The sequence below is a fragment of the Cupriavidus sp. genome (assembly GCF_057315035.1).
Map to the genome: position 1 here is coordinate 529,885 of NZ_DBHKYV010000002.1, position 104,962 is coordinate 634,846.

A 104,962-nucleotide genomic window follows, 5' to 3' on the forward strand; every position below is an offset into this window, starting at 1 on the left:
AGATTTTTCCACCCATTGACTCATCTCAGCGAAAAAACCGACCGTCAGCCGCTCATCGCCTCGTCGCGGGTTGGGTATGCGTACGATTACGCTGTCTCTTTCTCAATCAAAAATCGCTTCGGGTTTTTGCCTAGCCAAGCGGGTGCACGTCCGCGACCCGACCAGGTTTTACCAGTTTTGGGGTCCAAATACTTTGGTGGCAGTGCGGCCTTTTCAGTGACAGCGGCTCCAGCAGCTTTGGCAGGACGCCCGCGACGGCGTTTCGCCGAAATATCATCAACGGTCAATCCGTAGTCCGCCATCAAACCCTGAATTTTTTCAATCACTCCGGAAACCTCGGCGGCTCGAACTTCCACCAACTTGGCTTCCAGTGCAAGTTTCTCGGCCATCAATTGCTTGTATGTTGCCATCGCAGCTCCTTCAAAAATGGTTCGATGACATCATCCTATATCACAAACCACTAAATGAGAAAGCGAAGTATTTCGACGAACTAGGAAACAACGGAAGCATCTGCTCAGGAAATCCTGAAATGTTCTATGGATTGCCCAGCGTTGACCGCACGCTGTAGCCATTCAGGTACGGTTCCCGCGCCATTCCAGGCATGACCCTCTGCATCTTTGTATCTGACAGATTTCGCAGATATTTCATCTGGTTGACTGGGTGAATAACATCCTGGCTGCTTCGAGCCATACAAATGAGATCCCTTGGCGACCCATAGCGGATCGGCTCCATAGAATGGCATCCGCGCGTCCCCGTTGTGTTATCGCTGCCGATGCTTCTGAAAAAGGACTCATAGTCACGGCCGTTGCGCTTGGAGAGGATGCAAGGGGCATATAGACCTCACACGGCCGTGAGAAACGCGCCTGGCCTTTAAGTGTTTGGCAATCCAAATGATGAGGAGAGCGGTTTACACTCGAAATGGGCGGCGGCGTAGGTCGCGTTGCATGCCCAGACTTCTTCACCTTCGCGCACAAAGATAACCCAGTTTCCGTCGCTGATGCATTCTGCACCCGGGAATACTTCATCGTAACCGTTCGGGCCGTCGAGCGGGAAGGGGGCATGTGGAATGGCCCAATACCGGCCAGCCGGCAACGCTGCAATCTGTTTTGTACTCATGCGCTTCAATTCGTTTGCGCTCAGCTGGCGCCACGATCATTTCCTATAAAAAATTCTTGCCCTGGCAATACGACGCCGGCGTGACAACAGCATAATAACGGGCTGTAGTGATGAACTCTCCCGCCGCCGCATCGCAAGACGCTTGGCGGTGGAGTTGGGCGGCGTCCCTCCCCAGTCCTTGGCCGGAACGGAGCAGGGCGCTCATCTCGTTGAGGAACAGTCGGTGGAGCTCGACGAAGTGTACTTTGCCTAATGATCTTTTGGCGAATCAGTAACCATGCGGATCTCAAAGGCATCGGTGCGTTGCGGCTGGTGGTCGATGGCCCTCAGCCCGTCGTGCACTTGCCTGAGCGTCCAGCACCAGCTTTTTTTGGAAGTTCTTGTTCGCCACGAAGTGTCGAGAACAGAGTCCCGACGCTCCGCCTCTGCGCGCACGGGTTTCCTGGGGCCATCGGCGCATTACCGCCGCTTCATTGCCGGCGGTACGACGGGGGCGAACGGACAAGAAGGTCAGATGAGCGGCCATCGGTATTTGTGCAACGTGTTTACACGGCACCGCCACGTTCATTCGGCGATCGGTTGCATCGTTTGCGCTTGGCTCATTGTCGTCTTAGGCAAGGCGTCTGCAGGTGCGGTGATACCTAGGCTGTCTGCACATCGAACCATATCGGCGAGGGATCTTAACCCCATCTTCTGCATGACGTGGGCGCTGTGGACCTTGATGGTTTTTTCGACGATACCGAGTATTCGTGCAATCTCCTTGTTTTTCATCCCCGTGGTCACGAGGCTCATGACCTCTTTTTCCCTGGGCGTTAGACGATCGATCCTCATTTGAAGGTCCGCATGCGTCAGGGCTTGCTCATGCAGTTGCTGCGCCGAGACCAGCGCCTTGCCGACTGCTGAGAGTAGCCGGTCTTCCTTTATCGGCTTTTCAAGGAAGTCCAGCGCCCCAGCCTGCATAGTTGCGACGGCTGTAGCGACGTCGGCATGACCTGTCAGCATGATGAACGGATAGCGACCGGGGAGCGCCGTCTGCAATTCCGAGCCGCTCATGCCAGGAAGCCGGAGATCCGCAATTACGCAAGCCGGGCCTCGATTTCTCTGAACTGCATCAAGACATTCTTCACCGGACGCAAAGGGCTGCGTTGGGACACCACGTGCTCCAAGGAGACGGCCGAGTGCCTCGCGGATGCATTCATTGTCGTCGACAAGAAGTACTACAACGGGCTTTTGCACGGTTCAGCCTTTCTCGACTCCGGGGACGAATTGGGGATGAACGACCGTTAACCAACTGTGAGCGCAGCCCCTCTCCCAGCCTCATAGGATCTAGTCCGCCCGGTTCACTTGCGAACCTTTTAGCGAAGCCGACCGCACGCATCAGGAGGGGGCAAGCGAAAGAGCTCATGTAGACAGTACCCACTTACAAACTGACCCGCAAGTTTGTGGCGACAATGTCGAAAACTTTCATGTCGCCGTGACAAGCCATTCATCATGGACAAAGAGCGCAGCGGTAAGGATGCCGGTTGCGAGGATAGCCATGATGGTCTTGTTCATGATGGGTACTTTGTTACCGAGGTTGAGTTTCATGCGGCCTTCACCCCGCACCGACGGGCTGCTCCCTAGGTGCCGCGTGGATAGGGTCGTTTGATGACCGCTTCGCCCGACAAAATCTAGCGGGCTCTACAGCTCTACTGTGGACGACGCTACTCATGAACTCGTCATGGTTTCGGATGCGAAACATGGGTTGGCTTACCGACGCAACGAAGCATGCGGCGTAGGATCGCGCCCAACTGGGCGCGTGTGATGCCATACCGGCGCATCAATTCGTTTTCGGTGAAACGGTCCGGGAGTTCTCCGTTGAGCGCTCCTCAGCAATCCTGAAATAGATCGCCTCGCCGTCATCACCTTGTGCGGTATTCGGTTCGTGGTGGAATTACTATCTTGAGCAGCCGGAGTTCATCACGCTGCTAAACATTGACTTCCTCTCTGGGCTAACCCCCGGAGATTCCATACCTCTGACGACGGACGGCGGTAACCACGTGGGGCTTGACTACGACCCTGATACGAATGGAACTATCGGACAGGTAATCACGTTCGGTCGGGATGAGGATACGAAGCGCGTCATAGCAAACAGCTTCGAACACTTCGTTTCCTTGCTGATTTCTGCGGTCGCTACTGCCCGTTGGAACGGCGAATATTTGGACCTGGCGATTTAAGTTGGCGGCCACTATTGCGGAAAGACTGAGCTTCAAGTGGCAGTCACTCGCAGAGTCGGCTCGCGTTGCGGACGTCGTCGCCGCATCCGGCGTTTTCCCTGGGGCATTCGACCCGGAAACAGTGCCATGGCCAGCAGCGCACGATCCAATCAATCCAGTTACGGTCGAAAGACGTCGATTCATCGCCGGTGGGGTCGTCGAAAACCTCGGGGCGCAAAATGAAAGCGCCACGTCCTAGTCCTGCGGTGTGCTAACGGAAAGGATGTTCCTTTAGAGTGTCACTTCTAATATAGATTTCTCCCTACTTGCAACGGGGAAAAGTGCTTCGTAGCCCTACCGCCACGCGAGGCTATATCAGCCTTACATAACCTGCTCACGTGATCTAACATCTGCCCCGCTTTAATTTGTACCAAAAATAATACATTTAACTTCGAACGGGGCAGTTCAATGAAGACCCATTTTTGTCGTGGAATGCTGCGGGCTGGCGCTCGCGCTCCGCAAGCGTCCTCTATCACTCTCGCTGTCGCGCTGCTATTTCCAGTTGGCGCGTCGGCTGCGGAGTACCTGGTGACTAACGAAACTGAGTTTCGCGCAGCCATCACGGCCGCCAATGCTGACGGCGATCCCACGGCCACGATCCGCTTGGGCGCGAGCTTCGCGCTCACGCTTTCGACGACGATTCCTTCGCTCACCAAGCCACTCATTCTGGATACACAAGGCTATGTGTTGACCAGAAATCCGACCGCAGGCGGATTCACAGGGTCTTCCACAGGCACCAGGACCTATAACGGGACGTTTGTGGGTCTGAGCGGTACGACCGTAGGTACCGGACAGGCCCAAGCCAACGGCGTGGCCATCAATAATGGCTCGGTGACTGGCGGTACCCAGACCGGCATCGGTACCGGCGGCGTGGGCTTTGTTTTGAGCGGTTCCGTTACGCTCACCAATAACGGATCTATCAAGGGGGGTGGTGCAACAACCGGTACCGCTGGTGCAGGTGTTAGCGTCGCTAGCGGTGGGAGTGTCGTCAACGCTGCGTCAGGCACGATCGTCGGCGGCGATGCCACTGGAGGCACCGGGGGAGCAGGCGTCAGCTTCGGTAATGCGCTTTCCCCAACTACCCTCGTGAACCAAGGTACGATTCGAGGGGGGGCTGACTTGAACGGTGGGTCGAGCGGTGGCAATGCCGTACGGCTCGCGAATACCGGCACCTTCTCGCTCGAAAACACCGGTCTATTGGAGGGGGGGAAGGGAGCTGCGGCGATATTCACGTCGTCTACCTTGAATACGATCACCTTGGTGAATTCCGGTACGGTTAGGGCTGGCGAGAGCTCTTCCATCGCAATTCAGTTCGGTTCGGGCGCCAGCAGCAGCTCCATGCTGGAGCTTCGCGCGGGTACAAACATCGTGGGCGACGTTGTGGCTAGCGCGCTCGGTACGAACGACGCTTTCCGCCTCGGCGGTGACACGAGCGCTGTGTTCGACATCTCGACGATTGGCGACACCGCACAGTACCGCTACTTTGACAGCTTCACCAAGACCGGCACCAGCACCTGGGCGCTGATCGGCACGGGCACGGTCAGCACGCCGTGGACGGTCGACCAGGGCACGCTGCAGATTGGCAACGGCGGCACCAGCGGTAGCCTTGCCAGCAATGTCGTGGTCAACAGCGGCGCCACGCTGGCGTTCAACCGCTCGGACACCTATACCTACGGCAACATTGTCTCGGGCGCAGGCGGCGTAACGCAGAACGGCACCGGCACCACGGTGCTGACGGCAGCCCAGACCTACACCGGCCCGACCACCGTCAATCTTGGCACGCTGGCTATCGATGGTTCGATCACGAGCCCCGTGACCGTGAACGCCGCCGGTACGCTGTCGGGCACCGGTACGATTTTCGGCGATGTCACCAACACCGGTACGGTCACCCCGGGCGGCGGTTCGGGAGTACTGACCGTTGCCGGCAACTATGTCGGCAACGGCGGCACGGTGCGCGTGAACACCGTACTTGGCGATGACGCATCGGCCACCGGGCGTCTGGTGGTGGCGGGCGGCACCTCGGGCACAAGCCAGATCCGCGTGGTCAACGTTGGCGGCACCGGAGCACTGACTTCGGAGGGCATCAAGGTCATCGACGTGCAGGGCGCGTCGAATGGCGCCTTCACGCTGGCCGGCGACTACACGTTCCAGGGCCAGCAGGCGGTGGTCGGTGGCGCGTACGCGTATCGGCTGTACAAGAATGGCGTGTCGACGTCGACCGATGGCGATTGGTACCTCCGTTCGACGCTGCTCGACCCGGCTTCAGTGGGCACGGCAGCGGCCGCCGCCTCCGGTCCGCTGCTGGCACCGACCGTGCCGCTGTACGAGGCCTATTCGAGTGTGCTGCAAAGGTTCAACGAACTGGGCACGCTGCAGCAGCGCGTAGGCAACCGTTCGTGGTCGCCCAACGCTTCCGTGCAGGCCGAGCAGGATGCGGGCAAGCCGATCATCGGTCGCGGTGCCTGGGCGCGTGTGGAGGGCTCGAACACCCACATCGATCCGTCCACGAGCACGACCGGCGCCAGCTACAACGTCCGCATGTGGAAGTTCGAGGGCGGCGTTGACGCGCCGGTCGTCGAAAACCAGGCTGGCACGCTGGTGGTAGGTCCGACCTTCCATTACGGCATTGCCAACTCCAATGTGTCGTCGATGTTTGGCAACGGTTCGATCGATGCCACCGGCTACGGCTTCGGCGGAACGGCTACCTGGTACGGCAATAATGGCTCGTACGTCGATGCGCGCGCCACAGTGACCTGGTATGACACCGACATCCGCTCGTCGACGCTGTCGGCCAAGCTGGCGAACGGCAATCGTGGCAGCGGCGTGGCCACCAGTGTGGAAGCTGGCCACCAACTTCCGCTGGGCGACAACTGGTCGATCACGCCGCAGGCCCAGCTTGCCTGGTCGCAGGTGCGCTTCGACGCGTTCACGGACCAGTACGGCGCCAATGTGTCGCGTGACAACGGCAACAGCCTGATCTCGCGCCTCGGTGTGTCGCTGGATCACGAGACCAAGTGGACGGCCGGCAACGGCAAGACCCGCCGCTCGCATGTGTACGGTATCACCAACCTGTACTACGACGTCCTGCACGGCACGTCGGCACGTGTCGCGGATATCAGCGTAGTCAGCAAGGAACAGGCGCTGTGGGCCGGCCTTGGCGTGGGCGCGTCGCTGAACTGGGACGATGACCGCTACACGGTCTATGGCGAACTGCTGGCGCGTACCAGCGTGGAGAACTTCGGCGACAGCAATGCAATTGGCGCCAAGCTCGGCCTGCGCTACCGCTGGTAAGTCGGCATCGGCTATACGCTGGTATCCCGCGCGGAAGCGGCGCAGGGCAGCGCATCATCGCGGCGCGGGACTCAGGTCGAGCGCTTGACTATCAACGCTATCATCCCGAGATACCCCGTTTTATGTATTGATTTTGAGCAATCAAAAGGTACCTAGAACGTTACGCCACGTCCTTCGCGACGTGGTTTTTTTTGCCCGATATATGAAGGCTGTCTCATAATCCCGCGCGAGGTTATGAAGCACGGCCAGTGCCTTCACTATCACCCCTAGCTTCGACCAGTGATAGGGGAAGAGGCCGGCAATCACCCGCCAGCATTTCAGACGGGCAAACACATGCTCGATCCGAAGCCGTATCCGCGAGATCTGGCGATTACGCTGTTTGGCTGCGTACTTGTCGTCGCGGTAGTCCGACTCGTTGCGCTTTGTCGGTCGGAAGAGTGTGACACCCTCCCCATGGCCTCCGGCGTACGCCTTATGGCCCAAGACAACCGCGTCGTTGAGGGGCAGCCGCAGCGCCTCCGCGTCCCAGATTCGTTTGTCATGCACCGAGCCAGGGTAGCTATCGCTGACATCCACGATTGAACCATTCGCGGTCGCGACCACTTGTACCTTGGCACATCGGTGATGTTTGTGTCCCGAGTACGCCTTGAGATCGGACGAGCCGATCCGAACGCTGGTGGTATCAACGATCAGCATCTGAGTCGAGCGCTGCCCGAGCCCGGAGTCTGCGAGTCGGCTAACAACGCGGTGAATCGCTCGTGCCGTCGTGGCAACCGGCATGCCTGTGAGCGCCGCAATCGCCCGCACAGGACGATTGAGTCTCAACTTCAGGAGTGCCGCGATGATCTGGGTGCGAAGATTGTACTTTGTCGGCCTTCCCCGTCCGCGTACCCGAGATGCGATCCGCCGAATCACAACCTCGATCTGGGTTAAGCGGTAGCCCGTGATGCGCTCAAATAGTTGCGTGAGATGCCTACGTGGATACAATCGGGACACTATCGAATTGAGCCTGACCCCATGAACGAGAGCGACCAACCCCCCGTTGACGAGAAGCCGACCCAGGCTTACGTTCAGCGCGCGCTCGTCCTCGATAAGCCCGGCGTGGCATTGAATGCCGTTTGTCTGGCGATCACCTTGCAGTGCAAGAACCTCTACAATACCGCCCACTTCGCCGTCAACAACGTAAACACCGCCTACGACAAAGTCGATGGTGGATATCGGCTCAAGGACGAGTTGCACGAGCATCAGCGGGTGGCGATCAAGCGCTTCAATGCCGCGATTGACCGCATCAACGCAGCGCGGCACGACAAACATGAGGCGGAAGTCGCGGCGACCGCCCCGGACGGGAAGATGTCTGACATTCGGCTCGTGGCTCGGTTGGAGTCGTTTGCCGTCAGCCCGCTAGGCTCACTACTCGATATCACCGTCCTGGACAACGTCCTGCGCACGTGGCCTGGCATGGATGGCTCCGCGGTCTATGGGCGCATACCGGCCGCGGCGGCCCAGCAGGTGCTGCGTCGGTACAAGGCCGCGTGGGCCGGATACTTCAGCTCTCTCGAAAAATACACTGCGGGCGGCGCTGGTTTCACTGGCAAGCCCCGCCCGCCGTCGTATTTGGCGCGCGACAGCCGCTACGTCCTGGAGATCCCACTCGCCCAGATCGGCCGCACCCTCATTGGGTTGGGTGACAAGGTGATCCCGGTCGATATGGCGGAGACGCTCTCGCTCACCGCCGAAGAAATGGTTGCGTGGAACGCCTATCCGATTCTGGAAGTCATCGACCGGGCGATCACTCGACGCGGCTTCCGCTCGGGAGCGCCACAGCACCTGCGCATCGTGCCAACTGGACGAGGTGTCAAATTCGAGGCGGTGGTGCGTGTGCCGCGCGAGCTGGACCCGAACTCGCCACTGGCCACGCTCGAACGCGAGCTGGCCCCGCAATTGGCCAACGCAAAAGGTAAGGCGTTGACGACATCCAGGCGCAACGAGGTCTGCGTGAAGGCCCTATCGGGCCGGGAAAATGTTCCGGCTGCCGGGGTCGACTTCGGCGTAAATAACGTGGCGACGGTCTCCTACACGACCGGCAGCCAGGCCCACGTCGTGAGTTCGGGCCGATTCGAGGTCGTCATGCGTAAGCATGATGCACGAATCGATCGCCTCAAATCGACGTTGATGACGCCGGAACTTCGCACGCTGCAGGCACGGATGGATGAGGCGAAGACGCGCGGCGAGAAGCTGTCGCGCGGTGACCAGATGACGCTGCGCAAGGGCATGAAGGCGCTGTATGCAGACCCGGCCTATCTGGAGGCCCAGCATCGGCGGGCGCAATGGCTCAATGACTTTCTGCATAAGCTGAGCCACAACCTCGTGCGAAACTGCGCAAGTCGTGGCGTGCACGTCATCGTCATTGGGCAAAACAAGGGATGGAAGGATGGCGGCGAGATGGACACCGTCCAGAATCGGCGCTTCCACACTATCCCGCACGCCCGGCTGATTGAACTGATCCGCTACAAGGCGGAACAGCAGGGAATCGTCGTCGTTACCACCGAGGAGTCGTACACAAGCAAGACGAGTTTCGTGAACAACGAGCCGCTGCGCAAGCACAGCGGCAAGAAGCAGTCGAAGGCAGCAGCAGAGACATCAGCGACGACGCAAGTCGATCCCGAGCAGACCCCGGCGGCCCACGCGCCGATGGGGAAGCGTCTGAAGGACAAACGAAACACGTTTGTCAACGCCCATCAGACCGGACGCCTGGCTAGGGTACACGCGGATGTCAACGCGGCCTTCAACATCCTGCGCAAGGTGTTCCAGCGGCTGGCCTATCACACCGGCCTCACCCTGAAATACACCGTCATGCGCCTCAGTCCACGGCTGGGGCTCATTCAAGCAGAAATTTTGGGTCCGAGTGGCGCCGGACAATTATGAGACAAGCCATTCCAATCCTGGTATGCCTTGTCGAAACCTGGGCCGACAGCGGCCTGCAATTCGGGGCGGCAATGGGGGTTGGATGGAAAGGGGGCGACGCGCGATGAGTCTCGGCTCCTGGATATCTTGATGTCTCGCCATCTGTCTTCTTCTACTATCGTGCCGCCGATCAGCTGATGCATCGTGATGTGTCGAAGCACATGCCTGATCGCCTACACTACAAAATCGACGGATATGGCCGTCCCCGCGCGGACACCCTTCATGGCGCACATCTTTTTCGCCGCTTCGATTCAGCGACATATTGCAACACCCGAGCGGGAGATCAACGCGCGTACGCTTGGCGAAGCGCTCGACGCCGTCTTCGCGGTGCAACCTCAACTGCGCGGCTACATCCTTGACGATCAGGGCTCGCTGCGAAGGCATCTTGCGGTATTTGTCGACGGCCAAAGAGTGCGTGACCGACAACATCTCTCGGATGCTCTAGGCGGACAAAGCAAGGTATACGTCATTCAGGCGCTATCGGGCGGATGAGGGAATTCCGGCCGTATACGAGGAGACAGTGAAAATGAGCGATCAATTGCTTGTTGCAACTCGCAAGGGATTGTTCGTTCTGCAGTCGGATGGCGAGGGCAGTTGGACTCTCAGCGAGCCGAGCTTTATAGGCGAGCCTGTAAGCATGGTGCTCCCTGATCCGCGCGATGGATCGCTGTATGTCGCGCTCAATCTTGGCCACTTCGGTGTAAAGATGCATCGCCGGCGCGCGGGCATGGAGGATTGGGAGGAGTGCGCGGCCCCCGTCTACCCACCGCAGCCAACCGACGAGACGTGTAGCGGTGATGGCGCTAACGCGACTGCGGGCAAGGCGGCCGCGCCCGGTACACCGTCGCCACCTTGGACGCTTCAGCAAATCTGGTCGCTAGAAACAGGCGGCTGGGATGAGCCAGGCGTCTTGTGGGCCGGCACGATTCCTGGCGGGCTCTTCCGTTCCGACGATGGTGGCGACACGTGGGTGTTGAACCGTACGCTGTGGGATCGTCCCGAGCGTCGCGAATGGTTTGGGGGCGGCTACGACGCGCCGGGCATCCATTCCGTGATGGTCGACCCGCGCGACAGCCGACACGTGACAATCGGCGTATCGTGCGGCGGCGTTTGGCAAACCACTGACGGAGGTTCAAGTTGGCGGGTGACTGCCGACGGCATGGAGGCCGACTATATGCCGCCGGATCGGCGTTGCGATCCCAACGTGCAAGACCCGCACCGCGTCGTACAATGCATGAGTAGCCCGGATGTGTTGTGGACGCAACATCATTGCGCAATCTTCCGCTCAACCGACGGCGCGGTGCACTGGCAGCGGATTGAAGCGCAACCATCAAGCTTTGGCTTCGCGGTTGCCGTGCATCCGCACGAGCCGGATACCGCGTGGTTCGTGCCCGCCGTGAAGGACGATTGCCGGATCCCCGTAGATGGCCAACTCGTCGTCACGCGTACCCGCGACGGCGGACGTACGTTCGAGCGTTCGTTGATTGGGTTGCCGCCCGCACCTGCGTATGACCTGGTGTATCGGCACGGCCTCGCCGTAGATAACTCCGGCGTGCGACTGGCGATGGGATCGACCACCGGCGCGCTATGGACCTCCGAAGACGGTGGTGAAAGCTGGCATTTAGTGTCAGCGCATTTGCCACCCATTTATTGTGTGCGTTTTGGACTATAGGGCGCAGACCAGGGTTCGGGAGCCATCAAGCGCCTGTGTTCCACCATGTCTGGCGAATAACGCCAATGCAGACGTAAGCGTAAGCCCGGTGGGGGGCTTAATAAGACGCGCCGCCCGCCGCTTGTGTGCTGCTTCTCACCAGGGAGAGACCTGACTTTCCGCCAGGATCCCACATCGTCGTTGGAAATCGCGCTACTTGGACGCGGTTTCAAGATGCACCTGTCCTCGATCTTCTCTCGGGTATCGTTCGGCGTATGAGTGTCGGCGTAGTTCATAGCCAGCGCGGTGCAACCGCGCGTGGCTGCGTAGTTCAAACCGCTGCCAGGTTGCCGCCCCATTGCGTCGGCTTGATGTTGAGCGCGACCTTGCCCAGGTCGACGCCAACGATCTTGTTGTCGTTGAACGCGGCAACATTCACTTGCTGAAGCTGCTGCACGCTCTGGTTGATATTGATGTTGACCAGCGGGCCGGCAGCGGCAATCTTGCCGAACCAGTCGGTGCCGCCACGGATGGCGCACAGCGATTTGCGGTCGAGGTCCTTGCTGTCGGCAAGGTCGCGGACGATGAGAGATGACATGGTGGACTCCTTGATGCGAATGCGTGGCCGGGGCGGGCAGATCGGTTTGGGACTCGCCCGCCCGGCAGCCTGAAGCTCAGGCGTTGTTCTGGGCGCGCTGGTTGGTCGTGACGTTGTTCGTCATGTGATCCTGGAACGCCGAGTTGTTCGCGAAGTAGTTGCCGACCTGTTGCATCTGCTGGTTCGACTGGTCGATCTTCACGTGCGAGTCGAACGACAGCTTGACCGGGGCGTAGACGCTGGTCCACGGGGCCACGATGGCCAGGCCGCCGCGTACGGCTTGCAGCGTCTTGGCGTCGAGGGTTTCGGTCGAGGACAGGTCCTTGATGGTCAGCGTGGTCATGATGTGCTCCTGGAAAGGAAGGTAAGGCTTGGTGGGTGATGAGCCGGGTTGGTGTCGCGCTCGGTGCTGATATCGCAGCAAGCGTGCCAGCGTGGGCCAGAGCCTCGGAAAAAGTCGCAAAGCCTTGCTGCATGCGGGTTTTCGGGCGATATGAGGGTCTGCGCCAATGCAGAGGAATGGGCTTGCGGAGGCCGGAGTGATGGGGTGCCACCAACAGAATCCTGCCGGGTGTCGGGGCGCTGGCAACGTTCGGGCAGCGTCGCGCGATCAGGGCGAGTTTCCGGATGAGGGTCCCAACTCGAAGTTATGGATGAGGGACCGGCCCGCTGAAGGCTTAAGCGGCCACGCGCGACTTCTTTGGCGCCTGCGCGCGAATCCAGTACCTTATCGATGCCAACGCGGTGATCGCGATGCTCAAGGGCGAGCCCAAAATGCTTGCCCGTCTGCGAGCGCATCTACCGGCCGATGTCGGGATGCCATCCATCGTCGCCCACGAGTTGTACTACGGGGCTTACAAGAGCCAGCCCGCGGCGGCCAACCTAGGGCGCATAGAGGCACTGCAGCTTGAGGTGGTCCCGTTTGATACCGGGGACGCCCAGCACGCAGGCGAAATTCGTGCACAACTTGTGGCGGCTGGTACCCAGGTCGGTCCCTATGACGTCTTGATTGCGGGACAGGCGATGGCGTCCATTACCGATGGCAACCGAGCTGATACTGACGGCTCCGTGATCGCGGGCGAAAACCAGATGGGTGCCGTGATTGACTTGCGGCACGTCTTCTGAGCGCGGATTCGATGGCGTGACGTCAAAACAACCAAGTACTCCGATGATCGTGGCCATTCATGGCGGACCTATACGGGAGACTATTTTCAAATCAAGTACACCGGTCAATTCTTAATCAGTCACTCGAAAGAGGTGGCTTGACAAGAGAATTGACATTGTATGCAGTGGGCAGAGCGGCCTCGCTAGGGCAGTTACAGAACGTGCCAGAATAACTCATTCCGTGTATAGGTTTGAGGGAATGCATGTGTCAGACTTACCTGTCAGTAACTACGTTACTCTGAACCGGTATCGTCGTGCTCGATCAAGGCGGCTGTTCTATCCTGTGCTCTCAAATGGCCGCCATGGTCTCCGCGTCGGCAGGTTTCTCGGAATTGCAGTTTGGCCGCCTGGCTCAGGCCATCGACCATCGTCGCGGCCATAGACTGATTCCAGTCGCTCAAGAATTTCACTCCCATGCCGTTAAGTAGAAACGACCTACTGTCATGTCATTTTTTGTCGCGGTAAAAGAGGTATTGTGTTGAATTGACAAGTGACTTGACGGTTGTCTTGAAATACCGTGCGACAACTCCTGTCGTCAATACGGAAGAGCGAAAATTGCATTGCGAAAAATGGTGAAATAATAGTTTTATATGGTCTACGGGAGGCATTTTAAGTTGCGGTGAGGTTTTCGAGGTGGGTAAATGAAAATGAATTATAAAACGTATTTAACGGAACAATAGAATGAGCGACGGAAAAAATCGATTCTGGACGGCAGCGCATCTGACAGTTGGTGGTTTTTTTATCGCCCTGGTCATAACTGCTTGTGGTGATGGCGGCGGCACAAGCGACTCAGCGTCAAGCGCCCCTGGCTCAAGCACCCCTCCCAGTGCGGGCGGCACTTATCAGGTTGGCGGAACGGTATCCGGCCTGGTCAGCGGTACTCAACTTCAATTGACCAATGGCGCAGACACGCTAACTGTCACAGCAGACGGAAGTTTTGCATTTCCTGCGAAGCTCGTATCTGGCAGTGCCTACAGTGTAGTTGTCGGGGCACAACCGAAGGGGCAGAACTGTACGATTACCGGTGATGCAGGCACTGTGTCGGCAGGCGATGTTGCGACAGTTAGCGTTTCGTGCCAACGCTACGCTTATGCCTATGTGGTGAACCGGAACAGCAACGAAGTTTCGCAATACACGATCGGACCGAATGGTGCTCTCGCGTCGATGGCTACGGCGAGCGTTAGCACGGGATCTTTCGGGTCGCAGGCAGTCATGGTTGATCCGACGGGAAAGTATGCCTATGTGGCGAACAGCACGGGTAATAGTGTTTCGCAGTACACGATCGGGGTGAATGGTTCGCTCACGCCGATGGCCACGGCGCTTGTAGGCGCAGGACTTTGGCCCGCGGCGGGGGCGGTGGATCCAACCGGCAAGTATGTCTATGTGGTGAACTCGAGCGGCAATAACGTTTCGCAGTACACAATCGGGGTAAATGGCTCGCTCACGCCGATGGCTGTGCCGACAGTCGTTACGGGATCGTCTCCCTTTTCGATGACGATCGATCAGACGGGTAAGTATGCCTATGTGACCAACAACGGTGGTGGCACTGTTTCGCAGTACACCATTGGAGCCGATGGCTCGCTCACGCCGATGATTACACCGGTCGTCGCCACGGGCGTTAATCCAGAGTCAGTGAAGGTCGATCCGACCGGCAAGTATGCCTATGTAGCAAACAACGGCAGCGGAAGTGTTTCGCAGTACACGATCGGGTCCGACGGCTCCCTCACGCCGATGACTACACCCACCGTCGCTTCTGGATCTGCGCCAATTTCGGTGTTGATCGACTCGACTGGCAAGTATGTCTACGTGGCCAACAGCACCGGTGACAACGTTTCGCAGTACACCGTCGGGTCGGATGGTTCGCTCACGGCAATGGCTACACCAACCGTTGCCGCTGGTAGTTCGCCCATTTCGGTGTCGATCGATCCGACCGGTCGTTATGTCTATGTGGTGAACAGCGGCAGCAACAGCGTTTCGCAGTATTCGATCGGAGTGGGTGGATCGCTCATACCGATGGCCACTGCGACAGTCGCTGCCAAATTGGCGCCGTGGTCATCGGCGACGACTTTTGCCGCCACGCATTGAATGTGCGCGCTATTGATACTAGCCAGGTATCTTTGAACTGTCCCCCAAGAGTTGAACACTAGTTCAACCTTTGGGGTCCTGCTCATTGGGAGCCGCCACGAACCTGGGAAGCTCGGACTTTATCTCTCAGGAGCTCGCTTGTTCAGCGGGGTGCGACCTTAGCGCATGATCGTTGCGAAGTCATCAGGTCATATCTTGGCAGGCGCCAGGCAATACCGACACATCAGCGTCGTTCGACGCATCCGCGAAGTCGAGGCGGTACAAGAACATCGTCTCGACTATTGGCGTGCGTGTCCGGTTCCGTCAACGCACTTCCGTGCATTCCATTCTTGGAACACACGAAAGCGGAGATCTTGGTTCTTCATTTTTTTGCGGTCGACCGTACAGAATGCGGACATCAAGACCGTCTCCCAGTCACTCAGCCAGCGCCAAGCGTGACTGCGACGCAGCCCATATGACGGCAGCCTTTTGAAACCTGGCTAGCGCTTGGATGCAGCACTCCCTCGGATAACTCGCGGCGTCGCTCGTCATGCTGACTGGCCGGGCCGCTTTCTCCCTTCATGCCGTAGGACCAAGGTCCAATTGACGCAATGTCCGCGCGTGACACCATTTATTCATGGCAATGTCTGCGATGTGCCTAGCGGCGTATGCAGCCGTGGCTCTCTCGGACTTGCCCGTAGGGGCCGGCTTCCGACTAGTGCTATGCCCTTGCGCACGCAGGAACTGCACCTCGTTCGGTACATTCGCATTGATCATCGTCTATAAGGTGCCAATCATGACTCGTCGCCTGGTCATCGTTGCATTGGCTTCGTCACTTGTCTTGCCGGCGCTAGCATTCGCCGCAAGCAAGGAAGACAAACAAGCCGAGGTGCGCAAAGCCGGAAAAAAAGCACTGAGCGCTCTCTATCAAGCCCAACCGTCGGCACGCAAGGCTGTGGAATCGGCGGCAGGCTATGCCGCGTTCAGCAACTTTGGCATGAAGATCCTCCTTGCTGGCAGCGGGACCGGCGAAGGCATCGCCGTCAACAACAAGACGAAGGCTACAACCTACATGAAAATGGCCGAGCTTCAGGCTGGCCTCGGAATGGGTGTCAAGAAATTCCAGCAGGTTTGGGTGTTTGAGAACGAGAGCGCCCTAAATAAATTCATCACTTCCGGGTGGCAGTTCGGCGGGCAAGCGACCGCCGCGGCGAAGGCCGGCGACACTGGTGGCGCATATCAGGGTGCCATAGCCGTGGCGCCCGGCGTCTGGCTTTATCAGCTCACCGACAAAGGTCTCGCAGTTGAATTCACAGCTAAGGGGACCAAGTACTATGTGGACAACGACCTGAACTGAATGCGAGAAGGCAGCGCGGACGCATCGAGGCCATTCTCGGCTGGGCCGCCCTGACCAGCGTTTCAGGCAGGCGCGAAGGAGCGTCAAAATGGTCGAATCAAGAAACGGACTTTGGAGGCACACGAGCGCAATGCTGGCCTCGGTTGGACTACTGGCGCTATCCGTCGCTGCCTTGGCCACAACCCAGTCACAACAGCGCCAACAGGGCAGGAACGCAAATCAAGCTGCCAAACAGGAGGCGCGAGCGGAAAAGGTCGACTGCCGAGCTGCAAACCAGAAGAGCAACGCCCTGTGCCGGCAAGACAAGCGCGATACAAAGCAGCAAGGTCGCCAGCAAAAGCGGGACATCAAGTACTAGCGCTGGTCGCTTGAGAATCCAGCAAGAGCGTAATCGACGGGCCATGCGGAAGCACACCGCCCGGTGCGTCGTGCACCCCGGCGGCGGCGCGCCTGATCGCCAGCGCTCGACCTCCGCCAATAGGTTGTATGGGCGTTCTGCCCTTGAAAGAAGCCCTGAAGCTGCTCGAGAGGGAGAGTCAGTTAAGGGGACGGGAACGGCCGAAACCAGGCAATGCTGGTGGAGCGAAGGGCCACAGTTCAGGACAAACGCAAGACGTAGGGGGGAGGAGATTGGGCAACCTATCAATGCCGAGTAGTGCTCTGAAGCTGCAGATGGCCAAGCCGTTCCTGTTCAGTTCCATTCATCTTCAGTGACGAACTCGACCAGGACGATTCCCTCGTCCCGCATTTCGTATAGCTTCCGGTAGCACCAAGGGCAGGGCGCCCAATCGCGCAGAGTCGTCCCACCCAAGTCGTATGGAATCTCGCGGACTCTCGCTGGCGCGCCACACTCGCACACAACAATTCTGGTGAGTTCCATAGGGGCTCCATGTCGTAGCACGATTTCAACATTGCGCGGGTTTGAACGCCATGGATAAGGGCATTGCGACAAAGCTCGTCCGCGGCAGTCCTTGCTATCTAGCGTGGCATCGTAGCCAGTAAAAAGGGCTGCGTGTGCAGTCAATGGAAGCTACGAGTTTGCCATTGCCGAAACTCAGTGGTCGTTCATTGAGGTGGCACGCGTCCGGAGTGTCCGGGCGTTCCACCCCAAACGTCGCGTACTCCGGCCGTCTGCCGCGGTTTTGGGTGCTGCGTAGATGGCGGCTAGTTTCCCGTCGGCATAGGGGGCGTGGGCGATGAATGGCGCAATGCGGGTCGCCGGACTTCGGATCAGCAACGATAGGCAGCAACGTACGAGACCGACGCTCCGGAGATCGTAGTTTTTGCGCCTGCATAAGCAATGGACTTCGGTCCAACCTGGCCTTCCCGGCGAATCCGTGGGTGCATCATTTCGCGTCAGATCCCGCCGGCCTGCTTCGCACCTCCGCGATCCGGGCAAGATAGGCGCGTAGGAGGCAGTTCTTGTCGGTGCACACATTGCGTTGCTCGCGCAGCCATACTCGCTGCGCGTTCCGTATGGTTACCTTGTTCCCGGATCTCATGGCTAGGGCGAGAGCCGCCGCCAGTTCGTCGTCGGCGCGCGATAGTTCGGTGTCGCCGCAAACGAGTCGGGAGGCAGTCGAAACGAGCTTGCTGCAATCGAGGCTACGCGCTACCGCCCTCATGGCCTCGGGTTTCCGTTCGAGGTGACCTGGGTTGCAGAGTCCTTCCAAGAATCGGCATGCCGTGCTCCGTCCCACCCATGCCATGTCGCGTGCGCCAAAATCCGAGGTAAAGCGGTTGATTGCTGCATGGCTAATTCCGCGCTGCATGGCGTTCGCCGCGATGATCTCGTTGCAAAGCGAGTCATCGAGGTAAGCCGTTCCTTTGCGTCGATAGCAGCTGTGGAAGCCAAGGCGACCGGACCCAAGAATGCTGCGTCGGACCCCTGAAGCGAAGAGGATGGACGCGCAAGCCGACGCACAGCTGGCATTGTTGGGGACGACGGTATAGACCCGCACGTCGTCCATGACATCGACGAAGCGGAAGGCAGCTTCGACGTTCCCGCCCGGGCTGGTAAGAAGTAGCATGACAAGCCCTTCGCCATCGCGGTCGGCGAGTCTGGCGACGGCACGGAAGCGCTCGGCATCGCCCGGCTCGATGCGGCCCTCGGCAATCACCATCCGCACGTTAAGTTCGGGTTGATGGTGGATGCGCAGCTCCATAGCGGGCAAATCCTGCGCCAACGCCCAGGCACAAAGCGGCAACCAGGATATCAGTGATTTGAGCGTGCGCAAGCGGTTCTCCATAGCGGATGGCTTGGCCGGGCGCTATGGCGATGCGGCACTGGGCGAGCTAGCCGGGTAGTGATAGAGGTGCGTGTTGCTCGCCTGCTCGCCTATTCGGGTGCCCAAGGGACGGAATAGGGCGTGACGGCGGAAGTTCTCACTGTCCGACTTTGCCGCTTCCGTCGCAACCGCGACTGCGTCCTGATATGTCATGGGCTCCTTGTCCTTTTCGATCTGGAGCCGCTTTGTGCGATCGTCGATGCGTACGCTCTAGCGGCCGAGGTTATAGAACAAATACATGGCAAAGAGGTTGTCGAAATCGCGGTACTCGCCTTGTTCTCTCCGAAAATCGAGCGACAGCACTGACGGGAAGCGATTGGGCAGATTTTTGAAGGCGACTTTCGGCTCTTCTCGGGGTTCAACGTACAAGGAGCCTTCGTATTTCTTGTAGAGCACCACGTCCATGCCATATTGCCGCTGGTTCCATTGTTCCATCAGTTTCAGGGCCATTTCGGTGGGAATATTTGCCGTCGCAGCCGCAACGACACGCCGTCCACGCAACAACTGCGGATTGTTGACGTCGAGGTTCTCATAGTTGGCGCCGAATTTGAAAGCGGCGCCGATAACCTTGGCACAGTTTAGCCGTAGATAATCGTATTTGACCTCGCCGTGGTGATATTCTGTCGTGGTGGCTCGCCGATGATAGTCGTCGTTGATTCCGGAGAAATAGGAAATCAACGATTGCTTTTCGGCGGCTGGCACGCCGAAGACCCGTACGCCAATGACCGAGCGCTTATAGATTTCGCCGTAGTCTAGGCCGAAGACGGCGAGGGTATCCAGCGATGAGGTCGTCTTGAACAGGTATTCCGTTTTAGGAAGGCCAACGACCAGTTGCTGGGTGTAGAAGGCCCGCGCATGCTCGGGTGACCTGTCGGCGTAGAAGTTCGCCGAGTACACCATATCGTGGTGCGCGCCATCATCGCGTACCGCCAGCGCGATATGTCCGGCCGATCCACCCTTGGACGTACCGAAGCTGATCAGGAGTTCTAAATCATAAGGATCCCGGCGTAGGACTTCGACAATCTCCTCGATGTTGTCTGGCTCCGGGCCGTTCTTGCTGCCGAACTCCGCCGCCAGACCGTTTGCGAAAGGGAACGCGAGCAGGAAGAGCGAGAGCTTAAACAAACCCTTTATCAGCTGCGCAAACGCTTGATGCATCAAGAGCCCCTTGTGGTTTCCTGGCGATTCCACTTCTGCTACAGCATAGCCGGGGAGGTCAACTGATTCAAAACCACTGCCACGGACTGGCAATGCGGGATGGGCCCAAAGGCCTAACTAAGTCATAGACCGGAAAACAACCTACGTTGCCGACTCAGCATTTGGCCATCACTCTGACGCCTGAACTGGCGGACAAGGTGCAAGTGTTCAATGCGCCACTGATGGTGAGGTCATCCGTGACGGGCTTCTCTTATCGACGATCGCAATCGCTTGGTCGGAGTTCCGTATAGTCGGGGAAGGACCAGGGTCGCGAGATTGACTTGGCGAGAATGCTCGCGAGATCCCCCGAATCGGCACCTAGCGGGAAGCCCCCCAACGCTTGGCAGCAATCGAACCCAGGGCCGTCCCGTTCCTGGCTATTCCACTTCGTTGCTGTCGGTGTCGCCGGTCTGGGCCTCGTTCTCGTGACTCATGGCCGCCGCTGCAAGCGTCGTCGCGTTGGCGGGCGCGGCTTCCTTCCGCTCGCTGTAGCGATCGGTCAGGTAGTCGCTACGATCACGTACCAGCAGCGTGAACTTGTAGAGTTCCTCCATGACGTCGACCACCCGGTCGTAATAGGACGACGGCTTCATGCGGCCGTTGGCGTCGAACTCCTGGTACGCCTTGGCGACTGATGACTGGTTCGGGATCGTCACCATGCGCATCCAGCGCCCCAGCACGCGCAGCGCATTGACGGCGTTGAACGACTGAGAGCCGCCACACACCTGCATGACGGCCAGCGTGCGGCCCTGGGTCGGGCGAATCCCGCCGATCTCGAGCGGCAGCCAGTCGATCTGGTTCTTGAACACGGCCGTCAGCGTGCCGTGGCGCTCGGGGCTGCACCACACCTGGCCTTCGGACCATTCGGACAACTTGCGCAGCTCGACCACCTTGGGGTGATCGGCCGGCACGCTGTCGGCCATCGGCAGGCCGTGCGGGTCAAAGACGCGGGTCTCCGCGCCGAAGTGTCGGAGAATCCGTTCGGCTTCCTGCACCAGCAGCCGGCTGTACGAGGTCTCGCGCAGCGAACCGTAGAGCAGCAGGATGCGCGGCGGGTGGGTGCTGACGCGGGCCGGATCCAGCTTGCGCAGATCCGGCGTATCGAGCACCGCCGGGACGATGTTAGGCAGATCCCCGGTCATTGGATTCTCCGGCCCTGGGCGTCGATCACGGCCTCGCCGTCTTCCTTGGTGAAAGCGCCTTGCTGCGGCGCCGGCAGGATATCCAGCACGACTTCGGACGGCCGGCACAGCCGAACGCCAAGTTCGGTGACGACAAACGGCCGGTTGATCAGGATCGGGTGGGCCAGCATCGCATCAAGCAGCTGGCCGTCGGTCAGTGCGGGATCGCCCAGGCCAAGCTCGGCGTAGGGCGTACCCTTCTCCCGGATCGCTTCGCGAACCGTGAGGCCTGCATCGCGGATCATTGCCTGCAAGGTCTGCCGGTCGGGCGGCGAGGTCAGGTACTCGATGACGGTTGGCTCGATGCCCGCATTGCGGATCATGGCCAGCGTGTTACGTGACGTGCCACAGGCGGGGTTGTGATAGATGGTGACGGTCATGGGAATGCCTCAGTGCGATTCGTACCAGTGCTGTGAGCGGTTGACGACGCCGACGACGAACAGCATCACGGGGACTTCGATCAGCACGCCGACGACGGTGGCGAGCGCCGCGCCGGATTGGAAGCCGAACAGGCTGATGGCAGTGGCCACCGCCAGCTCGAAGAAGTTACTTGCGCCGATCAGCGCCGATGGGCCGGCTACGCAGTGGGCCACGCCGAGCTTGCGGTTAAGCAAGTAGGCCAGGCCGGAGTTCAGCAAGACCTGGATCAGGATCGGCACGGCCAGCAGCAGGATGATCAGTGGCTGCTCGACGACGGCGTTGCCCTGGAAGCCGAACAGCAGCGCCAGCGTCGCAAGCAGGGCGGTGATCGAGTAGGGGCCCAGCGCGCCGACGACGCGCTTGTATGTGACTTCGCCTTGCGCCAGCAATGCCTTGCGGATGACCTGCGCGATCAGCACCGGCACCACAATGTAGAGCACGACCGAGGTGATGAGCGTGTCCCACGGCACGGTGATCGACGACAGGCCCAGCAGCAGCGCGACGACGGGGGCGAAGGCCACCACCATGATCGCGTCGTTGAGCGCTACCTGCGACAGCGTGAAATACGGATCGCCCTTGCAGAGCTGCGACCACACGAACACCATCGCCGTGCAGGGCGCCGCCGCCAGCAGGATCAGGCCCGCGATGTAGCTATCGAGTTGATCGGCCGGCAGCCAACCTGCGAACAAATGGCGCACGAAAATCCAGCCCAGCAGCGCCATCGAGAACGGCTTGACGAGCCAGTTCACGAAGAGCGTCACGCCGATTCCGCGCCAGTGGCCGGCCACCTGGCCCATCGCGCCAAAGTCGATCTTGATCAGCATCGGAATGATCATGATCCAGATCAGCACGCCCACTGGCAGGTTCACCTGGGCAACTTCCATGGCGCCGATGGCCTGGAATACCGATGGCAGCCATTGGCCGAGCAGGATGCCGGCGACGATGCAGAGTGCGACCCAGACGGTCAGGTAGCGTTCGAAGAAGCCGATTGCGCTGGGTTGCGCGGCGCCGGCGGATGGCTGCGCCATACTCATTGCCCGGCCTCCACCGACTGCTCGCCAATGGCCCGCATCTCCTTCTGGATGGCGTTACGGTCCAGGATGTGCAACGGCAGGTTCACGAATTGGCTGACGCGATTGAGGATCTGACGGAAGACCAGGTCGAACACCTTGCGCTTCTCGTGGTCGGATCCCTGGATGGCGGCGGGGTCCATGAAGCCCCAGTGTGCCGTGATGGGCGTGCCCGGCCAGATCGGGCAGACCTCGCCCGCGGCCTGGTCGCAGACGGTGATCACGAAGTCCATGCGCGGTGCGCCGGGCAGGGCGAACTTGTCCCAGCTCTTGCTGCGCAGGCCGGACGTGTCGTAGCCGATCGACTGGCAGCGTTCGATGGCATAGGGGTTCACCGTGCCAGACGGATGGCTGCCAGCGCTGTAGGCGTGAAAGCGTCCCTTGCCGAGCACGTTGAACAGCGCTTCGGCCATGACGCTGCGGGCGGAGTTGCCGGTGCACAGCACCAGCACGTTGAAGGTCTTGTCGGACATGGTGGTCGTTGGGGCGAGTGAGGGCCTCCTCGCGCGAGGTACCGATACCGGGAGGCTTGTTAGGGGAAACTCAGCAGCAGCCGGATTCCGGCGTGCAGCAGGCAGTCCTGGTGGTTGGCTGGGGCGTGGCGTTCAATTGGACCGGCACGCAGCACGCAGCGGCTTCGGCGCTCCGGTCGCGCGATTCGCCATAGGTCGGCGCGCTACCCAGCGTCTGGAACGATTCCCAGGCGATCCCCGTTGGGTCCACCGACCAGTGCTTGTTCGAGGTCGCGTAGCAGCAGTTCGTCTCGGACTGGGACTGCATGGGCAAGTCGGCGCTGTTCAATCGCACCTGCATCTGCGCAAGCTCCGCATCGGTCTCTACCTGGATGCCCAGATGGTCCACGCCCAGCTTCTCGGTGCGATTGGAGATCGCGAAGTTCACGCGTGGATCGTCCAGCGCCCACTTGGCATAGTCGTCCCGAATGACGGTTGGCTGCGCATCGAACAGGGCGGAGTAGTAGCGGATGCTGGCCGACAGGTCGGCCACGCTGACGTGGACGTGGAAGCGCTTCATGGTTCAGGACTCCGTGGAGACGGAACAGGAGGACACCGGCGAGCACGGATTGCCGCCGCAGCAGTTTTCCGTGAGATAGCCAAGCAGGTCATTCATGGTCTCGAAGCGAGCCATGTAGATGATCGACCGGCCCTCTTGCCGACTTGTCAGCAACCCGGCACGATGCAGTTCCTTGAGGTGGAACGATAGCGACGACGCTGGCATCTCCATCAGTTCGGCAATTCGGCCAGCAGGCAGGCCTTCGGGGCCGGCCTGCACGAGCAGGCGAAAGACGGCCAGGCGAATGGCGTGGGCAAGCGCGGCAAGCGCTTCGAGGGCGTTATCAGTTTCCATAATTCGAATATATTCGAATTATGGAATGGGTGCAAGGTACGGATGAAGCGAGGCGCTGAACTGGTCCACATCGTTCATATTTACGCCCTTGCACCTCACCGTTATAGTCTTCAGTGCATAACGCTTCCTGCGTTGTCACTGTGAGTGCGAATATGCGAGTTATTGGACTGTCGGGAGCGAGCGGCGCCGGCAAAACCACCCTGATCTCCAAGGTCGTCCCGGCGCTGAAGGCCCGCGGCCTGGAAGTGTCGACGTTAAAGCATGCTCACGACGAGTTCGATGTTGACAGATCCGGCAAGGATTCATTCGTACACCGTCAGGCGGGCGCGACCGAGGTCATCGTTGCATCCTTTGTACGTGGGGCGCTGATGCACGAGTTGACGGAGCAAGAAACGCCATCGCTGAGCAGCCTGCTTCAGCGGCTCAGCAGCGTTGACCTGGTCATCGTCGAAGGCTTCCAGGCAGGGAGCTACGCCAAGGTTGAGGTCTTCCGGCAGGCCAACAACAAATCCTGGGTGCACACGCATGATCCCGATATTGCCGCCGTAATCAGTGACACTGCTGGCGAGGTTCCGCTGCCACATGCGTTTCTCGATGATGTCTCCAGTGCTGCGGACCTGCTTTTCAATACCGCGCTGCCAATCGAAGAAACGTTACCACGCCTGGCCGTGGCGAGAGTCCTGTCAGCGGCCCAGGGCTGACTCGACGCGCTGCGCAATGGCGCTAGGGCGTATGCCCAATCCGCGCACTTCGGCTGGTACACGCGGATCGACTTCGATGATCTTCTGCTTCTCGCGCACCGTCACCCCATCGTGCGTCAGACCTCGTAGCGCACCGTGATCGGGGCGACGATCTCCTGGCCGTCCAAGTGGCCGTCCAATCGGCCACGCTGTACCAGATCGCCAATGTTCAGCATCGTGCGTTACAAGCCGGCATGGGCGCATAGATGAACCGCTCGCGGCCTGCGCTACCCAAGGCGCGGGGGGTCGTCTGCGATCAGCCATACCCTGGCTGGCGGATGGACAGGGGCTTGGGCTTGGTGGAGAGGTGGCGGGGCAGGATGGTCATGCTAGGATTCTTTCCAAACAGGGAGATCAACATGCCCAAAGAGCCTGCCGTAGTGATCAATGGAGACCATGTCTCGGTCTACCTGTACGTTGTCGATGCCCCGGGCAACACGTTCGCCTGGGAAGTGGTCGAAACTCGCGACAAGGCGAGTGAGGTCATCGAACGGAAACTGGTCAGCGAAGAGAGCTATCCGACGTTTGCTGACGCAGAGGTCGCTGGGAAGCTGACGGCGGCTGCCGTGGCAAAGGGTCTGGCCTAGCATCACGAGGCCTCAGACGGCTGCGCGACGGTCAAGGCAATCGCCACCGGACGCACCCATACCGGCGTCGACGAGAGACTGGACGTTTCGCCGGTCTCGGCCAGCATCAACGTGGTGCCCATCACCTCGGCAATAGCCACGGCCGCGTCGGGCGGCACAGCATGCCAATGCGCTAGCGCCAGGCCTGATCGCTCAGGCCGTCCAGCTCCAGGTATTCCTCCGGCTCGATCAGTGACTGCAGCGCGGCCGGTTCCAGAGTGGTGACGACCTTGGCCTGAAGTCGCTCGCGACGTATTGCAGTGGTGGAAAATTCGAGCCGAAGCAGTGGTATCGCGAGTCGGAAGCGGCGTTGGGTATTGCGCAACGTGCGCGCAAGAAGAAACGCGTGAGGGCAATCCACGCCAAAATCGCGAATCAGCGCAAGGACGCCATCCACAAGGAAACGTCGGTGCTTGTCAAACAACATGCAGCAATCTTTGTCGGCAACGTGAACGCGAAGACGCTGGCACAAACGCACATGGCGAAGTCCGTGCTCGATGCCGCGTGGACGACAGGGTCTCCGACAGCAGACCGGAGCAGACCGGACGCGCCCTTCCACGGGCTGGAGATGAAGACGCAGTGCGGGTGCCGGTGGCCAGCTGCGCGCACGATGTCGTTCGGCGTAGCCTCGCGCCAGCCCGCCGGCGGCTCGGCGCCGTGGAAGGCGGTGTACGGCTGGCGGGTGAACAGGTTCATCACCATGCACGGCACGCCCGTTAGAGTCTCGAAGCCGCCGATGCACTTCCACGTGCCTATCATGTTGCCGACGCGCGAGACGGCCTTCGTGAAGCCCTTCGCTCTGTCGCCCAGGCCGCAGCAGAAGCCGAAGCTGTTGTATTCAAGGCGGATCATGCGGCCACCTCGCTGTAGGAGGCAGCCCCGCCGCAGGAGAACTTCTGTCCTACATCCCGCAGCAAATCCGGTGCGTAAGCTGGAGTGAGATCAAGGGTGAACAGGAGAACATTATGATGAAAACCATTCTTGTGCTGGTTGCCGCTTCTGTTGCGTTGCTCAGTGGCTGCGTTGTAGCCGATCGTGATGGCTACCGCGACGGCTACTACTCTAGAGACGGGCGTGTGGAGCACGACCGCGATCATTGGGATCACGACCATGGCGATCACCGTGGCAACGATAGAGACCATTGGCAAGGTGGGCCGCGATACTAGGTGTCCCACGAAGGGGTTGAGCGTGGGTCATCCGCACGCCTCGCGGCTTTCTCATCCTGCGGGCCGAAAGCGCCCCCGGACGTGCTTTTGGTATGGAGAGGAATAAACCGATGCCTTGCGCGGAAATGAGCGTAGAGTGGGTTCTCCAATGGAGAACTTTATGAACGATGTACCTAGTTCCAATTACAAGGGATTCGACATATACCCTTTGATCTACAAATGCGATCCGCCGCGAGAATGGTATGAGCGCCGGCATGATCGAACCTACAACGTTTCTGCGGTGATTTGCAACGGAGGTGCTGATCCCGCAGGAGATTCCGCGCGTGTTTATCCCCTCCCAGCTGATCAATGGGAAAACATGGGAAATGCAACGCGTGCGGCGATTCTCGGTAGTCACGGCCAGCGGTTGGGCGGAGGGCGCAGTCGAACGGAGTGTCCTGACGCCGATCGGTAGATGCGCAGTAAGCGCGCAGTGAAATCTCTTCCTGTCAGTCACTACAGTTTCCCGTTTTTGAATTGCTCGACCATCCCAGTCAGCGGGCCGAAGCGGACCTAGCGGTGCAGCGGCCAGTAGGGTGCTTCTGGGCGTGCTCGATCAGTGCCACCAGCAGCGCGCGCAGCTGCAGCGCTTCGGATGTACGCGCACAGCGCCTCCAAGATGTCCGTCCAATCGGCATCCTGATCGAGCCCGTAGCGGAGGACGATCGACGCGAGCGTCGACCGCGCGCTCGCGCTCTTGACGCTCGACTTCCTTGCCCGCCTCGTCTGCATAGGCCTGGTACCGAGTCTTCAGCGTCTCATACGACGATGTGGCGTAGGCGAAGCCGTCGGTAACCACGACATGCTTGTTCAGTTCAGCCAAATAGCCAGCCGACGCAGTCTTGTTCTTCGGGAAGCGGGCACGCGATGACGTGTCGCGTTCCGACCAGCTGTCAGGAATACCGGCAGCCTTCATCGTGGCAATGATCTGATCGCGCAGCGCTTGGTTGTGGGCGAGGGCGGGGACGTGCGCTCGTGAGCTGCGACATCCTTGGCGCGAGCTTCCTTCAGCGCCTTGAGCGGACCGGTGATGGCGGTACACGCGCACGCACAAGAAGACGGTAAGGGCCTGGCCCCGATGAAGGATGGGGAGAGGCGGTCCAGATGTTGCTGGCTCAGTAGGTCAGCCGCTGCCACCAGGAACCAAAATTCGGGTGAAATGGGGCCTTCCAGCCTTTGCGCACGCGCTTGATCGCATCTTTCTGGCAGACACCGACTGAGAGGAGGCGGCGCAGTTCTGCCTCAGGGGCGTCGCTTTCAAATACGCGGGCGGTGAGTGGCTCGACGTCGGCAGGGCACACTTTTTCGGGTGGGCCGACGAAGCCAATTCCCCGATCAGGCATGATGTCGCAAAACCATGCGCGATCATTGCAGGGCCTCTGCTCGTCCGCAACCCAATAGTACACAACGCCAAAAAATACGAACACTACAAACATCAGTGCGGCTCTCGTGCTGGCAAGCCGCCAAATGAAGAGCGCCATTCCGGCAACTGCGATAGCTCCCATGCAAGGTCTCCCGCTTACGGATCTCGGCGTTGCAGAGCATTGCATGGTCGGCGGCGGTCGCAAATCAGCCACATGGGGGAAATAGCCGTTAATCCGCGGCTGGTACCATGCCGGGTCGCCTCACCTTGATCCGGTTGGACGACCAATGGCCGTCTTGGTAAGAAGAGCACGGGGGCTTTCCACGCCTTCGAGCTCGAGCAAAAGCGCAGATTGGTATAGTCACTGGCTACCGTCCAGTCTGGTTACATGCGGTAACCAGTCCTATGCTGGGATGGAATTGCTATAGGAATTCGTCCGATAGTCACGGATGAAAAAATGCCACGGTCGTCATGACCGCTGCTCAATGATTAAGCCGATGCGCACACGCCTGGAACGGGCGTGGCGACGAGATCGAAACCGCTGGCGCGGCCACGCGCCAAGTCAAAGTCTGTGACCCGCGAAATCGGTACGGCGTCGCAAGACGCTTGGAGGCGGGAGAGTTCATGACCCTTCACAGCTCGAAACGTTCCGGCGGTACCGCGCCTGGCCGCTTCACCTTGATCCAGTCCGCGGACCGCTTTCCATCTTGGTAAGTCGACCCGAGCCGCTTTCCATCAACGCCTTCCAACTCGAGTTCGAGCGCAGACCTGTACAGCCAGAGACCGTCTTCGACTCCGGCCACATGCAGGACGCGGTCAGAGTGTGAGCGCAGAATCTTGGCCAGCACTGCTTTACGCTTTTCGAGCGTGGCTGTCCGAAGATCGTTTTGCGTGGCTGCTAGGACGTCGAACACGCAGTAGACGACAAGATCGGCGCCTTCGTACCAACTCTTTCGCCTCGCCCTTGTGTGGAGGCGATTGAAGTCACCCCGGCCGAGATGGTCCAGGACGCAGACTTCGCTATCCAGGACTGTACCGGCAGGCATGTCGGCGATAGTGCGCTAGTCGCCACGACCTCCGGAAACCAGCGGGTAGCGTCAATGCCGCCGCGGCTCTGCAGCCGTGCGTCGGATCCGGTACTGGCCAAGACGCGGTATCCGTCGTACTTGATCTCGTAGAGCCAATCGTCCTCGCGCGGAATGGCCTTGCGCTCCACCAGGAGCATGGAAGAGAGCTGAACGAGGGTCAGTGCGTCCGAAGCGCACGGCATGGTCCTTAACCCTTAATGTTTCGCGGGTCATGGCCGAAGGAATTGCGTTCCCGGATCTGGCCGTCGCGGCCATGGATCAGCAACTCGACCTTGTCGTGCTTCGCGCGCTCGGTGCCCGCCCCGATCGCTTCTTCTTGAGTGGCAAACATGGTCCGTTTCCCGCTGTTTGGTGCTTCGACGGCCCAGCCTTTCCCTGCTGGCACTACGTGGATGTCGTTGTTGGCCATGATGCGTCTCCTCAGTCTAGGGTACGCTAGTCTTGCGCCGGCTTCGTTCATTACGGTATCCGCGCCGGTCCTACAAGGAGGGGTGGGGCAAAAAAAAACCGCAGCACCGGGGGGCGCAGCGGCGAACGAATTAGACTTAGGGTTGCTGTTTTCAGCGGAAGTAATAATCGGTGATTTCTGCTGGGATTAAAAGCACCCTCGCGGGGTAAGTGCTCGTCCTACAGGGGAAACCCTTTGACGGCCACATAAAAAAGGCCGCGCGGCGACTTGCGGCGCGGCAAAAGGGGGAAGCCCTTGGTGTTAGTGAGCATACCCGCGCATGCGGTGCTCACTGACTTTGCCATCCTGGCTATAAATGATTAAGTCTACTTGTGCCACCCTCGCCATTTCAGCTGCTACTGACATGGCATCTTCGCGTGTGTCATAGGGTGCGCGCAGCCCAGTACCTTCAATTGCAATAGCCCATCCCCCCTTGTGGGGAACAACATGAATATCACCTGACATAGCAGCCTCCATTGGAGTAAGAAGGATTGTCGGCTGTCATGTCATGTCATGTCGCTCTGCGCAAAATCCACTGGGGCGTTCATCTTGCCCTCAAACTCGTAGATCATGGGTAGGGCTCGTAATTCCATCGCCCTATGAACAGCTGCAGCGATGGCCGCGGTGCGGAACGGGTATGGAGTGCGCTCGTACTCGGACTCAACATTCCACTGGCCGTCTTTGCACCTTTACGACTGCTGACATCCGTACACCTCCAGGTGGGCATCGATACCTCTGTTCTATGTCTAAGCAAGGGAATCTGGTGTAGGACGATTCCTGAATCGGGCAAACGATTGGCAATGTGATCTTTAATGTGCGGATGCGGCGGTACATTGGTTGTGGGCCTGCGCAATGCGCGTATCCCCGCCATAACCTCGATCCATCCTTCCGTGGCAGAGTGGTCCGAATCTTCTCTAGCACGCGCCGATGCTTGTCCTCTGCCTCTTCCCACGTCTCCGACTCGAAGATCTTGCTTAGAACGCCATTGATCGTCGTGAGGAACATAGGCGGCTTGTCGTCTTTCAGGCTGGCCCAGCCGGACAAGTAGGTCCAGAAGTCGACCGCGTGCTCCAAGAGCCGGTCTTTGATCTGCCGGCCCTTGCCCTCGCAGCTCACCCAAATCGAATGCTCGGTGTAGTCGTAGTACCGTACGGGACGGCCGGACACGTCCAGGACGTAGTAGCGGTCGTTGTTCGGATCAATGGGCGAGGGCGACATACCGCCAGAGGGAGCGGGCAGCCGAGGTATGGGGAAATGGCGGGGCATGGTTGAAAGATTACCGGGACGCGCGGAAAGCCCTGTCATTCATGGCGGGGATGTAGAGCGCGGACGCCACAGGCGTCCCACCTTGATCTGGTCAAGGCTCAGGTGGCTCATTCGGGTTCTCCGTTCAGCCGTTGCGCTGTACCAGCACGCTGCGCAGGTCTGCCACTTGCTCGCCGTCCTGGTTGGTCACGCGCGTCTCGCGCACTAGGAGGTCCAGTGCGCCGCCTTTCTTGTCGTAGATGTCGGTGATGCGGGTGACAAAGTGCAGCGTGTCACCGGCATACGATATACGGTGGTCCGTGAATGACTAATCGCCGTGGCGGATGCGCTCGACCTTGATGCCGAGCTCATCGCGCCTGCCGCTCAGCGGCTGAACCAGTTCCAGCGAGAGAGGAACGTGGGCGGTAGCGGCAGGCCAGGGTGACCGGCGTCGCACGCGGCGGCCTCGTCGATGCTTTGCCGAAGAGCGGCTCTTTGTAGGGATGGCATCTAAATGCGGTTTTCTACCTCTGTTGAGACGCGAGTGGCTCAATTAACTCGAAGTCGCCCGTATTGCCAAGAACAAGTCCTCTGGTGCGCATAGCCGGACAATTACTTGCAAGCCCACATCCGCTTCTCCCCTCGTATCCAGCAAGGCCCTTGCATGGCGGAGTCGGGTCTTGGAGAGCCGTCGGTATCCATCCTCACCACGCGGGTCGAGAGCGACGTTACGCCTTTCTTATCAAAGTCGGCAAACACTGCCCACCCGGTCACGTTGTCTTCATCCTCAAAGCCGTCGAAAACAAAATTTCCCAGGGAATAGACGATGGGTTTGCCTTTGTAGACTTCATAGTTCTGGGCGACGTGGGGATGCCCGCCGATCACGGCGTCGGCTCCCGCGTCAAGTAGCGCCCTGGCCATGCGCTGCTGGCGGTAGCCCGCCTTCGGCTCGTGTTCGACGCCCCAGTGGGGAATCACCACCACGACATCGGCCCCCTCTGCCTTGGTCTGGGCAATATCCAACGCTGCCTGGTTCTGGTCGAGCCACGCCACGCCTGGCATGCCAGGTGCCGCAGCGAACCATCGTGGTTGGAAGTCCAGGTATCCGAGCAGAGCGATCTTGAGCCCGTTGCGCTCGAACATCGCCGCACGGTGAGCATCACGCGCGTCTTTGCCGCCGCCGAAGGTTGTCGCCCCCGCTTTCCGGAGCGCTTCAATGGTCTGGACGAAGTCTTTCCGGCCGAAATCGCCGGCATGGTTATTGGCTAAACCGGCAGCCGCGAAGACCGAGGCGAACCCGGGCAGCGCTGACTGCGCTGTCCTGAAGCTATGAGGCTTGTCTCGGTCGGGTGTCCCTAACGTTCCCGCCGACGACTCGAAATTCGCGACGCTCAGGTCGGCATTCGCGAGCATTCCGCGTACGTGGGAAAAGGGGTCTCCCCCGCGGGCCGCGAATCGCCCCGTCCCCTCGGACTCCGCGAGCATGACGTCGCCGACGAACGCTACCCTGGCAGTACCCTCGGCCGCCCATGCATGAGGGCCCATCAATGCTGCCACAGCGGCAAGCGTCAGGAGGGCCTTCATTGTGCCGCTCCGCATTTGTACCGCAGACTCCGTCCCCCACTGGGCTCCACCACCTCCAGGTGTTCCGTGCCGAATGGCGTGAAGGCCTTTTGCGAGGAAATGATGCGATAGTCACCGTCAGCGGATTTGGCGTAGACCTCTACCAGCAGCCATGGCTTTTTCTTCGGAGGCGCCGCGAGTAGCACGCGAACTTTAAACCGCCCCATCTCTTGCCATGAGCCGCCCAACGCGTCCGGTTCCGCACGCACCGCCATCACGGCCTCTTCGTCGCTTTGCTCCAATGAACAACGGACCTCCGGCGAGGCCATTGCCATCAAAGGAAATATCAAAAAAAAGCAGAATCCGAAACGCATGCAGAGCCCGAAGGTGGTGTCAGTCATCTTTGAGTCCGCATTGTATGGCAACAATGAGCACATTCAGCTTTCTCAGCCTACGCCTGTCATGCGCCAGTCACGGACATCTTCCAAAAGCCGCAGGGACCGTTGGTATAGGCCGCGTTCGGGCCGAGCGCGTTGGACTGTAGTTGGCGAATATAGCCTTCGCCATCCTAAGGAAAGCGCCAAAGACGTAGGCGGCGCTCGACAGCTGAGAGGCCCGCGGAAAACCCAGAGGTCGGCAGAGCACGACGCCGCCGGTGCGCAGGCGGCGCCGGCCCAAAGAGTGCTGCAAACTGCTCAACGGAAATTCCATGCCAGCAACCTTTTCCATGGCATGTGAAATGCATGCTTCCAGCTACCTAGAGGCCTATGCTCAGGTGGGTAAGCTTCTCCCGCTTGGGCTTGTCGAACGAAACGGTCATGTCTACGCGCGATGGAAGTCTGTGGAACCGGTTTCTGAACATCGCCAAGCCATACTGGTTGTCACGAGGCAACTGGAAGGCTTGGGCGTTGTTGTTGATACTGGTATGCCTGTTATTTGGGCAGACTTGGACAAATGTGCTCTTCAACAGGCAAACGGGTGAGTTTGCCTCGGCGCTCGCTGCGAAGGACGGCGACCGATTCTGGTACGCCATCGAGATATTCGTCTACGTGCTGATTGCGGCCGTACCTGTCTACGCCTTTTACTACTACACGCGTAACAAGCTGTTCATTCAATGGCGATCCTGGATGACGCACCACTATCTGGGCAAGTATTTCGGCGGCTGCGCCTTCTATACGCTGAATGCGAACAGCGCCATCGATAATCCGGATCAGCGCATTTCAGAAGACATTAGCACCTTCACGCAGCAGTCGTTGTACTTTCTGCTCCTAATGCTGGGAGCATTGCTGCAGCTGATTGGATTTAGCAGGGTATTGTGGTCGATCTCTCGGGAGTTAGTGGTTTTCCTCGTGCTCTATGCCATCTGTGGCACAGTGGTTTCAGTGCTGTGCTTCGGCAAGGTGCTGATCGGGCTAAACTTCTACCAACTCAAGCGAGAAGCCGACTTCCGCTTCAGCCTGATCCGGGTGCGCGAGCATGCTGAGTCGATTACCTTCCATCACGGCGAACACCATGAATCCGATTACGTGCGCAGCCGCTTCCAGCATGTGTTCGCCAACTTCAACCGGTTGATCCGCTGTCAGTTAAATCTCTACTTTTTCCAGTATGCCTATACGTTCCTGACTCTGATGCTCCCCAGCGTTATCGTTGCCAATCGCGTACTGGATGGCGAACTCGAGGTTGGCAGCGCGATCCAGGCCGCAGGAGCATTTACAGCCGTGTTGGCGGCACTGACGGTCATCGTCGATAACTTCGAAAGCCTCAGCCGCTTCTTGGCGGGCTTGGACCGGCTTAACACTTTCGCCTCTTCGCTGGCATGTGCGCGCATAGTTCGCCGCAAACCTGGCAGCCAGATCGAGCACCGTCGGGGCAGCACGCTGTCACTGGAACATCTGACCCTGCATACGCCTGACTACCAGCGTACCCTGCTGAATGATCTCACCGTGACAGTGGGGCAAGGCAAGAACTTGCTGATCGTCGGGCCCAGCGGTGGTGGAAAGAGTTCGATGCTGCGGGCCATTAGCGGCCTGTGGACCTGCGGTAGCGGCCGAATCCTATGCCCTGGGGCGGCGCAGATGCTCATCCTGCCGCAGCGTCCCTATATGGCGGTCGGCAACCTTCGTTGTCAGTTGCTTTATCCCAATTGCGAGGGGCGCCGCATACCGGATGGCGAGCTATTGAAGCTGCTCGATATGGTTAACCTGCCGGACATGGTGGAACGCTTCGGCGGGCTGGACGCAAAGCTGGACTGGGGCAAGGTCCTGTCACTCGGCGAGCAGCAACGCCTGGCATTCGCTCGCCTGTTGGTGGCCCGTCCGCGCTACGCCCTGCTTGATGAAGCGACCAGCGCGCTGGACATTGGCAATGAGACCGGCCTCTACAGTCAGCTGGTCGCCGGCCCTACCACAATAGTCAGTGTCAGTCACCGCCCAACCCTCCTGCGTTATCACCTCCAGGTGCTGGAGTTGCGCGGCAATGGCGACTGGCAGCTCCACCCCACGCACGAATACCGTTTCGCCTGGTAGCCGTCGTGCAAACTGGAACTCCGGACGGTGACTCGAAAGCGATGCACCCGAGCGGCGATAGGCAGAAGTTCATTTGCACGAATGTAGTCCGAACGGGTTGAAGTGAATCGACGCGCTTGTGGCATCGGCGGAAATCACCTTGACTTATGGGGAACGCGGCGCTTTCGTTGGGTGCAAAGCCAGGTGTGCGAGGTCATTTCCTATGTTCTGTTCTTGCACCCGGATAATTGCGTGTTCGTCTGGATGCCTGCGCAGCGCAATCGGTCAGCATCCATATCTACGGCCCAACGTCCGGCCACTCGAATTGCCGGTCAGGCATAGTGGATGGCATGGAATTATTCAGAACGATGGACTCCGTTCGCGCCCTGCGTCGAAGCATGATCCTCGCGGGCGCGGCGGATGCCATTCAGGACTGCGTTCCAAACAAGCATCTGCGCGGCTTTGATGGCATCGCTGCAACGCCAAGCAGGATATCCACGCAAAACTACCCTATAGAACCCCTTGACGCCGGGCACAATCGTTCGGAGGTAGCCGTTGCGGAACAGGGCGCCGTGGATAGTGGAGCGGGATGTATGAGGGTCTCGTTGTCAGACATAGGCCGCAACGCCCGGCAAACAGAGCGGACAGAAGCATCCTTTACTTAAGGAGCCGCTAAGGAAAGAGTGGCATACGCGTCGGTCCTACAGGGGCGGGCGGGGCACAAAAAACCGCAGCACCGGGGGCGCGGCGGCGAACGAATTAGACTTAGGGTCGCTGTTTCCAGCGGAAGCAATAATCTCTGATTTCTGCTGGCATTAAAAGCACCCTCGCGGGGTAAGTGCTTGCCCTACAGGGGAAACCCTTTCACGCCAACATTAAAAAAGGCCGCGCGGCGACTTGCGGCGCGGCAAAAGGGGGAAGCCCTTGGTGTTAGTGAGCATGCCCGCGCATGCGGTGCTCACTGACTTTGCCATCCTGGCTGTAGATGATTAAGTCTACTTGTGCCACCCTCGCCATTACATGGCAGCCTCCGTTCGAGCCAGAAGGATTGCCGGTTGTCATGTCATGTCCCTCTGCGCAAAATCCACTGGGGCGCTCATCTTGCCCTCAAACTCGGAGATCATGAATAAGGCTCCTAATTCCATCGCTCTATGAACAGCTGCAGCGATGGCCTCGGTGCGCGAGGGGTATGGAATGCGCTCGTACTCAGACTCAACATTCCACTGGCCGTCTTCCCGCCGCAGAGTGGTCCGAATCTTCTCCAGCACCCGCCGATGCTTGTCCTCTGCCTCTTCCCATGTCACTGACTCGTAGCACTTGCTCAGGCTGCCACTGATTGTAGTGCGGAACATCGGCGGCTTGTCGTCTGTCAGGCTGGCCCAGAGGAGAAGTAGGTCTAGACGTCGACCGCGTGCTCCAGGAGCCGGTCTTTGATCTGCCGGCCCTTGCCCTCGCAGCTCACCCAGATCGAATGCTCGGTGTAGTCGTAGCACCGTACGGGACGGCCGGACACGTTCAGGACGTAGTAGCGATCATCAATGGGCGAGGGCGACATACTGCCAGCGGGAGCGGGCAGCCGAGGTATGGGGGAAAGGCGGGGCATGGTTGAAAGACTACGGTATGAATACACAGTCTGCTGCCCAGCCGGCCTTCATTTAGTGGGAAGGTTCCAGATGCAATCTGGTCGCTAATGTTAGACCGGCCAGGAAAGCCAAAAAAACTTCCAGTCCCTATGATATTCCCGAAGCCCGCACACAGCTTGTGTGCGGGCTATCTTTTATCGACCGGGCGACAGCCACGGCATTCCTAATGCCGATTGGGGTGGATTCAACCTAGTCCGTCGGCCGCCTCAAAGTGGTCGATGGCCTCGCGCAATGTTGCGAACTTGCGGGCATGCGCTCTCGTCGCCGGCGTGAGGCAAAATTCGCCGAGATGGAAATCGAGTTGATGGCCGGAATGCTTGATCGCTGCTTCTAATGCGGTGAGTCTGGCACTGTCCTCGGCTAGGAGCTTGACCATTGCGTGCGCGACTTGAAGATCGCTGGAGTGAAGCACTGCTTGCGCCATCCTAGTTGCTGCCTGAGGGCCTGCCGCATCCGCTTGCTTGCGTCGTCGTTCGAAAAAGCGCTCGCAGGGAAGACTATAAACTTCGCCCGTGGCAGGGCAGACACACACGACGGAGAGATTCGGTCCGACGTTTTTGCGCTCTGCCTTGGTGATCAAGATGACTGTCAGCTCACTTCCGTCGTCGTGTCGCCACCGGGATCCCACTTCGGGTGACTCAAGCATTACATTTACCACGCTATTGCCTCCTCTTGATGCGGCAGTATGTCCCGCGAATCGTTCTCCAAACTAGTGTCGGCGCACGCATCGAGAAATGAAGGCTTTCTTCATAACGCTGTAGGAAAACGAGAAATGTCAGAAGGAGATATCCATGGTCCACTATCTCTTTCACAGCAAAGGTCGTCCGGCGCTGGTGGCGCTCAGGCACTCTTGTGCGGCACATCCAGTGCGCCATAACCATGCACCGTGATGTCGTAGAGAATTGCCGCTGGTGTCAGGCCGAGCAGTGGAGCGCTTCCCTCAAGGTCCGCATCGGCGGACGACTCAGCGGTTCCGAGCCATTGGAGTGCTTCGAGTGGGACTTGGGTGAGGGGCATGCCGGCGCGGACGAAAAGCGCACGAGGCCCATGGCGATGAATGGTGATTAACATGTTGACCTCAGCGTAGGAAGGGCCTGATCGACACCAACCACGGGTACGCCGGCGCGTGTCTGCGGGATGTAGCCAATTTCGAATCTCCTATCGTCTTCGCCAGATCATCTAACGCGCCTCGTGTTGGAATAAGTCTAAAAGCGGTGCGCGAGCCAGAGTTTGCAGTTCGTGCCAAGGGTATTGCTTTCGATGACAGGGAATGGCCTTAAAAGCGATCCATTTGACAATGATCAAAGGAGGACGCACGGGCAGGTCCGCAGTGCTCAGCCGGTTGAATATGCTCGGCAACGGCGGAATTTCGGAATTGAGAGGAAATTTGACGGATTCTGCCGCGACCACACAGCCGACGAAGAAAAATCGGCGCCCAAGGTATGGTGGGCACCGATGCTGGAAATGTCGAAACGGGGGTAATTTTCCACGTCCGCGCTAGGGGTCAATGGACAGCGGGCGCTTAGCGCTTAGCGCGCCGTGACGCGAGCGACCTTGAGCGCTGCACTCCAAGGCTCAGCGGCTTCTGTCATAAGAGTTGTCCCCATCGAATGGTGATAAAGCTGTGGAAAATTCGCGTCGTCCCCTTTCTGGTCGCAGTTTCCGGGCGCTGCCAGAAAATTAGGCAGCTCCCACAGAGAATCTGCATTGTTCTTCCAAGGGGCCGGAAATGTCACACCGATTTGCGGCGGCCTGGCATTACAGGTTGCCTAGTGAAGGCGAGCAGCACGCGATTCTCATCCGAAAAATGCGACTCAGGGAAGTACCGCGTCATGAGCATATCCATGTACTTCGCGCCCGGGTAGATGTTGGGTTCTGTTTCCCCGATGTCGCCCTCATCCAGCCATCGGCTGGCGCACTGCAAGTGGTCGAGGCAAGCCGGGGTTGGCGCAGCTCTCTTTGCTTGACGTCCGATGCATCGCCTGTTGCTGACGCAATTTCTGGTCTTTCAGGTAATGCACTGCATTCAGCGCGTATTGGCGCCCACCAATGGTCCGCATCCCGTTCATTTTTCCTCCCTGCGTTGAATGGTCGTGATCTATGCTAATCACGCTGAAGAAGCGGCCGGAGTTCGAAATGGTGAAACTGCGCTGCCTGGCAACTCTGCTCATGCCTCTGGCAATCGTCTTGGCAGGCTGTGGTAATGGCAGCAGCGATAGTGGGGGCAGTACGACCAACGTTGTGACGGCACCAGCTGGTCTGGTCGAGCGCGACGAATCGCCGATTTACGCAGTAGGTGTGCCCATCGTCGCTGACACCGTGAGTAACAGCGGGGGCGCCATTGCGCAATGCACGGTCTCTCCACCATTACCGCCAGGCCTGAACCTCAATCCCCAGGATTGTACGATCAGCGGCACGCCTACTGGCAGCACTCACGCGACGGTCTACACGATCACCGCGAGCAACGCTGCGGGCAGTACAACCACCCGAGTCGAAATCGAAGTCAAGGACGTTCCGATCGCGCCAGATGGCCTTGACTACTTGGATCGATCGATCATTTATCCGATCAATGCCTCGATTACGCCTAATACGCCGATCAGCACAGGTGGCGAGATCACACAGTACAGCGTGTCGCCGGCTTTGCCAGCGGGCCTGGTCTTTGACTCTCAGACAGGCGTCATCACTGGCATCCCCACGGCAGTGACCGCATCGGCGGTCTATACGGTGACGGGCGCCAACAGTGTGGACAGTGTCCAAGCCCTGCTGACTATCGAAGTGGCTGCGGTGGCCGTGCCGCCGATGGGCCTCGTCTATGTGGATCCGCTACCCGAATACATTGTTGGCGTGCCGATCACGTACAACGAGCCCGCCTACTCCGGCGGCGAAGTCACCAAGTTTTCGGTATCCCCTGCACTGCCGGCAGGATTGAGCCTTAACACACAGAGCGGAGTCATCAGCGGCACTCCCACTGCGGAACTGACCCAGACAACGTTCTTCGTTACTGCCAGCAATAGTGCTGGCAGCGTCGTCGCACCGATCACCCTGGCGGTGGCCGCAGCCCAGGTCGGTGGGTGGCAACCTGCCGACGCTATGAATCAAGGGCGCTTCCGGCATACGGCCACGCTATTGGCCGACGGTCGAGTCCTGGTGGCGGCTGGCAACAGAAAGCAGGCGGTGTCGTCTGCGGAGTTGTTTGACCCGACCACGAACGGTTGGACACGAACCGGCAGCGTTGCGCGGAGCCGGCAAGCGCACTCCGCCACGCTATTGCCCGACGGGCGAGTCCTGGTAGCGGGAGGATTCGGCACCGGTGGCGGGAACGCGCTGTCCTCTGCGGAACTGTTTGACCCGGTCGCTGGTAGCTGGTCACAGACCGGCAGCCTGGGCCAGCAGCGTGACAGCCACACCGCAACGCTGTTGCGCGATGGTCGCGTGCTGGTGGCAGGCGGCGAGGGTCAGGGAGGCAGTTCGGGCGCATTAGTGTCGGCCGAACTCTACGATCCAGCCACGGGCACCTGGTCACCGACCGGCAATCTTGGCCAGGCGCGTAAGCAACAGACCGCCACGTTGCTGCCCGATGGCAGGGTCCTGGTAGCCGGCGGCGAAGATGCCGGCGGCGGCGCACTGGCCTCGGCCGAACTCTATGACCCCGCCACGGGTACTTGGTCGCCCACTGGCAGCATGAGCCAGGCCCGCAACGCCTATGCCGCCGCTCAACTCATTGACGGCAGGGTGCTCGCGGTCGGTGGATTCGATGGCACACAGGCGCTCGCAACCGCTGAACTTTACGATCTAGCGACGGGTACGTGGTCAATGGCAGGCAGCTTGCGACAGGCACGTGACTTCCATACCGCCACACTCCTGGTCAACGGGCGAGTGCTGGTCGCTGGAGGCACCGCTGGCAGCGACTTGTTCGTGAGCGAGGTTTACGACTCCGCGACTGGAAGCTGGTCCCAAGTCGGTAGTCTGGAGCAAATGCGCGAGCAACATACCGCAACCTTGCTGGGGGACGGCAGGGTTCTCGTCGCAGGTGGGATTGGACGGGGGATATTGTCCTACACCGAATTGTTTCATTAGCTTGAAGAGAGCATCGGGTGGCGAGCGCGAGCTTGCTGAACTTCTCTGCATACTCCGGCAGCATCTACTCGCGAAATTCGCCAATGCCCTTGATGAGTTTGCGCATGACTTCCTGCCGATAACGTGGAGCCTGACATCTCATCCAATCTACTGCGGAGGTTCGCATGAAAAGGCGCACGATCCTTGCAGGAGCCACAGCGTTAGCCACCGTGTGGTTTGTCGGCCCGACGCACGCGCAGCCTCGGAAGTCCTTCCGGGTTGGCGTGCTGTTCAACGGGGCGGCCGTCGTTGATGGAAAGCCCAATCCGACACTCGAAGGGCTTCGCCGTGGCATGGCGCAACTGGGGTACGCCGAAGGCGCCGATGTCATGTATGAGGCGCGCTTTGCCGAAGCGGTGCTCGAACGCCTGCCCGAATTTGCGGCAGAACTGGTCGGCAAAGGCGTAGACGTTATCGTCACCTATGGCGGACCTGCCACCAACGCGGCACGAAAGGCGACGACGACGGTTCCGATCGTCGCCTCTATCGTTGCAGATCCGGTGGCCATTGGAGTCGCCGCAACACTGGAAAGGCCTGGCGGCAATATCACCGGGGCGACAAACAATGACCCTGAGCTTGCCTCGCGGCAGTTCGATATCCTCAAGGCGGTCATTCCTGGACTTGAACGCGTGGCCATTCTGAGCGACCCAGACATTCCCGGAGTTGATGCCAATGGCTTGGCACCCATAGAGCGGGCCAACGTTGGCGCCGCGCGTGCGGCTGGTCTGATCCCACAGGTGCTGAAAGTGCGCGGACCAAAGCCCGATTTGGAGGCTGCATTTGATGCCATGAACAGCGATCGCGCCCAGGCGTTGGTCGTGCTCGAAGTCCCCGCGCCACTTGGCGAGCGCAAACGCATTGCGGCATTGGCAACAAAACGTCGGCTGCCGACCATGTTCTGGGGGGGAGCCGAAGACTCGGGCGGGCTGCTCAGTTACGGCACAAGCGTTTCAGCGAACTTTCCGCGCTTGCCGGCCATCATTGATCGGATACTCAAGGGCGCGAAGCCTGCGGACACACCGTTCGAAGTCGTCTCACGCCGGGAACTCGCTATCAACCTCAGAACTGCTCGCGAGCTGGGACTGACGATTCCCCCTGCTTTGCTGAAAAGGGCTGATCGAGTCATCGAGTAAGTGGCCAGTTTGTCGACCGTTTAGACAGTTCGAAAGGGCGGCAATTGAGGCCACAACTAGCCAGCGGACATTCGCCAGCGTAGATCAGAATGACTGGTGTTGTACCCAACACAGTCACTGCGAAATGTTCAAGGTCAGTAGTGAGCCGTGAGGCAGACGCTTGCCGGGCTGTATGAGTACGACCGGGAACGTTGCGAACGGCTGTCCGTTCGCAGTGCGCGAAGCACGACAGAATCCCTTATGCGAACGACATTGGACCGTCGAACTCGTCCACATAGCATAAGTGCGATACGGCATTGCCGCTTGTGTGGTTCCACCGATGCAGCATGAAGGCCGGAGGCTCCATGTAGGACGCGGGTTTTGCATCCGCCTGGAGCCTTAGCGCAATCTGGGTCGTGGTGCTTGGGCACGTCGACACCGGTATCGTACCGAGTCGAGAGTGCATAGCACGGTGAACATGTCCTGCAATGATCCTATCGATATTCCTGTATCTCGACACGAGTTGAGCGAAAGCGTTGACTTCGCGCAATCCGTATCGATCCAGATAGGGAATACCGGTGTCGAATGGCGGGTGATGCATTGCGATGACGATGCGTCTGTCGGCGTTTGCGCCAAGTTCACGACCGAGCCACGCGAGCGTCGGTTGACTTAGCTCTCCGTGATGGAACCCCGGGACAGTGGTATCTACCGCCAGCACCCGAACCGGGCCGACGTCGAAACCATAGTTCAGTTCGCCCGCATCCGGCCACCATGGCTGGCCGCTAAATGCCTCCCGTAGAGATCCGCGGTCGTCATGGTTGCCAGGCATGAGTACATAGGGGTGGATTAGGCCCCCAAGAAGCTCCCTGAGCATGGCATAGGCTTCCGGGGACTCATCGTCTGTCAGGTCGCCCGTGAACAGGACGACGTCAGGCGCTGGCTCCAGGCTGTTGAGCGCTACGACAGCCCTCAAGAACATTGCGTTGGAGTCGACAAGACTCTGGTAAAGCATGCCTTCGGGCCGAACATGCATATCTGAAACCTGTGCGATCGACGTCATGGCTTATCCGATTTCGCAGCGGTGCATAAAGATACCACCCATTCCTTGCCGGGGTCGAAGGCCATGTGCATGCACCAGAGTTGCGCAAGACAGCAGCCAGATCCCGAGGTCACAGATCCAGGATCTTATGGCCGCGGCAATCCGTAGAACCTACCGACTACATCTGCGGGCGCGCCGGAGCGCAATACCTGATCGGCGTATTGTCTGGCTGACCGGACGCGTGCAAATCCATCGACGAAAACCGCAACGAGGTCGGCATCGAAATGCGTGCCACTCCCTTGCTCCAAGATCCCGCATGCCGCCACTTCGGTCATGCCCCGGTGATAGCATCGGTCCTCGGTCATGGCATCGAAGGCATCGGCAATAGCCACCACACGCACAGCCAACGGCAGCTCGCCACCGGCCAGGCCTTGTGGATACCCCATGCCGTCATATCGCTCGTGATGGCAGCGCGCCATCAATGCCGCGAACTGTAGAAGCTCGTCGGTGCTTCCCGCAAGGATGTCCCCGCCGATGCTGGAGTGTCGCTCCATTTCTGTCCGTTCCTGGGGCGTCAGACGGCCGGGCTTCAGGAGGACCGAATCAGCAATCGCCAATTTGCCGACGTCGTGGACCGGCGTGGCAAGACGGATTTTCTCTTGTTCGTGTGGTCCCAATCCTGCCAGTCCGGCCAGGCATTCGGCCACCAGCGCCGTGCGGATGACGTGGGATACGGCGCCGTCGTAGCGCACCGCGCTGGCCGTGGCAAGACTTGCCAACGTGAGTACTGCATTGCTGCTCATATTGCTGCGGGGGCAAAAAAGGATGGCATTTTGCCATTCCCCCGGCATGAGGTCGTAGCGGTCTCGCGAAAGCGGTCGTTTGCCAGGTCGTTCGGGAGTGCGCCGTGAGCTCGGCAAATGCTTAGTCCTACGCGGCGCGAACGTAGAGCCCAAGCGCTGTAAACCTTCTGATGGGTGGCAGCGCTAGTTGCCAACGGAAATGCGACTGCAACGCAAAGTTCACGGCGCTCATCAATATCCGTGATGCTGCTCGCGCGCTGCTTTGAAGATCACACATCTAAGTGCTGCGATGAGCCCATGTGCCCTTCGTGTGAAGTTTTTACGTAGTTGCACTGCAACACGTGATGCTTGCGAGTCTTATATCAGATATTGATATGTTTTAATTCACGTCCGCAGCGGAACAGGCTGCACCAGTTGTGCGCCGCTGCGCAGTGCCGGACCGATGCCCCCGCGTCGCTCCGGTTTTTTTTGGTGCCGATTCAGTGTCTCGCTCGGCCCGCCGGCCCCTGCCCGAAATCAGACAATCGCCTACATCTCCCGTACTGGCCATGAAGCCACCCATGACAGTGAAGACCTTGGCAAGCCATGCCGCTAGTCGGGGCAACGCCGCATACAGAACCTGCGCATCGATCCTATGTAGTGCAGGTCCTCTGGCAGGAGTGCCGGGCGGACGAAGATGACGTACAGGCCCAGACCAAGGTGCCACAGACCGTACGAAACGACGAGCCACTCGTCCAGAGACCCGACGGACAAGCCTTGACATCAATCCACCTTTACCGCCCGCAAACGCAGCGCGTTCGTGATCACGCTCACCGACGAGAGCGCCATCGCTGCCGCGGCGACGACCGGCGAGAGCAGCAGCCCGAAGAATGGGTAGAGCACGCCGGCCGCCAGCGGGATGCCGGCAACGTTGTAGGCAAAGGACAGGAACAGGTTCTGACGGATGTTCCGCATCGTCGCCAGGGAGAGCGTCCTCGCGCGCACGATACCCATCAGATCGCCCTTGAGCAGCGTGATGCCAGCGCTCTCCATCGCGACGTCCGTTCCCGTGCCCATCGCGACGCCCACCGTGGCCTGCGCCAGGGCCGGTGCATCGTTCACACCGTCGCCGGCCATCGCGACGATTCGGCCCTCGGACTGCAAGCGCTTGACGACGGCCGCCTTGTCTTCGGGGAACACCTCCGCCACCACCTCATCGATGCCGAGCTGACGTCCAACGGCCTTCGCCGTGGTCGTGCCGTCACCCGTCAGCATCACCACGCGGACGCCAGCACTCTGCAGGGCCTTCAGCGCCTGGGGCGTCGTCGCCTTGATGGGATCGGCAATGGCCACGAAACCGGCCAATTGTCCGCTCACGCCGACGAAGATGACGGTCGCTGCGCGCTGGCGTTGGGCCTCGGCGGATGCCGCGAGGCTTGAAGTCTCGATGCCCCGCTCCAACAGAAATTTGGCGCTGCCCGAGACAACCTCTAGGCCATCCACCGTGCCGATGACGCCCTTGCCGACGGGCGAATCGAAGTCAGTCACCGGCGATAGAGGAAGTTTGCGTTCCTGGGCGTCCATCACGATGGCCATTGCCAACGGGTGCTCGCTGGCACGCTCGACGCTCGCCAGCTTCTGGAGCACCTCGTCCGCGACGAACCCGCCGGCCGGCTCCACGTGAACCACCTTGGGCCGGCCTTCGGTCAAGGTCCCCGTCTTGTCGACCACCAGCGTGTCGACCTTCTCCATCTTCTCCAGCGCTTCGGCGTCGCGAATGAGAACGCCGTGTTGCGCCCCTTGGCCAACGCCGACCATGATGGACATCGGCGTCGCCAGACCAAGGGCACAGGGGCACGCGATGATGAGAACTGCCACCGCGGTGATGAGCGCGTAGCTGAACGCTGGTGATGGCCCCCAGACCAGCCAGACTGCGAATGTGAGAAGCGCTACTAGGATGACGACTGGCACGAACCAGCCGGCTACCTGGTCGGCCATCCGCTGAATAGGCGCCCGGCTGCGCTGTGCCGCAGCCACCATGTGTACGATTTGCGACAGCAGCGTATCGGCGCCGACCTTTTCTGCACGCATGACGAAGCTGCCGGTCTGGTTCAGCGTGCCGGCCGTCACCTTGGACCCTACCGTCTTGGTGACTGGAATCGGCTCGCCCGTCACCATCGATTCGTCGAGATTGGTCCTGCCCTCCGTCAGTTCGCCGTCGACCGGTACTTTCTCGCCGGGCCGCACGCGCAGCAAGTCTCCGACTTGGATGGCTTCGACCTCGACGATCGCGTCGCTGCCGTCGGCATTGACCTTCGCGGCCGTCTTGGGTGCGAGTCCAAGCAGGGCCTTGATGGCCCCGGAGGTCTTCTCGCGCGCCCTGAGCTCTAGCACCTGCCCCAGAAGTACCAAGACCGTGATGACGGCGGCGGCTTCGAAGTACACCGCAACGGCTCCGTCTTCGCTCCGCAGCGCCGCAGGAAACAGTCTCGGCGCCAGCGTCGCGACGATGCTGTAGAGCCACGCCGCGCCGGTCCCCAGCGCGATGAGGGTGAACATGTTGAGGCTGCGGGTCCTCACGGAGGCGACGGCGCGAGTGAAGAAGGGCCAGCCGGCCCAGAGGACGACCGGTGTTCCGAGCAGCAATTGGACCCAGTTCGACGTTTGCTGCGCAATGAGGTGGTGGATATTGAAAAGGTGCCCGCCCATCTCGAGCGCAAAGACTGGCAGCGTCAGTGCCGTGCCAAGCCAGAATCGGCGCGTCATGTCGCGCAGTTCGGGGCTCTCCCCCGTCTCTGCCGTAGCCAGTACCGGCTCCAGCGCCATGCCGCAGACGGGGCAGTTGCCAGGTCCCATCTGCCGCACCTGCGGATGCATCGGGCACGTGTACTCGACCTGGCTTTGGTCCCCCGCGGGCGCTGGCTTCATCGATGCCGGCGCATGCTCATGGTGCTCGTGATGCCCGTGTTCGTGTCCTGCACCCTGCATCAACGTGCCGTCCGGCATCACATGGCTGCCAAGCGCCGAGCGTTCGGGATGTGCCGTGGAATTATTTGCTGTCGGGTTAGTGCCAGCCACGGAGGTCAGGTGGGCGTGCTCGTGCCCCGCTTGGTCGTGGCGCTCCGAACTCGATGAGGGCATGACGGACTCCTATTCTTGTTCGCAGTTTGGCCTTCCCCAACGCATGGGAAGGTCAAGTGCACTTAATCTTAGCGGGCGCTGATGACAGAGGCGGAAATCCAGACGCCTAGTCCGCCGCCTTGGCTGAGCCGGTCTCGTGGCCATCCCGACGCATCTCAACCCTGCTTGTCTTGCTCGTGGGCCTGCTTGTGACTGTCGTGCCCGCCATGGTGATGACCGAACAGATGCATCAGCGGGCATGCCAGAAGAATGAGGTACGGAATCGCCTGGCCGAAGTGCGTAAGGTGCTCGGTGAGCAGATAGTAGATGCCGACCGCACCCGCCGCGAGCATGAAGATGCCGAGCGGCGAGCGCCAGCGTGATGGAGGGGTAGGGTTCTGGTTCATGGTCTGACCCGGTCTGCAAATCAGTGGCTGTTGACGGAGCTGGCATCCACCCTCGTGTCACTTCGCAGGGGAGGACCGGGTCGTTTCGCGGTCTATCATCATCTGCATCATCATTTCCATCATGTCCATGCGCTTGCTCATGGTTTCTGGGCCCATCCCCATTCCACCACCCGAGCCCATGGTGCCCTTGCCGCCGTGCATCTGGCCCATCAGATGCATGCCCTCTTGCATGGTCTTCATGTGTTCGTTCATCAGGGCTTGGCGCTCCTCCGGCGTCTTGGCAGCCATCATCTTGTCGTGCATCTCCTGCATCGACTTCATCATGGCGTCCATTTGAGCTGCGGACGGGGCACTGGCCGCCTTGGAACTATTCGAAGCTGCCTTTGGGCCAGCCTTCGTCGGTGGCGTCGACGGCGTAGAGGCGGAAGCGTCTGCAGGGTGGTGTGCTGCGTGGTCCTGGTCGGCCGAAGCGGCCGGTGCGGTCTGGGCGAGCGCACTGGTGCTAAGAAGGGCGGCAAGGGTGATTACGGGAAGGGTACGCATGGTCTTTCCGAAGTGAAATGGGTGTTGGACTCGAGCCAGTCAACGCGTCAACTGCAGCAACCGCAGCACCCGCCGCGGCGAGTGGATGGTCCACTTGTCGATGCCGCCTCAGCCGCAACCTGCACGGGGGTGTAGCCCGCTTCGGTGATGACGTTCAGCAGTTCATCGGCCGCAACCCCGTTCGGCTCGATTCTGACAAGGTGTTGTGACAGGTCCACGTCCACCTTCGCCCCGGAGTCGAACGAGTGAACGGCCTTCGTGATTGTGTTGGCGCAGTGGCTGCAGGTCATGTCTTCGACTCGATAGGTGAGCATCGTGAGTTCCTTTCGCTATGGATGGATGCCTCAACTTTGAACCCTCCCCCCGTTGGAAGGTCAACGCTTTTGTAGCGGGCTATTGATGCAAATCAACTGCAGCGCCCGCTTGATGCGAGCTCCCGCTGTACAAGATGAGCATGACTCTGGGAGGCCGCCGAGGGATTGATTCATATCAAGGTGCACACAGGCAAGGCGATTACATTTCTGTCATGGCAGTTGTTGGTTGAAGGAGACTGCGATGAGCATGCTCGGAATCGCCTCTAGAAATCAAAATTCAACACACCCGGCGTTACGCAGGGCATTGCACTCGCGGCCACGGTGGCGTTGTTCTACGCCCTGTGCACTCTCGTCTGGCTCGCCGCACCCGGACCCTTCCTAGGGTTCATGAACAGCCTGTTCCATGGCATGAATTTCTCGTCGCTCCTGCGGCCAGCATCATTCTCCTGGGGCGACTTCATAGAGGCGCTACTGGTTATGTCGGCCTGGACCTTCTTCGCCGGTACCTTCTTTGGGTGGGTGGGCCAACGCCCTGGCGCCTGAGGGAGCCGCTATCAGTGGAAGTGGGCACGATTGAACGCGGTTGGACAGGTACACGGATGGCATCCTGTGGTGCGATCCTAACGCGAGCGATTCCAGATTTAGCTTCGTCGTAGCTTTGATCTGCACCACCGACGTTAAGCCCTGAATTGACGCTGTGATGCGCACGATTCAGCGTTCGGACGTGGCGCAGTAACTGCAGTTAAACTAGCCAATCTCCAGGCACCGGAATTCGCCTAAGGTCGAGCGGAGTGTTGGAGATTTGGGTTTTCCCATATCTAGGAAGAACCGCAGCTTCTCCTTGGACCACCTACGAGAATTGATCCGGTCAGCGCATAGGGATTCTTGCCTACCCTGCCGGCGGCCGATTTGGTCAGACTCGGTGGACGGCCAGACAAAATGGCTTACGTCGATCGGGGAATTAGGTTTCCGGGCGAAAACGCCGGGGCTCTGGGCGTTAGCGAGGGGGATTCTGCCTTGAACGAAGGCGTGACGAGGATGGCGCGATGACAAGCGGTGGGAAATGCGCCAATGGCCGCGACGACGCAGCAGCGCGTCAGAGAGCCAGCTTCAGCGCATGGTCCTAATGGCCTTCCGATGCCGCCTTTCGTGCGTAGAACACCGCGACTTCCTCGATTTCCTGATCGGTCATGGCTCTCGCCATGTTCCGCATCTGCGCCTGGGCGTCATTGGCGCGCGAACCGTTGCGGAATGCCATTAGCTCGGTAGTAAGGTAATCGCGCGGCATGCCTTCGAGCCCAGGTTTAACGCTTACACTGTTTGCGGCCGACCCGTTGCTCGGAACTGTTTCCACAGCCTACGTTGATTGTCGCGATCGCCAGCCACGCGTGCCGCGAGGAAGCCGCGCACGTAGCCAGCACCGGCAGAAGCCTTGCGGTGGTGCTGCTCCAGGTGGGTCAGCAAGTCGTCGGCCACTGCCATGTCGTTGCCCCAGCCGAGATCGTCTTGCAGCTTCGTCAAGACCCGACGATATGGCTTAAGGCTCTTCGCTTCAAACAGCCCGGAGAAGAACTCCGTTGCGTAACGCAGCTTTTTGGCCGCGATCCGTGCGCGGTGGCGATGGTCGACGTCGAGCTTGGCAAGGCCGCGTCCCCGGAGAATGAGCTTCCGATGACGTTTGCGTAGCAAGCGCTTCGCGTGACCTACTGCCGGGGCCTTCAGCAGATTTCTATGCGCTTTGTCGGTGGCATCGCGCCAAGGTGCAGTCGAGAGCCAATGTTCGAGCGCCAACGTCAGGTGCGCATAGCGCTGCGACCTCACGGCGCTGGCGGCGTCCGCCTGGCGCGCCTCTTCGATTGAACTGGCTGCGGTGCGCACTTCCTGGATCGCGTCGCGCTTGTCTTCGCCGACATCGACTTGGTCGAGCGTGGCGTTTGCCAGTACGTGCCAGTCGCGAGCGCGACCGAGTTCATCGGCCATCCATTTCACTTCGTCTTCTAGGTCGGGCGGCAAGGCGGCAATGCCCTCGAATAAGTCCAGTGCGGAGCGAAACCGGCGCAGGCCGACGCGCATCTGGTGAATGCCCTCTGGCGAGTTTCCGGCCGCGACCAATGGCGCGTTGGCGTACACCTGATCCATGCAGTTGCGCATGATCCTGCAGAACGCCTTCTCCACCGTGTCGCGCTTTTTCAGCGTAAGCCGCTTGGCTGTCGTTGCCGACCGTTGTTCATGCATCAGCATGTCGTATCCGCGCTCGCTCTTGCTCTGCAGGCTCAGGCGCAGCGGCATTTTCTCCACGAGCCGCAGCGCGATCTCGCCCAAGCGTTGCGGATCGCCTTGCTTCAACTCAAGTTCCAGCTCCGCGATCGGCTGTTCGTTTTCGGCCGCGCTCACCGTGCCGCGATCCAGTGCCAGTTCGATTTCATCGCCACCGGGCAATTTCAGGGACCACGTCCTGCGCGTCACATTGGTACGGAACATCGGCGCAAGATGGTCAAGACTGTTGTCTTTGAACAGCTTCGATAGTGCCGACGATCTTGGGATAACGCTGCGCAATGCGCCCAGGTCCGGGTGAGGCTGGCTCACCTCAGTTTCGTATTCCTCGCGCTCGAACATCGCGCCGCCTGGATCGCCCCCCGACTTCAGGGTCTGCACGAGCTGGCCACCCGTACGACGAACACGCAGTGCCGCCCCATGATGTCGCAGAAGAAAGTCTGGCGTGTCGAAGTACTCGCTTTCGAGCGCTTGCTCGATGGCAGCGTCGAGATGCAACTCGCTAAGTGCTGTTAGGTCGCATAAGTCAGCGTTAGACCAAGCATCTTGGTCCACTGCGAATTCAAACTTTAGTTCTCTCTCCATATTGGGCTCCCTGGAGGAATAGCTGGCGAATAGCGAACGGACCGGAGCCACTCCATCCTACACGCCGTCGTGCGATTTACATGTTTAGCTCTGCATTTCGGCTACCGAGGCACGCGGAGTCGGCAGAGTGGTACGAATCACGCAAGACCCGTGCCTTGGAACTCCCCGCAAGTTGGACATCAGGCGCCATCGTTGCCGGCAATTTGCAAGGCAGAGGTCCAGAAAAGTAATCAACCCGACTCGGTCGTCACAAAATTGTCATGTATGGCTCCTTCCAATCCATCTCGGTGGCTAGTCTTGATGACCGGCTGGTCGAGGTTCGCGCCGCTAGCCTCAGGCCTTCTAGGCTGATTCCGGACCCTCGGGGTCATTCGGCGATCCGCCATCTACGCCAGTGGTATGCCGCGATGCAGTCGTTCACACGCGATGTCTGCCCCCGATCGCTCCGAATCTCGCAAAGTTACTTGCAAGTAGGAGAGGGAAACGTGTCGGATGTCGGAGGCGACAAAGCCAAGCGTGGCGTGCTGAGCGTGTCGAAGTTCATGGTGACCCATGTCGTCATCATAGGGACCTTGGTACTCGGTGCCATGGCGCTGCAGTTCGTGCACCAGCTCGTCACCTTCTATATCGTCTTCGCATTTCGATACGCGACGTGACAGGCGGGCATGGGCATGACATGGGCTGGATACTTGCATCCTTACCAATACGAGTCATGGACATGAGCCATGTGGTGCTCAGTGTCATCCACACCAAGAGGATTTCCACCATGACACGCCTTCAACTCTCCACGTCCGCTGCCAGCTTGATCGTTTCCGGCCTCGTCGCCAGCTTGGCGGCGGCATTCCCCACCGCCGCGCAGGCGGCAGAAACCCCGCATGCGCTGACGCGCGCCGAAGTCAGGGCAGACCTAGAAACCTGGCAACGTGCCGGGCTGGCCGAATACTTCCGTGGGGATGGTGGGCCGAATTTCACCAGCCCGGAGTTCCAGCGGCGCCTTCAGGCCTACCAGGAGGCACGCGCGCACCTGCAGTAACGGCAGCGCGAGGACGTGGCATAGCACATCTGCCGGCCACCTCCTCGCGGCGGATTGGGCCTTTAGCCGTTCCTGGCAGTGTGCAAGGGCCGGAAACCTGCGCGAAGCTCCACGGAGAAGGCCTTCGGTTATTCCCACGCGGCAAAATGCCCGCCCTTCGGGAGGCGGTTGAAGTGGATGAGTCGGGGATAGGCCCGTTCCGTCCAACTGCGCGGCGCGGCGTAGATCTCATCAGGAAAGACGCTCATCGCCACCGGAATCTTGATGTTCTTGATATCGAAGTACGCCAGCTTGTTCTCCCAATACAGGCGCGCCGATGAGATTGCCGTCCTAGTTAGCCAGTACAGCGTCGCTTCACGCGAAAGGCCCTCGCTCCCGCCGTCGAACACGCGGGCGATCATCGACAGACTTGCGGCATCGTGGTCAAGCATCCAGGCGGCAAGACCGATGGGCGAGTCCTCGATGCCGTAGAGCGTTTGGGGGGCGGTTTGCCATCTCGATCGCATAGCCAAGCCCTGCTCAGCGCAGCAGCGACAAACTGATTACACCTTTGCCGGGGCCATTGAGCCATCGACTGGTGCCGGACCGACACCCGGGCGAACTTGCAGCATGGCGAACACGCCGATCGTCGTCGCTACGGCCGTTGCCACGAACATGGACGAATAGCCATAACGAGCGGACAAGATTCCCGCGAGGGTGGGTGCGAGTACCGAGGCAATGTTGGCCAGGAAGTGCATGATTCCGCTGAAGGTGCCGACTCTCGACGGCGCCGGCGCAGTATCGATGACTACCGCCCAGTACACCGAGTTAGGCAGAGCGTTCAGAGCATTTCCGAGGGTCATCAAGGCAATCACAGCACCTACAGTGTGGACCTGCGATACCAGGATGAAGCAGATCGTGGTCAGCACGAGCGAGCTTGCGGCGAAGTAGCTACGGGCGATCTTGAGGTTGCCCGTGCGCTTGAACAGCCAGTCCGAGATACGGCCACCAAGAAGCACGGTGATGCAGGCGCCGGTCCACGGAATCATGCCGACATACCAAAGCGACGACAGTGTGAAATGGAACTCGTCGCTCAGGTATTTCGGCGTCCACGTCAGAAGCATGAAGTTGACGTAGATGAACGAAAAGTAGCCAATCGAGTTGAAAACCAACGTCCGGCTCTTGAAGAAACTCCACCAGGGATAGGCGCCAGACAGGTCTTCCGTTTTTTGTGCAGGCGGGCGTCCGGCCTGAATCAAGGCCAGCTCAGCGGCGTTGACCTTCGGGTGGTCTTCGGGCTTGTTTGTGTACGCCCACGCGAATAGTGCGATTAGGACGAAGCCCAGCACGCCCAGAATGACATACATGGTGCGCCAGCTATCGGTCAGCATGAGCAGTCCAACAGCAACCGGCGCGGTGAGAAGGGCGCCAAGCGGGGTGCTCAGCAGGCCGATGGACACGGCAAAACCGCGTTCCGACGGGGCAGCCCACGTCGACATGGTCTTGTTGATGATGGAATAGGCAGGACCTTCCGCGAAGCCAAACAGGATACGGATCGTGGCGAAGCCTGCGAGTGCCGAGCCACCCATCACCGCAATGCCCAAATCGCCAGCCCAGATCATTGCAATGGCAAAGACCGACCATGCTACGCCCGCAATGACCCAGACGCGCTTGGCACCCAGCCGGTCCGAGAGCGCGCCGCCGATTAGGGCGCCAAACATATAACCGTAGCCGAAGTACCCGAGCACAGCGCCCCAGCCGGCTTTGTCAAAGCCGTACTCGCCAATGATCTGGGTTGCCGAATAGGCAATGGCGCCGCGATCAATGTAGTTGATGAGGGCAATTAGCACGATGAGGCCGAAGATCGCGAAGCGATATCGAGTGGGCCTACCTGTATCAGTCATAAATGTCTCCTAGGCGGCACATCAAATGTGTGTCGTGAAGCAAGTATATATTATATATAATGTGACGCAACAACATGGAGAACCCTAAATGAACAAGCCGCGTGTCGCCATTGGCTCCCTCGGGGGCACCATCAGCATGACTCCGCCCGACAGAGGGGGTGGGGCGGTACCGACACTTGGGGCAGAACAACTGGCGGCTTCGGTGCCGGGGTTGGCCGAGGTCGCCGAATTGACCGCCGAATCGCTGCTCCAACTGCCCAGCGCATCGCTGACGATGGAGCATCTTGGCCGGTGCCTCGATTGGGCAAACGCGCAAGTGGATGCCGGCGCCGCAGGGGTGGTTTTGACGCAGGGCACCGATACCATTGAGGAAAGCGCGTACTTTTTGGACCTCTACTGGAAACGCGATGAGCCGCTGATTGTCACAGGGGCCATGCGCACCCCTCGCGTTGCGGGCGCCGACGGTCCGGCTAACCTTTTGGCCGCCGTTCGTACGGTGATCGAGCCAAATAGCAGGTCTCGGGGTGTCCTGGTTGTCATGAACGACACCATCCACAGCGCCCGCTGGGTGCGCAAGTCTGATGCACTCTCAGTGGAGACCTTTGCGTCCGGTGACATCGGGGTGCAAGGCCGGGTCGTCGAAGGCGTGCCAAACTACTTTCAGAGGCCACCAAACCGACTGCTTGCCCCAGCAGCGAAGCGACCTTTCCCGAAAATCGCGCTGCTAGCCGCGGCGATGGGTGACGATGGGGACTTAGCGGATGCCGCGGTAGCGGCTGGCTACGAAGGCATCGTAGTGTCCGCATTTGGGGCTGGCCACGTATCGGCCGCATTTGCTGACCGGATCGAGCGGCTGTCCAAACAGGTTCCCGTATTGATCGCCACCCGCACCGGCGGCGGACGCACCGCAACTCACACCTACGGTTTCGCCGGTTCTGAGATTGACCTGGTGCGTCGTGGCGCGTTGCTATGCGAGTGGCTGTCGCCGGTTAAGGCGCGGCTCGTCCTCGGTTCCCTGTTGGCATCCGGTTGTGCACGGGAGGATTTTGCGGAGTGGGTCAGTAGGTGGGGTAAAGTTTGCGTCTGAACCCATTTCATAGACCAACGTGACAACAACGGAAACCACTGAGCCTAAAAGTGGAGTCGCGCAAGCCCGCAAACGGCAGCGCCCGCTCACAGCCTACCAGTTCGCCGTGCAAACGCTCCGCGAGGAGATCCTTCAGGGGCGTCTAAAGGCTGGTGAGCGGTTGCGCCAGGATGAACTGGCGGAGCGAATTGGCGTCAGTACAACGCCTATCCGGGAAGCCCTGCGGACGCTCGTGTCAGAAGGGCTTGCTTCTTTTGATACCCACCGAGGCGCCGTGGTGCGCGGGCTGACGCTCGAAGATGTACGCGAGATATACAAGCTGCGCATGGTCCTTGAGCCGATGCTCGTCGAAAGCGCCATTCTCCAAACGCCGCCTGAGATGCTTCGGCGCGCGGAGGAGTTGCACGCCATGATGTTAGAGACGGTTGACGTTGCAGCGTGGACGGAATTTAACCGGCAGTTCCACGCTGTACTATTTGCATCGCAAGAAGATACGCGGCTCGCCAACTTCGTGAAGACTTTGCGGGACGCTGCGACTCCCTACATTGCGCTTTCGCTTTTCATGCGCCCTGAACACATTGCCGCAAGTAATCTCGACCACGCGGAGATCCTTAATCACTATCGGCAAAAAGACGTCGAGCGGGCGAAGCAACACGAAGTTGAGCATCTGGGCGCTACGCTCAAGATTATCGTTGAGGCGATTGAGACGGCAGACAACGGACGCACCCCGTCCGCGGAATGAACCGGATCGCTCGGGTTCCGCTCCGAAGACGGGCGCGTGCCTCGACACCTGTGCCGCAGACGGTCGCTGACCGACCGACCCATTGCAGCCGCTTGAACCTCGGCGGTCTCTGTCATCTTGGAAAAGCTGGGCGATTCAGTAGGCGTGTATGGTGTCGCGCCACCGACGGCGCGACTAGGATGGCTGGTCGCGATGGGCGGGTGGGCGTCACGCCGCGGTGAGCCGCTCCTTGGCCAGCCTCGTGCCTTCTGCCAGCGCTTCCAGCTTGCGCCACGCCACGTCCCGCGCCATCGGCGCCAGGCCGCAGTTCGTGCACGGGAACAGCCGCTCCTTGGGCACGAACTCCAGCGCCCGGCCGATGGTGTCAGCCACTTCCTCGGGGGTCTCTACCACGTCGCTGGCCACATCGATTACGCCGACCAGTACGTCCTTGCCCGCCAGCAACTTCATCAGGTCGGGTGGCACATGGGAGTGGATGCATTCCAGACTCACCTGGTCGATGCAGCTGCGGGCAAGCGCGGGGAATACCGCCTCGTACTGGCGCCATTCGTCCCCCAGGGTGCTCTTCCAGTCGGTATTGGCCTTGATACCGTAGCCGTAGCAGATGTGCACCGCCGTCGTACAGGTCAAGCCCTGCGCCGCGCGCTCGAGCGCCTGCACGCCCCAGTCAGCGGCGTCCTTCATGTAGACATTGAACGCGGGTTCGTCAAACTGGATAATGTCCACGCCATCGGCCTGCAGCGCGAGCGCTTCCTGGTTGAGCAATTCCGCAAACGCGAAGGCCATCTTGACCTTGTCGCCGTAGAAGCGGTCTGCCACGGTGTCGACAATGGTCATGGGGCCGGGCAGAGTGAACTTCAGCTTCTTCTTCGTGTGCGCGCGCGCCAGCTGCGCTTCGAAAGCATGCACGCGGCCCTTCAAGCGCAGGGCCGAAACCACCTGCGGCACCATCGCGTCGTAGCGGTTGTCGCGGATGCCCATCTTCACCTTGTGCTCGAAGTCGATGCCTTCGACCTGCTCAAGGAAGCCGTGCACGAAGTGCTGGCGCGATTGCTCGCCGTCGCACACGATGTCCAGGCCTGCGTCTTCCTGGGCCTTGATCCACAGCAGGGTCGCGTCGGCCTTGGCCTGGAGCAGCGCATCGCCTTCAGCCCTCCACTGAGGCCAGAGTTTATTGGTTTCAGCCAGCCAGGCTGGCTTCGGCAGGCTGCCGGCGATGGAGGTTTCAAACATCTGAGGATTCCTTTCAAGAAAGATGGGTGTGGCAAACGTACTTCGGGACCGTTTTGCCAGAGCAGCCACGGGATGCGGTGTTTTGTGGGACAGGACTGCAGGCAGCGCCGATGCGAGTGACGCTAGACAGCGATACGCGCTCCGGCGAGCTTGGTCAACGAGATGCCGGAAGAATGGCCTATGTATCTTGGCCAGTTAGAGCGCGAAATCGGCAGCCCATTGTTCAAGGACGCTCTTGTATGGCTTGATGAAGTGCTCCTCCGCAAATTTCCCCTGCTTGACAGCCAGCTGACTGCGTTCTTCCCTGTCATAGACGATCTGCGTCAACGAGTAATCCTGGTTCTTCAGGCTCGGTTGATAGAGTTTCCCTGCTGCAGAATTAGCGTTGTAAATTTCGGGACGATAAATCTTCTGAAAGGTTTCCATGGTGCTGATGGTGCCGATCAACTCGAGATTCGTGTAGTCGCCCAGCAGGTCGCCGTGAAAGTAGAAAGCCAAGGGTGCAACGCCATTCGGAGGCATGAAAAATCGAACCTGCATCCCCATTTTTGCGAAATACTGGTCGGTTGAGGACAGTTCATTCTGTTGGTACTCGGCACCCAGTACGGGGTGCTGGTTCCCGGTCCGCCGATAGGTCTTGCTGGTCGAGGCGCTTATGCAGATGACAGGCGGCTTGCTGAAGCGCTCCTTGTAAGTAATCGAGTTGGCAAATTGCTGGAACAGCTTTCCATGCAAGTCGCCAAAATTGTCTGGGGTGCTGAATTCCGCGCGATGGACGTTGTACTCCGGAAGCAAGACGCTGAAGTCGTAATCGCGCACGTAGGAGGAAAAATTGTTCCCCGCGATGCCGTCGATGCGTTTGTTCGCTGTCTTGTCGAGAATGCTGGTTTTCAGTATCTCGATCAACGGAAATACATCATTGCGGCTCTTGGTATCAATATTCATCTCGACAGAGATGATCTCGAGTTCAACGGAGTAGCGATCTCCCGTCGGGTTGTCCCAATGCGCCAAGTCATTGAAGCGATTGTCAATCATCCTCAGCGTGTTGCGCAGGTTCTGTTGCCGACTCCTTCCCCGAGCCAAGTTGGCAAAGTTGGTGGTTATGCGGGTGCTGTCCGATGGGTGATAGTTTTCATCGAAACAAATGCTCTTGAGGTTAAAGCTAAGTTCTTGGTTCATTGTGATCTAGTGACCTAATTTCTGAGAGAAAAGCCGATTCCTGTTTCAGGCCACAACCACTTCATCGACCAGAGAGGGCCTGGCGCGGTGCGTCAATTCGACCAGCGGCAATGCCCGTTGAACCGCCAGTCTTGCCCGCTCAATCAGGGCCTCGTCCCGCAGGCGGTAATCCACGAAATCCTCGTCGGTCGCGTAGACGCCCAGCGGCAATGTGCGTGCTTGGAAAAAGCTGAACAGCGGCCGCAACTGGTGGTCGATCACCAGGGCGTGGCGCTCGCTGCCGCCGGTGGCTGCCAACAAGACGGGTTTGTCGATCAAGGCGTCCTGGTCAATGAAGTCGAAGAAGTGCTTGAACAGCCCTGCGTAGGAGCCGCGGTAGACCGGTGTTGCCACCACCACGACGTCCGCTTGCTCGACCGCTGCAAGTTCCCGCTCCACCGTATTGGGTAGTTGGGATCGCCAGACTGCGCCGGCAAGCTGCGGTGCGAGCTTGCCCAGTTCGACCAGGCGTTGTTGGCACGGGACTTCGTCGGCGATCAGATCCAGCAGGTGCTCTGCCAGGGCTGCGGCCTTGGAGGGGCGTTGCAGCCCGCCGGAAACCGCTACTACTCGAAGTGAACGTGTCATGTTTGCTTTCATATGGCTGCATCTAACAATGGGAATGCATGGTATTGATGTGTATCAATGAAGTAAAATGGTCTTATTTCACAAATCCATGAATGGGAATCATGTGAATGCTTGAGCGCATCCATCTCAGCATCGTTCAGCAGGTCGAGAAGCAAGGGTCGTTGACGGCCGCCGCAGGCGTACTGAACCTGACCCAGTCGGCCCTGAGCCACAGCATGAAGAAACTAGAACAGCAGCTGGGCACCGACATCTGGCTGCGCGAAGGCCGAAGCCTGCGCCTGACGCAGGCGGGCCAATACCTGCTGGCGGTGGCGAACCGGGTGCTGCCGCAACTGGACCTGGCCGAAGAGCGCCTGGGCCAATTCGCGCAGGGCGAGCGCGGCGCGCTGCGCATCGGCATGGAATGCCATCCTTGCTACCAATGGCTGCTCAAAGTGGTTTCGCCCTATCTGGCCGCATGGCCCGACGTGGATGTGGACGTCAAGCAGAAGTTTCAGTTCGGGGGGATCGGTGCGCTGTTCGGCTACGAGATCGACCTGCTGGTCACGCCCGACCCGCTGTTCAAGCCGGGGCTGAAGTTCGAACCCGTATTCGACTACGAGCAGGTGCTTGTCGTGGCCAAGGGCCATGCCCTGGCTTCGGCGGCCTATGTGAAACCCCAGCAGATGACCCGGGAAGTGCTCATCAGCTACCCGGTGGACATCGAGCGTCTGGACATATACAGCCAGTTTCTGTTGCCGGCCGGTGTGACGCCCAGGCGCCACAAAGCCATCGAAACCACCGACATCATGCTGCAGATGGTGGCCAGCGGCCGCGGCGTGGCCGCCCTGCCGCGCTGGCTGGTCGAGGAATACGCGGCCAAGATGGACGTGGTGCCCGTGCGGCTGGGCGCGCGCGGCATCGCCAAGCAAATCTTTCTGGGCGCACGCGAAGCGGACACCGCCATTGACTACGTGCGAGCCTTCATTGAACTGGCCCGCCAGCCTGCACTCGCCACCAACACTGACATTGCCCAAGGAGCCAAGGGATGAAGCTCGCCGTCGAACGCAAACCGCTTCCGCTGCCCGGCGGCCACGACAAGGTGCTGCTGCATTCGTGCTGCGCGTCCTGCTCAGGCGAGGTCATGGAGGCCATGCTGGCCTCTGGCATCGACTAGACCATCTTTTTCTACAGCTCCAACATCCCTCCACTCAAGGAATACGAACTGCGCAAGAACGAGAATATCCGCTTCGCCGAGCAGTTCGGCATTCCGTTCATCGACGCAGACTACGACCGGGACAACTGGTTCGAGCGCGCCAAGGGCATGGAGCACGAGCCCGAGCGCGGCATCCGCTGCACCATGTGCTTTGACATGCATTTCGAGCGCACGGCGCTGTATGCGCATGAGCACGGCTTGGGCATCTCGCGCTGGAAGAACAGGCAGCAGATCAACGACTGCGGCGTGCGTGCAGCGGCCAATTACCCCGGCCTGATGTACTGGGAATACAACTGGCGCAAGGGTGGCGGCTCCGCGCGGATGATCGAGAGCAGCAAGCGCGAGAACTTCTACCAGCAGGAATACTGCGGCTGCATCTACTCGCTGCGCGACACGAACCAGCACCGGGTGGAGAGCGGCCGTGAACGCATCCATCTGGGCGTGACGGTCTACGGCGACGAACAGCCGTCAAAAGACTGATATGCCTTGCCGGGTGATCGACGCCGCCCCTGGGCTTCCAGAACGTGTTCCATGGCTTCCAGCCGAGGTGTTCGTTGGGGACGCCGCAGCAGCGGACGGCGTCGCTTCCGTACAGTCCGCTCGAGCCGGGAGATCCGGAGGCCATCTATGTGTCCCCTACGATCCGGCTCTTGTCGATGCTGACTGAGAGAAATCCAGCCCCCCTTAATCTACAGTCCGCCATATTCGGTGTATTAGCCAGGGTACACGGCGGCACGGAGCCCCACTGAGATGCACCACCTCAATCGCATTCGAGCGCAGGGCGACCGCTGGCAGCACAATGTTGAGCGGCACCAGCCGTAGCTCTCGCGTCCGTGCAAGCGGACTTGGGCGGGGCGTCGGTGGCTCGCCTGGCGATGGGCGGGTGGGCGACGTCGCGGTGGGCGCCGCCAAGTGGCCGCACACATGACTTCAATCAGGCGAACCGGAGAGCGAAAATGCGCCTTTTTGTAAAAAGGTGGATGGGGGCGGGGGCGATCCTGCTGCTCGTGGCCTGTACCATCCTGCAACCGGTACAGACGGCTCACACAATGATCGGTCTGCCGCAGAGCGCGGTACGCGATGCGTTTGGCGTTCCAATGGAGACGTATCAGCTCGCCAATGGGGATAGCCGCTGGATCTACTCCAAACAGCCGTTCGGCTATTTCGTATATGCCGCGGATTTCGATGGGGCCAGCAATTTGAAGAGCTTTCGCCAAATGCTGACGGAGAAGGAGATCGGCGAGGCTCGCCCGGGCGTTTGGACCAAGAGGGACGTCGCAGAACGATTCGGCATGCCGCGCGAGCCTGTTCAGTACTATTCACGAATGAAGCGCGAGGCGTGGTCATACAGGATGTACGCTGACGGACATCTGCCGGCTCACTTCAGTACCTATTTTGATGACCAGGGTATTCTGGAGCGAACAATGATCATTGTTGATCTGCTTGGTGGCGATAACGACCGCAGTAAATGAGAGGCCTCCCGAATCCGCGAGGTTCTGCGCCATTTTTCTTGACCCGTGCGCGGCAAGCCTCGGCCTTTCAGGAAGGATAGCGGGGACGCCGTAGGCGTACTTTGGGTGGTCAGTGTGGCGTTTTCTGCTGTTCAATGTATTGGCCGATGACTTCGATGGGCGCACCACCGCAGCTACCGGCAAAGTAGGACGGCGTGACCCTCGATGGTCAGCCGCCAGCGCCGACGCCGAGCATTCGGCTGATTGGGCTATGTTTTACCAGATGATGATGGCACAGGCAGTGCCCCCTCGATGATCTTCAAGGCGTGCTCAAGCGCTTTGCGCGGCGGGCATTTTGGGCACTCATCCAAGGTCGTCGCCATGCTCTGCAATGCGATCTCGCGACACTGTGCTTGCATTTGAACGACGTCAACATTGTGGCAATGACTGAGAGAGGCGAGGCGCTCCAGCTCAAGCTGATCCAGCCATTTTTCCGTACCCCGCGGGTCGGTCTTTTGCATCGCCAGCGCGGGCATCTCTTGCGGAAACCATACCTGGGTGGTGAGTACGTCGTACACGGGGGAGAGCCGCGGGCGCATGACATCGTCATAGACCAAACCAAAGTTTTTTAGATGTGCATCGCCGTTGCGTAGTGCGTCGTTCATCATGACCAGTTTCAGCATGGCCACGAGATCTGTCGCCTGGTCGTCTGGATGTACGAAGAAGCGGATCATCTCAAACAGGTGTTCAATCGATCCGTTATATTTCCCACTACGAAACAAGCCCGACAGCGCACATGCATCTTCGAATCCGCGACGTGATCCGTCAGGGGCGATATCAAATCGGCTCATCGTCAGTGACGTGCGATCCGGGCTTAATTCAATCGCAGGAACGTCTAGTCCCGCTGCCGAGCATGCTTTCAAGCATGCATACTCAACCAAACTCGCGCCAACATAATGGGGCGAGTCGAATTTAACGATGGAGCCGTGCGCGGCGACAGTCCCGGGGCGAGTCTTTTCCGTCTGAAATGTCGACATCTTGGGCATGACGCCAGACACGCCGAACATCTCCGGAGATGACTTCAGAATTTCGATGAGCCGCTGTGCCGCACCCTCAGTTCTGGCGGCATCCAAAATGTTTTGTTGAAGTGTGGCGTCTAGGTCCAGCGGGCCGCCGAAGGTAGTGCGGCCGATAGTGTGACGACCGACAAGACGGAGCAGCGACATATCGTTATCAACGTCGATATGCTTGGCGAAGCGGGTTCTAATGGCTTCCAGCACGATGCCTTCGGGCAGGGATATCTGAAAGGGTGGGGGCACCCCGTTGAAACCAAGATACTCTTCTGCTGGCGCGCTCGGCGGCATCAGTAACGAGACTGTCATTTGATCCGGGACATCCGGAAGGTAACGGAAATCAATCAGGCCTGTCTCGATGTCTTCACTGAGCAAGCCGACGGGATAGTCCGAAACGAAAACCTCGAGTTCGCTACTCATTGAGATACTTTGTGCAAGAGATTCGTCTGGAGCATTGCCTGGCGCTCCCGCTCCGCTCGCATCATTTCCCTGAGCGTGGGGCGACGCCTTACGTTGCTTTCCGGGTAGGAAACTGGGGCGGTAAAGGACGCCGATCCCACGCGCTGCCGGCTGGGTAATTTCGCCTGGAGCATTGCCTGGCGCTCCCGCTCCGCTCGCATCATTTCTCTGAGCATGGGGCGGCGTGGTGGCGTGATGATCGCCGGGTCTGGTTGAGGGTTAAGGTTCACGCCGACCGCAGCCGCCATCAGGAGCAGATTTAACGTCGAGACGCTTTGGCCGCTCTCGATTGCAATGACGGTTGCCCGAGACACGCCCACTTTCTGGGCGATGTCGGATTGCTTGCTACCTTGTCGCTCGCGCGCGGAGCGCAAGGCTTCCCCGATTTTGCGGCGCATTGCGTCCGCTTTATCCTGTAGCTCTCGTCGATGGTCCATTTGCCCCCTTAACCGGGTTGGATTCAGCAAATCTGATGTCAACAATAATTGACAATTATAGTCCATGTCGATTTTTTTTGACTTCCGAAGCTGAGTTCGCAATTCGAGGCAGGGGGCGGCCCTAGAAACTAGTGTGCTCATCCCGCATGCAAAAAAGATACTAAAGTAGTATTTTGAGTGAAAAAAAGATATGTTAGTAGTATCTATTGTTGATCTGACCCAAGAATGATACTAAGGTAGTATCAAACTCATCAGTGATACTTTAGTAGCCTATGAAGTCGCTCCAAGAGATCTCCAATTTGCTTCACGAGCGGGAGGCCCAGCGAGAGTATGGGAAACTCAAGCTGGCAAGTGATTCAGGAATCACGTATCGAACCCTGAATCACGTGTTGACTGGGGCGCAAGACTATAAGGTCTCCACCCTGCTGGCCGTCGCCGACCGCCTCGGGCTCGAGCTAAAGCTCGTCCCGAAAGAAGCATCATCACTTTTTGCTGACTCCCTATCGGAGCCCGCCCGTGCTCCAACACGCGTGAGCGGAGCGTTGCGCCGCCTGCGTGAAGCCCAAGAGCGTGAACGCAGTACTGCCAACGTCGCCACGGCACAAAAGAAGACGAAGACCAAGCGATGAAACTTAGAACTCTCGGCATCTTCTTGGGCGCGCGGCGTGTCGGGTTGCTTTTCAAGTTTGGGGACACCCAACCGATCATTCGCTTTGTCGCCGATGACGCGTTTGCCAATCTAGGGCCTTTCGCCCCGACGCTCTCCCTGTCGATGGAGGCCGAGACGCCAGAAGAGCAAAAAGCAGTCTGGGCCACTGTCACGGACGAAGTCTTCAACGGCGCCTATTCCGTCAAGTCGCAAAGCTGGTTGCTGCCCGCCTTTTTCCAAGGATTGCTGCCGGAAGGTGTCTTCAGGGATCGAATCGCCGAGATCCGAGGGTGTGAACCGACCGACCATTTCGAAATGCTCGCGGCCACGGGACGCGATTTGCCTGGCAACGTCTACGCGACACCTGTCGAACTGTCGAAGGACGAGGTCACTCACTTAGTTACGCAAGACAACGACAGTTTGGAAATGTCCGTCATCGAGGAACCGATGGTTGAAGGTGTCTCGGTCAGTGGCGTGCAGCCCAAACTCGGTGTCCTGGAACAGAACGGTCGATACGTTGGCCGAACAAAGAATCAGGATACCCACATCATTGCAAAGCTTCCTGTCGTGGGCAATCCTCAACTTCCGGAGCTGGAGGATGTGTCGCTGCGTCTCGCTCAGGCGGCGGGGGTAAGGGTTTGTGAGGCAAAACTGGCGCCTCTTGAGCTGCTAGCGGTGGAGCATGGCTATGACCTCGGGGATGAGGCGACGAAAAAGACAAATTTTCTGGTCGTTACCCGCTTTGATCGCTCACCAACTGGTCGTTTCCATGTTGAGGATTTCGGCCAGATTCTCGGTGTGCAACCAGAACGAAAGTACGAAGGGAGCTATCTCGAGATCGCCGCCGTGATGATGGGCGAGCCCTCCCTGGGGGAGTCGGCGATTCATGAACTCCTGCGGCGCATCACCGTGAACGAGCTCCTGGGGAACCCCGATATGCACCTAAAGAACATTGGGGTGATCTATCGGGACGGAAAGACTCCCGAGCTTTCGCCGGCCTACGACATTGTCGGGTACAGCGCCTACTCAAAGCGAAGCGGTCACGCGCTCTACATTGTTCCGCCAGATATGCTCGAAGTGTCGGGCCATGATGCCGACCGGCGACAGACCAAGCAACGCCTCGGCCCGAACATTGTGCGCAGCTTCTGCCGGATCCTAGATATTGTCGAAAAGCCCGCCGCGGCAGCGATCCAGGAGACCATCAACGCGGCGCTCAAGGCGTGGCCAGCGATGATCGAAGCGTCGTTGCTGACAGAAAGGTCCAAGGCGAACCTGCTGGCCAATTTTGAGGCGCATCCAATGGTGGTGTCCGCCCGAAAGCGGCATCATGCGCGAAATAAGCTTGGCACTTCTACGCGCCTCCCGCCACACGTCCTCCCAGGAAGATGAATGAACTCTCCCGCCGCTAAGCGGCTTGCGACGCTGTAGCGGGGGTTTCGTAGGAGAGCGCCTGAGGCCGGCGCTTGGTCAGATCGAACTAGGAAAAGCAAAAAGGCCCGACAAAAATTTGTCGGGCCTTCTCGTTTGGCGCTACTGAAAATTACAGCGCGGCGTCCTTCAGCTTCTTCAGCGGGCGAACCTTTACCTTCACCGATGCCGGCTTGGCTGCGAACCACTGGTCCACGCCAGTGAAGGGGTTCTTACCAAAGCGCTTCTTGGTCGCCGGCACCTGGATGGCCGAAACCTTGAACAGGCCAGGCAGCGTGAATTCGCCGGCGCCCTTCTTGTGGATGGCGCTGACGATCGTGGTCTCAAGATGTGACAGCACGGTCTGCACCGTTTTCTTGTCGAGTTCAGTCTGAGCGATCAGGTGGGCCAACAGGCTCGACTTGTTGAACGTGTCCTTTAGCGGCTTGGCCACCGGGGTCGCCGCCGCCTTCTTGGCGGCTGGCGCAGCCTTCTTCGCCGGTGCCGCTGCCTTCTTTGCCGTAGTCTTCGTCGCGGCCGTCTTCTTCGTTGCCATGTGGCTCCTGTTACCGAGGTTGCCGGCACCATCGCCGGATCCGGCGGAGGATGCCAAATTGTCACCCGCCATGCAATAGGTGGCTGCGAGAAGTGTCAGACGACCTCGATGGTGGCCAGCATTCGGTGGACGGTTGGGTTGCTCGACTGCCCTCGCCGTAGCGATACCGCCGCCGGCGAGATGCCCTGCAGGAGCGTGCGGCGAGAGTATGTGCTCGCAGATTTTGCGGGCTCGTGTCGTCGGCCTCGTAGCCAATGGTGTCGAACGCTTACTGGACGATTTTGTCCAGGCTCATGTCGATGATCGAGGGGCGTGATACCAATGCAGAGCTGGATACTCTCCGATGCGGACGTGCATCGCCAGGTGTGGGAATCCTCTGCCTTTAGGCTGCTTTAGGCATGGGGGACGTCAAGGCTTTAGTGTGATACGCGTGTCATTCATCTTGTTGGACCACCGCTTACCCTGGCTGCGCTGATCGACATACTGTTGAAGGTCTTTGCCCCAGTCAAATCCGCTATCCTCACCAAGCGTTCTCGCCAGCTTGAGCACTTTGATTCGTGTGCAGTGCTGCATGAACATGTGGAGGACGGGCGCACGGAGGCTGCGCATGGTTACGAGGATGTTCTGGACCTCTTCGAGCGTTTGGCCCTTGCCCACGTCGCTCACGAGCTCGAGGAATGCCCGTTCTGGAACCGATACAAGTACGGATGGATTCCCGTTCGGGATGGGTTTGAGGCCTTCACCATATTGGAACGATTCGTCGAAAAAATTGGTCGTCTGGTAGGAGTACAGGAGATCAGGAGATGCTGGCCGACCCAATCAGGAAACCTGTAGGGGGCCTCTCCCCACAGGACGACCTTCTGGCGAAGGGCGATGTTTTGGCGAACCCCTTGCCAGTCAAGCGCAGTCTTCCCGCCAACATGCAGGCCCGTTATCCGCCGGCTCAAGAACGCCAGGATCCCGTCCCGGGTTGGCCGGTCGCCCCGTAGCAGATAGGCACCTTTCCCCAGCCGTTCGAGCCAGGCTGCGCTGACGAGATGACTGAGGGAACGTTCAGACACCCCCATCTCGCGGAGCATCTCTGTGTCCATCGGTTGGCCGCGTGGCGCTTGGGCCATCAGATTGTGAAGTGGCTGATTACGCATTTGAACTGTTCGCGTTATTTTCTTGTGGAAACCCTCTGCAAAAAGAATGTTACTGTAAAAAATAACGCAAGGTGGAGCTTTGCCCAACTCCTGGCCTGGTGGGTCCTTTTACGCGTCGCCGCCACGAGCTTTCAAAGGGCCACGATTCCGCTGCGCGCACTGGCCCGGTGGATCGAGCGGGTTCGCGTCTTCGGTCGCCCGATGCCGGCCTGCACAATGCCACGGTCAGCCTGAGCGCGGGCAAATGGTCCGTCTCGATTCAGACCGAGTGCGAGTCGGGCGGAGATGTATGAACAGCTCGGTGAGGGGCGCAACTACGGTCGCATTGAATTTGCGTACTCTCTTATGGCCAAGGCGGCGGGCATCACGATGTCGGAATGCCACCTCCTAGAAGAAGACCGCGCACACTTTATGACTAGGCGATTCGACCGCGCTGGCAATGAGCGCCATCACATGCAAACCCTCCGCGCGATGGCGCATCTCGACTTCAACCAATTCGCGTACATCACTGGGGCTGGGTGGCGTCGAACTGGAGGAAACGCTTCGGCGGATGAACAAATTGTGCGGCAATACTAGATCAAAAAATGCGATTAACCGCCAGGCGATCTCATCATCAGAACTGGCGTCGCCGCGCGACGCGTTGCCCTCGTAAATGCGATAGCAGCACATTGCGCTGGCAGCTCAGCTTTGTATATTGGCTTCGAGCATGGCTGTTACGCCTGATTACGGCTGCAGAGATAGACACGCCTATCCCGGCTGGCGAGGGGCAGCGCCGGCAAATGAGATAGCAGTCTCTTCTCGGCCCATTAGACGTCGCTCGTCAGCACCTTCGCAAGGACATTCAGACGTAGCCCCGCAAGCGGCGCCCTGGAGGACGGAAGCTGCTTCCTGGCCGTAATCTTCGTTCAGGGCCGCTACACGCGACGCGGCAGACGCACCGCAAACGCCGTCTCCACCTGGTCTGACCGAGCGTCGATGGCCCCGCGATGTGCCCTAGCAATTTCGCTCGCGATATACAGGCCGAGCCCGAGGCCGTCCGCGTTCTTGTCTTCCTGATCAGGGCCTCTGCTCAGGGGCTCAAACATCCGCTCCAGCGTCAGTTGGTCAATGGCGGGGCCGCTAATTTGAGTCCTCAGCAAGATTAGGGCCCGCTACCTCCCAAGGGGCTTTTTTGGGTGGCCTTGCGGACTGGCAGGCTGTCGCTTTTCCTTATGACGACGGCATATAACAGGGAAGCGTTGACCGGCGCCGCTCGCGCACTTCTGCACCTAGTGCTTGGTGTTCCGAGCGGCGCGTTCGGCTGTCGCATTGGATCGTGCGGCTGAACCCCCTTCCGCAACTTCCGTTGCGCGTCTGGCCGATTGCTGCATGGTTTCGAAAAAATTAGCACCCGCGCTTAGGGCAGATTGCCACGGCGACAACGCAGCCTCTGAGTCCATCGGCACGCCTGTCGCATTGTCGGTGGCTTCTTCCATCTTGCGCTTGCTCTCCTCGATCTGTGCATCGGCGGCTTCGGCGAAATCGCCCTGGGCGGCCGCGGCAAGTTCAAATAGCTCGCGTTGATATGCTTGCGCCTTGTCGACGGCTAATCGGGACAAGCTGGCATGGAGGGAGAGCAACTCGCCCGAATCTTTGGCCGCCGCCGCCTTGCGCGTGGCTTCCTGAATGTTCTCCCAGTTCGATTTCATGGTCCGCAGATTCAGCTCGATCAACCTCTGCAGACCCCTAGTGGCCAGAACGCAAAAGATATTCTGTGCTGCCCGCATCTGCTCGGTGGGTGAGGAAGGCATGTGAAGCTCCTGAACTGAGTCCGGTGCAAAGCGCGGGACGGGTTGGGAATCGTCAATGTGGCTTTGCTAGCGGAAGACACGCAGCCGATGTGAGGTAGCCTCGGGAGTGGCAGCCCCCTTTGAAACGGCCCATTTTGAGTCAGGCGTGAGCTCGTATCCGGGAGCCATGCTGCTCGAGTTGCAACTACGTTGGGAAGCATGCATCAAATTCGATGACAGAAATATTATCAAGACGCGCGCAGGCGTCGGCGGGGAGGGCAACGCTGAATTCTTTGCGCTACAGCACCATGCCGACGAAGCGAAATACGAGGGTGCGCACCTCTCTCGGAACGGGATACTCAGAAACATGCGAGGGGAGTGCTTCCATATAAACTTTCCGCCGCACCTCGCAACTGAGCACGCCGCTTTTCTCTCGCCGAATCAGCGTCTCTCACTGAATCAGCCTGGTGCGTGCCACGTGAACGTGCAGAAAAATAGCTCGGACGACTAGCGCGAAAACAAGGACTGCTTCTATCAGCATCTTGATTTCCTCCGGCAAGATCCAACGTTTTCTGTAGTCTATGCGCAATTAGGCATTGCCCATCAAAAAGGTAATTTGTCTTGCGATCAGCTCTAGCCCTCCCGTTGTGATCGCTGCGTTTTTTCGACGGCAATGGGGATTGCCAGGTTCATTACCCTTCATCGAAATGGCCTGCGGGCGCTCTTCGTCCACGCGGGAACACCGTGGGAACAGATCCCGCTATTCGTCCTTCAATGGAAGGCCACGAGACCAATCCGCAGATGTAAAAATGATCGATAATATGCACCTCGTGGGTCTCCGTGCACCGGCGATCTTGTCCGACATCCTGGTCCACGGTATTGCATGTTGGACGCGCCAAAACCCGAGGCAATCTAGCGATTCGGGCAAGCTCACGAAAAGGTTGAGTTGCTGATTCACGATCGCGAGGCCAGATTCAAGAGCGTAATTCCTTTGGTCATCACCCCCAGCCAGCCAGACAGCGTGCGACCGGCATGGGCGGGGCGTCCGGTGTCGGCTGAAGCGGTGCCATCCTCGCGCCCCATGTCATCGGTCTACTGGTAAGCATGTCCCCGCGCAATGTCAGGGCCTCCTATGATCGCCGTGCTGGCAATACTCCTGGTAGACCATAAGTCGGCATCGGTCATCGACAGTAGGTCGGCGCAGGCCCGCAGTAGGCCGAACAGGCGGTTATGCTGCGTACCCAGCACCGCAGATCCTGACGGACCCGCCGGCGAGTGACCTCGCCGAATGCGATCAGGGGGCGCCGGGGAGCCACAGGTCAATCGAATCGATCTTTCGTCGATCAACTCTTTGCCTTAACGTCGATGCAAACTGCCAACGCCTATCGCCCCTAGCAACATACCCATCCCCACGGCGATCCCCAATGAGCGGAAGGGATTGGCATGAACGTACGTGTCTGCACGTTCTCGTCTGGTTTCCCACTCCTGCTTGACGCTGCCCGTCACGCGCCTGGCAACTTCCGCCGATTTGGCGACGAGTTCGAGGCGGGGGCTGTGAGACTTTTCCGCGAGTTCGAGAAATTCCTTCTTCGCCTTGGTACGCTCGTCACCAAACAGGCCAGGCAGGCGCTCCAAAAGTTTGTCAAGCGCCTCCGAAAGGCCCTGCGACCCGATGTTCTCCCTAGAAGCCGACACGTCGTCCGCGCCGTGACGTGCGGGCGTGTGCGTCGAAGCCAGTTCGCCCTCTCTCTTCCACGGCTTCCCCGGCTCCACCGGTTCCCCGGACACCTTTCCGGCGCTCGTTCCCAGGCCACTGCCAAGCGTATGTTCCGTTTCCACGTTTTCCATGATGCTCCTCCATTTGAACAAATCAGAAAATTTGGGCGAACTGGACGGGATTGACGTCCTTGCGCGAAGGCGGACCCTTACACGCTGACGACAGTCGTCGCAGCTTTCATGCCCAACATCGTCTGATGTTTAGGCCAGGCGACGCCGCACGCGTTACAGTCCGATTCGCCGAAGAAGCGCCTTTTTCCGCTTTACAAAAGCTGGAGTTTTTTGGTGCCGGGATTGCTTTCACGCTCCCGGCCATCCATGTTTCCGCTGACCCCCCACGTGGCAAGCATGCGTGCGGGAGGGCAGTCTGGGCTCGGCACGCCCTTTGCGTCGCCGCCAATGGGCGAGGCGAGCAATCATCTCTTGCGATCATCGTGATCTCTGCTGCGTGGGGGGTTCTCCTGGCCGTACGCGGAGATCGTTCCATTGTCAGTCGGATCGGGAGCACTCGAAGATGAAAATCGCACAGATTGCGCCACTTCAGGAGTGCTGCCCCCCACGGGAGTACGGTGGTACTGAGCGTGTGGTCGCTTACCTCACCGATGAACTGGTTCGATTGGGTCACGATGTGACGCTGTTTGCAAGCGGTGATTCATCGACACCCGCCCGGCTTGTCAGTTGCGTCGACCGGGCGATACGGTCGGATCCCCGTGTCCGGGACCCATTACCCTACTATCTGATGATGCTGGATGAGGTGCGCCGGCGAGCCGAAACGTTCGACGTGCTGCACTTTCATACGGATCTGCTGCACTTTCCCCTCATCAGGAGCTTTTCCCACCGCACGGTGACCACGCTGCATGGCCGGCTAGACCTGCCTGACCTCAAGACCTTCTATGCGGCGTTCGCTGACGTGCCGCTCGTGTCCATTTCGATTGAACAACGCCGCCCTATGCCGCCAGTCTCATGGCTGGGTAATGTCTACCATGGGTTGCCCGAAAACCTGCTGCCGTTCAATGCGGTGCCTCATGGCGGCTATCTGGCATTCCTAGGCAGGATCTCCCCGGAGAAACGTCCAGACCATGCCATTGAGATCGCGGTGCGCGCCGGAATGCCGCTAAAGATTGCCGCGAAGGTTGACCGCGTTGACCAGGCATACTGGGACACGACAATCGCACCACTGATCGAGCGTCACCCGAATGTCGAGTACATCGGCGAGATTGGTGAGCGCGAGAAAGCGCGTTTCCTTGGCGACGCGATCGCACTGCTGTTTCCTGTCGACTGGCCGGAGCCATTCGGGCTCGTCATGATTGAATCGATGGCATGTGGCACGCCTGTCATCGCCTTCCGGCGCGGTTCGGTGCCGGAAGTCGTGGATGACGGAGTAACCGGATCCATTGTGGATTCGGTGGATGAGGCGGTCGCTGCTGTCCGCCACATCGGCGCGATGGATCGCGCTGGCGTACGTCGTGCCTTCAATCGGCGCTTCACCTCGGAACGCATGGCATACGATTATCTTGTGCTCTACAACTGCAGCAAGTACGAGCCGGTGCAGGCCAACCGCGTGGCGCTGCCGCCCCCCGACTTGCACGTCGCTGCCTAAATCTGCAGGGGGAACGAATGCTAGATACTCCGGAAGACGGGGGCGGGCAGACGCCCGAAGCGGTTCCGGCTGCTCCCATTATCGTTGCGGCCTCGCGCTCTCTGCGGGAGAACCGACCCCGGACGCTCAAGCACGGCGATATCTTTGGCGTCTTCGACCAGCACGGCGACGCGATCGCCGGCATAGGCGGTTCGGACGGGCTTTACTACCGGGATACGCGTCACTTGTCGCACTTCTATCTGACGTTCGGAGGCTGGCGTCCGATCCTGCTCAGTTCCGTGCTGCGGGACGACAACGCCGCGCTCACCTTCGATCTGACCAACCCCGACCTTTTCGATGCCGGCGGGCGGCTGGTGATGGCCCATGATCTCATTCACCTGCGGCGCTCGCGCTTCCTGTGGGACGATACCTGCTACGAACGCCTGGCCGTGAGGAACTATGACGACAAGCCTCGTCTCATCAGACTTGAACTGGCCTTTGCCGCTGATTTTGCCGATTTGTTCGAGGTGCGAGGTGCCCGTCGCCTGAAGCGCGGCTCAAGTCATCCGACTGCGCTATGCAGCGGTGGGGCCACACTGTCCTACACGGGACTGGATGGTCAAGCGCGCTCCACACAGCTTTGCTTTGATCCGTCACCCACAAGTCTGACGAACGACGAGGCGGTCTTCGAACTGGAGTTGGCCCCTCTGAAAACCCATTTGCTTTATATCGAGGTCTGCTGTGCCCGTGCGCGACAGGACGGTCGTTCACCGCGTCGGGCGTTTCCCACGGCGCTGCGCGCCGCCCGGCGCTCCCTGCAGGCGCAATCGGCAGGCGCCGCCACGGTAACCACCTCCAACGAGATCTTTAACGAGGCGGCGGGCCGCAGCATGTCCGATCTCTATATGCTGAGCACCCGGACGCAGTACGGCGCCTATCCTTATGCCGGGATACCGTGGTTCAGCACCTTCTTTGGCCGCGATGCATTGATCACCGCGCTCGAAACCCTATGGCTGGACCCAAGCATCGCACGGGGGGTGCTCCGCTATCTCGCCGCCAATCAGGCCACCGCCGTGGAGCCTGCGGCGGATGCTGAACCGGGGAAGATCCTCCATGAAAGCCGCCAGGGGGAAATGGCCATCCTGGGCGAAGTGCCGTTCCGACGCTACTACGGAAGTGTCGACTCCACCCCGTTGTTCGTCATGCTCGCGGGAGCCTATTGGGACCGGACCCATGACATCGCGACGATGCAGGCGCTTTGGCCCCATATAGAAGCCGCACTGCACTGGATCGACCATTACGGGGATCGGGACGGCGATGGCTTTTTTGAGTATGGACGGCATACCGCCGAGGGGCTGCTCAACCAGGGTTGGAAGGATAGCCGTGATTCGATCTTCCATGCAGACGGCGCGCTTGCGCACGGCCCCATCGCACTCGTGGAAATGCAGGCCTATGTCTACGGCGCCTGGATGGCGGCCGCCCGCATTGGACACCACCTGGGTCATGGCGCGCTGGCCGCGACATTGGACAGCAAGGCGCAGGATCTGCGCGCGCGCTTTGATCGGGTCTTCTTTGATCCCGCACTCGGAACCTACGCATTGGCGCTGGATGGCGACAAGCGGCCCTGCCGAGTGCGAACGTCCAATGCAGGCCACGCGCTCTATACCGGCATCGCGCTGCCAGAACGCGCCGCGCTCGTTGCGGCCACGCTCATGACAAGCGCTTCATTCTCCGGGTGGGGGTTGCGCACAGTGGCCTCCACGGAGGCGCGCTACAACCCCATGAGCTACCACAATGGCTCGGTGTGGCCGCACGATAACGCTATTGTCGCGGCGGGGCTGGCACGCTACGGGCTGCGCGATGCAGCACTGCGTATCTTCGAGGGTCTCTTTGCGGCCGCCACACATATCGACTTGCGGCGCCTGCCAGAGCTTTTCTGTGGTTTCGTGCGCCGCCGTAACCGCGGTCCCACGCTTTATCCGGTGGCCTGCAGTCCGCAAGCCTGGGCCGCGGCTACGCCCCTTTCATTGTTGCAGTCATGCCTGAGCCTGGATTTTGACCTCGCGGCCGGCGAGATCATCTTTCGGCACCCCTGCCTCCCTGCCTTCATAGACGAAGTGGCGCTGCAGGGCCTGACACTCGGGAACCATTCGGCTGACGTCCTGCTTCAGCGTGCGGGGGGCAACGTAGTGGTGAGTGTGTTGGGACGGCGCGGAAATGTGTTGATCACCACCACCAATTAAAGACTTTCCTGTCTATCCCGCCATCCATTGGCTTTGCGCTTTGCCGCAGGAGCGCGAAGCGACGGCAGCAGCGTTATCCATGCGTTGGCGCCAGCCGTGCATGGCAGCGACTGCAGCGCCGGCAAACACGGCAGCTGCACCGATGAAAAAACGCCATAGCGGCTTTACAACCCGATCTAAGAAAGTGGTCATGGCGCGCTCCTGTCTTGTTGCACGGTGCTTAGCAAGGAACGCGCGGGAGAGGATTGCGAACTGGAGAGCCGCGACCTCCGGCGCTTGGTTCCGACTGCGTACAGGGTATGCACTTTCATGCCTCGGCAACTCAACGTATCGCACATTCCCGCCGGAAATCGTCATGGACAAGCCAAACTACCGTCCGAGCTGCGTCCGCGTGGGTCGTCACACTGAGGAAGAGGAAGGTGAGCCCCTGCCGTCATCAAATCCGGAATCGATTTGCGGGAACTGGCCAATTCGCTGGAATGCTGCAAGCTGGAATTGCTGGGCGATTCAGTGCAATGATGCCCGGCGCAATCACCAGCGGCGTTTGCATGCCTCGTTGTCGCGACCTGAAAAAAGTGCATTTGAGCTAAGCAAAAATTTAAGGCACGCCTGAGGCCGCTTTCATCCTCTTGCACAAGTTCGCCATTCAAGGCCGGCGCTGTTATCCGGGGCTGGAATCGGCACGGAACTTGCCAGTGAAAGGGTGTGCCGGAATGACACAAAGCTTAAGAGGAGGTTGTGATGAACATCGTGTGGCTTGTGGGAGCGATAGTGATTGTGCTGGCTATCCTGAGTTTCTTTGGATTGCGATAGGTTTTCGTCAGATGTATTGGTATGGTGGGCGAGGAGCGCGACCTTGCCTCGCCGCTCGTCCTTGCCGACCGGGATCCTCTTGATTCCCGCGCAGTTTACCGGTGTAGCACCCCTAGCATCCACGCGGGTTTCCGGACGATGTCCACTTGAAATCCCAGTCAAATCAGTCACTTGCTGACTGGTCCTTTTTCTTCCCTGGATTTGAAACGTTGATCGGGCCCCTGCGCGCGGCCATACGCGCCCGTCGGGCTTGAGATTCTGTTTCGGCAAGATAATTAGAGTTTCGACAGCGCCTCGTAGCGCGTCTGGACGGTGGCGATCGCTTCGGCATGGGCGCGCTCGTCCGCCACGGCACAATCCTGCACGGTCGCCAATGCCGTTTCGAGTTCGCCACGACGTGCTGCCTGCGCGTCGGCCCGCGCGCTGGCTGCCGCCAAAGCAGCTCCTGCAGGAAACCGCCCATCAGCGCGACGCGGTGCGCGCCGAGCGGACGCAACTGGCCTCGCAACTCAAATTCGCCGAGCGGCGCATCGCGGCGCTCGAGGAGGAGCGCGCCCGACTCGACGCGGAGCTGGTCAGCGAACGCGCCGCGCGCCAGACCGCCGCCGGCGAGGCCAGTGCATTCAAGGCCGTCACGGCCAGCCAGCGCGCCCAGCTCGACGAACTGCTGCGCGCGACCCTGGCCGCGGCACCGCCCGCCGCCAAGGCCGCACGCGCGAGCCGATCGACCGCCAAGCCGGCCGGTAAGCCCGACCACAAGCCTAGCAGCAAGCCCGGTAGCAAGCGCCGCGATCCGTCATGATCCAGCGGACTGGATCGATACGGGCGCGGTGCCGCCGCGCCCCTTGCCGGCAACGGTCGACGCGGCGCTCGCCTACCTCGCCGAAGCGCTCGGGCATCCGGTCTACGCGCACTGGACCCTCACGCGCATCAAGCGCCGCTACGGATCGCTCGCGGACGCCAAGGCCGCGCAGCCGACGGTGCTTCGCCTGCTGCTGGCCCACGACGGGGCCGTCGAGTACTGGGAGCGCGGACGCCTGCGCACCGCGCCGGCGGACCAGGCACCGAGCCCGGAGACGGTCTTCGCCCGGCTGCTGCACACGCACCGACGCCGCTTCCGCTCCACCACCGCCTTGCCGGGGAGCAAGACTGCGGTGCTGACCGCCACAGAGGCAACGGAGGTGGCGGCTGCGCCATGGCTGGCCGCATTCGATCATGCCGACCCCGCACGGCTCGCGCGCGCAAATGCCAACGGTTTTTCCTGTAATCTCCGAGGCAGACTAAGAGCTTGCCCGCGCACCTCTACATCTTCACCGTGCGAGCGCAGCGCGTGCCCAAGCTGGAGTTGCGACCCAAGCCTACCAACGCTGCAGTTCGCTTCTTTATCCACCAGAACTCGCTCGCCACGCCTACCCTGATCGGCCCCTACAAACACTAGATATCGCGGCGCTTGTTCGACGGCAAAGGCTCGATGGACGCCGGCCAGCCAGGGCCCGTCTGGTGCATACTCCAAGGTTCTGAGTCTCAGGCAACAGGAATGACGGACGATCGAACTACGGGGAATGAGCGGGCGGAGCTGTCGGCTGAACGGGGCGTTGCGCAATATCAGCGGCTGGCTTCGTTGCTGAGGTATCGCATCGCAAAAGGCGAGTATCCGCTCGGCATGCTGTTGCCGCCGATCACGCAGCTCGCGGCTGACCTCGGCGTGGCCGTCGTCAGCGTCCGGCAGGCATATGAGCTGCTTTCTCAAGAAGGGCTGATTCGTAGTCAGCGGGGCATCGGGACGCATGTGGCGGCCCTGCCCGCCGCCACGGGCGACATCGAATTGGCAATCAACGATCCGTTCGCCGCACCTGAAGCGCTCGCCTTTGAGGTACTCGAAGTCCGGCGCCGCACCGGGGTGCCGCAGGAACTTCTCGGCACCGGCGACCTGTCGGACGGCGAGTATGTGTGCGTCCGCAAGCTGCACACCTATTCCGGCGAGCCATTCTGTTACGCGGAGATCTACGTGTTGGCCCCGGTCTTCGACGCCTTGCCCAAGGACACCGCCAGGAGGAAGAAGCTTCTCGCCGCGGTGCTAGATGAACTGGGCTCGCGCAGCAAACGTGTGCGACAACGCATGACCGTGATGCCGGCGGATTTTCCTCTATGCGATATGCTGAAGATCCCGTTCGCCTCGCCCGTGGCGAAGATGTCGCGGCGTCTTCTTGACGGCAAAGGCAACGTGCTATACGCCGGCGTCACTTGGTATCGGGGTGACCGCTATGTCTCCGAGATCGACATCCCCGCGTCCGCATTGAAGACGGTGCCGGCCATCACCGAACCACAACGCGGAACAGTTAGAAACACTAGCGAGCGCAAGTAAAGCTTAAGGCCTTTTCGTTCAGTCCTAGGGTAAACAAGGGGCAGAAAAATCCTTCGTCAGCCCCTAACATTCCAACATTAGAACTTTAGGATATTCAGTAACGTGCTCGCCGGGCCGCAGTTCGGCCAGGTCGCACCGCTGCGCGGGACGCTTCTATTTCTCTAGTGCGCTGCCGCCGCTGTTGCCGCGGACTGGGGTGCCTCGTCCGCCTCATCAGGGGGCGGCTTTCTTCCACCTATTTCACAGCTTCCAACAAATGGAGACAAGACTCATGACTGCAAGGATTCTCACGCAGCCCACCACGTCCACTGGCGCCAATCTGCCGCTACCCGCCCTGCCGCAGGACAAGCTGCTGACCGTCAACATCGAGCAGATCCCGCTGATCAAAGATGTCTTCCCGGGGATCCACATCAGGCCGCTGCGTATCGATCCGGAGCGCGGAGAGTGGGTCATCATGGCCATCGTCGAACCTGGCTGTTCGCTGCCAATTCACTACCACACTGGTACGGCCCAAGTGTGGACGATCCAGGGTTGCTGGAAGTACCGCGAGTACCCCGAACAGCCACAGACTGCAGGCTCCTATCTGTACGAGCCCGGCGGATCGGTGCACACCTTCTACACCCCGGAGGACAACACCGAGGACACGATCACCATAGCGTGGATCGAAGGCGCGCAAGTGAGCTTCAACGAGTACGGTACATTCCATTCGCTCAATGACGCGCTCTCGATCCAGCACGCGATCCACACTCTTGCCGCGGCTCGCGGCATCGGACCGGTGCCCTACGTCTGCGGCAACGGCGCCGACGTTATCGAGTGAAAAAAGGCGGCTGACAGGCGGGCCGCTCGCCGGCCTGCACGATGCCTTTCCCCTGATCCTTACCGGCCAGCGCGTACGAGACTGCTCCAGTCAATCAGTAAGGACCTGTCAATCCGCGGGGTTGAGCGAGTGCAACATGAGAATGATCAAAGCCCTGAGTTTGCCGATACTGCCGACGCTGGTTCTGCTCGCGTTGCTATCGATGCCATTGGCCACCAGCGCGTGGGAGCGCGGCAAGGTCGAGACATTCGCCACATTGCCCGCGGGCGAGGCACATCCCGAAGGCATCACTGTGGATCGCGAGGGGAACGTCTACGTCGTCACCGTTGCGGTGAACAAGCCGATCACGAGCGAGGGCACGCTGATTGTGTTCGACCCGCATGGAAAGCACTTGCGTACGGTCGGCATCAAGGGCTCGAGCAGGATGTTGCTCGACCTCGGGTTCCATCCTGCGACGGGCAAGTTGCTCATCGTCGACTACGTGGGCGCGAAGGTCCTCAGCGTTGACCCGCGGACAGGTGTCTCGTCCGTGTTCATGACAGTCACCGGAAAGAACCCGGGTCTAGATGGGATGACGTTCGACCCCGCCGGGAACGTCTACGTGACCGACGCCCACCAAGGCATCATCTGGAAAGTCGGGCCCGATGGCGGCGAAGCATCCCCGTGGGTTACCAGTGCGCTTCTGAAGCCCACACGGATACCCCCGACCATCGGCGCAAATGGCCTGGCGTTCAACAACGGGAAGACTGCATTGTTCGTCGCCAACACCGCGAATGACGTCGTTGTCAGGATCCCCGTGACCGGCCCGACACTGGAGCCCGGCACGCCTGAGGTCTTCGTCAACCGGATCGGCGGCGGACCCGACGGCCTGATCATCGACGAGCACGACAATCTCTGGATCGCCTGCAATCAGTCCAATGAGATTCAGGTGATCGAGCCAAACAAGGGCCAGGTGATTGCCAAGCTCGGCGACTTCGGTGGCATCGACCGCAAGGGAGCACCCATCGGCTTTCTCTGGTCGAACAGCCTCGTCTTCCACGGCGGCGACGTTCTTGTCACCAACCTCTCGCTCGACGTCGAGACGTCTATTGCGAAACTCAGTGACGAGCTTGGCCTCGCACATCTTGCGGGCAAGAATTTGCGCACCGTCGACGGGCCGTGGGCGCAGCGGGTGAGACTCCACACCATCTCGAAAATCAAGAAGCGGATTCCTGAGCAGGCCAGCTGGGAGCCAGACCGATGATCAATCTGTTGTTGCAAGCCAGATGTCGCGGCCAGTCGGCCGGCAACGGTGTCCCTCGTGCCAGCCGCCATGCATCGCCCCACCGAGATGAAAAGGTTATGGAAAGAGAACAGACAACCGGCCCTCTTACCGGCGTGAAGGTGATCGACATCACGTCGGTCTTCATGGGGCCTTCCGCCACGCAGATGCTGGCTGACCTTGGCGCGGACGTGATCAAGGTCGAGGCGCCGGGCGGAGACAGTACGCGCGGCATCGGGCCCTGTGGCGACGAAAAGCTGGGGCCGCTCTTCCTGGGCCTGAATCGCAACAAGCGCAGCATCGTGCTTGACTTGAAAGCGCGAGAAGGGCGCGAGGCCCTGCTCCGCCTGATTCGGGATGCCGATGTGTTGGCCTACAACGTGCGCCCACAGGCCATGCAGCGGCTGGGGCTGGACTATGAAACGCTGTCGGCCATCAATCCGCGCCTGCTCTATGTTGGCATGTTCGGCTTTTCGCAGCGCGGACGCTACGCGCCCCAGGCCGCCTTTGATGATCTGATCCAGGCCGCAACCGGCTTGCCCCTGGCGGTTTCGCTCGGCAGCGGCGACACCCCCCGATATCTGCCGATCACCATCGCGGATCGCTCGGTCGGACTCTATGCTTTCGGCGTGATCTGTGCAGCCCTGTATTCGCGCACGAGCACTGGCAAGGGTCAGCGCGTTGATGTGCCCATGTTCGAGACCATGGTTCCCTATGTAATGGGAGACCACCTTTATGGCGAGACCTTCGTTCCGGCAAAAGGCGACTTCGGCTATCCGCGCCTGCTCTCGCCAGAGCGGCGCCCGTACCGGACGAAGGACGGACATGTCTGCTGCCTGATCTACCACGATCATCACTGGCAGGCGTTCCTTCAGATCATTGGCAAGCCGGACTTGTACGATACCGATCCACGCCTCGCCAACATCAACACCCGCACCGCCAATATCACCGAGCTGTACGCCATGGTCAGCGACGAAATGGCCAAGCGCACCACCGAGGAATGGCGCACCTTGCTCAAAGAGGCCGATGTGCCGGTCTTCCCGATGCACACGTTCGAGTCGCTGCTGGACGATCCCCATTTGCAGGACATCGGTTTCTTCAGCGAATCCGACCATCCGGCCGTCGGGCGTATCCGGGAGATGGCGGTGCCCAGCGAATGGCATGGCACCCCACCGACAAGCCGCCGCCATGCGCCCGCCCTGGGTGAGCACAGCCGTGAGGTACTGCAAGAGGCCGGCTACGACGACGCCGCCATCGATACGCTATTCGCGTCGGGCATCTCCAAGGATGGGTCAAGAGCGCAACGTCCCGAAGGAGAAGCGCCCCATGAATGATGAACTGCTGTGCGAGGTCCGGGACGCAGTACTCTGCCTGACCATCAACCGGCCTGAGCGCCGCAATGCCATCACACCGGGGGTGCTGCAGGGACTTCGCGAGGGCATCCTGCGCGCCGATCGCGATACCGGCATCCGCGCTGTGGTCATTACCGGAACGGGCGAGCAGGCATTCTGCGCCGGCGCCGATCTTCAGGGTGGGAAATCCTTTGCCTTCGATTACGCCGAACCCTACCTGGGGATGGCAGACCTATTCCGCTGTGCCAGGCAGGCAACGGTGCCGCTGATCGCCCGTGTCAACGGCGCCTGCATGGCGGGCGGCATGGGGCTGATGGCGATGTGCGATCTGGCGATAGCTAGCGAAGGCGCCCGGTTCGGCCTGCCGGAGGTCAAGCTGGGCTTGTTCCCGGCCCAGGTCCTGAGCGTGCTGCAGCACTTGGTGCCACGTCGCACGCTCACCGAATTGTGCCTGTGCGGCGAGCCACTGTCCGCGAGGGACGCGCTTGCCGCAGGACTCATCAACGCTGTCGGCGACGATCTCGACGCCAGGCTGGACTTGCTGCTGACCCGCCTGCTGAACAATTCGCCCGCCGCCATCCGTCGGGGGCTGTACACGCTCAAGCATATGGAAACCATGTCGTTCGAGCAGTCCATGGCGTTCACCGAAAGCCAGATAGGGCTGTTTGCACTGACCGAGGACGCGCGCGAAGGTCAGCTGGCATTCCGCGAGAAACGCCAGCCTAAGTGGACTGGCAGATAGGGAGATGGGAATGGACGCAAAAAGGGTACGCATTGGCGGTGCTTCGGGCTTCTGGGGCGATAGCAGCGTCGGCGCGCCACAGCTTGTACGCCACGGCGAAATCGATTACCTGGTTTTCGACTACCTGGCCGAACTGACCATGTCGATTCTTGCCGCAGCCCGATTGCGCAAGCCGGAACTGGGTTACGCCACCGACTTCGTGACGGTGACAATGAAGGCGCTGATCGGAGAGATCGCGGCACGCGGCATCCGCGTGGTCAGCAATGCCGGTGGCATGAACCCGCACGGGTGTGCGCAGGCGATTGCCGCGCTGGCGTCGGAACAGGGCCTGACGCTGCGCATTGCCGTGGTGGAAGGCGATGACGTGATGCCTCTCCTTCCACAGCTGCGCGAAGCCGGAGTGGAGGGCATGCAGAAAGGCCAGCCATTGCCGGAGAAGGTGGTCAGCGCCAACGCGTACTTGGGGGCCTTGCCGATCAAACAGGCGCTGGACAACGGAGCCCAAATCGTCATTACCGGACGCTGCGTGGACAGTGCCGTGACACTCGGCGTGCTGATGCACGAATTCGATTGGCGGACAGACGACTATAATCGCCTGGCACAAGGCAGCCTAGCGGGTCACATCCTTGAGTGCGGATGCCAGGCAACCGGCGGATTGCATACTGACTGGGAGAGCGTTCCGGACTGGCACAACATCGGGTATCCGATCGTCGAGTGCAGTGCCGACGGCACCTTCCTTGTCGGCAAGCCGCCCGCCACCGGCGGATTGGTCAATACCGCCACGGTCGGCGAGCAGATACTGTATGAGATCGGCGACCCGACAGCCTACCTGCTGCCAGACGTCACCTGCGATTTCACGCAGGTAGCCCTGAGGCAGGTCGCACCCAACCTCGTGGAAGTAAGCGACGCACGCGGGCGCGCCCCGGGCCATTCCTATAAGGTTTGTGCCACCTACGTCGACGGCTTTCGCTGCAACGCGCAGCTTTCCATCGTCGGGGTCGACGCGGCCGGCAAGGCGCAACGTACGGCGGAAGCGATTCTCGCCCGCACGCGCGAGCTTTTCGGGGAGAACGGTTGGGGAGACTACAGTCGCACGCGGATTGAGGTGCTGGGAGCGGAGTCCTGCTTTGGGCCGCATGCTGTCGTCCGGCACACCCGCGAAGCGGTGATGCGACTGGCAGTGATGCATCCCGAAAAGGCGGCGCTGGAATTGTTCGCGCGGGAGATCGCTGCAGCAGGGACCAGTTGGGCGCCTGGCACGACTGGCTCAAGTGGTGGGCGTTCCAATCCCTCGCCGTCGATTCGCCAGTATGCGTTCCTGCTCGACAAGAGCGCCCTCAGCCCGATGGTGGTGGTGGACGGTGTACGCAGCGGCGTGACCATTCCTTTGGGTGAGCCGGCAGCACCGATCGCGCCTTCGACGCCTTTAGTCGCTGAACAGACAGGCACAAGCCCCGCAGAACATGACACCGTCGAAGTTCCATTGATACGGCTGGCCTATGGCCGCAGCGGCGACAAGGGGGATACCTCCAACATCGGGCTGATTGCCCGCAGGCCCGAGTATCTGCCCGTGCTGCGGGCCCAGGTGACAGTGAGCCGCGTGGCTGACTGGCTTAGGCACTTGGTTAAGGGCCCGGTGACCCGCTACGAGCTGCCCGGCTTCGAGGCCATGAACTTCGTATGCGACTCGGCACTGGATGGCGGTGGCATGGCGTCGCTGCGTAATGATCCTCTGGGTAAGGGTATGGCGCAGATTCTGCTCACCATGCCGGTGCGCGTCCCGCGGGAGCTGATGTCGTGACCTGGAACACCACCGCACCAGCCAACGGCGTCGTTACACTTGCCGACGACGGCACCGGCGGCGTGACGCGCTATCGACAGCTCGCAAGCGTCATTCGGCACAAAATCGTTTCTGGCGAGTACCCGGTCGGCGTGCAACTGCCCACCGTCGACGAGCTGGCGCAGACCTACGGGATCGCCAAGGTCACCGTGCGCCAGGCCTTCGCAGCGCTGACGGAAGAGGGCTTAGTCAGCAGCCAGCGCGGTCGTGGTACCCACGTCATCAAGCAGCCGTCAGCGCCCGGAGAAGGGTTGCGCTCGGCCATCAATGACGAGTCGGCCCACGGCGGAGAGTTGGAGATCCGCATCCTCGATATGCGCAAGGGCGTGGCGCTGCGGCCAGGTTTGGCCCGGCGCGGCACGCCGCTGGATAGTTATGTGATGGTGCGCAAGCTGCATGTGCATGGCGGCACGCCGTTCTGCCTGATCGACATGTACGTCGCGTCGTCAGTATTTGCCCGCTTTCCGCCTGGCGGCGAAAAGCATCACAAGCTCGTTCATTTGCTTCGCCAGGTCGAAGGCGATCGCCTAGGCATGATGCAGCAAACCATGACGGTCGAGCCAGCCGACTATATCCTGGCACGCGATCTTGCCTATGGCTTCGGAGCGCCCATCGCCACGATCGTCCGAGCGACGCTGGACATCGAGGGCAATGTGCTCATGGCAGGGCAGTTCTGGTATCGCGGCGACCGTTTCATTCTGGACGTGGAGATGCCAGCCAAGCTCACCGAGCACTACCCTGCGCTCGCCATTCCCGACAGCCGCCGCTGAGCACGACAGATTTCACCATTTCACCATTCGATAACGGAGACATCGGCATGACATCAGCCTTTGTACGGAGGGCCGCCGACGTGGCCTCGTACGCACCGGCCAACCACACGGGCACGGCGAATCAGCGCATCATCGGCAAAGAGACCGTCGGTGCGCGCCGGCTCGAGGTCTTGCTGGGCACGATTTCGCGAGGTAACGGTGCGTTGCCGCATGCACACCCAGGCCTGGAGCAGGCGTCGTTGATGCTAGCCGGTGAGGGTCTCGGCGAACTCCCAGGCAAGCAGCACGTCTTGCGCACAGGGGACTGGAGCTTCAATGCGGCCGGAGTCTTCCATCGCTTCGAGGTCATCAGCGACGAACCGGTACGGGTGATGGTGATCTACGCACCGCCGTATAGTGAAAATTCTAATGCGGCAGTACTCGCAAAAGGCCCGGACGATCCACGCCTTCAGGCTGGTGCCGCCGAGGTTCGCGACGTTCCTCGCAGCGCTGATGGGATCACGCTACCGCACTACCATGGCGCGCAAATCAGACCAGTCATCACACGGCAGACCGTCGACTCCCAGTTTCTCGACATCTATACGGTAGACCTGGATCCGGATGGCAGCGCAGAGCCACACCGGCTTGGCGAGACCGAGCAGGTCATTTTTGTGCGCAGCGGGCCAATCCACGGCTGTGTGAATGGAGAGAGCTTCGTCGCCGCAACTGGGGAGTGGGTCTATGTCCCCGATGGTGCGGAGCTCAGCCTCGAAGCGGAAGGCGTCATGCGAGAGCTGATAATCATTCGCGCACACGATCGGCTGTCCTGAAGCAACCCGGGCAAGGAAACTTCATTCAGATCCGAGATGCGGGAGGAGACAAGATGTTCCAGCGATTTCCCCGGCGACGCATGCTCACCATGCTGTCCGGACTCATGGCTGCCTGTGCGGCATCGCAGCTGTGCTGGGCCGCCGGCGGCCCGAATGAATACCCAAGTAAGCCTGTCCGTGTCGTGGTGCCATTTCCCGCAGGTAGTGGCACGGACAACACAGCGCGCTATATCGCCCAGACCATCACTGCACAAACCGGTCGTTCCGTCGTCGTAGAGAATCGTCCGGGTGCAAACGGGTTCATCGCGGCAACGGCGGTCGCGACAGCGCCCGGCGATGGCTACACGATGCTCATTACAACAAATACCACCCACGCGGCCAATGCGTCTCTGTTCAGAAAGCTGCCCTATGATCCGATCAACGACTTCGCGCCGGTGTCGCTGATCGCCAAGAGCGGATTGGTCCTGGTGGTGCCGTCAGACAGCCCGGTGCATAAGATATCAGACCTCACCACACTGGCCGAAAGCCGCCAAGGCAAGATGACCTTTTCAAGCGGAAGTTCCTCCACACGGGTAGCCAGTGAACTCTACAAGATGATGAGCGGTGTATCGGCACTGAATGTGCCCTACAAGGGCGTGCCCCAGGCCTTGACCGACTTGATGGGGCACCAGGTCGACTTCATGATTTCTGACATCAACCCAGCGCTGCCGCTGATCCAGAACGGCAAGCTGCGAGCAGTAGCCGTGACCACGTCAGGGCGCAATCCCCTGCTCGGCAATGTGCCCACCATGGCGGAAGGCGGCCTGCCGGGGTACGAGATGACTGCTTGGGTGGCTGCCTTCTTCCCCGCCAATACGCCAAAGCCCGTCGTCGCGCGCATGAGCCAACTGATTCGACAGGGGTTGACCGACCCCGCAGCGATCGAACACTTCAGCCGGACAGGCGGCCAGTCTTCCCCTTCAACGCCAGAAGAGCTGGCAGCATTCGTGCGCAGCGAGACAGCGAAATGGGCAAAGGTGATCAAGGCCGCCGGCATCGAGCCCGAGTAACGTCTTTCGTCAGGAAGACTGGCTGCTACCAGATAATGGGAAGACGGGCCCGTCTGTTGGCGCTCCCGACAACAGAGTCGCTTACGAAGCGCTATGCAATGGGTGTCACGCCGTCAGTGCCGGCTGCATGCGTTTGGCATTGGAGATCGGCAGACAAGGCGCTTTAAATGAAAGGAAATAGCGTGGGCAATTTCACAGTCACATCGCCGGAATTCGAAGATCAGAATCCGCTGCAGCTGGTGCACGAGTTCAATGGCTTCGACGGCGCGGGCCAGAACCGCTCTCCCGCGCTGCAATGGCAGGGCGCGCCGGAAGGCACTCAGAGCTTCGCGCTGACGCTGTACGATCCGGACGCGCCTACGGGCAGCGGCTTTTGGCATTGGATCGTGTTCGACATCGATTCATCAGTCACACAGCTCGCCGCCGGTGTAGGCTCCGCCGATGTCAATGACCGGAGCACAAGCGGCACTCAGGCTGCCAACGACTACGGGCTCGCTGGCTACGGCGGACCGCTCCCGCCAGTGGGCTTGCCCGCGCACCGCTACATCTTCACGGTTCATGCGCTGGGCGTACCGAAGCTGGAGCTGCCGGCCAAACCTACCAACGCCGTGGTGCGCTTCGTGATCCACCAGAATACCCTCGCGACTGCGACCCTGACCGGTGTATATAAACGCTCAGTACCCAACTTCCGGTTGACTGTTTGAAGGGCTCCCAGTTGCAAAAACGTACCCGTCAAATGGTCCGTGGTCGCGGATGGTGCCAAGGCAAACCAATATCAGCGTGCACGGCGGTTCGAGACTTCATGTCCAAGCCATCCGCCTGATTGTATTTGTCATCATGACGTTATGTCGTTGATACAAGGATGCGCTACCGGGCCTGCGATGGAGCCGGCGCCGAGGTCACGACGCGGCCTCACCAGCGTGCCAGCTGCGGATTTCCGGAGACAACCCCACGAATACAGGAATTGCGGCCATACCCTAAGTGTTCAGACGAACACACTCGAGGCGCTCTCTGGGGCGAACTCGCGCGAGGCCGAGCGTAGCTATCGATCCAAGTTTGTGTGGTTACGGAGGTCGAACTCCTGCCTCGCCTGCTCAATGTCGGCGACATGCGCAGCGGCCCAAGCTTTAAGCTCCCCCAAGGGCTTCTGCAACGACTGGCCGAGCGCAGTCAGCGCGTAGTCGACCCGAGGCGGGATCGTGCCATGCACGGTTCGCAGGACGAGTCCATCCCGCTCCAATCCTCTTAATGTCAACGTAAGCATCCGCTGCGAGATGCCAAGCTGGCGCTTCAAGTCGTTGTACCGCGTTTTGCCGGTGCTCAAGCGCATGAGGATGAGAACGCTCCACTTGTCGCCGATGCGGGCCAAGACAGCCCGCGCCTGTTCGCAGGTTCCGTGATACTCGGTGCTCCCGTCCGATATCCGAAGCAAGATGTCATCGTGATCAAGCACACTGCCGGCCGCGGCATTTGACTGCTGTCGAGTGGTTGCAGGTAACATCAGTGTGCCTCCTTGTCGCGGGTCCCAAAGCTCGGTATGTTGAGCGCAAGCCGTCCCGCAATCGCACTCATTGAATTTTGATGGTTCGACGCCGCGATGGTCAGCCCTACATTGGAGATTCCCGAATGACCATGAAGCTTCTTCACATTGAGTCCAGCATTCTCGGAGGCCTTTCCGTAAGTCGTACCCTGTCGGCAGCCATCGTCGAAAAGTTCAAGACCGCGCATTCGGCGGCCGATGTCACATACCGTGACCTCGCCACTACAATCGTTCCACATTTGTCCGGCGCATACTTGGCCGCGTCCGTGGATCCTGCATCGGCGAACAACGCTGAGCTTGTGCAAGATATTGAGTTGGGACGCACCATCCTCGAAGAATTCCTGTCGGCGGACATTGTCGTGATTGGTGTCGCGTTCTACAACTTCGGTATCGCCAGCCAATTGAAGGCCTGGATCGACCGCATTGCCATAGCGGGAAAGACCTTCCGCTATACGGCCGGAGGACCGGAAGGGCTGGTAGGGGATAAGCGTATCGTGCTGGCTGTCGCCCGCGGCGGGTTCTACGGAACAGGGTCGCCCAACGCAGCGCTTGAGCACGCGGAAGCCTATTTGCGAAGCGTATTTTCGTTCGTTGGCGTATCCCAACTTGAAGTCGTTGCCGCCGAAGGGGTGTCGGCCGGAGCCGAGCAGAGGCAGGTCGCTATTGAACAGGCACGGCGAAAGATCGAAGATTGGCTCGTGGCCTGAAGCCAACCGCTTCATGGATCGCAAGAAGATGGCGAAACAAGATAACAGTAGTTTCGCCATCTCCGGCGGAATGACTTGATCACGTGAGATTGCCATGCTCAGTAACCTCTTGCGAGCGATTCACGACTAGTGAGCAATCGATTGCACGCCGGCTGCTATGTCGGCGGCCGTTGCGGCGACGATCTGCCGATATGCCTGTACCACGCCATCGAGCTGGCCGGGTGCGGGCGCATCGGCTTCGGTACGACCGCTCAGGACCTTACCGTCCGGCAGTCGCCGCACGGTCCACGTGATGGTTGCCGCTGCATGCTTACCCACTTCGGCATCAAGGCTGACTACTTCTGTTGTCACGCGGAACGCTGGCTGCGTCGCCGGCTGGCCGTGCTGGTAGACATCCACCGCATCAAGGGTCGATTGAAGTCGCTGCGACAGTGCATCGCGAAGCTCGTCCGGCAATGGAGACGTCCAACGGGACGTGTCGAGCAACTTGACACCACCGCCAGAGCCGTCGAGAACAACTAATTGAGCACGATTCAGGCGCTCCGGCACACGCACTGGCGTGACCTCGATCCATAGTGGACTGCTGATCCGGCTGGCTCGCCCGGTCACGACCATTGGGGCGTTAGACGAATTAGCCGCCAGTGTGTAATAGCGCGGCTCAGGCGACGCGCAGCCGTTCATCAAGATAGTAGCCGCGATGGCCAGCGGAAACAGTATCGTCCGACGTGTCATTATTTCTCGTCCCTCTTTCCTTGCAGAAGCGCTTCGGGATGCCGCTCGAGATAGTCGGTGAGCGTGCGCAGTGAAGCGGCAGTTCGTGTGAGTTCCTGCATCATCCGCCGTGCGTCCTGCTGCAGTGATGCGTCGGGCGCCAGCGCGCCATTGGCCGTGGCGAGGGTGCGGCGCGCATCCTGCAGCGCCGCCAGCACCTGCGGTGCCACGTCGCCATTGACCTGTGCAACGAGCTTGTCTGCGTTGACCAGCATCTTGTTTATCGACACCATTGCCGTTCGCGCGTCCTGTCCGATCTGGTCGAACGGGACTTTGCCGATCTTGGTCACGATGTCACCAAGCTTGGCTTGCAGTTCGTCAAAGGTCCCAGGCGTGGTGGGGAGTTGCGGCGGCGACGCGTTCAGGTCGAGCTCATCGGGCAGAGGCGCCTTCGGAAAGAAGTCGAGTGCCACGTATAGCTGCCCGGTCAGCAGGTTTCCGGTGCGCAGTTGCGCACGCATGCCGCGCTGTACGAGGCTATGCACGATGGCGAGCTTGCGCGTATCGTCGGCCACATCCTTCTCGCGCAGACCCATGCGGGAAGGATAGAGTTCCACCACCACGGGCATGCGGAAGGCCTTCTTGTCGCGCTGGTATTCGATGCCGATCGAGCGCACCTGCCCGACGGTCACGCCTCGGAAATCGATGGGCGCCCCTGGAGACAGACCACGCACCGACTGATCAAAATTGAGGACTGCCAGCGCAGGGGCGAGCTCTTCCGGCTCCTTCATAGCTTCGGACTGGTCCGCGGCCAGCAGGAACTCGGTGTTCTCCGCAGCCGCGGTGTGCGTAGCCGAGTGCTCCGGCGCCTGGAAGGCCACGCCGCCAAGCATCACGGTGACCAGCGACTGCGTGGACAGCTTCAGCCCGTTCGCGTCGAGCTTGAGATCCACGCCGCTGGCGTGCCAGAAGCGCGTATCCGCGGACACGAGCTCGTCATAGGGCTTGTTGACGAAGGCCCGCAGCGTAATGTCGCGGCCGTTCGGTTCGAGCTTGTAGGCCACGACATGGCCGACCGGGACGCGACGATAGTAGACCGGCGAGCCAATGTCGAGCGAGCCGAGGTCTTGCGCGCGCAAAACAAACTGCCTGCCGGAGGCATCGGTGGTGACCACGGGCGGGACTTCGAGCCCGGTGAAGCTGTGCCTGGTCTCGGCAGATTTGCCCGCATCCACCCCGATATATGCGCCAGATAGCAGCGTCTCGAGCCCCGACACACCGCTGATGGCAAAGCGTGGCCGTACCACCCAGAAACGTGTATCGGCCACGGCGAAGCTTTTTGCATCCTTGGTCAAGGCAATCGTCGCGATCACATGAGAGCGGTCCGCTGTCAGCCGTGCCGTTGTGACCATGCCGATATCGACGTCCTTGTAGCGCACGGGGGTTTTTCCGGGCGTCAGCCCTTCTGCGGTGCGGAACGTGACCGTGATCTCGGGTCCGCGCGATGCAAGCGTGCTAATGAGTAGCGAAAGTCCGACCACCGCGGCCACGATGGGAATCAGCCAGACCAGCGAAGGCAGCCAGCGAGCGGGTGGCTTGTGGACCGGCTGCGGTATGGCTTGCGGCGTGGGAGGATTAATGTGTTGGGGCATGGTCGGCTTGCGGGGAATCGGGAGGATGAGGCGGCGCATCGAAGGCGTCCCACAGCAGACGGGGATCGAAGCTTAGGGATGCGAGCATGGTGAGTACGACGACCGAGGCAAAGGCGAGGGCACCGGCCCCTGGCGTGATGGTAGCCAGCGATCCGGCCCGCACCAGCGAGGCCAGCAGTGCCACAACGAAGATATCGAGCATGGACCACCGGCCGATGACTTCGACCACCGTATAGAGCCGGGTCTGCTCGCGGATGCGCCAGGTCGATCGGCGGCGCACCGTCAGCAACAGCAGCGTCAGGATCATCATCTTGAGCAGCGGCACGACAATGCTGGCGGTCAACACGACCAGAGACAGCATGTGCGAGCCCGACTGCCACAGGTAGATCACGCCCGACAGGATGGTGTCGTGCTGGGTGCCGAAGATCGACTGCGTCACCATGATCGGCAGCAGGTTGGCCGGGATATAGAGCAGGTAGGCGGAAAGCAGGAAGGCCCAGGCGCGCGTCATGCTCGCCGGCTTGCGATGATGCAATGTGGCGCCGCAGCGCGGGCAGGGTGCCCCTTCCAGCGTCCTCGGGCTGAGGCGGTCGCACGCATGACAAGCCAGTAGGCCATGGGAAGTCGCCGTCGGGTGGTGCGACCCGTGCGTGCTCATGACGCGGTTTCCGGCGGGGAGACCGACCCGCCGTCCGTGCCGCGCACATCGAGGTGGTGCCAGAGGTCGCGCGGAGGAAAGGACAGAATGGCGGCAAGCACCACCACCAGCGCGCCGAACGACCAGAGCGCGACGCCCGGCAGCACCTGCGCGACGGTCGATAGTTTCACTAGCGTGACGAGCACCCCGATCATAAACACTTCGATCATGCCCCATGGTCGGGTCAGCAGAATGGCGCGTGCGATGTGGTGGAACGCACGGGGCATGCGTCGCTGGGCCATCGGCACGAGCAGGAAGCCCATCATGAACAGCTCGGCCAGGGGTAGCAGGAGCGTCGTCGCGAACACGAGCAGGGCCACCAGCGTCATGTCGTCCGTGTAGAGCACCTGTATCGCGCCCCATAGGGTGGTTTCCATGCGCGTGCCCTTGAGGTCCATGGCGACGATTGGGTACATGTTCGAGATTAACAACAGGATCACCGCTGTCGCGACGAGCGGCAGCAGGCGGCGGTAGGCCCCCGTACTGTCGCGATACAGTTCCCCGCCGCAGCGCACGCAGATGGCCCGTTCGCCCGCCTCCAGTGCCGTGCGGACATGAAGTGCGTCGCAATGCGCGCAGGCGATCATCCGATGTGGGTCCTGGCACGGACGCGGCGGAGATAAGAAGAACTGATGCACGGACGGGGCTCATGGACCGGGAAGATAAAGTCCTGAAATTCTGCTTCATAACGACTACTTTGTCATCATGACGAACATTATTTTACAACGGTAGCGGGCCCGCATCGTGCCCGGCTCGCGCTGTGCCATAATCGCCCGTCACAAAAGATTCTCTTACCGAAGATGTCCGCCGACCTCAAATTCCAAGACCATCGCCCGCGCGTTGCCGCTGAACGGCGTGCGCGGATGCGCAGGCGTCTCATCGAAAGCGCGATGATCGTCTTCGCGCAGCGGGGCATCGGCTCCAGCGTGATCCCGGAAGTCATCGCGGCCGCCGGTGTCTCGCAGGGTTCCTTCTATAAACACTTTCGCACCAACGATGATTTGCTGGAGGCCGTCAGCGAAGCGCTCAGTCACGATATGGTAGAAATGATTGAGGGCGTGATGGGCGAGGTCGATGATCCGGCGCTGCGTGTCGCCACTGCTGGTCGGCTGTATCTGCACCTGGTGCGTGCCTATCCGGTGGTGGCGCGGTTTCTTTCCGGTGCGGGTTTCAGTCTCGTCGGCAGGAAGAGCGCGATATATGAACACCTGCCAACGGATATCAAGGAAGGCGTGAAGCGTGGCACATTCGACGAGGACGCCGCGAACGTAGGGCTGGACATGGCGACGGGTGCGGCGCTCATCGCCGTCCAGCGAATTGCTAAAGGCAAAACGCCCAAGGATTATCCCGAGCGCATCGTCCGCACGGTCTTGAAAGCGCTCGGCGTACCGGCAGCGAGCGCTGCAAAAATGATAGCGGCGCCCCTGCCGAAGCTGGTCGCGCCACCGGAATCCCTCCTCAGGACGGCGCAGCAGAAGCTCGCCGCCCTCGCCGAAGCCGACAGCTAGCGATCGCGCACCGCGCCTACGGTGCGGCGTTGAGCGTTTGGCCAAGCATATCCTCGAACAGTATGATGTCCGCGTTCAGCGGTGAGGTGGATATGGCGTTGGCCGTCGCGCTTTCGACGCCCAGGGCGCGCAATGCGACGGCTGCGGCGAGTTCCGAAAAATCATCGCGGCACTCGGTCTCCAGTATGCAGTGCATCGCGCTCATTGCGGCGCCCGTAACGATATTGAACGCCAGCGTGATGGGCATGCGCGTGAAACGATTGCGGCGCACCCCATCCTCGATGTCCCGGCGCACGAATTCCAGCATACTCGGCGCCGGGTAACCCGACCATCCGAAGCGTCCCAAGATGCCCGCCACACCCGGCTGGTGTACCGCCAGCATCGAGGCCAAGCGTATGCCCCGGGAGATGTGTTCGGCTGGATCATCGTGGCTGCGCACGATGGGGTCGGCCACTTTTACCCACTGCTCGGCCACCCTCCCTATTAGCTCGCGCATGATCGCATCGGACGACGGAAAGTACTTGTAAAACGTTCCGCGCGATACCTGCGCCGCGCGGATGATGTCGTCGATCGAAGGCAAGGTGGCGCGATTCTCCATCAACAACCGCAACCCACAGGTCAGCAAAAGCGAGCGCATGCGCTGCCGCCGCGTGGCTGCAACGCGATGGCGGTGATCAGTCGCCCTTGTCAGCGCTGTTCTAGCGGCTAACTCGTTTTCTATAGCGTTCATTGATCCGTCTCTCCTCAGTTCTCCCGAGGTTGGCATAGCTGCGCGCTCTTCTCGCCGCATGTGCCTAACCCGTTGATGTCGTCTCAATCACAAATACAAAATATACGAAACGTCATCATGACATATAACTCACTATGATGTATATTCCGGGCTTCGGAGAAGGGCGCATGCCCGAGAAGGCCTGCTGTCACTGACGCCCGGAACGAGTCCGTTGCATTGGCACGGCAGCGCGAACCGCTGATGACTCGCAGGCGAGTGACGGACCTACTGGAGCGTAGAAATTGAACAGGAATCATCGAGCGGCAGTGCTCACCATCATCGCGGCGGCGAGCCTGCTGGCGGCGTGTACAGACAAACCTGCGTCCGAACAGTCGGACGCGAGGCCGGTGCGGACCGTGGTCGTGGGGCGTAGCAACGGCACAATCGGCGCAAACTATTCGGGGGAAATCCGCGCGCGTTACGAAAGCCAGCTGGGCTTCCGGACGGCGGGTAAGATCGTTGCCCGGATGGTGGAAGTGGGCAGTCATGTCAAGCGCGGACAGCCGTTGCTGCAGCTCGATCCCACGCAGGAAGCGTTGCAGGTGGCGGCCGCCGGAGCGGATGCGGACGCTGCGAGAAGCCGGGTAGCCCAGGCCCGGGTCGATGTGAAACGAACCGAACAACTGCTGGCTCAGAACTTTGCCTCGCAGGCCGAACTGGACCAGCAGCGCCTGGCGTTGAGCCAGGCCGAAGCCCAGCTTCGCTCGGCGCAGGCGCGCCAGCAACTGAACGCCAACATGCGCGGATTCACGACGCTCGTGGCCGACCGCGATGGCGTGGTCAGCGCCATCAACGCGGAAGCCGGTCAGGTCGTGACGGCCGGCCAGTCGATTGTCACCGTTGCGGCCGACGGCGAGCGCGAGGTGTCGATCAGCATTCCCGAGTCGCGCGTGGACGAATTGCGCAAGGCCCAGAAACTCGCGATCACGGTGTGGGCACATCCGGAAAAGTCCTGGAACGGCAAGCTGCGCGAGCTTGCGCCGGATGCTGACAGTGTCACGCGCACGTACTCCGCGCGTATCTCGATCCTGGAAGCAGACGCCGATCCCAGCCTTCTGCGTCTGGGTATGACCGCGTCGGTCATGGTTCCCGACGTGGACGGCAGTGGCGCGGTTCGCGTGCCGCTGACGGCCGTCGTCGACCACGAGCGTAGCCGGCAGGTGTGGGTCGTGGACCCCAAGACATCACGGGTGATTTCGCGTGAAGTGAAGCTTGGCGCTGCACAGAACGACAGCGTCATTGTGGTGGCAGGCCTGGCGGGCGGCGAGGCGGTGGTGACCGCCGGCGTGCACATGCTGCAGCCCGGCCAGCAGGTGAAGGTGGCGGAGGCGGTGGCCGTCGCCCTGGCGGGAGGTTCGAAGTGAAAGGCGTCAATCTGTCCGAATGGGCGCTCAAACACCCGCAGATGATCGCGTTCCTTTTGTTGCTGCTGTCCGTGGCCGGCGTTTTGGCCTATGGCAGCCTGGGGCAAAAGGAAGACCCCGAGTTCACGATCAAGACCATGGTGGTGCAGGCCTACTGGCCGGGAAGCTCCGCGCAGCAGATGGCCGACCAGGTTGCCGACAAGCTCGAGCGCAAGTTGCAGGAGGTGGCAGAGATCGACTATACGTCGACCTACGTGAGGCCGGGGGAGACGCAGATCAAGGTCAACCTGCGTGAGGAAGTACCGCGATCGGCCGTGCCGGATGTGTGGTATCAGGTCCGCAAGAAGATGGGCGACATCCGCCATACGCTGCCACAGGGCACGCAGGGGCCCTTCTTCAATGACGAGTTCGGGGACACGTTCGGCAATCTATATGCCATCACCGGCGACGGATTCAACTATGACGACCTGAGACGGATTGCCGATGCCGCGCGTAACGAGTTCCTTCGTGTCGACGACGTCAATAAGGTCGATCTCGTGGGCAAGCAGGAGCAGAAGATCTATGTGGAAGTGTCCACCGCCAAGCTTGCCTCTCTCGGGATCGATCCGGCCCTGATTGCTCAGACCCTCGCGCAGACTAACGTGGTCTCGTCGGGCGGTACGGTGCAAACCAGCGCCGAACGGGTGCGGCTGGACGTGAGTGGCGAGTTCGACTCCGTAGACGGCATTCGCGCCATCGGCATCCGTGCCGGCCAGCGTACCTTCCGGCTGGGCGATATCGCCGATGTCCGTCGCGGCTTTGTGGAGCCGGCCACCTCTCGGATGCGGTTCAATGGCAACGAGGCCATCGGCCTTGCGGTGAGCATGCGCAAGGGCGGCGACGTAATCCGGCTTGGCACGAAGCTTGATGAAACGGTTAAGCGCATCGAGGCCACCCTGCCGGTTGGGGTGCAGATTCATGCCGTCAGCGACCAGCCACGCATCGTCGAGCATTCCGTTTTTGAGTTCAAGAAGAGCCTCGCCGAGGCGGTGGTCATCGTGCTCGTGGTGAGTTTCCTGTCGCTGGGCCTGCGGACCGGACTGGTCGTTGCACTGAGCATCCCGCTCGTGCTGGCCATGACGTTCCTGGCAATGTACGTGATGGGGATCGACCTGCAACGCATCTCGCTCGGTGCGCTAATTATCGCGCTCGGGCTGCTGGTGGACGACGCCATCATCGCCGTCGAAATGATGGCGCTGAAGCTTGAGCAGGGCTGGGACAAGTTCCGCGCCGCCACCCACGCCTATACGGCCACTGCGTTCCCGATGCTCACCGGCACGCTGATCACAGCGGCGGGCTTTCTTCCGGTCGGCTTTGCCAAGTCCGGCACCGGCGAGTATGTGTACTCGCTGTTTCAGGTGGTGGGAATCTCGCTGCTGCTGTCGTGGATCGTGGCCGTGCTGTTCACGCCGTACATCGGTTTCAAGCTGTTGAAGGAGCATGCGCACGCCTCGCATGACGAGGATGCGGTCTACCAGCGCGGCTTCTATGTCACGTTCCGCCGCTTCATCGATTTTTGCTTGCGGCAACGCATATGGGTGCTCGGCATCACGCTCGCCGCGTTCGTGGGCGCGCTGGTGCTGTTCAAGGCGGTGCCCCAGCAGTTCTTTCCGGCGTCGGACCGTGCCGAGCTGATCGTGGACATGTGGATGCCGGAGGCCTCGACGTTCGAGGCGAGCCAGAGCGAGGTACTGAAGCTCGAGGCGATGATCAAGGGGGATCCGGACATCGCCGCGGTGACCAGCTTCGTGGGCAATGGCGCGCCGCGCTTCTACCTGCCGCTCGATGCACAGACCCCGAACCTGAACCTTGGCGAAATGCTGGTGATGACCAAGGGCGGCGAGGCACGTGAGCGCGTGAAGGAAAAGCTCGAGAAGCTGTTCGCAGAGAAGTTCCCCAACGTACGTGGCCGCGTCAATCGCCTGGAGAACGGTCCGCCCGTTGGTTATCCGGTGCAGTTCCGGGTGTATGGACAGGACAACGACAAGGTCCGCGCTATCGGCGACAAGGTGGCAGCCATCATGCGCGAGGAGCAGCATGTGCGCCAGGTGAACCAAGACTGGAGTGAGCGCGTCAAGCGCGTTCAAGTCGATGTCGATCAAGACAAGGCGCGTGCACTTGGCATTAGCTCAGGCCAGATCAAGCAGGCGCTCGAGGCGTCGATCTCTGGTACGCCGATCACACAGTTTCGGGAAGAAGACCAGGACATCGACATCGTGTCTCGCCTCGTCGCGGCCGAGCGCGCGGACCTGAACAACCTAAAGGACGCCAAGATCTATGTGCGCGACGGAAAGTTCGTGCAGGTTTCGCAGGTGGCCCGTCTCACCCTTGCTAGTGAGGATGGAGAGTTGTGGCGGCGCAATCGCGTGCCGACGATGACGGTCCGTGCTGACATCGCGGGGGCGCAGGCACCCGACGTCACCCGTGCATTGCTGCCTCGGATCGAGGCCCTTGAGAAGGACCTGCCGCTCGGTTATGGCATCGAGATCGGCGGTGCGTCGGAATCGAGCGCGAAGGCCCAACGCTCAGTGTTCGCGGTGATGCCGTGGACCATTATCGCAGTGCTCGTGCTGCTGATGATCCAACTGCAGGACATGAAGAAGATGGCGATTGTCCTGATGACCGCGCCGCTCGGCCTGATTGGTGTGAGCGTGGTTCTCGCCGCCTTCCGCATTCCGTTCGGTTTCGTTGCGATGCTGGGTGTCATCGCGCTGGCCGGCATGATCATCCGCAACTCGGTGATCCTGGTCGTGCAGATCGACGAGGACGTGCGCGCCGGCGTTCCGTTGTGGACGGCCATTGTCGAGGCGGCGGTGCGGCGGTTGCGTCCGATCGTGCTGACGGCACTGGCGGCCATCCTGGCGATGGTGCCGCTCACCCATTCGGTGTTCTGGGGCCCCATGGCGTGGGCAATCATGGGCGGCCTCGCCGTGGCCACGGTGCTGACGCTCGTGTTCCTGCCTGCCCTGTATGCGACGTGGTACCGGGCCAAGCGCCCCGCGACCGTCTGATCGCGAATCTGACGTTAAGAGTAATTGTGATGAAGAGATTAAAGATGGCCCTGCGGGCTGGGCAAGTGGCCCTGGGCTGCATGCTTTTCCTGAGCGCCGGGGAGTCGGGCGCAATCGACCTCGTGGGCGCCTACGAGCAGGCATTGGCGCATGATCCGACGACCCTTGCTGCGAACGATGCGCTTACGGCGGGGCAGGAGAAGGCCGTGCAGGGCAGGGCCCTACTGCTTCCTAACCTCAGGCTGCAAGGAGGCGTGGGCCGTACCGTCGTCCATTCTTCGGCCACTGACGATGGCGCCTCGCTGATCCCGCCCAATACTTCAGGAACCGTGCGCCAGGCGGGCGTCGTGCTGGTGCAGCCGATCTACGACCGCGGCGCGGTGGCGACGAAGAAGCAGTTGCGCGAACAGACGAACCTGGCGCAAACACAGTTCGGCCAGTCGCGCCAGGATCTCGCCCTGCGGGTAGCAGAAGCGTACTTCGGAGTCGTACTGGGCGAGGAGACGCTGCGCGTGGTACAGGCCGAGAAGGCGGCCTTGCGGCAGCAGCGCGACCGCGCCAAGGCGCGCTTCGACATCGGGCAAGGCAAGATTACCGATCTACATGAAGCCCAGGCGCGTCTGGACGGTGTGGAGAGCCGCGAAGTGACGGCGCAATCCGCACTGGAGCAGCGTCGCACGCGCTTCCAGGAGATCGTTGGCACGTCGCCCGATCAACTGAGCGGGCTCGCTGCCCGGTTCTCGCCCCGGCCGCCGGAGCCGGACAATCTTGCGGCGTGGCAGGCCAAGGGGGAAGAACAGAGCTTCCTCGTCAAGACCCGGCAGTCGGAACTCGACATTGCCGGCGTGGAGATCGACAAGTACCGGCTCGCGAGTCGCCCGACCGTCTCGCTCGTGGCGGGTTATAACACACAAGGGCAGACCGGTAATCTGGCGCCCTGGGTGGCAGCCAATACGCGCTCTGCGACCGTGGGATTGCAGGTCAACATTCCGCTGTACGCGGGCGGAAGCCTGGACTCGCGCGAGCGGGAGTCCGTTGCAAAGAAAAGCCAGGCCGAACAGGAGCTTGCTGCCGCCCGGCGTGATGTGCGCCTGAACGTGCAGGACGGGTTCCTGTCGGTGAAGACCGGCGTGTCGCGTATCGCCGCACTCGAGCAGTCGTTGACGTCGGCGCGTAGCGCGCTGGCGGCGACGACGCTTGGCCGGGACGTTGGCACCCGCACCGAGCCCGATGTGCTCGACGCGCAGCAGCGCGTGTTCGCCGCGGAACTGGACGTGGTTCAGGCTAGGCTGGACTACCTGCTGGGCCGCCTGCGGCTTGCCGCCGCGACGGGCGACTTGAACGAGGACACCTTTCGGTCGCTCAACGACTGGCTCGCCTCCTGACCGCGTCCTCCAATGCTGGGCGAACTACAACACTATTGGAGCGGCGGCTTCCTGGCCGCCAACGCATTCATCGGGTTGAACCTGGTGGGCGCGTTGCTGCTCGGCATGCTGGTCGGCTACGAGCGGTCTTACAACGGCCGTGCCGCCGGCATGCGCACCTACGGACTCGTCTGCATGGCATCCACGGCACTGACGGTATTCGTCGGGCAAGCGTCGCTCTGGTACGGCGGCGCCGCGCCGCACATTCAGGCGGACCCGACGCGGGTCGTCCAGGGCGTGGTCACCGGCATCGGCTTCCTCTGTGCGGGCGTCATTATGAAGGACGGCATGAGCATCCGCGGCCTCACCACCGCCGCCTCCATCTGGGCCGCGGCGGCCATCGGCGTGTTGCTCGGCGTGGGCTTCTATGCGGCGGCATTGCTGCTGGCGCTACTGTGCGTCGCATCGATGTCCTTGTTGCATAGGCTGGAGTCGCGGCTGCCGGGACGCATGACGCTTGATCTGTCGCTGACATTCCAGCCAGGGGAAGCGCCTGACTTCGATCTGCTGATCGAGCGGGCAAGGTCACGCGGCTACCGTGTGCTGAACGACACGCTCACTATCACCTATGCCGACCAACAAGCGCTGTGGCGCGTCAGCCTCGTCGCTCCGGACAAGGCACGCGCGCTGTCGCCGGCTGCACTGGCGGCGGAGATGGCGGCAACCGAGGGCGTATCGCGCTTCAGCATCGTGCCGGTGCGCAGTTGATTCCGTGACAAAAACGAACATGCTTTGGCGCGATTCGCCGGGGCTCGGCAGGAAACCGATATGTCTACAGAAGTGCGACTTCCCACGCCATTGCGCCGTCAGGCCCTGTTATGGGGCGCCGTCGCACTGGGTTTCGGCATTCTGCTTTGGTGCTTGCGACCCGTTCTCACGCCCTTCCTGCTGGGTGCGCTCATCGCATACATGTTGCAGCCGGGCGTCGAGTGGCTGGTGCGCCATCGCACACCGCGCTGGTTCGCGGCGCTCTTGATGATCCTTCTCTTTGCGACGTTGGCCGCGCTACTGGTGTTGTTGGTGGTTGCGGTGGCGCAAGCGGAAGGGCCGCACCTTACCGACCGGGTTCCCATCTTGCTCACGAGGCTGGACGCGTGGCTACAACCTAAGCTGGCACTGCTCGGTCTCGGTCAATCGTTCCACTTCGGCAATATGCGCGACGTACTGGCGAACGTCGAAGGCAGCGAAAAGACGCTGGTCCTCACTGTATGGCAGTACGTGCGCACCAGCGGCGGCATGATGACCACCTTGATCGGCAACGTCGTTCTGGTGCCGCTGGTGCTCTTCTATCTCCTCTATGACCGGCACCAAATGTTCCGCCGCATGGAGAGCCTGGTGCCCCGACGCTGGCTTGGCAAGACGCGCGAGTTCGTTATCGAGATGGACCGCATGCTGTCGCAATACCTGCGCGGCCAGTTGCTCGTGATGGGGGTGCTGGCCGCGTTCTATCCCATTGCGCTGTCGATCGCCGGCTTCCAGATTGCGCTGCCGCTCGGCATCCTGACCGGCTTGGCGGTGTTGATTCCCTACATTGGCTTCGCAACCGGTCTGGTCTTTGCGCTGCTTGCCGCGCTACTGCAATTCGACAACTCGTATGGATTCGCGGCGGTAGCCATCATCTATGGAAGCGGTCAGATCCTCGAGAGCCTCTTCCTTACGCCGCGTTTCGTCGGCGAACGCATCGGCCTGCATCCGCTCGCGGTAATTTTTGCTTTGCTTGCATTCGGCGAGCTGTTCGGTTTTTTCGGCGTGCTGCTTGCGTTGCCAGTCAGCGCGATCCTGGCGACGGCGCTGCGCGAATTGCGCCACCGCTATCTGGCGAGTGCGATCTATGAAAGTTGACCTTGTCCGAAGCTTCCGCAATTGAAGTAACCGTTCTTGCGACGGTGCGCTCAGCTTAGAAGCAACCGTGAATATCGTTCAGAGTTAAGTGCTCGCCCAGCCCATTTCCCGCGATCCGATGCGGGCTGGCTGGTCTTTCAGATATAGGGGGATGTTATGTGTTTGAAGGGGTTTACTGCCATTGTGGGGAAGCTGCATATTCATGCGATGCGTTCAGTCGCTTCTCGCGAAATGCTTGCTTCGCAGTCCGATGCGCAATGGTTCCACGTCTACCGTCGGACCTCGGCAGGTCTGGAACTAGAGCAAAGAGAGAAGGACTTCGACTCAGCTCTGTACTACTACTTGCGTTCCGCGGTACTCCATTGACCTAGCGCGCATGGCTTAGGCGGATGGTGGCTGGATACGCTGCGTCCCACGCAGTAGCCAGGCGCCCGACGTCACCAGTGCGTGCTGCCTCAAATTGAGGCCCTCTGGCTTTAAGGCCGCTCTGCGAAGCGGGAGGCGACCGAAGCGGGTTCAGACAAGCACCACGTTTTGAGCACACAAGGATCTCGTGCATTTAGTCAGAGACGATGTCAAAGTGCTGACCATGATTCCAATCCTTCAGCGCCATCGCGGCGTCCGCACTTCGGAATGTTTGCGACTTCATTGTCATGGGTGCGAGCCCATGGTCGCAGGTCAAGGCGGCCGTAGGCGGCGGTTTGCCCGCGAAGGTCATGCACGGGGCCTCGATGCCGGTCCCTGAGGAGACGCTTTTACGCTACCCCGGGGCGCTGCCGACTGCTGTAGGACAACACCGCGTCGCATGGGGAAAAGGGGCGCGCAATGGGGCGACACGAGGTCAGTCCCACATCCGCCGGTCCGATTCTTGCTGCTCTTGCGTGCGACTTTTCGCAGCAACTGTGAGAGAGATCATGGGCGCTATTTCCAGACGGCTTGCGACACCTTTCCTGTCGCTGTTGATCGGCGTTGCCGCATTTCTTTCAGGGATGGCCGTGGCGGCACTGCAGTCGCGCCTGCGACGAAATGATGCGGCGACCGCCGCGGCCGTCGCGCGATCGCCCGACAGGCCGGATGGACAGTGCATAGGTTGAGGGGGCAACGAGGCCTACGGCGCGGGGGAAGGCCGGTTCGTCAGAAATTCGGCCGCCTCGTCCAAGGCCTCCTGGGCGATCCTGCGCGCGTCGTCCGTGGCGCCCGCGCTGTGCAACAAGGCGAGCGCGGCATAGAGGGCGTGGACGTGCTCCATCGCTTCTTCCAACTCTCGCGCTTCTGTCATAAGGTGATTGATTTCACGTAGGCGGGGAAGATCAATGTTACATCGCAGGGCCCGCCTCCTGTGGCTTGGGCCACGGTCCTATGTTCGTCAGGCCACGATCCATTGCCAAATGCCAAGGCGCTTCCCCTGACGGATGCGGTTACAAGTTTCCAGACGACGACCGATAGCGCGCGTTTCGCGAGGCACCTATGTTCCAACTGGAAGGGCTCTGGAGCGAAGGATGACACAGAATTTGCTACGCGAGAGTGTACCGCCCGATCGTCGCCTAAAGGAACTTAGGGGACACTCTACGAGGCAGCAAGCTGCGGTCGCGGCGTGCGAACCGGCGTTTACTGCGAAAAGTCGCCAAGACGAGAACAGATGGCACCATGAAACTTGTGTTGGAGGCGGCGTCACGCGAGGTGATGGAGCTGAGGCTCACTTTGGTCAGCCTGAAACGGCTTGGGCTTTTGCGGTCATGTCGGCAGTTGGCCGATGGCTCGTACCTCGTCGACGTCGACGACGAGGTGGTACGCGAGTTTTTTGAGGTGGATGTCTTGCTCGATAAGGTAAAAATCAGCACCTTGCAGTAGTGCGGCGTGCAGCAGCATCTCCTTATACCGATCTAGCGGAAAACGCAGCGTGCCCCGGAGGTTGATATGTCCGAAATGCGTGGGCCCCATTCTCCGTAGCCAGTCATCATCAATCTTCTGCCCCTTCTGGCACCAGGCATCCACCGTCACTTGCATGCGCTGCGTGTTCCATGCAATCACGAGATTGGTAAGCAAGGTCAGCGAGCCCGAGATCGCGATCATTTCGTCACGCCGACGGCCCCGTTCCGGCGCAACCTTGCCGGTGTAGACCGCACGCTGGAGTTGATGGACTGACTCTCCGCGATTGAGCAGCGTATGCAACTCCCGCCGGAATTCTGGATTGCCAAAATAGTCGCATAGGAACAGCGTCCGCAGCAGCTTGCCGAGCTGATCAGCGGCACGATAGACGGCATCGCCTTGGGCCGCGCTGCCGAAGCGCTGGAGGGCGACCACAGCGCTGACGCGTCCGGACTTGATAGATGCCACTAGCCGCAGCAGGCCATCCCAGCCATCACGAATAGCCTTGAGAGAGATTTCATTTGCGACGACCGGATTGAGCTTGTCAGGGGCGACCAATCGCCGCGGCAAGTAGAGCTTGCGCTCGGCCAGATTGCGCAGACGCGGGCACAGATCGAATCCAAGCAGTTTCGCAACCGCCATGCCGACGCTCGTATATCCATGCGTGTCGACGGAAAGTCGAAGCAAGCCACCGTCGTCGCGCGTGTCATTGTGGCGCACGACGCCTTCGATCGCGACGCCAGCTTGCCGCTCGTTGAGCACGATCGGCTGGTTGTACACGATTCCGTGCTGGTCCAGCACATGCGTATAGATCCCGACCGCGTGGGTGCGCCGCCGAGGATCGGCGCGGGCATAGAACAGATGGGGTGTTGTCGAGGCTCATGGAGTCGCTCGAGGCTCGTTGGCCGTCTCCCCATAGTTCGGTGATCGTGTGAGTCCGCTGGAACTCAATTACCCGATCATTGGCACGTGCCAGTCGGCCTGGCATCTCCAACGCGCGCATCTGTGTCGAAATGTGCGCCGCGTCCAGCTGGGGAATCATCGCTGCGACGGCCTTGGCATCGATCTCGGTGCCGTGCGCGATCAGCGCGCCGTACAACGCCACGAGTTCGTTCGCGTCACGCGCTCTTCGGGCCAGGAGGACTGCGCTGAACCCGGTGCGGGCGTCCATCTCCATGATCAGATCCGCGAACTGGGCTGTACCGATGGCCTTGAAGAGCATGTCGCGTGTCTTGCGAGGCAGCCCATCCGTGGGCAGTGCCTCCAATGCCGACAGGTGCAGCGTACCGTCTGAGCCGATCGTGACCCGGCCGGCCTCGCGTGCCTCATCCAAGGCCGCAAGATTCACCTTGAGGCGCTCCGTCAGGCGGTTGATAAGCGCATCTGTCGTCGATGGCAAGGCCAGCGACGACAGATGCCGGTCGCGTTCGTTTTTCCATTGCGTCGATGGAATCAGCAGTTGATCCCGTTCCCGGAAAGATAGACTGTGATGAATCCACACGGAGCCACGTCGCAGGCCTTTGCGCAGGCCGGTGATTGCCGAGGCTTCCAACGCATGCAGTGCACGTTTGCGATCGTCATTCTCGATAAGGTCATGCCAACTGCCGCTGGCTGGCACCTCACTGCCGCGGGGTAGCTCACTCGCACCGCTATCGTGCAATTTGCCAATGAGCGCCAATCGGCGCAGGCTGGGTTCCGCTTCCCGGCCGGCAAAATCCAGTTCCCGCAGCGATGTGAGTAGCGCCCGGATCCGCTGATTGTCCTCAGTCAGTGTCTCGCGCACACTGGCC

The 104,962-nt window shown here is 60.3% G+C and carries 96 protein-coding genes and 9 pseudogenes; 46 read left to right on the forward strand and 59 right to left on the reverse strand.

Annotated elements, in window-relative coordinates:
* Window positions 1-86: 86 nt before the first annotated feature.
* The 5 genes from ACO550_RS05975 to ACO550_RS05995 form a co-directional block, all read right to left on the reverse strand.
* Complete coding sequence (locus tag ACO550_RS05975; RefSeq protein ID WP_315595313.1) at window positions 87-410, reverse strand: H-NS family nucleoid-associated regulatory protein; 324 nt, start codon at window positions 408-410, stop codon at window positions 87-89.
* A 104-nt stretch (window positions 411-514) separates the two neighbouring features.
* Complete coding sequence (locus ACO550_RS05980; protein WP_485994373.1) at window positions 515-742, reverse strand: H-NS family nucleoid-associated regulatory protein; 228 nt, start codon at window positions 740-742, stop codon at window positions 515-517.
* A gap of 128 nt (window positions 743-870) precedes the next feature.
* The gene (locus ACO550_RS05985; RefSeq protein ID WP_315595314.1) at window positions 871-1,116 is read right to left on the reverse strand and encodes a hypothetical protein; all 246 of its coding nucleotides are present in this window, start codon (window positions 1,114-1,116) and stop codon (window positions 871-873) included.
* Window positions 1,117-1,680: 564 nt separating this feature from the next.
* A complete protein-coding gene (locus ACO550_RS05990) occupies window positions 1,681-2,352 on the reverse strand; it encodes a response regulator transcription factor (RefSeq protein ID WP_315595315.1) in 672 nt (223 codons plus the stop codon).
* Between the two features lie 228 nt (window positions 2,353-2,580).
* Window positions 2,581-2,703, reverse strand: a complete 123-nt coding sequence (locus tag ACO550_RS05995; RefSeq protein WP_315595316.1) for a hypothetical protein — start codon at window positions 2,701-2,703, stop codon at window positions 2,581-2,583.
* A 377-nt stretch (window positions 2,704-3,080) separates the two neighbouring features.
* On the opposite strand from ACO550_RS05995, the gene ACO550_RS06000 reads away from it, so the two are divergent.
* On the forward strand, window positions 3,081-3,332 hold the full coding sequence (locus tag ACO550_RS06000; RefSeq protein WP_485994431.1) for an SMI1/KNR4 family protein: 252 nt from the start codon (window positions 3,081-3,083) through the stop codon (window positions 3,330-3,332).
* A 567-nt stretch (window positions 3,333-3,899) separates the two neighbouring features.
* Entirely contained in the window at window positions 3,900-6,662 is a 2,763-nt protein-coding gene (locus ACO550_RS06005) for an autotransporter outer membrane beta-barrel domain-containing protein (protein WP_315595317.1), read from the forward strand.
* A 141-nt stretch (window positions 6,663-6,803) separates the two neighbouring features.
* Here ACO550_RS06005 and ACO550_RS06010 read toward each other — a convergent pair whose 3' ends face one another.
* Entirely contained in the window at window positions 6,804-7,358 is a 555-nt protein-coding gene (locus ACO550_RS06010) for a transposase family protein (RefSeq protein ID WP_315595318.1), read from the reverse strand.
* 321 nt (window positions 7,359-7,679) lie between these two features.
* On the opposite strand from ACO550_RS06010, the gene ACO550_RS06015 reads away from it, so the two are divergent.
* From ACO550_RS06015 to ACO550_RS06025, 3 genes are all read left to right on the forward strand, one after another.
* Window positions 7,680-9,587: an IS200/IS605 family accessory protein TnpB-related protein gene (locus ACO550_RS06015; RefSeq protein WP_315595319.1), complete on the forward strand. Its 1,908-nt coding sequence runs from the start codon at window positions 7,680-7,682 to the stop codon at window positions 9,585-9,587.
* 261 nt (window positions 9,588-9,848) lie between these two features.
* Window positions 9,849-10,118, forward strand: coding sequence for a MoaD/ThiS family protein (locus ACO550_RS06020; protein ID WP_315595320.1), 270 nt, complete (start codon window positions 9,849-9,851; stop codon window positions 10,116-10,118).
* A gap of 34 nt (window positions 10,119-10,152) precedes the next feature.
* Complete coding sequence (locus ACO550_RS06025; RefSeq protein ID WP_315595321.1) at window positions 10,153-11,298, forward strand: exo-alpha-sialidase; 1,146 nt, start codon at window positions 10,153-10,155, stop codon at window positions 11,296-11,298.
* A 310-nt stretch (window positions 11,299-11,608) separates the two neighbouring features.
* Here the strand turns inward: ACO550_RS06025 and ACO550_RS06030 are convergent, their stop codons facing one another.
* Together ACO550_RS06030 and ACO550_RS06035 are read right to left on the reverse strand one after the other, a co-directional pair.
* Entirely contained in the window at window positions 11,609-11,875 is a 267-nt protein-coding gene (locus ACO550_RS06030) for a hypothetical protein (protein WP_485994379.1), read from the reverse strand.
* 76 nt (window positions 11,876-11,951) lie between these two features.
* Window positions 11,952-12,218 (reverse strand): hypothetical protein, encoded by a 267-nt coding sequence (locus ACO550_RS06035; RefSeq protein WP_485994381.1) that lies wholly within the window; start codon window positions 12,216-12,218, stop codon window positions 11,952-11,954.
* A 374-nt stretch (window positions 12,219-12,592) separates the two neighbouring features.
* On the opposite strand from ACO550_RS06035, the gene ACO550_RS06040 reads away from it, so the two are divergent.
* The 3 genes from ACO550_RS06040 to ACO550_RS06050 all read left to right on the forward strand — a co-directional run bounded on the left by ACO550_RS06040 (window position 12,593) and on the right by ACO550_RS06050 (window position 16,460).
* Window positions 12,593-13,000 carry a PIN domain-containing protein gene (locus ACO550_RS06040; RefSeq protein ID WP_315598613.1) on the forward strand — a complete coding sequence of 136 codons (408 nt, stop codon included), beginning with the start codon at window positions 12,593-12,595 and terminating at the stop codon, window positions 12,998-13,000.
* A gap of 720 nt (window positions 13,001-13,720) precedes the next feature.
* A complete protein-coding gene (locus ACO550_RS06045) occupies window positions 13,721-15,124 on the forward strand; it encodes a lactonase family protein (RefSeq protein WP_315598593.1) in 1,404 nt (467 codons plus the stop codon).
* 775 nt (window positions 15,125-15,899) lie between these two features.
* Window positions 15,900-16,460, forward strand: coding sequence for a lipid-binding SYLF domain-containing protein (locus tag ACO550_RS06050; protein ID WP_315598594.1), 561 nt, complete (start codon window positions 15,900-15,902; stop codon window positions 16,458-16,460).
* A gap of 1,346 nt (window positions 16,461-17,806) precedes the next feature.
* Here ACO550_RS06050 and ACO550_RS06055 read toward each other — a convergent pair.
* The 8 genes from ACO550_RS06055 to ACO550_RS06090 form a co-directional block, all read right to left on the reverse strand.
* Entirely contained in the window at window positions 17,807-18,697 is an 891-nt protein-coding gene (locus ACO550_RS06055; RefSeq protein ID WP_315598596.1) for a hypothetical protein, read from the reverse strand.
* A 261-nt stretch (window positions 18,698-18,958) separates the two neighbouring features.
* On the reverse strand, window positions 18,959-19,906 hold the full coding sequence (locus ACO550_RS06060) for a hypothetical protein (protein ID WP_485994383.1): 948 nt from the start codon (window positions 19,904-19,906) through the stop codon (window positions 18,959-18,961).
* A gap of 416 nt (window positions 19,907-20,322) precedes the next feature.
* Window positions 20,323-21,087, reverse strand: a complete 765-nt coding sequence (gene arsH / locus ACO550_RS06065) for an arsenical resistance protein ArsH (RefSeq protein ID WP_315598598.1) — start codon at window positions 21,085-21,087, stop codon at window positions 20,323-20,325.
* A complete protein-coding gene (gene arsC, locus ACO550_RS06070; RefSeq protein ID WP_315598599.1) occupies window positions 21,084-21,506 on the reverse strand; it encodes an arsenate reductase (glutaredoxin) in 423 nt (140 codons plus the stop codon). Before arsC ends, arsH begins: the two co-directional genes overlap by 4 nt.
* A gap of 9 nt (window positions 21,507-21,515) precedes the next feature.
* Window positions 21,516-22,580, reverse strand: coding sequence for an ACR3 family arsenite efflux transporter (gene arsB / locus ACO550_RS06075; protein ID WP_315598600.1), 1,065 nt, complete (start codon window positions 22,578-22,580; stop codon window positions 21,516-21,518).
* Window positions 22,577-23,089 carry an arsenate reductase/protein-tyrosine-phosphatase family protein gene (locus ACO550_RS06080; protein WP_315598601.1) on the reverse strand — a complete coding sequence of 171 codons (513 nt, stop codon included), beginning with the start codon at window positions 23,087-23,089 and terminating at the stop codon, window positions 22,577-22,579. The genes arsB and ACO550_RS06080 overlap by 4 nt, the downstream gene beginning before the upstream one ends.
* A 70-nt stretch (window positions 23,090-23,159) precedes the next feature.
* The gene (locus ACO550_RS06085) at window positions 23,160-23,648 is read right to left on the reverse strand and encodes an ArsI/CadI family heavy metal resistance metalloenzyme (protein ID WP_315598602.1); all 489 of its coding nucleotides are present in this window, start codon (window positions 23,646-23,648) and stop codon (window positions 23,160-23,162) included.
* Window positions 23,649-23,651: 3 nt separating this feature from the next.
* Complete coding sequence (locus ACO550_RS06090) at window positions 23,652-23,981, reverse strand: metalloregulator ArsR/SmtB family transcription factor (protein ID WP_315598603.1); 330 nt, start codon at window positions 23,979-23,981, stop codon at window positions 23,652-23,654.
* 152 nt (window positions 23,982-24,133) lie between these two features.
* Between ACO550_RS06090 and mobB the strand changes: the two genes are divergently transcribed.
* Complete coding sequence (gene mobB / locus ACO550_RS06095) at window positions 24,134-24,682, forward strand: molybdopterin-guanine dinucleotide biosynthesis protein B (RefSeq protein WP_315598604.1); 549 nt, start codon at window positions 24,134-24,136, stop codon at window positions 24,680-24,682.
* A 398-nt stretch (window positions 24,683-25,080) separates the two neighbouring features.
* The gene (locus ACO550_RS06100) at window positions 25,081-25,308 is read left to right on the forward strand and encodes a hypothetical protein (protein WP_315598605.1); all 228 of its coding nucleotides are present in this window, start codon (window positions 25,081-25,083) and stop codon (window positions 25,306-25,308) included.
* 2 nt (window positions 25,309-25,310) lie between these two features.
* Here the strand turns inward: ACO550_RS06100 and ACO550_RS06105 are convergent.
* The 11 genes and pseudogenes from ACO550_RS06105 to ACO550_RS06155 form a co-directional block, all read right to left on the reverse strand.
* Window positions 25,311-25,570, reverse strand: a pseudogene (locus tag ACO550_RS06105) (DNA cytosine methyltransferase); the annotation flags it as partial.
* A 152-nt stretch (window positions 25,571-25,722) separates the two neighbouring features.
* Entirely contained in the window at window positions 25,723-26,199 is a 477-nt protein-coding gene (locus ACO550_RS06110) for a hypothetical protein (RefSeq protein ID WP_315598606.1), read from the reverse strand.
* Window positions 26,196-26,489, reverse strand: a complete 294-nt coding sequence (locus ACO550_RS06115) for a hypothetical protein (protein ID WP_315598607.1) — start codon at window positions 26,487-26,489, stop codon at window positions 26,196-26,198. Before ACO550_RS06115 ends, ACO550_RS06110 begins: the two co-directional genes overlap by 4 nt.
* A 619-nt stretch (window positions 26,490-27,108) precedes the next feature.
* The gene (locus ACO550_RS06120; protein WP_315598608.1) at window positions 27,109-27,468 is read right to left on the reverse strand and encodes a hypothetical protein; all 360 of its coding nucleotides are present in this window, start codon (window positions 27,466-27,468) and stop codon (window positions 27,109-27,111) included.
* A gap of 199 nt (window positions 27,469-27,667) precedes the next feature.
* Window positions 27,668-28,057: a hypothetical protein gene (locus ACO550_RS06125; protein ID WP_315598609.1), complete on the reverse strand. Its 390-nt coding sequence runs from the start codon at window positions 28,055-28,057 to the stop codon at window positions 27,668-27,670.
* 490 nt (window positions 28,058-28,547) lie between these two features.
* A complete protein-coding gene (locus ACO550_RS06130; protein WP_315598610.1) occupies window positions 28,548-28,961 on the reverse strand; it encodes an ATP-dependent DNA ligase in 414 nt (137 codons plus the stop codon).
* A gap of 229 nt (window positions 28,962-29,190) precedes the next feature.
* Window positions 29,191-29,412 carry a DUF2188 domain-containing protein gene (locus ACO550_RS06135; RefSeq protein WP_315598611.1) on the reverse strand — a complete coding sequence of 74 codons (222 nt, stop codon included), beginning with the start codon at window positions 29,410-29,412 and terminating at the stop codon, window positions 29,191-29,193.
* Between the two features lie 300 nt (window positions 29,413-29,712).
* Window positions 29,713-29,916: a DUF2188 domain-containing protein gene (locus ACO550_RS06140; RefSeq protein ID WP_315598612.1), complete on the reverse strand. Its 204-nt coding sequence runs from the start codon at window positions 29,914-29,916 to the stop codon at window positions 29,713-29,715.
* 925 nt (window positions 29,917-30,841) lie between these two features.
* A pseudogene (locus ACO550_RS06145) lies at window positions 30,842-31,167 on the reverse strand (FAS1-like dehydratase domain-containing protein); the annotation flags it as partial.
* A gap of 141 nt (window positions 31,168-31,308) precedes the next feature.
* A complete protein-coding gene (locus ACO550_RS06150) occupies window positions 31,309-32,280 on the reverse strand; it encodes a CapA family protein (protein WP_315594960.1) in 972 nt (323 codons plus the stop codon).
* The gene (locus ACO550_RS06155; RefSeq protein ID WP_315594961.1) at window positions 32,277-32,660 is read right to left on the reverse strand and encodes a hypothetical protein; all 384 of its coding nucleotides are present in this window, start codon (window positions 32,658-32,660) and stop codon (window positions 32,277-32,279) included. Before ACO550_RS06155 ends, ACO550_RS06150 begins: the two co-directional genes overlap by 4 nt.
* A 417-nt stretch (window positions 32,661-33,077) precedes the next feature.
* On the opposite strand from ACO550_RS06155, the gene ACO550_RS06160 reads away from it, so the two are divergent.
* Window positions 33,078-34,784 (forward strand): ATP-binding cassette domain-containing protein, encoded by a 1,707-nt coding sequence (locus ACO550_RS06160; protein ID WP_315594962.1) that lies wholly within the window; start codon window positions 33,078-33,080, stop codon window positions 34,782-34,784.
* 1,037 nt (window positions 34,785-35,821) lie between these two features.
* Here ACO550_RS06160 and ACO550_RS06165 read toward each other — a convergent pair.
* The 3 genes from ACO550_RS06165 to ACO550_RS06175 all read right to left on the reverse strand — a co-directional run bounded on the left by ACO550_RS06165 (window position 35,822) and on the right by ACO550_RS06175 (window position 37,423).
* Window positions 35,822-36,115, reverse strand: coding sequence for a hypothetical protein (locus ACO550_RS06165; protein ID WP_315594963.1), 294 nt, complete (start codon window positions 36,113-36,115; stop codon window positions 35,822-35,824).
* Between the two features lie 475 nt (window positions 36,116-36,590).
* Window positions 36,591-36,986 (reverse strand): hypothetical protein, encoded by a 396-nt coding sequence (locus ACO550_RS06170; RefSeq protein WP_315594964.1) that lies wholly within the window; start codon window positions 36,984-36,986, stop codon window positions 36,591-36,593.
* Between the two features lie 260 nt (window positions 36,987-37,246).
* Window positions 37,247-37,423, reverse strand: a complete 177-nt coding sequence (locus ACO550_RS06175) for a hypothetical protein (RefSeq protein WP_315594965.1) — start codon at window positions 37,421-37,423, stop codon at window positions 37,247-37,249.
* Window positions 37,424-38,542: 1,119 nt separating this feature from the next.
* Here ACO550_RS06175 and ACO550_RS06180 point away from each other — a divergent pair.
* Both ACO550_RS06180 and ACO550_RS06185 read left to right on the forward strand, forming a co-directional pair.
* The gene (locus ACO550_RS06180) at window positions 38,543-40,483 is read left to right on the forward strand and encodes a putative Ig domain-containing protein (protein WP_315594967.1); all 1,941 of its coding nucleotides are present in this window, start codon (window positions 38,543-38,545) and stop codon (window positions 40,481-40,483) included.
* A gap of 164 nt (window positions 40,484-40,647) precedes the next feature.
* Complete coding sequence (locus ACO550_RS06185) at window positions 40,648-41,655, forward strand: ABC transporter substrate-binding protein (protein WP_315594968.1); 1,008 nt, start codon at window positions 40,648-40,650, stop codon at window positions 41,653-41,655.
* 238 nt (window positions 41,656-41,893) lie between these two features.
* On the opposite strand, the gene ACO550_RS06190 is transcribed toward ACO550_RS06185, so the two are convergent.
* The 6 genes from ACO550_RS06190 to ACO550_RS06215 all read right to left on the reverse strand — a co-directional run bounded on the left by ACO550_RS06190 (window position 41,894) and on the right by ACO550_RS06215 (window position 47,839).
* Window positions 41,894-42,694 carry a metallophosphoesterase gene (locus ACO550_RS06190; RefSeq protein WP_315594969.1) on the reverse strand — a complete coding sequence of 267 codons (801 nt, stop codon included), beginning with the start codon at window positions 42,692-42,694 and terminating at the stop codon, window positions 41,894-41,896.
* Window positions 42,695-42,819: 125 nt separating this feature from the next.
* The gene (locus ACO550_RS06195; protein ID WP_315594970.1) at window positions 42,820-43,524 is read right to left on the reverse strand and encodes an HD-GYP domain-containing protein; all 705 of its coding nucleotides are present in this window, start codon (window positions 43,522-43,524) and stop codon (window positions 42,820-42,822) included.
* Window positions 43,525-44,238: 714 nt separating this feature from the next.
* Window positions 44,239-46,461 carry a heavy metal translocating P-type ATPase gene (locus ACO550_RS06200; protein WP_315595052.1) on the reverse strand — a complete coding sequence of 741 codons (2,223 nt, stop codon included), beginning with the start codon at window positions 46,459-46,461 and terminating at the stop codon, window positions 44,239-44,241.
* Window positions 46,462-46,751: 290 nt separating this feature from the next.
* Entirely contained in the window at window positions 46,752-46,982 is a 231-nt protein-coding gene (locus ACO550_RS06205) for a DUF2933 domain-containing protein (RefSeq protein WP_315594971.1), read from the reverse strand.
* A 57-nt stretch (window positions 46,983-47,039) separates the two neighbouring features.
* Window positions 47,040-47,525, reverse strand: a complete 486-nt coding sequence (locus ACO550_RS06210) for a hypothetical protein (RefSeq protein ID WP_315594972.1) — start codon at window positions 47,523-47,525, stop codon at window positions 47,040-47,042.
* Window positions 47,526-47,572: 47 nt separating this feature from the next.
* Window positions 47,573-47,839: a cation transporter gene (locus ACO550_RS06215; protein WP_315594973.1), complete on the reverse strand. Its 267-nt coding sequence runs from the start codon at window positions 47,837-47,839 to the stop codon at window positions 47,573-47,575.
* A 321-nt stretch (window positions 47,840-48,160) separates the two neighbouring features.
* Between ACO550_RS06215 and ACO550_RS06220 the strand changes: the two genes are divergently transcribed.
* Window positions 48,161-48,382 (forward strand): DUF5676 family membrane protein, encoded by a 222-nt coding sequence (locus ACO550_RS06220; RefSeq protein ID WP_315594974.1) that lies wholly within the window; start codon window positions 48,161-48,163, stop codon window positions 48,380-48,382.
* Window positions 48,383-48,962: 580 nt separating this feature from the next.
* On the opposite strand, the gene ACO550_RS06225 is transcribed toward ACO550_RS06220, so the two are convergent.
* Both ACO550_RS06225 and ACO550_RS06230 read right to left on the reverse strand, forming a co-directional pair.
* Entirely contained in the window at window positions 48,963-49,127 is a 165-nt protein-coding gene (locus ACO550_RS06225) for a hypothetical protein (RefSeq protein WP_315594975.1), read from the reverse strand.
* A gap of 23 nt (window positions 49,128-49,150) precedes the next feature.
* Window positions 49,151-50,698 carry a CYTH and CHAD domain-containing protein gene (locus ACO550_RS06230; protein WP_315594976.1) on the reverse strand — a complete coding sequence of 516 codons (1,548 nt, stop codon included), beginning with the start codon at window positions 50,696-50,698 and terminating at the stop codon, window positions 49,151-49,153.
* A 485-nt stretch (window positions 50,699-51,183) separates the two neighbouring features.
* Here ACO550_RS06230 and ACO550_RS06235 point away from each other — a divergent pair, with 485 nt between their 5' ends.
* Together ACO550_RS06235 and ACO550_RS06240 are read left to right on the forward strand one after the other, a co-directional pair.
* Window positions 51,184-51,354 (forward strand): hypothetical protein, encoded by a 171-nt coding sequence (locus ACO550_RS06235; protein WP_315594977.1) that lies wholly within the window; start codon window positions 51,184-51,186, stop codon window positions 51,352-51,354.
* A 62-nt stretch (window positions 51,355-51,416) separates the two neighbouring features.
* A complete protein-coding gene (locus ACO550_RS06240) occupies window positions 51,417-51,731 on the forward strand; it encodes a DUF4148 domain-containing protein (RefSeq protein WP_315594978.1) in 315 nt (104 codons plus the stop codon).
* A gap of 128 nt (window positions 51,732-51,859) precedes the next feature.
* Here ACO550_RS06240 and ACO550_RS06245 read toward each other — a convergent pair.
* Both ACO550_RS06245 and ACO550_RS06250 read right to left on the reverse strand, forming a co-directional pair.
* A pseudogene (locus ACO550_RS06245) lies at window positions 51,860-52,247 on the reverse strand (epoxide hydrolase); the annotation flags it as partial.
* Between the two features lie 26 nt (window positions 52,248-52,273).
* The gene (locus ACO550_RS06250) at window positions 52,274-53,614 is read right to left on the reverse strand and encodes an MFS transporter (RefSeq protein ID WP_315594979.1); all 1,341 of its coding nucleotides are present in this window, start codon (window positions 53,612-53,614) and stop codon (window positions 52,274-52,276) included.
* Between the two features lie 88 nt (window positions 53,615-53,702).
* On the opposite strand from ACO550_RS06250, the gene ACO550_RS06255 reads away from it, so the two are divergent.
* On the forward strand, window positions 53,703-54,701 hold the full coding sequence (locus tag ACO550_RS06255; RefSeq protein WP_315594980.1) for an asparaginase domain-containing protein: 999 nt from the start codon (window positions 53,703-53,705) through the stop codon (window positions 54,699-54,701).
* Window positions 54,702-54,807: 106 nt separating this feature from the next.
* Window positions 54,808-55,443, forward strand: coding sequence for an FCD domain-containing protein (locus ACO550_RS06260; protein WP_315594981.1), 636 nt, complete (start codon window positions 54,808-54,810; stop codon window positions 55,441-55,443).
* 207 nt (window positions 55,444-55,650) lie between these two features.
* On the opposite strand, the gene ACO550_RS06265 is transcribed toward ACO550_RS06260, so the two are convergent.
* The 3 genes from ACO550_RS06265 to msuE form a co-directional block, all read right to left on the reverse strand.
* On the reverse strand, window positions 55,651-56,676 hold the full coding sequence (locus ACO550_RS06265; RefSeq protein WP_315594982.1) for a methionine synthase: 1,026 nt from the start codon (window positions 56,674-56,676) through the stop codon (window positions 55,651-55,653).
* Window positions 56,677-56,871: 195 nt separating this feature from the next.
* Window positions 56,872-57,855, reverse strand: a complete 984-nt coding sequence (locus ACO550_RS06270) for a DUF1852 domain-containing protein (RefSeq protein ID WP_315594983.1) — start codon at window positions 57,853-57,855, stop codon at window positions 56,872-56,874.
* 45 nt (window positions 57,856-57,900) lie between these two features.
* Complete coding sequence (gene msuE / locus ACO550_RS06275) at window positions 57,901-58,482, reverse strand: FMN reductase (RefSeq protein WP_315594984.1); 582 nt, start codon at window positions 58,480-58,482, stop codon at window positions 57,901-57,903.
* A 107-nt stretch (window positions 58,483-58,589) separates the two neighbouring features.
* Between msuE and ACO550_RS06280 the strand changes: the two genes are divergently transcribed.
* From ACO550_RS06280 to ACO550_RS06290, 3 genes and pseudogenes are all read left to right on the forward strand, one after another.
* Window positions 58,590-59,513: a LysR family transcriptional regulator gene (locus ACO550_RS06280; RefSeq protein WP_315594985.1), complete on the forward strand. Its 924-nt coding sequence runs from the start codon at window positions 58,590-58,592 to the stop codon at window positions 59,511-59,513.
* Window positions 59,510-60,157 (forward strand): annotated as a pseudogene (locus ACO550_RS06285) (epoxyqueuosine reductase QueH). Before ACO550_RS06280 ends, ACO550_RS06285 begins: the two are co-directional and overlap by 4 nt.
* A 476-nt stretch (window positions 60,158-60,633) precedes the next feature.
* On the forward strand, window positions 60,634-61,149 hold the full coding sequence (locus tag ACO550_RS06290; RefSeq protein WP_315594986.1) for a hypothetical protein: 516 nt from the start codon (window positions 60,634-60,636) through the stop codon (window positions 61,147-61,149).
* A 109-nt stretch (window positions 61,150-61,258) separates the two neighbouring features.
* On the opposite strand, the pseudogene ACO550_RS06295 reads toward ACO550_RS06290, so the two are convergent.
* The 3 genes and pseudogenes from ACO550_RS06295 to ACO550_RS06305 all read right to left on the reverse strand — a co-directional run.
* Window positions 61,259-61,345, reverse strand: a pseudogene (locus tag ACO550_RS06295) (IS200/IS605 family transposase); the annotation flags it as partial.
* 52 nt (window positions 61,346-61,397) lie between these two features.
* A complete protein-coding gene (locus ACO550_RS06300; protein WP_315594987.1) occupies window positions 61,398-62,621 on the reverse strand; it encodes a type II toxin-antitoxin system HipA family toxin in 1,224 nt (407 codons plus the stop codon).
* Complete coding sequence (locus tag ACO550_RS06305; RefSeq protein WP_315594988.1) at window positions 62,618-63,058, reverse strand: helix-turn-helix domain-containing protein; 441 nt, start codon at window positions 63,056-63,058, stop codon at window positions 62,618-62,620. Before ACO550_RS06305 ends, ACO550_RS06300 begins: the two co-directional genes overlap by 4 nt.
* Before the next feature lie 311 nt (window positions 63,059-63,369).
* Here ACO550_RS06305 and ACO550_RS06310 point away from each other — a divergent pair, with 311 nt between their 5' ends.
* Window positions 63,370-63,726, forward strand: a complete 357-nt coding sequence (locus ACO550_RS06310; protein WP_315594989.1) for a hypothetical protein — start codon at window positions 63,370-63,372, stop codon at window positions 63,724-63,726.
* Window positions 63,723-65,135, forward strand: a complete 1,413-nt coding sequence (locus ACO550_RS06315) for a HipA domain-containing protein (RefSeq protein WP_315594990.1) — start codon at window positions 63,723-63,725, stop codon at window positions 65,133-65,135. Before ACO550_RS06310 ends, ACO550_RS06315 begins: the two co-directional genes overlap by 4 nt.
* A gap of 151 nt (window positions 65,136-65,286) precedes the next feature.
* On the opposite strand, the gene ACO550_RS06320 is transcribed toward ACO550_RS06315, so the two are convergent.
* Both ACO550_RS06320 and ACO550_RS06325 read right to left on the reverse strand, forming a co-directional pair.
* Complete coding sequence (locus tag ACO550_RS06320; protein WP_315594991.1) at window positions 65,287-65,709, reverse strand: HU family DNA-binding protein; 423 nt, start codon at window positions 65,707-65,709, stop codon at window positions 65,287-65,289.
* Between the two features lie 408 nt (window positions 65,710-66,117).
* A pseudogene (locus ACO550_RS06325) lies at window positions 66,118-66,854 on the reverse strand (type IV toxin-antitoxin system AbiEi family antitoxin domain-containing protein).
* A gap of 285 nt (window positions 66,855-67,139) precedes the next feature.
* Here ACO550_RS06325 and ACO550_RS06330 point away from each other — a divergent pair.
* On the forward strand, window positions 67,140-67,430 hold the full coding sequence (locus ACO550_RS06330; protein ID WP_315594992.1) for a HipA domain-containing protein: 291 nt from the start codon (window positions 67,140-67,142) through the stop codon (window positions 67,428-67,430).
* Window positions 67,431-67,768: 338 nt separating this feature from the next.
* On the opposite strand, the pseudogene ACO550_RS06335 reads toward ACO550_RS06330, so the two are convergent.
* The 3 genes and pseudogenes from ACO550_RS06335 to ACO550_RS06345 all read right to left on the reverse strand — a co-directional run.
* Window positions 67,769-67,975, reverse strand: a pseudogene (locus ACO550_RS06335) (ATP-binding protein); the annotation flags it as partial.
* A gap of 147 nt (window positions 67,976-68,122) precedes the next feature.
* Window positions 68,123-68,644 (reverse strand): TIGR01841 family phasin, encoded by a 522-nt coding sequence (gene phaP / locus ACO550_RS06340; RefSeq protein ID WP_315594993.1) that lies wholly within the window; start codon window positions 68,642-68,644, stop codon window positions 68,123-68,125.
* Between the two features lie 1,335 nt (window positions 68,645-69,979).
* Complete coding sequence (locus ACO550_RS06345; protein ID WP_315594994.1) at window positions 69,980-70,471, reverse strand: glycine zipper domain-containing protein; 492 nt, start codon at window positions 70,469-70,471, stop codon at window positions 69,980-69,982.
* A 442-nt stretch (window positions 70,472-70,913) separates the two neighbouring features.
* On the opposite strand from ACO550_RS06345, the gene ACO550_RS06350 reads away from it, so the two are divergent.
* The 14 genes and pseudogenes from ACO550_RS06350 to ACO550_RS06415 all read left to right on the forward strand — a co-directional run bounded on the left by ACO550_RS06350 (window position 70,914) and on the right by ACO550_RS06415 (window position 86,743).
* Window positions 70,914-71,999, forward strand: coding sequence for a glycosyltransferase (locus ACO550_RS06350; protein WP_315594995.1), 1,086 nt, complete (start codon window positions 70,914-70,916; stop codon window positions 71,997-71,999).
* 17 nt (window positions 72,000-72,016) lie between these two features.
* Window positions 72,017-74,221, forward strand: a complete 2,205-nt coding sequence (locus tag ACO550_RS06355) for an amylo-alpha-1,6-glucosidase (RefSeq protein WP_315594996.1) — start codon at window positions 72,017-72,019, stop codon at window positions 74,219-74,221.
* Between the two features lie 1,249 nt (window positions 74,222-75,470).
* A pseudogene (locus ACO550_RS06360) lies at window positions 75,471-75,836 on the forward strand (DNA-binding protein); the annotation flags it as partial.
* 43 nt (window positions 75,837-75,879) lie between these two features.
* Entirely contained in the window at window positions 75,880-76,452 is a 573-nt protein-coding gene (locus ACO550_RS06365) for a hypothetical protein (protein WP_315594997.1), read from the forward strand.
* 119 nt (window positions 76,453-76,571) lie between these two features.
* Window positions 76,572-77,399: a UTRA domain-containing protein gene (locus ACO550_RS06370; RefSeq protein ID WP_315594998.1), complete on the forward strand. Its 828-nt coding sequence runs from the start codon at window positions 76,572-76,574 to the stop codon at window positions 77,397-77,399.
* A 271-nt stretch (window positions 77,400-77,670) separates the two neighbouring features.
* Entirely contained in the window at window positions 77,671-78,216 is a 546-nt protein-coding gene (locus ACO550_RS06375; protein ID WP_315594999.1) for a cupin domain-containing protein, read from the forward strand.
* Window positions 78,217-78,358: 142 nt separating this feature from the next.
* Window positions 78,359-79,459, forward strand: a complete 1,101-nt coding sequence (locus ACO550_RS06380; RefSeq protein ID WP_315595000.1) for an SMP-30/gluconolactonase/LRE family protein — start codon at window positions 78,359-78,361, stop codon at window positions 79,457-79,459.
* Between the two features lie 98 nt (window positions 79,460-79,557).
* On the forward strand, window positions 79,558-80,811 hold the full coding sequence (locus ACO550_RS06385; RefSeq protein ID WP_315595053.1) for a CoA transferase: 1,254 nt from the start codon (window positions 79,558-79,560) through the stop codon (window positions 80,809-80,811).
* Complete coding sequence (locus tag ACO550_RS06390; RefSeq protein ID WP_315595001.1) at window positions 80,804-81,571, forward strand: enoyl-CoA hydratase/isomerase family protein; 768 nt, start codon at window positions 80,804-80,806, stop codon at window positions 81,569-81,571. Before ACO550_RS06385 ends, ACO550_RS06390 begins: the two co-directional genes overlap by 8 nt.
* Before the next feature lie 10 nt (window positions 81,572-81,581).
* Window positions 81,582-83,372 (forward strand): acyclic terpene utilization AtuA family protein, encoded by a 1,791-nt coding sequence (locus tag ACO550_RS06395; RefSeq protein ID WP_315595002.1) that lies wholly within the window; start codon window positions 81,582-81,584, stop codon window positions 83,370-83,372.
* Complete coding sequence (locus tag ACO550_RS06400; RefSeq protein WP_315595003.1) at window positions 83,369-84,181, forward strand: GntR family transcriptional regulator; 813 nt, start codon at window positions 83,369-83,371, stop codon at window positions 84,179-84,181. The genes ACO550_RS06395 and ACO550_RS06400 overlap by 4 nt, the downstream gene beginning before the upstream one ends.
* A 47-nt stretch (window positions 84,182-84,228) precedes the next feature.
* Window positions 84,229-84,990 (forward strand): cupin domain-containing protein, encoded by a 762-nt coding sequence (locus ACO550_RS06405; RefSeq protein ID WP_315595004.1) that lies wholly within the window; start codon window positions 84,229-84,231, stop codon window positions 84,988-84,990.
* Between the two features lie 53 nt (window positions 84,991-85,043).
* Window positions 85,044-86,039 (forward strand): tripartite tricarboxylate transporter substrate binding protein, encoded by a 996-nt coding sequence (locus tag ACO550_RS06410; protein WP_315595005.1) that lies wholly within the window; start codon window positions 85,044-85,046, stop codon window positions 86,037-86,039.
* 167 nt (window positions 86,040-86,206) lie between these two features.
* Window positions 86,207-86,743, forward strand: a complete 537-nt coding sequence (locus ACO550_RS06415; RefSeq protein ID WP_315595006.1) for a YbhB/YbcL family Raf kinase inhibitor-like protein — start codon at window positions 86,207-86,209, stop codon at window positions 86,741-86,743.
* Between the two features lie 338 nt (window positions 86,744-87,081).
* Here ACO550_RS06415 and ACO550_RS06420 read toward each other — a convergent pair whose 3' ends face one another.
* Window positions 87,082-87,540 (reverse strand): winged helix-turn-helix transcriptional regulator, encoded by a 459-nt coding sequence (locus tag ACO550_RS06420; RefSeq protein WP_315595007.1) that lies wholly within the window; start codon window positions 87,538-87,540, stop codon window positions 87,082-87,084.
* Window positions 87,541-87,665: 125 nt separating this feature from the next.
* Between ACO550_RS06420 and ACO550_RS06425 the strand changes: the two genes are divergently transcribed.
* Complete coding sequence (locus ACO550_RS06425) at window positions 87,666-88,286, forward strand: FMN-dependent NADH-azoreductase (RefSeq protein WP_315595008.1); 621 nt, start codon at window positions 87,666-87,668, stop codon at window positions 88,284-88,286.
* A gap of 126 nt (window positions 88,287-88,412) precedes the next feature.
* On the opposite strand, the gene ACO550_RS06430 is transcribed toward ACO550_RS06425, so the two are convergent.
* The 4 genes from ACO550_RS06430 to ACO550_RS06445 are packed head-to-tail and all read right to left on the reverse strand — an operon-like array spanning window position 88,413 to window position 91,933.
* Window positions 88,413-89,021 (reverse strand): PqiC family protein, encoded by a 609-nt coding sequence (locus ACO550_RS06430; RefSeq protein ID WP_485994434.1) that lies wholly within the window; start codon window positions 89,019-89,021, stop codon window positions 88,413-88,415.
* A complete protein-coding gene (locus ACO550_RS06435; protein ID WP_315595010.1) occupies window positions 89,018-90,649 on the reverse strand; it encodes a PqiB family protein in 1,632 nt (543 codons plus the stop codon). Before ACO550_RS06435 ends, ACO550_RS06430 begins: the two co-directional genes overlap by 4 nt.
* Complete coding sequence (locus tag ACO550_RS06440) at window positions 90,633-91,307, reverse strand: paraquat-inducible protein A (RefSeq protein ID WP_315595011.1); 675 nt, start codon at window positions 91,305-91,307, stop codon at window positions 90,633-90,635. Before ACO550_RS06440 ends, ACO550_RS06435 begins: the two co-directional genes overlap by 17 nt.
* Window positions 91,304-91,933: a paraquat-inducible protein A gene (locus ACO550_RS06445; RefSeq protein WP_315595012.1), complete on the reverse strand. Its 630-nt coding sequence runs from the start codon at window positions 91,931-91,933 to the stop codon at window positions 91,304-91,306. The genes ACO550_RS06440 and ACO550_RS06445 overlap by 4 nt, the downstream gene beginning before the upstream one ends.
* A 213-nt stretch (window positions 91,934-92,146) precedes the next feature.
* Here ACO550_RS06445 and ACO550_RS06450 point away from each other — a divergent pair, with 213 nt between their 5' ends.
* Window positions 92,147-92,854, forward strand: coding sequence for a TetR family transcriptional regulator (locus ACO550_RS06450; RefSeq protein WP_315595013.1), 708 nt, complete (start codon window positions 92,147-92,149; stop codon window positions 92,852-92,854).
* A gap of 16 nt (window positions 92,855-92,870) precedes the next feature.
* Here ACO550_RS06450 and ACO550_RS06455 read toward each other — a convergent pair whose 3' ends face one another.
* Window positions 92,871-93,584 carry a helix-turn-helix domain-containing protein gene (locus ACO550_RS06455; RefSeq protein ID WP_315595014.1) on the reverse strand — a complete coding sequence of 238 codons (714 nt, stop codon included), beginning with the start codon at window positions 93,582-93,584 and terminating at the stop codon, window positions 92,871-92,873.
* A gap of 305 nt (window positions 93,585-93,889) precedes the next feature.
* Here ACO550_RS06455 and ACO550_RS06460 point away from each other — a divergent pair, with 305 nt between their 5' ends.
* The 6 genes from ACO550_RS06460 (at window position 93,890) to ACO550_RS06485 (ending at window position 102,397) form a co-directional block, all read left to right on the forward strand.
* Window positions 93,890-94,987: an efflux RND transporter periplasmic adaptor subunit gene (locus ACO550_RS06460; protein WP_315595015.1), complete on the forward strand. Its 1,098-nt coding sequence runs from the start codon at window positions 93,890-93,892 to the stop codon at window positions 94,985-94,987.
* Complete coding sequence (locus ACO550_RS06465; protein WP_315595016.1) at window positions 94,984-98,037, forward strand: efflux RND transporter permease subunit; 3,054 nt, start codon at window positions 94,984-94,986, stop codon at window positions 98,035-98,037. The genes ACO550_RS06460 and ACO550_RS06465 overlap by 4 nt, the downstream gene beginning before the upstream one ends.
* 44 nt (window positions 98,038-98,081) lie before the next feature.
* Window positions 98,082-99,422, forward strand: a complete 1,341-nt coding sequence (locus ACO550_RS06470) for a TolC family outer membrane protein (protein ID WP_315595017.1) — start codon at window positions 98,082-98,084, stop codon at window positions 99,420-99,422.
* Window positions 99,423-99,434: 12 nt separating this feature from the next.
* The gene (locus ACO550_RS06475; protein ID WP_315595018.1) at window positions 99,435-100,169 is read left to right on the forward strand and encodes an MgtC/SapB family protein; all 735 of its coding nucleotides are present in this window, start codon (window positions 99,435-99,437) and stop codon (window positions 100,167-100,169) included.
* Window positions 100,170-100,229: 60 nt separating this feature from the next.
* On the forward strand, window positions 100,230-101,303 hold the full coding sequence (locus ACO550_RS06480) for an AI-2E family transporter (RefSeq protein ID WP_315595054.1): 1,074 nt from the start codon (window positions 100,230-100,232) through the stop codon (window positions 101,301-101,303).
* A 914-nt stretch (window positions 101,304-102,217) separates the two neighbouring features.
* Entirely contained in the window at window positions 102,218-102,397 is a 180-nt protein-coding gene (locus ACO550_RS06485; RefSeq protein WP_315595019.1) for a hypothetical protein, read from the forward strand.
* Between the two features lie 14 nt (window positions 102,398-102,411).
* Here ACO550_RS06485 and ACO550_RS06490 read toward each other — a convergent pair whose 3' ends face one another.
* Both ACO550_RS06490 and ACO550_RS06495 read right to left on the reverse strand, forming a co-directional pair.
* On the reverse strand, window positions 102,412-102,552 hold the full coding sequence (locus ACO550_RS06490) for a hypothetical protein (RefSeq protein WP_485994413.1): 141 nt from the start codon (window positions 102,550-102,552) through the stop codon (window positions 102,412-102,414).
* 602 nt (window positions 102,553-103,154) lie between these two features.
* Window positions 103,155-104,962: pseudogene (locus ACO550_RS06495) on the reverse strand (Tn3 family transposase); the annotation flags it as partial.

What these genes read in the sequence shown, in the direction of transcription:
- ACO550_RS05975 (WP_315595313.1), bottom strand. Translation starts at nt 410, where the DNA reads ATGGCAACATACAAGCAATTGATGGCCGAGAAACTTGCACTGGAAGCC.
- ACO550_RS05980 (WP_485994373.1), bottom strand. Translation starts at nt 742, where the DNA reads ATGCCATTCTATGGAGCCGATCCGCTATGGGTCGCCAAGGGATCTCAT.
- ACO550_RS05985 (WP_315595314.1), bottom strand. Translation starts at nt 1,116, where the DNA reads ATGAGTACAAAACAGATTGCAGCGTTGCCGGCTGGCCGGTATTGGGCC.
- ACO550_RS05995 (WP_315595316.1), bottom strand. Translation starts at nt 2,703, where the DNA reads ATGAAACTCAACCTCGGTAACAAAGTACCCATCATGAACAAGACCATC.
- ACO550_RS06010 (WP_315595318.1), bottom strand. Translation starts at nt 7,358, where the DNA reads ATGCTGATCGTTGATACCACCAGCGTTCGGATCGGCTCGTCCGATCTC.
- ACO550_RS06015 (WP_315595319.1), top strand. Translation starts at nt 7,680, where the DNA reads ATGAACGAGAGCGACCAACCCCCCGTTGACGAGAAGCCGACCCAGGCT.
- ACO550_RS06020 (WP_315595320.1), top strand. Translation starts at nt 9,849, where the DNA reads ATGGCGCACATCTTTTTCGCCGCTTCGATTCAGCGACATATTGCAACA.
- ACO550_RS06025 (WP_315595321.1), top strand. Translation starts at nt 10,153, where the DNA reads ATGAGCGATCAATTGCTTGTTGCAACTCGCAAGGGATTGTTCGTTCTG.
- ACO550_RS06030 (WP_485994379.1), bottom strand. Translation starts at nt 11,875, where the DNA reads ATGTCATCTCTCATCGTCCGCGACCTTGCCGACAGCAAGGACCTCGAC.
- ACO550_RS06035 (WP_485994381.1), bottom strand. Translation starts at nt 12,218, where the DNA reads ATGACCACGCTGACCATCAAGGACCTGTCCTCGACCGAAACCCTCGAC.
- ACO550_RS06045 (WP_315598593.1), top strand. Translation starts at nt 13,721, where the DNA reads ATGAGCGACGGAAAAAATCGATTCTGGACGGCAGCGCATCTGACAGTT.
- ACO550_RS06050 (WP_315598594.1), top strand. Translation starts at nt 15,900, where the DNA reads ATGACTCGTCGCCTGGTCATCGTTGCATTGGCTTCGTCACTTGTCTTG.
- ACO550_RS06060 (WP_485994383.1), bottom strand. Translation starts at nt 19,906, where the DNA reads ATGCATCAAGCGTTTGCGCAGCTGATAAAGGGTTTGTTTAAGCTCTCG.
- arsH (WP_315598598.1), bottom strand. Translation starts at nt 21,087, where the DNA reads ATGACCGGGGATCTGCCTAACATCGTCCCGGCGGTGCTCGATACGCCG.
- arsC (WP_315598599.1), bottom strand. Translation starts at nt 21,506, where the DNA reads ATGACCGTCACCATCTATCACAACCCCGCCTGTGGCACGTCACGTAAC.
- arsB (WP_315598600.1), bottom strand. Translation starts at nt 22,580, where the DNA reads ATGAGTATGGCGCAGCCATCCGCCGGCGCCGCGCAACCCAGCGCAATC.
- ACO550_RS06080 (WP_315598601.1), bottom strand. Translation starts at nt 23,089, where the DNA reads ATGTCCGACAAGACCTTCAACGTGCTGGTGCTGTGCACCGGCAACTCC.
- ACO550_RS06085 (WP_315598602.1), bottom strand. Translation starts at nt 23,648, where the DNA reads ATGAAGCGCTTCCACGTCCACGTCAGCGTGGCCGACCTGTCGGCCAGC.
- ACO550_RS06090 (WP_315598603.1), bottom strand. Translation starts at nt 23,981, where the DNA reads ATGGAAACTGATAACGCCCTCGAAGCGCTTGCCGCGCTTGCCCACGCC.
- mobB (WP_315598604.1), top strand. Translation starts at nt 24,134, where the DNA reads ATGCGAGTTATTGGACTGTCGGGAGCGAGCGGCGCCGGCAAAACCACC.
- ACO550_RS06100 (WP_315598605.1), top strand. Translation starts at nt 25,081, where the DNA reads ATGCCCAAAGAGCCTGCCGTAGTGATCAATGGAGACCATGTCTCGGTC.
- ACO550_RS06110 (WP_315598606.1), bottom strand. Translation starts at nt 26,199, where the DNA reads ATGATCCGCCTTGAATACAACAGCTTCGGCTTCTGCTGCGGCCTGGGC.
- ACO550_RS06115 (WP_315598607.1), bottom strand. Translation starts at nt 26,489, where the DNA reads ATGGTCTCTATCGTTGCCACGGTGATCGCCATGGTCGTGATCCCAATG.
- ACO550_RS06120 (WP_315598608.1), bottom strand. Translation starts at nt 27,468, where the DNA reads ATGAAGGCTGCCGGTATTCCTGACAGCTGGTCGGAACGCGACACGTCA.
- ACO550_RS06125 (WP_315598609.1), bottom strand. Translation starts at nt 28,057, where the DNA reads ATGGGAGCTATCGCAGTTGCCGGAATGGCGCTCTTCATTTGGCGGCTT.
- ACO550_RS06130 (WP_315598610.1), bottom strand. Translation starts at nt 28,961, where the DNA reads ATGCCTGCCGGTACAGTCCTGGATAGCGAAGTCTGCGTCCTGGACCAT.
- ACO550_RS06135 (WP_315598611.1), bottom strand. Translation starts at nt 29,412, where the DNA reads ATGGCCAACAACGACATCCACGTAGTGCCAGCAGGGAAAGGCTGGGCC.
- ACO550_RS06140 (WP_315598612.1), bottom strand. Translation starts at nt 29,916, where the DNA reads ATGTCAGGTGATATTCATGTTGTTCCCCACAAGGGGGGATGGGCTATT.
- ACO550_RS06150 (WP_315594960.1), bottom strand. Translation starts at nt 32,280, where the DNA reads ATGAAGGCCCTCCTGACGCTTGCCGCTGTGGCAGCATTGATGGGCCCT.
- ACO550_RS06155 (WP_315594961.1), bottom strand. Translation starts at nt 32,660, where the DNA reads ATGACTGACACCACCTTCGGGCTCTGCATGCGTTTCGGATTCTGCTTT.
- ACO550_RS06160 (WP_315594962.1), top strand. Translation starts at nt 33,078, where the DNA reads ATGTCTACGCGCGATGGAAGTCTGTGGAACCGGTTTCTGAACATCGCC.
- ACO550_RS06165 (WP_315594963.1), bottom strand. Translation starts at nt 36,115, where the DNA reads ATGTTCCGCACTACAATCAGTGGCAGCCTGAGCAAGTGCTACGAGTCA.
- ACO550_RS06175 (WP_315594965.1), bottom strand. Translation starts at nt 37,423, where the DNA reads ATGCCCCTCACCCAAGTCCCACTCGAAGCACTCCAATGGCTCGGAACC.
- ACO550_RS06180 (WP_315594967.1), top strand. Translation starts at nt 38,543, where the DNA reads ATGGTGAAACTGCGCTGCCTGGCAACTCTGCTCATGCCTCTGGCAATC.
- ACO550_RS06185 (WP_315594968.1), top strand. Translation starts at nt 40,648, where the DNA reads ATGAAAAGGCGCACGATCCTTGCAGGAGCCACAGCGTTAGCCACCGTG.
- ACO550_RS06190 (WP_315594969.1), bottom strand. Translation starts at nt 42,694, where the DNA reads ATGACGTCGATCGCACAGGTTTCAGATATGCATGTTCGGCCCGAAGGC.
- ACO550_RS06195 (WP_315594970.1), bottom strand. Translation starts at nt 43,524, where the DNA reads ATGCCGGGGGAATGGCAAAATGCCATCCTTTTTTGCCCCCGCAGCAAT.
- ACO550_RS06200 (WP_315595052.1), bottom strand. Translation starts at nt 46,461, where the DNA reads ATGCCGGACGGCACGTTGATGCAGGGTGCAGGACACGAACACGGGCAT.
- ACO550_RS06205 (WP_315594971.1), bottom strand. Translation starts at nt 46,982, where the DNA reads ATGAACCAGAACCCTACCCCTCCATCACGCTGGCGCTCGCCGCTCGGC.
- ACO550_RS06210 (WP_315594972.1), bottom strand. Translation starts at nt 47,525, where the DNA reads ATGCGTACCCTTCCCGTAATCACCCTTGCCGCCCTTCTTAGCACCAGT.
- ACO550_RS06215 (WP_315594973.1), bottom strand. Translation starts at nt 47,839, where the DNA reads ATGCTCACCTATCGAGTCGAAGACATGACCTGCAGCCACTGCGCCAAC.
- ACO550_RS06225 (WP_315594975.1), bottom strand. Translation starts at nt 49,127, where the DNA reads ATGCCGCGCGATTACCTTACTACCGAGCTAATGGCATTCCGCAACGGT.
- ACO550_RS06230 (WP_315594976.1), bottom strand. Translation starts at nt 50,698, where the DNA reads ATGGAGAGAGAACTAAAGTTTGAATTCGCAGTGGACCAAGATGCTTGG.
- ACO550_RS06240 (WP_315594978.1), top strand. Translation starts at nt 51,417, where the DNA reads ATGAGCCATGTGGTGCTCAGTGTCATCCACACCAAGAGGATTTCCACC.
- ACO550_RS06250 (WP_315594979.1), bottom strand. Translation starts at nt 53,614, where the DNA reads ATGACTGATACAGGTAGGCCCACTCGATATCGCTTCGCGATCTTCGGC.
- ACO550_RS06255 (WP_315594980.1), top strand. Translation starts at nt 53,703, where the DNA reads ATGAACAAGCCGCGTGTCGCCATTGGCTCCCTCGGGGGCACCATCAGC.
- ACO550_RS06265 (WP_315594982.1), bottom strand. Translation starts at nt 56,676, where the DNA reads ATGTTTGAAACCTCCATCGCCGGCAGCCTGCCGAAGCCAGCCTGGCTG.
- ACO550_RS06270 (WP_315594983.1), bottom strand. Translation starts at nt 57,855, where the DNA reads ATGAACCAAGAACTTAGCTTTAACCTCAAGAGCATTTGTTTCGATGAA.
- msuE (WP_315594984.1), bottom strand. Translation starts at nt 58,482, where the DNA reads ATGACACGTTCACTTCGAGTAGTAGCGGTTTCCGGCGGGCTGCAACGC.
- ACO550_RS06280 (WP_315594985.1), top strand. Translation starts at nt 58,590, where the DNA reads ATGCTTGAGCGCATCCATCTCAGCATCGTTCAGCAGGTCGAGAAGCAA.
- ACO550_RS06290 (WP_315594986.1), top strand. Translation starts at nt 60,634, where the DNA reads ATGCGCCTTTTTGTAAAAAGGTGGATGGGGGCGGGGGCGATCCTGCTG.
- ACO550_RS06300 (WP_315594987.1), bottom strand. Translation starts at nt 62,621, where the DNA reads ATGAGTAGCGAACTCGAGGTTTTCGTTTCGGACTATCCCGTCGGCTTG.
- ACO550_RS06305 (WP_315594988.1), bottom strand. Translation starts at nt 63,058, where the DNA reads ATGCGCCGCAAAATCGGGGAAGCCTTGCGCTCCGCGCGCGAGCGACAA.
- ACO550_RS06310 (WP_315594989.1), top strand. Translation starts at nt 63,370, where the DNA reads ATGAAGTCGCTCCAAGAGATCTCCAATTTGCTTCACGAGCGGGAGGCC.
- ACO550_RS06315 (WP_315594990.1), top strand. Translation starts at nt 63,723, where the DNA reads ATGAAACTTAGAACTCTCGGCATCTTCTTGGGCGCGCGGCGTGTCGGG.
- ACO550_RS06320 (WP_315594991.1), bottom strand. Translation starts at nt 65,709, where the DNA reads ATGGCAACGAAGAAGACGGCCGCGACGAAGACTACGGCAAAGAAGGCA.
- ACO550_RS06330 (WP_315594992.1), top strand. Translation starts at nt 67,140, where the DNA reads ATGTATGAACAGCTCGGTGAGGGGCGCAACTACGGTCGCATTGAATTT.
- phaP (WP_315594993.1), bottom strand. Translation starts at nt 68,644, where the DNA reads ATGCCTTCCTCACCCACCGAGCAGATGCGGGCAGCACAGAATATCTTT.
- ACO550_RS06345 (WP_315594994.1), bottom strand. Translation starts at nt 70,471, where the DNA reads ATGGAAAACGTGGAAACGGAACATACGCTTGGCAGTGGCCTGGGAACG.
- ACO550_RS06350 (WP_315594995.1), top strand. Translation starts at nt 70,914, where the DNA reads ATGAAAATCGCACAGATTGCGCCACTTCAGGAGTGCTGCCCCCCACGG.
- ACO550_RS06355 (WP_315594996.1), top strand. Translation starts at nt 72,017, where the DNA reads ATGCTAGATACTCCGGAAGACGGGGGCGGGCAGACGCCCGAAGCGGTT.
- ACO550_RS06370 (WP_315594998.1), top strand. Translation starts at nt 76,572, where the DNA reads ATGACGGACGATCGAACTACGGGGAATGAGCGGGCGGAGCTGTCGGCT.
- ACO550_RS06375 (WP_315594999.1), top strand. Translation starts at nt 77,671, where the DNA reads ATGACTGCAAGGATTCTCACGCAGCCCACCACGTCCACTGGCGCCAAT.
- ACO550_RS06380 (WP_315595000.1), top strand. Translation starts at nt 78,359, where the DNA reads ATGATCAAAGCCCTGAGTTTGCCGATACTGCCGACGCTGGTTCTGCTC.
- ACO550_RS06385 (WP_315595053.1), top strand. Translation starts at nt 79,558, where the DNA reads ATGGAAAGAGAACAGACAACCGGCCCTCTTACCGGCGTGAAGGTGATC.
- ACO550_RS06390 (WP_315595001.1), top strand. Translation starts at nt 80,804, where the DNA reads ATGAATGATGAACTGCTGTGCGAGGTCCGGGACGCAGTACTCTGCCTG.
- ACO550_RS06395 (WP_315595002.1), top strand. Translation starts at nt 81,582, where the DNA reads ATGGACGCAAAAAGGGTACGCATTGGCGGTGCTTCGGGCTTCTGGGGC.
- ACO550_RS06405 (WP_315595004.1), top strand. Translation starts at nt 84,229, where the DNA reads ATGACATCAGCCTTTGTACGGAGGGCCGCCGACGTGGCCTCGTACGCA.
- ACO550_RS06410 (WP_315595005.1), top strand. Translation starts at nt 85,044, where the DNA reads ATGTTCCAGCGATTTCCCCGGCGACGCATGCTCACCATGCTGTCCGGA.
- ACO550_RS06415 (WP_315595006.1), top strand. Translation starts at nt 86,207, where the DNA reads ATGAAAGGAAATAGCGTGGGCAATTTCACAGTCACATCGCCGGAATTC.
- ACO550_RS06420 (WP_315595007.1), bottom strand. Translation starts at nt 87,540, where the DNA reads ATGTTACCTGCAACCACTCGACAGCAGTCAAATGCCGCGGCCGGCAGT.
- ACO550_RS06425 (WP_315595008.1), top strand. Translation starts at nt 87,666, where the DNA reads ATGACCATGAAGCTTCTTCACATTGAGTCCAGCATTCTCGGAGGCCTT.
- ACO550_RS06435 (WP_315595010.1), bottom strand. Translation starts at nt 90,649, where the DNA reads ATGCCCCAACACATTAATCCTCCCACGCCGCAAGCCATACCGCAGCCG.
- ACO550_RS06440 (WP_315595011.1), bottom strand. Translation starts at nt 91,307, where the DNA reads ATGAGCACGCACGGGTCGCACCACCCGACGGCGACTTCCCATGGCCTA.
- ACO550_RS06445 (WP_315595012.1), bottom strand. Translation starts at nt 91,933, where the DNA reads ATGATCGCCTGCGCGCATTGCGACGCACTTCATGTCCGCACGGCACTG.
- ACO550_RS06450 (WP_315595013.1), top strand. Translation starts at nt 92,147, where the DNA reads ATGTCCGCCGACCTCAAATTCCAAGACCATCGCCCGCGCGTTGCCGCT.
- ACO550_RS06455 (WP_315595014.1), bottom strand. Translation starts at nt 93,584, where the DNA reads ATGAACGCTATAGAAAACGAGTTAGCCGCTAGAACAGCGCTGACAAGG.
- ACO550_RS06470 (WP_315595017.1), top strand. Translation starts at nt 98,082, where the DNA reads ATGGCCCTGCGGGCTGGGCAAGTGGCCCTGGGCTGCATGCTTTTCCTG.
- ACO550_RS06475 (WP_315595018.1), top strand. Translation starts at nt 99,435, where the DNA reads ATGCTGGGCGAACTACAACACTATTGGAGCGGCGGCTTCCTGGCCGCC.
- ACO550_RS06480 (WP_315595054.1), top strand. Translation starts at nt 100,230, where the DNA reads ATGTCTACAGAAGTGCGACTTCCCACGCCATTGCGCCGTCAGGCCCTG.
- ACO550_RS06485 (WP_315595019.1), top strand. Translation starts at nt 102,218, where the DNA reads ATGGGCGCTATTTCCAGACGGCTTGCGACACCTTTCCTGTCGCTGTTG.
- ACO550_RS06490 (WP_485994413.1), bottom strand. Translation starts at nt 102,552, where the DNA reads ATGGAGCACGTCCACGCCCTCTATGCCGCGCTCGCCTTGTTGCACAGC.